At 71.5% G+C, this 115343-nt stretch carries 88 protein-coding genes, 1 pseudogene and 1 riboswitch (2 of these 90 cut by a window edge); of the genes and pseudogenes, 26 read left to right on the forward strand and 63 right to left on the reverse strand.

The window, feature by feature from the left end; translation table 11 throughout:
• Positions 1-507, forward strand: the 3' portion of a protein-coding gene (locus tag ACQPZG_RS08780; protein ID WP_433545273.1) for a DNA/RNA helicase domain-containing protein. It extends 1485 nt beyond the left edge of the window; only the last 507 of its 1992 coding nucleotides appear in the window; its start codon lies beyond the left edge, outside the window; the stop codon is at positions 505-507.
• Positions 508-641: 134 nt separating this feature from the next.
• Positions 642-2549: a DNA/RNA helicase domain-containing protein gene (locus ACQPZG_RS08785; protein WP_433545274.1), complete on the forward strand. Its 1908-nt coding sequence runs from the start codon at positions 642-644 to the stop codon at positions 2547-2549.
• Positions 2550-3304: 755 nt separating this feature from the next.
• Here ACQPZG_RS08785 and ACQPZG_RS08790 read toward each other — a convergent pair.
• Positions 3305-4777 carry a class I SAM-dependent RNA methyltransferase gene (locus tag ACQPZG_RS08790; protein WP_433545275.1) on the reverse strand — a complete coding sequence of 491 codons (1473 nt, stop codon included), beginning with the start codon at positions 4775-4777 and terminating at the stop codon, positions 3305-3307.
• Positions 4778-4956: 179 nt separating this feature from the next.
• On the reverse strand, positions 4957-6999 hold the full coding sequence (locus ACQPZG_RS08795) for an APC family permease (protein WP_433545276.1): 2043 nt from the start codon (positions 6997-6999) through the stop codon (positions 4957-4959).
• 219 nt (positions 7000-7218) lie between these two features.
• Between ACQPZG_RS08795 and ACQPZG_RS08800 the strand changes: the two genes are divergently transcribed.
• Together ACQPZG_RS08800 and ACQPZG_RS08805 are read left to right on the forward strand one after the other, a co-directional pair.
• Positions 7219-7884 (forward strand): potassium channel family protein, encoded by a 666-nt coding sequence (locus ACQPZG_RS08800; RefSeq protein ID WP_185026837.1) that lies wholly within the window; start codon positions 7219-7221, stop codon positions 7882-7884.
• A complete protein-coding gene (locus tag ACQPZG_RS08805; protein WP_185026835.1) occupies positions 7884-8564 on the forward strand; it encodes a potassium channel family protein in 681 nt (226 codons plus the stop codon). Before ACQPZG_RS08800 ends, ACQPZG_RS08805 begins: the two co-directional genes overlap by 1 nt.
• A 143-nt stretch (positions 8565-8707) precedes the next feature.
• On the opposite strand, the gene ACQPZG_RS08810 is transcribed toward ACQPZG_RS08805, so the two are convergent.
• The 8 genes from ACQPZG_RS08810 to ACQPZG_RS08845 form a co-directional block, all read right to left on the reverse strand.
• Positions 8708-9556 carry a DUF3159 domain-containing protein gene (locus ACQPZG_RS08810; protein WP_433545277.1) on the reverse strand — a complete coding sequence of 283 codons (849 nt, stop codon included), beginning with the start codon at positions 9554-9556 and terminating at the stop codon, positions 8708-8710.
• Between the two features lie 3 nt (positions 9557-9559).
• A complete protein-coding gene (locus tag ACQPZG_RS08815; protein WP_433545278.1) occupies positions 9560-9958 on the reverse strand; it encodes an OB-fold nucleic acid binding domain-containing protein in 399 nt (132 codons plus the stop codon).
• A 90-nt stretch (positions 9959-10048) separates the two neighbouring features.
• Entirely contained in the window at positions 10049-10735 is a 687-nt protein-coding gene (locus tag ACQPZG_RS08820; protein ID WP_433545279.1) for a response regulator, read from the reverse strand.
• A gap of 41 nt (positions 10736-10776) precedes the next feature.
• Positions 10777-13329, reverse strand: coding sequence for a DUF4118 domain-containing protein (locus ACQPZG_RS08825; protein WP_433545280.1), 2553 nt, complete (start codon positions 13327-13329; stop codon positions 10777-10779).
• A gap of 642 nt (positions 13330-13971) precedes the next feature.
• Positions 13972-14700 carry an ABC transporter ATP-binding protein gene (locus tag ACQPZG_RS08830; RefSeq protein ID WP_433545281.1) on the reverse strand — a complete coding sequence of 243 codons (729 nt, stop codon included), beginning with the start codon at positions 14698-14700 and terminating at the stop codon, positions 13972-13974.
• 349 nt (positions 14701-15049) lie between these two features.
• Positions 15050-15823 (reverse strand): DUF3710 domain-containing protein, encoded by a 774-nt coding sequence (locus tag ACQPZG_RS08835; protein ID WP_433545282.1) that lies wholly within the window; start codon positions 15821-15823, stop codon positions 15050-15052.
• Between the two features lies 1 nt (position 15824).
• Positions 15825-16391 (reverse strand): dUTP diphosphatase, encoded by a 567-nt coding sequence (dut, locus tag ACQPZG_RS08840; protein ID WP_433545283.1) that lies wholly within the window; start codon positions 16389-16391, stop codon positions 15825-15827.
• Entirely contained in the window at positions 16388-17014 is a 627-nt protein-coding gene (locus ACQPZG_RS08845) for a PaaI family thioesterase (protein WP_433545284.1), read from the reverse strand. The genes dut and ACQPZG_RS08845 overlap by 4 nt, the downstream gene beginning before the upstream one ends.
• 58 nt (positions 17015-17072) lie before the next feature.
• Between ACQPZG_RS08845 and ACQPZG_RS08850 the strand changes: the two genes are divergently transcribed.
• The gene (locus ACQPZG_RS08850; protein ID WP_433545285.1) at positions 17073-17519 is read left to right on the forward strand and encodes a DUF3093 domain-containing protein; all 447 of its coding nucleotides are present in this window, start codon (positions 17073-17075) and stop codon (positions 17517-17519) included.
• A 63-nt stretch (positions 17520-17582) separates the two neighbouring features.
• On the opposite strand, the gene ACQPZG_RS08855 is transcribed toward ACQPZG_RS08850, so the two are convergent.
• The 4 genes from ACQPZG_RS08855 to ACQPZG_RS08870 form a co-directional block, all read right to left on the reverse strand.
• Entirely contained in the window at positions 17583-18539 is a 957-nt protein-coding gene (locus tag ACQPZG_RS08855; protein WP_433545286.1) for a hypothetical protein, read from the reverse strand.
• 13 nt (positions 18540-18552) lie between these two features.
• Positions 18553-18849, reverse strand: a complete 297-nt coding sequence (locus ACQPZG_RS08860; protein ID WP_185026814.1) for a DUF4193 domain-containing protein — start codon at positions 18847-18849, stop codon at positions 18553-18555.
• Positions 18850-19260: 411 nt separating this feature from the next.
• Complete coding sequence (locus ACQPZG_RS08865) at positions 19261-20505, reverse strand: sensor histidine kinase (RefSeq protein ID WP_433545287.1); 1245 nt, start codon at positions 20503-20505, stop codon at positions 19261-19263.
• Between the two features lie 7 nt (positions 20506-20512).
• Complete coding sequence (locus ACQPZG_RS08870; RefSeq protein ID WP_433545288.1) at positions 20513-21166, reverse strand: response regulator transcription factor; 654 nt, start codon at positions 21164-21166, stop codon at positions 20513-20515.
• 339 nt (positions 21167-21505) lie between these two features.
• On the opposite strand from ACQPZG_RS08870, the gene ACQPZG_RS08875 reads away from it, so the two are divergent.
• Entirely contained in the window at positions 21506-21682 is a 177-nt protein-coding gene (locus ACQPZG_RS08875) for a hypothetical protein (protein WP_433545289.1), read from the forward strand.
• 111 nt (positions 21683-21793) lie between these two features.
• Here the strand turns inward: ACQPZG_RS08875 and ACQPZG_RS08880 are convergent, their stop codons facing one another.
• Positions 21794-22609, reverse strand: a complete 816-nt coding sequence (locus tag ACQPZG_RS08880) for an inositol monophosphatase family protein (protein ID WP_433545290.1) — start codon at positions 22607-22609, stop codon at positions 21794-21796.
• 67 nt (positions 22610-22676) lie between these two features.
• A complete protein-coding gene (locus ACQPZG_RS08885; RefSeq protein WP_433545291.1) occupies positions 22677-23837 on the reverse strand; it encodes a ferrochelatase in 1161 nt (386 codons plus the stop codon).
• A gap of 171 nt (positions 23838-24008) precedes the next feature.
• On the opposite strand from ACQPZG_RS08885, the gene ACQPZG_RS08890 reads away from it, so the two are divergent.
• Entirely contained in the window at positions 24009-25256 is a 1248-nt protein-coding gene (locus ACQPZG_RS08890; RefSeq protein ID WP_433545292.1) for an MFS transporter, read from the forward strand.
• Positions 25219-26535: a D-arabinono-1,4-lactone oxidase gene (locus ACQPZG_RS08895; protein ID WP_433545293.1), complete on the forward strand. Its 1317-nt coding sequence runs from the start codon at positions 25219-25221 to the stop codon at positions 26533-26535. Before ACQPZG_RS08890 ends, ACQPZG_RS08895 begins: the two co-directional genes overlap by 38 nt.
• Before the next feature lie 53 nt (positions 26536-26588).
• Here the strand turns inward: ACQPZG_RS08895 and ACQPZG_RS08900 are convergent, their stop codons facing one another.
• On the reverse strand, positions 26589-27512 hold the full coding sequence (locus tag ACQPZG_RS08900) for a hypothetical protein (protein WP_433545294.1): 924 nt from the start codon (positions 27510-27512) through the stop codon (positions 26589-26591).
• 530 nt (positions 27513-28042) lie between these two features.
• On the opposite strand from ACQPZG_RS08900, the gene sepH reads away from it, so the two are divergent.
• The gene (gene sepH, locus ACQPZG_RS08905) at positions 28043-29134 is read left to right on the forward strand and encodes a septation protein SepH (RefSeq protein WP_433545295.1); all 1092 of its coding nucleotides are present in this window, start codon (positions 28043-28045) and stop codon (positions 29132-29134) included.
• Positions 29135-29333: 199 nt separating this feature from the next.
• Here the strand turns inward: sepH and ACQPZG_RS08910 are convergent, their stop codons facing one another.
• Positions 29334-30164, reverse strand: coding sequence for a sulfurtransferase (locus ACQPZG_RS08910; RefSeq protein ID WP_433545296.1), 831 nt, complete (start codon positions 30162-30164; stop codon positions 29334-29336).
• 303 nt (positions 30165-30467) lie between these two features.
• Here ACQPZG_RS08910 and ACQPZG_RS08915 point away from each other — a divergent pair, with 303 nt between their 5' ends.
• Positions 30468-31253: a VOC family protein gene (locus ACQPZG_RS08915; protein ID WP_433545297.1), complete on the forward strand. Its 786-nt coding sequence runs from the start codon at positions 30468-30470 to the stop codon at positions 31251-31253.
• 343 nt (positions 31254-31596) lie between these two features.
• Here ACQPZG_RS08915 and ACQPZG_RS08920 read toward each other — a convergent pair whose 3' ends face one another.
• The 7 genes and pseudogenes from ACQPZG_RS08920 to ACQPZG_RS08950 all read right to left on the reverse strand — a co-directional run bounded on the left by ACQPZG_RS08920 (position 31597) and on the right by ACQPZG_RS08950 (position 36416).
• The gene (locus ACQPZG_RS08920; protein ID WP_433545298.1) at positions 31597-32055 is read right to left on the reverse strand and encodes a hypothetical protein; all 459 of its coding nucleotides are present in this window, start codon (positions 32053-32055) and stop codon (positions 31597-31599) included.
• 121 nt (positions 32056-32176) lie between these two features.
• Positions 32177-32602 (reverse strand): pentapeptide repeat-containing protein, encoded by a 426-nt coding sequence (locus ACQPZG_RS08925; protein ID WP_433549320.1) that lies wholly within the window; start codon positions 32600-32602, stop codon positions 32177-32179.
• A 3-nt stretch (positions 32603-32605) separates the two neighbouring features.
• Positions 32606-32818 (reverse strand): annotated as a pseudogene (locus ACQPZG_RS08930) (pentapeptide repeat-containing protein); the annotation flags it as partial.
• A complete protein-coding gene (locus tag ACQPZG_RS08935) occupies positions 32793-35144 on the reverse strand; it encodes a hypothetical protein (RefSeq protein ID WP_433545299.1) in 2352 nt (783 codons plus the stop codon). The pseudogene ACQPZG_RS08930 and the gene ACQPZG_RS08935, both read right to left, overlap by 26 nt.
• On the reverse strand, positions 35141-35533 hold the full coding sequence (locus ACQPZG_RS08940) for a DUF6507 family protein (RefSeq protein ID WP_433545300.1): 393 nt from the start codon (positions 35531-35533) through the stop codon (positions 35141-35143). Before ACQPZG_RS08940 ends, ACQPZG_RS08935 begins: the two co-directional genes overlap by 4 nt.
• Before the next feature lie 217 nt (positions 35534-35750).
• Positions 35751-36062, reverse strand: coding sequence for a pore-forming ESAT-6 family protein (locus ACQPZG_RS08945; protein ID WP_433545301.1), 312 nt, complete (start codon positions 36060-36062; stop codon positions 35751-35753).
• Positions 36063-36083: 21 nt separating this feature from the next.
• A complete protein-coding gene (locus tag ACQPZG_RS08950) occupies positions 36084-36416 on the reverse strand; it encodes a hypothetical protein (protein WP_433545302.1) in 333 nt (110 codons plus the stop codon).
• A 348-nt stretch (positions 36417-36764) separates the two neighbouring features.
• On the opposite strand from ACQPZG_RS08950, the gene ACQPZG_RS08955 reads away from it, so the two are divergent.
• From ACQPZG_RS08955 to ACQPZG_RS08975, 5 genes are all read left to right on the forward strand, one after another.
• Positions 36765-37022: a hypothetical protein gene (locus tag ACQPZG_RS08955; RefSeq protein WP_433545303.1), complete on the forward strand. Its 258-nt coding sequence runs from the start codon at positions 36765-36767 to the stop codon at positions 37020-37022.
• 11 nt (positions 37023-37033) lie between these two features.
• Positions 37034-38374 carry a type VII secretion integral membrane protein EccD gene (gene eccD / locus ACQPZG_RS08960; RefSeq protein WP_433549321.1) on the forward strand — a complete coding sequence of 447 codons (1341 nt, stop codon included), beginning with the start codon at positions 37034-37036 and terminating at the stop codon, positions 38372-38374.
• 80 nt (positions 38375-38454) lie between these two features.
• Positions 38455-39807, forward strand: a complete 1353-nt coding sequence (locus tag ACQPZG_RS08965; RefSeq protein ID WP_433545304.1) for a MinD/ParA family protein — start codon at positions 38455-38457, stop codon at positions 39805-39807.
• A 117-nt stretch (positions 39808-39924) separates the two neighbouring features.
• On the forward strand, positions 39925-43899 hold the full coding sequence (eccCb, locus tag ACQPZG_RS08970) for a type VII secretion protein EccCb (protein ID WP_433545305.1): 3975 nt from the start codon (positions 39925-39927) through the stop codon (positions 43897-43899).
• Between the two features lie 165 nt (positions 43900-44064).
• Positions 44065-45480 carry a DUF6177 family protein gene (locus tag ACQPZG_RS08975; protein ID WP_433545306.1) on the forward strand — a complete coding sequence of 472 codons (1416 nt, stop codon included), beginning with the start codon at positions 44065-44067 and terminating at the stop codon, positions 45478-45480.
• Positions 45481-45513: 33 nt separating this feature from the next.
• Here ACQPZG_RS08975 and ACQPZG_RS08980 read toward each other — a convergent pair whose 3' ends face one another.
• The 4 genes from ACQPZG_RS08980 to ACQPZG_RS08995 form a co-directional block, all read right to left on the reverse strand.
• Positions 45514-46164: a thymidine kinase gene (locus ACQPZG_RS08980; protein WP_433545307.1), complete on the reverse strand. Its 651-nt coding sequence runs from the start codon at positions 46162-46164 to the stop codon at positions 45514-45516.
• A 42-nt stretch (positions 46165-46206) separates the two neighbouring features.
• On the reverse strand, positions 46207-47397 hold the full coding sequence (locus ACQPZG_RS08985) for an alkaline phosphatase family protein (RefSeq protein ID WP_433545308.1): 1191 nt from the start codon (positions 47395-47397) through the stop codon (positions 46207-46209).
• Positions 47397-47993, reverse strand: a complete 597-nt coding sequence (locus ACQPZG_RS08990) for a DUF5998 family protein (RefSeq protein WP_185026771.1) — start codon at positions 47991-47993, stop codon at positions 47397-47399. The genes ACQPZG_RS08985 and ACQPZG_RS08990 overlap by 1 nt, the downstream gene beginning before the upstream one ends.
• Before the next feature lie 216 nt (positions 47994-48209).
• Complete coding sequence (locus tag ACQPZG_RS08995; protein ID WP_433545309.1) at positions 48210-51248, reverse strand: GNAT family N-acetyltransferase; 3039 nt, start codon at positions 51246-51248, stop codon at positions 48210-48212.
• 213 nt (positions 51249-51461) lie between these two features.
• Here ACQPZG_RS08995 and ACQPZG_RS09000 point away from each other — a divergent pair, with 213 nt between their 5' ends.
• Positions 51462-51743 carry an HPr family phosphocarrier protein gene (locus ACQPZG_RS09000; RefSeq protein WP_189823340.1) on the forward strand — a complete coding sequence of 94 codons (282 nt, stop codon included), beginning with the start codon at positions 51462-51464 and terminating at the stop codon, positions 51741-51743.
• Positions 51744-52011: 268 nt separating this feature from the next.
• On the opposite strand, the gene ACQPZG_RS09005 is transcribed toward ACQPZG_RS09000, so the two are convergent.
• The 3 genes from ACQPZG_RS09005 to ACQPZG_RS09015 form a co-directional block, all read right to left on the reverse strand.
• On the reverse strand, positions 52012-52806 hold the full coding sequence (locus ACQPZG_RS09005; RefSeq protein WP_433545310.1) for a M23 family metallopeptidase: 795 nt from the start codon (positions 52804-52806) through the stop codon (positions 52012-52014).
• 14 nt (positions 52807-52820) lie between these two features.
• Positions 52821-52988: riboswitch (cyclic di-AMP (ydaO/yuaA leader) on the reverse strand.
• Between the two features lie 264 nt (positions 52989-53252).
• The gene (locus ACQPZG_RS09010) at positions 53253-54620 is read right to left on the reverse strand and encodes a M16 family metallopeptidase (protein WP_433549322.1); all 1368 of its coding nucleotides are present in this window, start codon (positions 54618-54620) and stop codon (positions 53253-53255) included.
• 68 nt (positions 54621-54688) lie between these two features.
• A complete protein-coding gene (locus ACQPZG_RS09015) occupies positions 54689-56044 on the reverse strand; it encodes a M16 family metallopeptidase (protein ID WP_433545311.1) in 1356 nt (451 codons plus the stop codon).
• Positions 56045-56327: 283 nt separating this feature from the next.
• Here ACQPZG_RS09015 and ACQPZG_RS09020 point away from each other — a divergent pair, with 283 nt between their 5' ends.
• Entirely contained in the window at positions 56328-58781 is a 2454-nt protein-coding gene (locus ACQPZG_RS09020; RefSeq protein WP_433545312.1) for a DNA gyrase/topoisomerase IV subunit A, read from the forward strand.
• Positions 58782-58797: 16 nt separating this feature from the next.
• On the opposite strand, the gene ACQPZG_RS09025 is transcribed toward ACQPZG_RS09020, so the two are convergent.
• Complete coding sequence (locus ACQPZG_RS09025; protein ID WP_433545313.1) at positions 58798-59913, reverse strand: CobW family GTP-binding protein; 1116 nt, start codon at positions 59911-59913, stop codon at positions 58798-58800.
• A gap of 100 nt (positions 59914-60013) precedes the next feature.
• Here ACQPZG_RS09025 and ACQPZG_RS09030 point away from each other — a divergent pair, with 100 nt between their 5' ends.
• Positions 60014-61711, forward strand: a complete 1698-nt coding sequence (locus ACQPZG_RS09030) for an ATP-binding protein (RefSeq protein ID WP_433549323.1) — start codon at positions 60014-60016, stop codon at positions 61709-61711.
• A 15-nt stretch (positions 61712-61726) separates the two neighbouring features.
• Here the strand turns inward: ACQPZG_RS09030 and ACQPZG_RS09035 are convergent, their stop codons facing one another.
• From ACQPZG_RS09035 to ACQPZG_RS09055, 5 genes are all read right to left on the reverse strand, one after another.
• The gene (locus ACQPZG_RS09035; RefSeq protein WP_433545314.1) at positions 61727-63325 is read right to left on the reverse strand and encodes a solute symporter family protein; all 1599 of its coding nucleotides are present in this window, start codon (positions 63323-63325) and stop codon (positions 61727-61729) included.
• Positions 63322-63819: a DUF485 domain-containing protein gene (locus ACQPZG_RS09040; protein WP_433549324.1), complete on the reverse strand. Its 498-nt coding sequence runs from the start codon at positions 63817-63819 to the stop codon at positions 63322-63324. The genes ACQPZG_RS09035 and ACQPZG_RS09040 overlap by 4 nt, the downstream gene beginning before the upstream one ends.
• 131 nt (positions 63820-63950) lie before the next feature.
• Positions 63951-64772 (reverse strand): response regulator transcription factor, encoded by an 822-nt coding sequence (locus ACQPZG_RS09045; protein ID WP_433545315.1) that lies wholly within the window; start codon positions 64770-64772, stop codon positions 63951-63953.
• Entirely contained in the window at positions 64769-65965 is a 1197-nt protein-coding gene (locus ACQPZG_RS09050) for a sensor histidine kinase (RefSeq protein WP_433545316.1), read from the reverse strand. The genes ACQPZG_RS09045 and ACQPZG_RS09050 overlap by 4 nt, the downstream gene beginning before the upstream one ends.
• A gap of 99 nt (positions 65966-66064) precedes the next feature.
• Positions 66065-68185 (reverse strand): DNA gyrase/topoisomerase IV subunit B, encoded by a 2121-nt coding sequence (locus ACQPZG_RS09055; protein WP_433545317.1) that lies wholly within the window; start codon positions 68183-68185, stop codon positions 66065-66067.
• 452 nt (positions 68186-68637) lie between these two features.
• Between ACQPZG_RS09055 and ACQPZG_RS09060 the strand changes: the two genes are divergently transcribed.
• A complete protein-coding gene (locus tag ACQPZG_RS09060; protein WP_185026750.1) occupies positions 68638-68868 on the forward strand; it encodes a DUF7455 domain-containing protein in 231 nt (76 codons plus the stop codon).
• 370 nt (positions 68869-69238) lie between these two features.
• On the opposite strand, the gene ACQPZG_RS09065 is transcribed toward ACQPZG_RS09060, so the two are convergent.
• The 7 genes from ACQPZG_RS09065 to ACQPZG_RS09095 form a co-directional block, all read right to left on the reverse strand.
• The gene (locus ACQPZG_RS09065; RefSeq protein WP_433545318.1) at positions 69239-70069 is read right to left on the reverse strand and encodes a S1 family serine peptidase; all 831 of its coding nucleotides are present in this window, start codon (positions 70067-70069) and stop codon (positions 69239-69241) included.
• Positions 70070-70221: 152 nt separating this feature from the next.
• On the reverse strand, positions 70222-71775 hold the full coding sequence (locus tag ACQPZG_RS09070; RefSeq protein ID WP_433545319.1) for an RNA polymerase sigma factor: 1554 nt from the start codon (positions 71773-71775) through the stop codon (positions 70222-70224).
• A 342-nt stretch (positions 71776-72117) separates the two neighbouring features.
• On the reverse strand, positions 72118-73005 hold the full coding sequence (locus ACQPZG_RS09075; protein WP_433545320.1) for a FadR/GntR family transcriptional regulator: 888 nt from the start codon (positions 73003-73005) through the stop codon (positions 72118-72120).
• Positions 73006-73165: 160 nt separating this feature from the next.
• A complete protein-coding gene (locus ACQPZG_RS09080) occupies positions 73166-75187 on the reverse strand; it encodes an ATP-binding cassette domain-containing protein (RefSeq protein ID WP_433545321.1) in 2022 nt (673 codons plus the stop codon).
• Between the two features lie 141 nt (positions 75188-75328).
• Positions 75329-76171, reverse strand: coding sequence for an NUDIX hydrolase (locus ACQPZG_RS09085; protein WP_433545322.1), 843 nt, complete (start codon positions 76169-76171; stop codon positions 75329-75331).
• A gap of 133 nt (positions 76172-76304) precedes the next feature.
• Positions 76305-78353, reverse strand: a complete 2049-nt coding sequence (locus tag ACQPZG_RS09090; protein WP_433545323.1) for a glycogen debranching N-terminal domain-containing protein — start codon at positions 78351-78353, stop codon at positions 76305-76307.
• Positions 78354-78718: 365 nt separating this feature from the next.
• Positions 78719-80149 (reverse strand): DUF4192 domain-containing protein, encoded by a 1431-nt coding sequence (locus ACQPZG_RS09095; protein ID WP_433545324.1) that lies wholly within the window; start codon positions 80147-80149, stop codon positions 78719-78721.
• Positions 80150-80260: 111 nt separating this feature from the next.
• Between ACQPZG_RS09095 and ACQPZG_RS09100 the strand changes: the two genes are divergently transcribed.
• Both ACQPZG_RS09100 and ACQPZG_RS09105 read left to right on the forward strand, forming a co-directional pair.
• Positions 80261-82441 (forward strand): RecQ family ATP-dependent DNA helicase, encoded by a 2181-nt coding sequence (locus ACQPZG_RS09100; RefSeq protein WP_433545325.1) that lies wholly within the window; start codon positions 80261-80263, stop codon positions 82439-82441.
• 216 nt (positions 82442-82657) lie between these two features.
• Positions 82658-83287 carry a hypothetical protein gene (locus tag ACQPZG_RS09105; protein ID WP_433545326.1) on the forward strand — a complete coding sequence of 210 codons (630 nt, stop codon included), beginning with the start codon at positions 82658-82660 and terminating at the stop codon, positions 83285-83287.
• Positions 83288-83386: 99 nt separating this feature from the next.
• Here the strand turns inward: ACQPZG_RS09105 and ACQPZG_RS09110 are convergent, their stop codons facing one another.
• The 6 genes from ACQPZG_RS09110 to ACQPZG_RS09135 all read right to left on the reverse strand — a co-directional run bounded on the left by ACQPZG_RS09110 (position 83387) and on the right by ACQPZG_RS09135 (position 90580).
• On the reverse strand, positions 83387-84043 hold the full coding sequence (locus tag ACQPZG_RS09110) for a hypothetical protein (RefSeq protein WP_433545327.1): 657 nt from the start codon (positions 84041-84043) through the stop codon (positions 83387-83389).
• Between the two features lie 125 nt (positions 84044-84168).
• Complete coding sequence (locus ACQPZG_RS09115; protein ID WP_433545328.1) at positions 84169-84879, reverse strand: ribonuclease HII; 711 nt, start codon at positions 84877-84879, stop codon at positions 84169-84171.
• A 226-nt stretch (positions 84880-85105) separates the two neighbouring features.
• A complete protein-coding gene (locus ACQPZG_RS09120) occupies positions 85106-86836 on the reverse strand; it encodes a DUF4153 domain-containing protein (protein WP_433545329.1) in 1731 nt (576 codons plus the stop codon).
• A gap of 493 nt (positions 86837-87329) precedes the next feature.
• Complete coding sequence (locus ACQPZG_RS09125) at positions 87330-88238, reverse strand: ADP-ribosylglycohydrolase family protein (RefSeq protein ID WP_433545330.1); 909 nt, start codon at positions 88236-88238, stop codon at positions 87330-87332.
• Between the two features lie 11 nt (positions 88239-88249).
• Positions 88250-88930: a histidine phosphatase family protein gene (locus ACQPZG_RS09130; RefSeq protein WP_433545331.1), complete on the reverse strand. Its 681-nt coding sequence runs from the start codon at positions 88928-88930 to the stop codon at positions 88250-88252.
• Positions 88931-88963: 33 nt separating this feature from the next.
• The gene (locus tag ACQPZG_RS09135) at positions 88964-90580 is read right to left on the reverse strand and encodes an ABC-F family ATP-binding cassette domain-containing protein (protein WP_433545332.1); all 1617 of its coding nucleotides are present in this window, start codon (positions 90578-90580) and stop codon (positions 88964-88966) included.
• 87 nt (positions 90581-90667) lie between these two features.
• Here ACQPZG_RS09135 and ACQPZG_RS09140 point away from each other — a divergent pair, with 87 nt between their 5' ends.
• Positions 90668-91300, forward strand: a complete 633-nt coding sequence (locus ACQPZG_RS09140) for a TetR/AcrR family transcriptional regulator C-terminal ligand-binding domain-containing protein (protein ID WP_433545333.1) — start codon at positions 90668-90670, stop codon at positions 91298-91300.
• Positions 91301-91318: 18 nt separating this feature from the next.
• Here the strand turns inward: ACQPZG_RS09140 and ACQPZG_RS09145 are convergent, their stop codons facing one another.
• Positions 91319-91924: a YdbC family protein gene (locus tag ACQPZG_RS09145; RefSeq protein WP_433545334.1), complete on the reverse strand. Its 606-nt coding sequence runs from the start codon at positions 91922-91924 to the stop codon at positions 91319-91321.
• Between the two features lie 149 nt (positions 91925-92073).
• Here ACQPZG_RS09145 and ACQPZG_RS09150 point away from each other — a divergent pair, with 149 nt between their 5' ends.
• A complete protein-coding gene (locus ACQPZG_RS09150; protein WP_433549325.1) occupies positions 92074-92637 on the forward strand; it encodes a TerD family protein in 564 nt (187 codons plus the stop codon).
• Positions 92638-92816: 179 nt separating this feature from the next.
• Here ACQPZG_RS09150 and ACQPZG_RS09155 read toward each other — a convergent pair whose 3' ends face one another.
• The gene (locus ACQPZG_RS09155; RefSeq protein WP_433545335.1) at positions 92817-95708 is read right to left on the reverse strand and encodes a vitamin B12-dependent ribonucleotide reductase; all 2892 of its coding nucleotides are present in this window, start codon (positions 95706-95708) and stop codon (positions 92817-92819) included.
• 171 nt (positions 95709-95879) lie between these two features.
• Positions 95880-96392: a transcriptional regulator NrdR gene (nrdR, locus tag ACQPZG_RS09160; protein ID WP_433545336.1), complete on the reverse strand. Its 513-nt coding sequence runs from the start codon at positions 96390-96392 to the stop codon at positions 95880-95882.
• A 576-nt stretch (positions 96393-96968) separates the two neighbouring features.
• On the opposite strand from nrdR, the gene lexA reads away from it, so the two are divergent.
• Entirely contained in the window at positions 96969-97754 is a 786-nt protein-coding gene (gene lexA / locus ACQPZG_RS09165) for a transcriptional repressor LexA (RefSeq protein WP_185026713.1), read from the forward strand.
• Between the two features lie 64 nt (positions 97755-97818).
• Here lexA and ACQPZG_RS09170 read toward each other — a convergent pair whose 3' ends face one another.
• The 5 genes from ACQPZG_RS09170 to ACQPZG_RS09190 all read right to left on the reverse strand — a co-directional run bounded on the left by ACQPZG_RS09170 (position 97819) and on the right by ACQPZG_RS09190 (position 106192).
• Positions 97819-99801 carry an ATP-dependent DNA helicase gene (locus tag ACQPZG_RS09170; protein ID WP_433545337.1) on the reverse strand — a complete coding sequence of 661 codons (1983 nt, stop codon included), beginning with the start codon at positions 99799-99801 and terminating at the stop codon, positions 97819-97821.
• A 38-nt stretch (positions 99802-99839) separates the two neighbouring features.
• Positions 99840-101687 (reverse strand): IucA/IucC family protein, encoded by a 1848-nt coding sequence (locus ACQPZG_RS09175; RefSeq protein WP_433549326.1) that lies wholly within the window; start codon positions 101685-101687, stop codon positions 99840-99842.
• 122 nt (positions 101688-101809) lie between these two features.
• Positions 101810-102625, reverse strand: a complete 816-nt coding sequence (locus ACQPZG_RS09180; protein WP_433545338.1) for a GNAT family N-acetyltransferase — start codon at positions 102623-102625, stop codon at positions 101810-101812.
• 69 nt (positions 102626-102694) lie between these two features.
• The gene (locus tag ACQPZG_RS09185; RefSeq protein ID WP_433545339.1) at positions 102695-104644 is read right to left on the reverse strand and encodes an IucA/IucC family protein; all 1950 of its coding nucleotides are present in this window, start codon (positions 104642-104644) and stop codon (positions 102695-102697) included.
• A 42-nt stretch (positions 104645-104686) separates the two neighbouring features.
• Complete coding sequence (locus ACQPZG_RS09190; RefSeq protein ID WP_433545340.1) at positions 104687-106192, reverse strand: diaminobutyrate--2-oxoglutarate transaminase family protein; 1506 nt, start codon at positions 106190-106192, stop codon at positions 104687-104689.
• 321 nt (positions 106193-106513) lie between these two features.
• Here ACQPZG_RS09190 and ACQPZG_RS09195 point away from each other — a divergent pair, with 321 nt between their 5' ends.
• Complete coding sequence (locus ACQPZG_RS09195) at positions 106514-107737, forward strand: trypsin-like serine peptidase (RefSeq protein ID WP_433545341.1); 1224 nt, start codon at positions 106514-106516, stop codon at positions 107735-107737.
• Between the two features lie 123 nt (positions 107738-107860).
• Positions 107861-109051, forward strand: a complete 1191-nt coding sequence (locus tag ACQPZG_RS09200) for a trypsin-like serine peptidase (protein ID WP_433549327.1) — start codon at positions 107861-107863, stop codon at positions 109049-109051.
• 193 nt (positions 109052-109244) lie between these two features.
• Here the strand turns inward: ACQPZG_RS09200 and hflX are convergent, their stop codons facing one another.
• The 4 genes from hflX to dapF form a co-directional block, all read right to left on the reverse strand.
• Complete coding sequence (gene hflX, locus ACQPZG_RS09205; protein WP_433545342.1) at positions 109245-110723, reverse strand: GTPase HflX; 1479 nt, start codon at positions 110721-110723, stop codon at positions 109245-109247.
• Between the two features lie 246 nt (positions 110724-110969).
• The gene (locus tag ACQPZG_RS09210; protein WP_433545343.1) at positions 110970-112442 is read right to left on the reverse strand and encodes a M1 family metallopeptidase; all 1473 of its coding nucleotides are present in this window, start codon (positions 112440-112442) and stop codon (positions 110970-110972) included.
• Between the two features lie 101 nt (positions 112443-112543).
• Complete coding sequence (locus ACQPZG_RS09215) at positions 112544-114733, reverse strand: RelA/SpoT family protein (protein WP_433545344.1); 2190 nt, start codon at positions 114731-114733, stop codon at positions 112544-112546.
• A gap of 162 nt (positions 114734-114895) precedes the next feature.
• On the reverse strand, positions 114896-115343 hold the 3' end of the coding sequence (dapF, locus tag ACQPZG_RS09220; RefSeq protein ID WP_433545345.1) for a diaminopimelate epimerase. 449 nt of this gene lie beyond the right edge of the window; 448 of the gene's 897 nt are visible here — the last part of the coding sequence; its start codon lies off the right edge, out of view; the stop codon is at positions 114896-114898.

Consider the following 115343-nt stretch of genomic DNA (forward strand, 5'->3'; position numbering starts at 1 on the left):
GGGGCGAGTACCCGGATCGTCGCGGGCTTCTGCTGGCCCTGGAGCAAGCCCGACACCAACGGCGAGCTGATTCCCGACGTCACGCTCGGCGAGTGGCGGAAGCCCTGGAACGTGAAGCCGGGGTTCGCTGTGGAAGGGGCGCCGGACGCCGAATTCTGGGCCACGGACCCCCGCGGATCTCACCAGGTCGGCTGCGTCTACACCTCTCAGACCTTCGAGTTCGACTGGGTGGGCGTCATCCTCGGTCCTGACCTGTTGTGGCGGGAAGGGCAGTTCATCACGGATCGAACGGCGACCTTCGACCCGGAACTGAAACCGAAGAGCATCTCTCAGGTCGACATCGAACGATGCATCCGCAACGCGTACCACGTCCTTCTGACCCGCGGGATCATGGGGGTTGTCGTCCACTCCACGGACGAGGAGACGCGAGACGCGTTGCGTGGGCACCTGATCACATCGGTGCAGCATCCACTGCCCAGCAGCATGCGCAAGATCGTCCAGCACTGACGTCGCGAACCCGGCGGTGAGCCCATGAATCGTTTCGATAGCATTCGATCAATCATTCATGCGGCCCGCCGGGCTTCCGCCGCAGGACATGCCCCCACCCGCACGAGATACTTCGTGCTGCCTGGGGGCATGTCTTGCTGCTTCGTGACTCGGCCACTGCTGTTGCTGCGCGACTTCTCGAAGGGTCATTGCCCCTCCACCTCGTCGAGCAGTTCACTCACGTCCACGGGCATCGCCCCGGCGCCTCGGAGGTGCGCTCCTGGGCGCGCAGTCTTCCCGCCCTTGCCAACGTTCTCCTCGATGCCGGGCTCGGCCAGGTCGAAGTTCTCATCGAATTCGGACTTCCGCTCACCAGCAAGCGTGCGGACGCCGTACTCGCCGGAGTGCATCCGAAGACAGGAGAGCCGTCATACGTCGTTGTCGAGCTCAAACAGTGGAGTGAAGCACACCCCGACGACGACATCGACCCCCTGCTGTGCCGTGTCGACGGGTATCCGCGACCAGTCCTGAACCCCATTGAACAAGTACGCGGCTACTGCGACTACTTGGTCGCCTTCAATGGAGCACTCGCACAGCACCCCGAGCGCATCTACGGTGCTGCGTACCTTCACAACGCGACCGAGTTCGGCGCCTCCGGTCTGGCCGAGGTCCCGCTCGACGAGCGGGGCCGACTTTTCACGGCCGACCGCCGGGGCGAATTCCTTACCTACCTGCAGACGAAGTTGGCGCCCGCCTCGGGAGCGGCGGCGGCCGACGAGTTGCTGGTCGCCAAAGTTGAACCGTCAAAGCAGTTGCTGAGCGTTGCCGCACAAGAGGTGCGCGAACGCGAGCAGTTCGTACTTCTCGACGAACAGCGGATTGCGTATGAGACGGTGCTGAAGGCAGTTACCCGAGCCCGCGCATCGGACCACAAGGAGATCGTCGTCATCACCGGCGGCCCCGGAACCGGCAAGAGCGTCATCGCACTGTCTGTGCTCGGCGAAATGTACCGGCGTGGTGTTCCGGCTTTGCATGCCACCGGTTCGCAGTCGTTCACCAAGACCATGCGCAAGGTAGCGGGCGCGCGCAAACCGGAAGTGCGTGAGCTCTTCAAGTACTTCAACAGCTTCGGGGCCGCCGAACGCAATAGCCTTGATGTTTTGGTGTGCGACGAGGCCCATCGAATCCGGGAAACCTCGGCCAGCCGCTTCACTCCGGCGGCACAACGGACAGGAAAACGGCAGCTCGAGGAACTGATCGACGTCGCGCGCGTACCCGTCTTCCTCCTGGACCAGCATCAGACGGTACGGCCGGGGGAAACAGGCACTGTCGAGGAGATCGAAGCCGCAGCAGCCCAGAAGGATCTTCGCTGCCGTGTAGTGGCGCTGGACAGCCAGTTCCGCTGCGGTGGCAGTGATGCCTACCTGCGGTGGGTGGTCCATCTGCTTGCGCTCGAGAACAACGGTCCGGAACCCTGGGAGCCGGACGGTCGTATGGAACTCGAAGTCGCCGACTCACCCTCCGCGATGGAGGACTTTCTGCGGAAAAAGCAGGAGAAGGGCTACACGGCCAGAATCTCAGCCGGCTTCTGCTGGCCCTGGTCGGACCCCAAACCCGGAGAACCGCTCCCTGCCGATGTGCGAATCGGAGACTGGCTGCGCCCATGGAACGTCAAAGGGGACCGGTCGATCATGGGCGCTCCGCCCTCTGCTCTCTGGGCCACAGATCCAGCTGGTTTTGGTCAGATCGGCTGTGTCTATACGGCACAGGGTTTCGAGTACGACTGGAGTGGGGTGATCATGGGCCCTGATTTGGTCTGGAGAGAGGACGCTTGGGTCACCGACCGCACTGCCTCCAAGGACCCCGCGTTGACGAAGCGGACTGGCAAGATTGTCACTCCGGAGAAGGACATCAGTCGGTTGATCCGCAACACCTACAAGGTCCTGCTGACACGCGGCATGGTCGGAACAGTCATCTACTCAACCGACTCGGAGACCCGCGCCAAACTCCGCTCGCTGCTTCACCCCGAGGTGCGAGCGACCAGTTCCGTTCAGCCGGTCTAACGGTTGGAGTGGAGGAAGTCACGTGGGCAGACGAGGCACTCGAGGCCTCGCAACTGATCGGTCGATGACTTGTGGCGGACCATGGGGATCCCCGCTACCAGCAGCTTGAATGCCAACGAGGGCTGTGAAACGCCAGCACCTTCCGACTGCTAGCACGGATGAGCCGACGTCCGGAAAACCCGTACCCGCAAGCGGTCAGCCTGCGGTGCCTCGACACCAGTTCGCAGACGCCGGAATCGAACTCGGTGTCCAGGACCTCCTCGATGGCTTCCGTGGGAAACTCCAGAAGTAATGACAGCACGGTAACGGGCGGCTCGGGGTCGTTGCCGTGGGCTTTGAGTACCAGCCATACACCATGCTGGCCCACCCGGCCAGGCCTCCCCCTTGGAGCGCACAACTCACGGGCCTGTTGCCGCCCGGTGATCTCAGCCAACACCGATGCCACCGTCCCGCACCACCAAAGCTGCCGTCCTCAGCCGCAACCCCTGCGATCACGCTAGTCACGCTGTGACCGCCCTCCTGATGACCCGTCAACGTATGCGTCGAACGAGCGTCACCATTCGCGACAGAACATCATTTCAGCAAGGCGATATCGCGTGTAACTACCGCACCACCCAGAAGGGCACATTTCGAACTACCACGTCAGACACCCTCTGCCGGCCTTTCAAGGCCCGCAGAGGCGCTCCACGTGACGCACTCCAGGAAAAAGGTCGACCGACCGAGCCGAGAGCTACACATGTCGTAGAAACAGCAGATCAATCGTCCTTCTTCACCGGCTCCAGAATCGCCACGCACTCCACATGGTGCGTCATCGGGAACAAGTCGAACGCCCGCAGCGTCCGCACCCTGTACCCGCCCTCCTTGAAGTACCCCAGGTCCCGCGCCAGCGCCGCCGGGTCGCAGGCCACGTACGCGATCCTCCGCGCTCCCAGCGTCGCCAGGTGCTTGACCGTCTGCTTGCCGGCGCCCGCGCGGGGCGGGTCGAGGACGATCAGGTCGGTTTCGGTGATGCCGGTGCGCGGGAGGACCTGCTCGACCTTGCCCTGTTCGACGCGCACGTGGGGCATGGAGGCCAGGTTGTGGCGGGCGTCCTCGACGGCGCGCTTGCCGGACTCGATGCCGAGGACGGCGCCCTGGTCGCCGACGCGTTCGGCGATCGAGCCCGCGAAGAGGCCGACGCCGCAGTAGAGGTCGAGGGCGGTCTCACCCTTGCGGGGCATGAGGCCCTGCATGACCGCGCGCATCAGGGTGTCGGCGGCCTGCGGGTGGATCTGCCAGAAGCCGCCCATGCCGACGCGGTAGGTGCGGCCGTCGGCGCGCTCGCGGACGAAGGCGCGGCCGTGCACCTTGTGGACGCCGCCGTCCTTCTCGTGGACGCGCAGGACCGAGACGGGCTTGTCGAGTTCGACGAGGGGGAGGCGGCCGCCGGGGGTGGGGGTGAGGACGACCTGGCGGTCGCTGGAGCCGGTGGCGGCGATGGCTTCGACAGAGGCCATCTGCGGCCACTCGCGCTTCTCGATGCCGAGTTCGGAGACTCCGGGGGCGGCGATCATGCAGTGGTCGATGGGCTGGATGTCGTGCGAGCGGTGCTTGCGCAGGCCCGCCCGGCCTTCGGCGTCGACGGCGTACTGAACGCGGGTCCGCCACTGCGGGACCTGACCCGCGGGAAGCTTGTCGCCCTCGGCGGGCATGACCGTACCGTCCCAGCCGGCTTCCTCGGGCGTGAGGCCCGCGAGGCGCAGGAGCTGTTCGGCGACGACCTCGCCCTTGAGGCGGCGCTGGGCGCCGGGCTTGGCGTGCTGCCAGTCGCAGCCGCCGCACTTGCCGGGGCCGGAGAACGGGCAGGGGGCTTCGACGCGGTCCTTGGAGGCTTCCAGGATCGTCACCGCGTCGGCGCGCAGGAAGCGGGCGCCCTCGTCGCCGTCGGTGACACGGGCGACGATCTTCTCGCCGGGGAGGGTGTGCCGTACGAACAGGACCTGGCCCTCGGCGGTACGGGCGATGCAGTGGCCGCCGTGCGCGACGGGACCGACCTCGACCTCGTACTCCGTACCGACGAGGGAGACCTTTTCCTCCTGCCCGACGGGGGAGGTCGTGGGCTCCTGGGCGGCGGACGCGGCCTTCCGCTCGTGGCCGATGGACGCGGCGTCCGGCTCCGTGCCGAGCGGCGCGGCCTGGTGCTCCTGCGGGGCGGCCGCTTCCTTCGATGCCTGGGATTCGGACTGCATGGTGGGGTGGCTCCAGGGGATCAAAGGGAAACGGCCGGACAACAGCCCACCAGTCTACGTGGGTGTCGTCCGGCCGTCCTACCAAGGCAAGCCTGACCAGCCTGGCCAGCCTGGCCGCGACGCGGTCGGCAGGCCCTCACCCGCCGGGCGGGGCGAGCCTCTCCCCGCGGGTGAGCGGATCAGCCCTTCGAGGTCTCCTTGGGACGTCGGTCGACCGGGCCCCGCCGTACCGCCCCCGGGGCGTTCCAGTCGGCGCGCCGCTTGGCCCGCTTCTTGGCCGCTTCGGAGGACTCCAGCTGGTACGGGACGGAGGTCACCATCACGCCCGGGGTGAAGAGGAGGCGGCCCTTGAGGCGCAGGGCGGACTGATTGTGCAGGAGGTGCTCGTACCAGTGGCCGACCACGTACTCGGGGATGTACACGGAGACCACGTCGCGCGGGCTCTCGCGGCGCAGGCCCTTCACGTACTCGACGATGGGGCGGGTGATCTCGCGGTACGGGGAGTCGAGGATCTTGAGCGGGACGTTGATGCCGCGCCGCTCCCACTCGTCGCGCAGCGCCTTCGTCTCGGTCGCGTCGACGCTGATGGAGAGCGCTTCGAGGCGGTCCGAACGCATCAGCTTGGCGTATGCGAGCGCCCGCAGCGTCGGCTTGTGGACCTTGGAGACGAGGACGATGGAGTGCACGCGGGAAGGGCGCAGGCTGTCGTCGGAGGGGCCGTCGGCGGCGGCGATCTCGTCGGCGACCCGGTCGTAGTGCTTGCGGATGGCGGTCATCGTTCCGTAGAAGATCACCATGCCGAGCAGGGCGACCCAGGCTCCGTGGGTGAACTTGGTGGCGAGGACGACGACGAGGACGAGGCCGGTGAAGAAGGCGCCGAAGGCGTTGATCGCGCGCGAGCGGATCATGCGGCGGCGCTTGGCCTGGTCCCTGGTCCTCTTCAGGTGCCGGTTCCAGTGCCGGACCATTCCGGTCTGGCTCAGGGTGAAGGACACGAAGACGCCGACGATGTAGAGCTGGATGAGCTTGGTGGAGTCGGCTCCGTAGACCACGACCAGCAGGACGGCGGCGCCCGCGAGGAGGACGATGCCGTTGGAGAAGGCGAGTCGGTCGCCGCGGGTGTGCAGTTGGCGGGGCAGGTAGCGGTCCTGGGCGAGGATCGAGCCGAGGAGCGGGAAGCCGTTGTACGCCGTGTTGGCGGCCAGGAACAGGACGAGCGCGGTGGCAGCGGCGAGCAGCACGAAGAAGAACGTGCCCTGGCCGAACACCGCGGCGGCGACCTGGGAGATGACCGGGTTCTGGACGTACGAGTCGCCGACCGGCACTCCGTCGCGGACCAGGTCGACGGCCGGCTTCTCGGCCATCTTGACCCCGGACTCCATGGCGAGCGCGATGATGCCGCAGAACATGATCACGGCCAGGGTGCCCATCATGGCCAGCGTCGTGGCGGCGTTCTTCGACTTCGGCTTGCGGAAGGCGGGGACGCCGTTGGAGATCGCCTCGACGCCGGTGAGGGCGGCGCAGCCGGAGGAGAAGGCGCGCAGCAGGAGGAAAACCAGGGCGAAGCCGGCCAGTCCCGGGTGCTCGGGCTTGATCTCCAGCTCGGCGGTGGGCGCGGTCATGTCGTCGCCGGTGAAGGCGCGGTAGGCGCCCCAGGCCAGCATGATGAACACGCCAATGACGAAGACGTACGTGGGGATCGCGAAGAGCTTCCCGGACTCCTTCATCCCGCGCAGGTTGAGCAGCGTCAGCAGGACGATGACGGCGACCGCGCAGAGGACCTTGTGCTCGACGACGAAGGGGACGGCGGAGCCGAGGTTCTCGATGCCCGAGGAGATCGACACGGCGACGGTCAGGACGTAGTCGACCAGCAGGGCGCTGGCGACGGTGAGTCCCGCCTTCGGACCGAGGTTGGTGTTGGCGACCTCGTAGTCGCCGCCGCCGCTGGGGTAGGCGTGGACGTTCTGCCGGTACGAGGCGACGACCGTGAACATCAGGACGACGACGGCCAGTGCGATCCACGGACTGAAGTGGTACGCCGAGACACCCGCGATGGAGAGCACGAGCAGGACTTCTCCGGGCGCGTAGGCGACGGAGGAGAGCGGGTCGGAGGCGAAGACGGGAAGTGCGATGCGCTTGGGGAGGAGCGTTTCTCCCAGCTTGTCGCTGCGCAGGGCCCGCCCGATCAGGATCCGTTTGGGCACGTCGGTCAGTTTGGACACGCAGAGGATCGTAAGCGGTCGAAAGGGCGTGGCTCGTCCACCACCCCCGGCCCGCCGGGAATCCTCGATTCGTCTTTTGCACAACGTTGAAGGTCGCCACCAGGAGTCCCCGCGGGCCACCGCGCGTGTGTAGCTTTGGCGGCGGTCTGCGACTCTAGTGAGTCGGACAAAAAGCACACGAAAACTATTGATGGACTCTTAACGGCCGGAAGGACGGACGTGCACGTCGTCATCATGGGCTGCGGGCGAGTGGGAGCCGCTCTCGCGCAGACTCTGGAACAGCAGGGGCACACGGTCGCCGTGATCGACCAGGACCCCACGGCCTTCCGCCGACTGGGCTCCGGGTTCGGTGGCCGCAGGGTCACCGGTGTCGGATTCGACCAGGACACCCTCCGTGAGGCGGGCATCGAGGACGCGGGCGCGTTCGCCGCCGTCAGCAGCGGCGACAACTCGAACATCATCGCGGCCCGGGTGGCCCGGGAGATGTTCGGGATCGAGCACGTCGCCGCGCGCATCTACGACCCGCGCCGGGCCGAGGTGTACCAGCGACTGGGCATCCCGACGGTCGCCACGGTGCGATGGACCGCCGACCAGATGCTGCGCCGGCTGCTGCCCTCCGGGGCGGAGCCGCTGTGGCGGGACCCGAGCGGGGGTGTGCAGCTCGCCGAGGTGCACATCGCGCCGTCCTGGATCGGGCACAAGATCAGCAAGCTGCAGGAGGAGACGGGCGTGCGTGTCGCGTTTCTCACGCGACTGGGCGAAGCGATCCTGCCGACCTCCCAGACGGTGCTCCAGGAGGGCGACCTGGTGCACGTGATGATGCGTACGGACGAGATCGTGAAGGTCGAGGCGGCCTGTTCGCTGGGCCCCGAGGAAGGTCACTGATGAGGGTCGCGATTGCCGGGGCCGGCGCGGTGGGGCGTTCCATCGCGGGCGAACTCCTGGAGAACGGGCACGAGGTGCTCCTGATCGACAAGGCGCCCACCGCCATCTCGGTGGAGCGGGTGCCGATGGCGGAGTGGCTGCTGGCCGACGCCTGCGAGATCACCTCGCTCGACGAGGCGGCCCTGCAGCGCTGCAACGTCGTCATCGCGGCGACCGGTGACGACAAGGTCAATCTCGTGGTCTCGCTGCTCGCGAAGACCGAGTACGGGGTGCCGAGGGTGGTGGCCCGGGTCAACAACCCGAAGAACGAGTGGCTGTTCAACGAGTCGTGGGGCGTCGACGTCGCCGTGTCCACGCCGCGGCTGATGTCGGCGCTGGTCGAGGAGGCGGTGAGCGTCGGCGATCTCGTCCGGCTGCTGCGCTTCAGCCACGGCGACGCCAACCTGGTCGAGCTGACGCTGCCGCCGGAGTCGGCACTGGCGGGTACGCAGGTCGGGGACGTGGACTGGCCGGTGGACACCTCGCTCGTCACGATCATCCGAGGCTCGCGCGTGCTCACGCCGACGCCCGAGGAGACGCTGGAGCCGGGTGACGAACTCCTGTTCGTGGCCGCTCAGGCCCGCGAGGAACAGCTGGAGGACCTTCTGTCGGTACGCCATGAGGACGTGCCGAAGAGCTGAGTGCGCGCAAAAGGAGGGGCCCCGCACCGTTCGGTGCGGGGCCCCCTCCCGTGTTCTCGTGTCCGACCTGCATGTCAGGACGTACAGGTGCATCCGGTCGTCATGTCAGGACATATATGTCAGGACATGTGCTCGTCGGGCGGCTACGCCTCGTTGCGCTGCGCGCCGGCTGCCGCCTTGCGCTCCTTCTCGGCCTTCTCCTCGGCTTCCATCTCCGCGAACACGTCGATGGGCGCGGGCGCCTTGGCGAGGAAGATCCAGGTCAGCCAGACGGCGAGCAGGAACGGCGGGATCTTGAGTGCGACGACGACCCAGCCGAACTTGGTGGTGTCCGCCCACCAGTACAGCGGGAAGAGGATCGCGCACTTGGTGAGCAGGATCAGGCCCCAGGCGTAGCTGGCCCTGGTGTACGCCTTCTTGCGACCGGGGTTGCGGGTGCGCCAGGAGAGGTTCTCCTTGAAGACCGGGCCGAGCATCAGGCCGATCAGCGGCACCCCGGCAGCCGCGGAGATCAGGTACGCCAGGGAGAGGCCCAGCGTGTAGAGCATGCCGGGCAGCATGAAGTCCTTGGCATTGCCCGTCATCATCGCGAAGACCACACCGAAGGCGACGCCGAAGACCCCGCTGAAGGCGTGCTTCATGGAGTCCTTGCGGACCAGACGGGCCACGACCATCAGGAGCGAGACGCCGAGCGCCGCGATGGCCGACGTGTGCAGGTCCTTGTTGATCGTGAAAACCGTCACGAACAGCAGGCCGGGCAGCACCGTCTCGACCATGCCGCGCACGCCGCCGAACGCCTCGAAGAGCGCGGCCTCGGTGGCCGCCTTCGCGGCGGGGTCCTGGGGGGGCGCGTCCTGCGGGACGACGTAGGGCTGCGGGGAGTCCGGCGCCTCGCGGAGGGCGGACTCGACGGCGGCACCCGGGGCGGCGGCCCGGGGGGAGGCGTCATCGCCTTGGTGGGGGGTCGTGGTCGGCTTGTCGAATGACGTCACCGGCTACTCCTGTCCGAGCGGTCGGAGTTCGTATTTGGGGTTGAAGAGGACCCGGCGGCCGTGGCTCATGGATATCCGGCCGGTGGCTATCAGCTTGCGGCCGGGCTCTATGCCCACGATGGAGCGGCGGCCCAGCCAGACGACGTCCAGCGGTGCCGTTCCGTCGAACAGCTCGGCCTCCAGGGCGGGCACCCCCGCGCGCGGGCGCAGGGTGACCGTGCGCAACGTACCAGTCACCTTGACGATCTGCCGGTCGTCGCAGGCCGAAATGGGGGTGCAGCCGACGGCGTGGGCGTCCTCCTGGAGCTCCGTGCAGTGCAGGTCCTCCTGGGAGGTGGACAGGCGGTCGAGCATCCGGCGGAATCGCCCGGTCGGCTTCTCGGGGCGAGGTACGGCACTCATACCGGAAGCGTACCGGGGAGTGGACCGGCGTGGTCACCCGCCGTAGTGCGGCCCCGTGCGGGAGCGCCGCCCGCGGCCGGCCCCGGGGGCTCACCGCTCGAAGCGGTATCCCATCCCGGGTTCGGTGATGAAGTGCTTCGGGTGGGCCGGGTCGGTCTCCAGCTTGCGGCGGAGCTGGGCCATGTACACGCGCAGGTAGTTGGTCTCCGTGCCGTACGAGGGCCCCCAGACCTCCTGGAGGAGCTGTTTCTGGCTGACGAGCCGGCCGGTATTGCGTACGAGCACCTCCAGGAGGTGCCACTCGGTGGGGGTGAGACGCACGTCGCGGCCGTCCCGGTGCACCTTCTTCGCCGCGAGGTCGACGGTGAAGCCCTCGGTCTCGACGAGGACGTCGCCCTCCTCGGCCGCGCCGACGGGTTCGGTCCTGCGGACGGCGGCCCGCAGCCGGGCGAGGAGTTCGTCCATGCCGAAGGGCTTGGTCACGTAGTCGTCCGCGCCCGCGTCCAGCGCCTCGACCTTCTCGTCCGAGGTGTGCCGGGCGGACAGCACCAGGATCGGCACCCGGGTCCAGCCGCGCAGTCCCCTGATGACGTCGACGCCGTCCATGTCGGGCAGGCCCAGGTCGAGCACCACCACGTCGGGGTGGCGGGCGGCGGCGAGCTGGAGGGCGGAGGCGCCGTCGGCGGCGGCGTCCACCTCGTACTTGCGCGCCTTCAGGTTGATCACGAGGGCGCGCACGATCTGCGGCTCGTCGTCGACCACGAGCACCCGGGTCATGGGGACCTTCCTCACTGCTGTCTGGGCTGTCGTCGGTGGGGTCATGAGAGGGCCTGGGCCGGGAACTCGGGGCGCACGGGTGACTGCCCCGGGGCCATCCTGAGGGTGAGGACCATGGTCATGCCGCCGCCGGGGGTGTCCTCGGCGGCGAGGGTGCCGCCCATGGCTTCGGCGAAGCCTCGGGCGACCGCGAGACCGAGGCCCACTCCGGCGCCGCGCGGGGCGTCCCCGTACCGCTGGAACGGCTCGAAGATGCGTTCCTTGCTGTCGTCGGGGACACCGGGGCCGCGGTCGGCGACCCGTACCTCCACACGGTCGCCGAGCGCGCTCGCGGCGACCGTGACGGGCACGCCGGGCGGGCTGTACTTGACGGCGTTCTCGACGAGGTTGGCGGCGGCGCGCTCCAGCAGGCCGCGATCGACGGCCACCATCGGCAGGGTCTCCGGGATGTCCAGTTCCACGCTGTCGTCCGGCACCCCGACGAGTGCCATCGGGACGACCTCGTCGAGGTCGGTCTCGCGGATCAGCGGGGTGACGGTGCCGGTCTGCAGGCGGGACATGTCCAGGAGGTTGCCCACGAGGTGGGCGAGCCGGTCGGCGCCCTCCTCGATCCCCTGGAGGAGTTCCGCCTCGTCCGACTCCGACCAGGACACGTCGTCGCTCCGCAAGGAGGTGACGGCGGCCTTGATGGAGGCGAGGGGGGTACGCAGGTCGTGGCTGACGGCGGCGAGCAGCGCGGTCCTGATCCGGTTCCCCTCGGCCAGCCGGCGCGCTTCCTCGGCCTGTCCCACGAGGCGCTGCCGGTCGAGCACGACGGCGGCCTGGGCGGCGAAGGCGGCGAGCACCCGGCGGTCCTCGGCGGGCAGCACGCGCCCGGAGAGGGCGAGTGCCATGTGGTCGCCGACGGGCATGTCCACGTCGGCGTCCTCGGGGCGCTCGGCGGGCTTCGGGCCGACACTGCCCGCGCAGGTCCACGGATCGACGCCGCCGGCGCGTTCCAGCAGGGCGACGGACTCCATGGCGAAGGTCTCGCGGACGCGTTCCAGGAGGGCGTCGAGGGTGGTCTCGCCGCGCAGGACGCTGCCCGCCAGGAAGGAGAGGATCTCGGACTCCGCACGCAGCCGGGCGGCCTGTTGGGTGCGGCGGGCGGCGAGGTCGACGACGGACGCGACGGAGACGCCGACCGCGAAGAAGATCGCGATGGCCACGATGTTCTTGGGGTCGTCGACGGTGAGCGTGCGGGTGGGGGGCGTGAAGAAGAAGTTGAGGAGGAGGGAGCCGGAGGCGGCGGCGGCGAGGGCGGGCCACAGACCGCCGAGCAGGGCGGCGGCGACGGTCAGGAACAGGTAGAGCAGGACGTCGTTGGCCAGGCCGGGACCGTGGTGGATGCCCAGCAGCAGCAGCGTCATCAGCGGCGGGCCGACGACGCCGGTCAGCCAGCCCGCCAGAATGCGGGACGCGCCGAGCCGCGCACCCCGGGCGACGGGCAGCCCGCGCCCCTTGGCGACCTCCTCGTGCGTGACGATGTGGACGTCGAGGTCGGTCCCGGAGTCGCGGGCCACGGTCTGGCCGACGCCGGGGCCGAAGACGTACTGCCAGGTCTTGCGGCGGCTGGAGCCGAGCACGATCTGGGTGGCGTTGACGCCGCGCGCGAACTCCAGCAGGGAGCTGGGCACGTCGTCGCCTATGACGTGGTGAAAGGTTCCGCCCAGGTCCTCCACGAGGGTGCGCTGGAGGGCGACCTCCTTGGGGGACACGGACGTGAGGCCGTCGCTGCGGGCGATGTACACGGCAAGGATCTCGCTGCCGGAGCCCTTGGCGGCCATCCTGGAGGCCCGGCGGATGAGCGTGCGGCCCTCGGGTCCGCCGGTGATTCCGACGACGATGCGTTCGCGGGCCTGCCAGGTGGTGCGGATGTCGTGTTCGCCGCGGTACTGCTGGAGGTGCTCGTCGACCCGGTCGGCGACCCACAGGAGGGCCAGTTCGCGCAGGGCGGTGAGGTTGCCGGGGCGGAAGTAGTGCGAGAGGGAGGCGTCGATCCTGTCGGGCTGGTAGATGTTGCCGTGCGCCATGCGACGGCGCAGGGCCTGCGGCGACATGTCGACCAGTTCGAGCTGGTCGGCCCGGCGGACCACCTCGTCGGGGACCGTCTCGCGCTGCCGCACGCCGGTGATGGACTCGACGACGTCGCCCAGCGACTCCAGGTGCTGGATGTTGACCGTGGAGATGACGTCGATCCCGGCCCTGAGCAGCGCTTCGACGTCCTGCCAGCGCTTGGCGTGCCGGGAGCCGGGAACGTTGGTGTGCGGGAGCTCGTCGACGAGGGCGACGGCGGGGTCGCGGGCCAGGACCGCTTCGAGGTCCATCTCCGTGAAGGTGGTGCCCCGGTGGGTGATCTCCTTGCGCGGGACCACTTCGAGGCCGTTCAGCATCACCTCGGTGCGCGGCCGCCCGTGGTGTTCGACGAACGCCACCACGCAGTCGGTGCCGCGCTCCACCCGGCGGTGGGCCTCGGCGAGCATGGCGTACGTCTTGCCGACGCCCGGCGCCGCGCCGAGGTAGATCCGGAGTGTGCCGCGTGTCCCGCGTCCCATGGCCTCATTGTCTTTCGCAGTCGACCCAGGCGGCCTGTGTGCTGGGATCGACCCTACGTCCAGCGAACGGGACGTATCGGACAGGGTGCAGGTCGTGGAAACGCCTTGACGGGATTCTGATGCGCCCGGCACCCGCACCTGCGCGCCGCGCCCTGTCCGACCGCGCCCCGCGCCGCCCCCGTGTCCGTGTCCCGCCCGCCGGTTCGGTGGAACTCTCTGTCGCGAATCCGCCAGGCACCCCGCGCCGCTCCGAGCCCTGTCCGACCGCCCCGCGTCCGCGTCCCGCCCGCGGTCCGGCGGACCTCGCCGTCGCGAATCCGCCAGGCACCCCGCGCCTGCCCGAGCCCTGTCCGACCGCGCCCCGCGCCGCCCCGCGCACAGTCCGACCGCGCCGCCCCGCGTCCCGCACACCGGTCCGGCAGAACTCGCCGTCGCGAATCGGCCAAGCGGCCCGCGCCGCCCCACGCCCAGTCCGACCGCGCCCGCGTCCCGCACACCGGCCAGGCGCCCCGCGCCCGTCCGGAACTCTCCCCGCCACCCTGTCCGACAGCACCCGGCCCGTCAGCACCCGGCCGACCGCGCGCGGCCCGTCGGTGCCCCGGCCCCGACTGCGTCGGCCGGCCGCGTCGGCGGCGGTGGCTGTCAGTCGCTCTCGTGGATGCGGCCGTCGCGAAGCTCGATCACGCGGTCGGCGAGGCCGAGCAGTTGGGCGTCGTGCGTGGCGACCAGGGCCGTCACGCCTTCGCTGCGCACGACGGCGCGGAGCAGTTCCATGACCGCCAGACCCGTCTCCGCGTCGAGCTGTCCGGTCGGCTCGTCGGCGATCAGCAGGGCGGGTCGGTTGGCGAGCGCGCGGGCGATGGCGACGCGCTGCTGCTGACCGCCGGAGAGCTCGCCGGGGCGCTGCGTCGCGTGGTCGGCGAGGCCGACGAGGCCGAGCAGCAGGGCGACGCGCTCCTCCCGCTCCTTGGGGTCGGTCCTGCGCAGCCGCAGCGGCACCCCGACGTTCTCGGCGGCGCTGAGAATCGGTATGAGGCCGAAGGACTGGAAGACGAAACCGATGCGGTCGCGGCGCATCTCCAGCAGGCCGGTCTCCCCGAGGGAGCCCATGTCGGTGCCGTCGACGACGACCCTGCCCTCGTCCGCCTTGTCGAGCCCGCCGACGAGGTTGAGCAGGGAGGTCTTGCCGGAGCCCGACCGTCCCTTGAGCGCGACGAGCTCGCCGCGCGGCACGGTGAAGGAGACGCCGCGCAGCGCGTGCACGGCGGCGGCGCCCGTTCCGAAGGAGCGGTGCAGGTCCTCGACGCGCACCATGGGACTGTCCTGGAGCACCGTGCCGGTGCCGGTGCTGGTCTGCGCGCTCTCGGTCATGTCCCGCTCCCCCGCTCGTAACGCTGTCCGTGCGCCCATTGTTGCCGACGGGTCCGACAACGGTCGTCCGACCGGCGGATTGCCGCCTCCCGGCGGGGTTTCGGCAGGTCGGGCCGGACTCCGGCGTAGCCGCTCCCGGTACTGGGACGCACTGCGCACCCTGCCCGCGGTCCGTCCGCACGCGGGGACGCGCCGCTCCTCGGACAGCACAGGCGGCGATCAACTCCCGATCGCGGCAGGGAAGTCGACGGGTCGTCCCCGGCAGCACGAAGGCCGGTGGCCCGCGCCCCTCGAAAGGGGTGCGGGCCACCGGCCCGACGGCAGGGCCGAAGCCGTGCGCGAGAGGGGGTCAGCGGACCTCGGTGATCTCCGGGCCACGCTGCAACTGCCCCATGCCGCCGGAGAAGCGGGACTCCCCCTGCTCCTCCTGCTGGACTCCCTCGGCGACCATCTGCGCGTCGTCGGGGAGCTTCAGGACGATCGGGTCGCGCGGCGCCATCGGCCCGTCGCCCCGTACGACCACGGTGTCCAGGAAGATCTGCTCCAGCACGCCCGCCGCTTCGGGCTGCACCGCGCCCTGCCCGGAGATCACACCGCGCAGGAACCAGCGGGGACCGTCCACGCCGACGAAGCGCACCAGCTGCACCCCGCTGTTGCCGTCCGGCAGCTGCACCGGGACCTGGGCGCGCAGTTCCCAGCCGAGCGGACCCTCGACCTCGTCGATGACGCCGCCCTGCGAGGTGATGCCGGTGGCGATCTCCTCCCGGACCTCGCCCCAGATGCCTTCCTTCTTCGGTGCCGCGAAGGCCTGGAGCTGGACGGCGCTGTCACGCAGTACGACCGTGGCCGCCACGATCGCGTCGCCCGCGACCTCGACCCGCAGTTCCATGCCGTCGACCCCGGGCACGAAGATGCCGCCCAGGTCGACCCGGCCCTCGCCGGGCTGGGAGACCTCGGAGACGTCCCAGGGGCCGTCGGGGCGAGGGGCGGGCGGCAGGTTCACCCTGCGCACCCGGCCGTCCTCGTCCTCCAGTTCCTCGCCGGCCGAGACCTCGTCGGCGACCTGCTCGGTCACGCCCGCCTCGTCCTCGGCGGATTCGCTCTTCTTGCGACGTCCGAACACGTCACTGTCCTTCCCGGTCGACTACGACCGAAGCGTATGAGTTCCCACCCGTTGCGTCATCCACCGAGCCGCCCACCGGTCCACCGGCAACGGTGACGCCGGCAGCAGGCCCCACCGCGGCATGGCCGCCGGTCGACCCGAAGCCGCCCGCGGCCCGCGCCGAGCCGGGAAGCTCCGCGACCTCGTGGAAGCGCACCTTCTCGACCTGCTGGACGACCAGTTGGGCAATCCGGTCGAAACGCTCGAACCGCACGCTCTCGCGCGGGTCCAGATTGACCACGATCACCTTGATCTCCCCACGGTACCCGGCATCGACCGTCCCGGGGGCATTCACGAGGGCCAGACCGCAGCGTGCGGCGAGCCCCGATCGCGGGTGCACGAAGGCCGCGTACCCGTCGGGCAGCGCGATCGAGACACCCGTCGGCAGGACGGTCCGCTCACCGGGGGCGAGTTCACAGGCCCGGGTGGTGACCAGGTCCGCTCCGGCGTCGCCGGGGTGTCCGTACGAGGGCAGCGGGACGTCGGGGTCGACCCGTCGGATCAGCACATCCACAGGGGCACGGCTCATGGGTTCACCTCGAAGGCGCGGGCGCGCCTGACCTGATCGGGGTCGGCCATGACCGCCTGGATCTCCTCCGGGCGGCCGTTGTCGATGAAGTGGTCGACCTTGACTTCGACGAAGAGGGCGTCCGCGCGGACCGCGACGGGCCCGTCGGGGCCGCCGATCCGTCCGGTCGCCGTGGAGTAGATCTTGCGCCCGTGGACGGCGGTGACCTCGGCGTCGAGGTGCAGCACGGTGCCGACCGGTACGGGCCGCACGAAATCGGTCTCCAGCCGTCCGGTCACCGCGATCACCCGCAGCAGCCACTGCAGGGAGCCAAGCGTCTCGTCCAGCGCCGTGGCCAGGACGCCGCCGTGCGCGAGTCCGGGAGCGCCCTGGTGGGCTGGCTTGACGGTGAACTCGGCCGTGACCCGTACACCGGGCCCCGCGCCGGCCCGCGCCTGGAGGTGCAGCCCGTGCGGCTGCTCCCCGCCGCACCCGAAGCAGTGCTCGTAGTGGGCGCCGAGAAGCTCTCCCGGGGCCGGTGCGTCGGGGTGCCGGACCGGGGCTATGGCCTCGGCCGGGGGCGTCAGGGCCGGCGAGCCGGCCGGGCGTCCGGGAGTGGCCTCCCGGGGGTTGTCAGTACTCACAGGCGCAGACCTTACCCGCGTAGGGAAGCGCGGGCCGCGCCGTGCCAAGCTAAGGGTCATGCAGTCCTACGAAGAACGCCTGACCGCGCCCCGCTCCTGGTGGTTCATCACCGTGCTGGTGGGGGTCTCGTGCGGGCTGATCCTGCTGCCGCTCGGTCCGCTGCCGATGCTGGGCGGGGTGATCGGCGGGATCGTCCTGGCGGGCGTGGTGGTGAGTGCGTACGGTTCGGCGCGGATCCGTGTGGTGGCCGATTCGCTCGTCGCGGGTGACGCCCGCATTCCGCTCTCCGCACTCGGCGAGGCAGAGGTGCTGGACGCCGAGGAGGCCCGCGCCTGGCGCACGCACAAGGCCGACCCGCGCGCCTTCATGCTGCTGCGCGCGTACGTGCCCACCGCACTACGGGTACGGATCACCGACCCGCAGGACCCCACCCCGTACGCCTATCTCTCGACACGGCACCCCCGGGAACTGGCGGACGTCCTGGCGGCAGCGCGCACCCCTTAGCGGGAAGGCGCGCCGGGGCGCCGCTCGACCGGACACGGCCGGCCCGCGGGGGCCCAGGGGCTGCTAGGGGTCCAGTTCCCTGCGGCCCTTCTCCAGCTCCTTGAGTTCCGCTGCGTGGTCCAGCGGCGGCAGCTCCGGCAACGCGTCCCACGGAACCTGTTTCGCGCGCAGGTCCTCGCGGATGTGTTCGGCCATCTTCCTGGTGTCGCGCCGGTTCATCACCGCGCCCACCGCTGCTCCGACCATGAACGGCATCAGGTTCGGCAGGTTGCGCACCATGCGCTTCATGATCTGCTGGCGCAGCTCGCGCTTCATCTGCCCGCCGAGGGCGGCGTTCAGCGTGGTCGGCTTGGTGAGGTCGACGCCGCGTTCCTCGGCCCAGGAGCCCAGGTAGGCGACGGTGCGCTGCTTGAGGTTGCCCGGCGGACGCTGTCCGTAGACCTCGTGCAGCTCCGCGATGAGCTTGAGCTCGATCGCGGCGACGCCGGTGATCTCGGCGGCCAGCTCGGCCGGCATGGCGGGTGGTACGGGCATCATGGCGGCCATTCCGACGCCCGCGCCCACGGTCGAGGTGCCGTTGGCGGCGCCTGCCACGAGCTTGTCGGCGAGCTGCTCTGCGGTCAGTCCGGGGAACTGTTCGCGCAGGGTCGCCAGGTCACGTACCGGAACGCGCGGCGCGTTCTCGATGACCCGGTCGGTGAGGTGGCCGAGCGCCGCTTTCGCGCCCTCGCCACTCCTTCGGACGCCCTGCCTGAGGGCCGCCAGACGCCGGGTCCCGGTCACGGACCCCTTCGTGCCGTCGAGCCGGGCCGCGAGGCCCCGCTCGCCGTCATGTGCGCCGGCGGCGTCACTCAAGTCGCCGTCTTCCCGCCGGGAGACTTCCCCGTGGGAGGACGGCACGAGGGCGGTGGACTCGGCGGACGCCTGCGTGGCGTCCGTCGGGACACTGCCGCCCGGTTGTGCCTCCGACGCCTTCTTGCGCCGGAAAGGCCGCTTCCTGAACGGTGTCGCGCCAGTCACGGCCGACCCCGTCCTAGTCGCAGTCGCGGCAGATCGGCTGACCGTTCTTCTCACGGGCCAGCTGACTGCGGTGGTGGACCAGGAAGCAGCTCATGCAGGTGAACTCGTCGGCCTGACGGGGCAGCACGCGGACGGACAGTTCCTCGTTGGAAAGGTCCGCTCCGGGCAGCTCCAGCCCTTCAGCCTGCTCGAACTCGTCGACGTCGACGGTCGTGTTCGACTTGTCGTTCCGACGCGCCTTGAGTTCTTCGATGCTGTCCTCGTTGAGGTCGTCATCGGTCTTGCGTGGGGTGTCGTAATCCGTGGCCATGTCGCTCTCCCCCTCTGGGTGGTTGCGGTGTCTCAGGCGCAGTAACGCGTGAGAGGCCGGACTTGTGCCCGACCTGAGGCGGAGATTTTGCCTCACATCAAGGTCTGTTACTCAATCGACACCTCAGACGCACTCCGGGGAGTGCTGGTCCGGGATGGCGATCGGGACCGTACACGGTCCGAATGTCGCACTGCCTGAGCGCCACCCCGTGTACTTCCCGTGATCCCACCCCCTGGAAACCCGGACTTTTCCCGGTTTTACGGGGGGTTGATGATCACGGAGAGTAGGTGGCAGGAAAGTGCGACCTGTGATCGATCACACACGGAGCCGCCCGGGTTCCGTCCCGGGGATTCCGCTTAAAGCGAACGCATTGGCGGCTCGGATCTGCTCGATCCGGGCCCCGGCCGCCTGTCACACCGGAAGCGTGACACGCATGACGAGGCCACCGCCCTCGCGAGGCTCCGCGATGATACGGCCTCCGTGGGCCCTCGTGACGCTGCGCGCGATGGACAGCCCCAGGCCGACGCCCTTGTCGCTGCCCGTTCGCTCCGTACGCAGCCGCCGGAACGGCTCGAAGAGGTTGTCGATCTCGTACGCGGGAACCACTGGACCCGTGTTCGACACCACCAGCACCGCTTGCCCGTGCTGGACCTCCGTCGTCACCTCGACCCATCCAGTCTCCGCCACGTTGTAGCGCACCGCGTTCTGAACGAGGTTCAGCGCGATCCGCTCCAGCAGCACGCCGTTGCCCTGGACCACCGCGGGCTTCTGCTCCCCGCGCAGCTCCACCCCCTTGTCCTGAGCCTCGCCGCGGGCCTGGTCGAGGGCGCGGGTGGCGACCTCGGCCATGTCCACCGGCTTGCGCTCGACAATCTGGTTGTCGCTGCGGGCCAGCAGCAACAGTCCTTCCACCAGCTGTTCGCTGCGCTCATTGGTGGCCAGCAGCGTCTTGCCGAGCTGCTGGAGCTCCACCGGCGCGCCGGGATCGGAGAGGTGGACCTCCAACAGGGTCCGGTTGATGGCCAGCGGCGTACGCAGCTCGTGGGAGGCGTTGGCGACGAAGCGCTGCTGGGCGGTGAAGGCGCGCTCCAGCCGGTCCAGCATGTCGTCGAAGGTGTCGGCGAGCTCCTTCAGCTCGTCGTCCGGGCCGTCCATCTCGATCCGCCGGGACAGATCGGTGCCGGCCACCCGCCGGGCGGTCCGGGTGATCTTGCCGAGCGGCGACAGGACGCGGCCCGCCATCGCGTACCCGAAGGCGAAGGCGATGACGCTGAGGCCGACCAGCGCCAGCAGGGACCGGTTGAGCAGGTCGTTGAGGGCGTGCTGGCGCTGCTTGTCGATGCACGCCTGGAGGGCGGCGTTGGCTTCGTCCGCGGACATGCCCGAGTTGAGCGCGGTGCAGGAGTTGTCGGTCAGCTTGACCTTGCTCTCCGGGACCAGCTGGAACGGCACGGCGCTGCCGTCGCGCAGCGCCTGCGCGGCCAGCAGGTAGATGATCGACAGCAGCAGGATGCCCGCGATCAGGAACATGCCGCCGTAGAGCAGCGTGAGCCGTATCCGGATGGTGGAGCGGATCCACGGGAAGGCCTGTTCCGGCTGCCGGGGGTCCCAGGAGGGCTTCGGTGGGGCCGCCGGCGGTGCGGGCGTGGTCTTCACCGGCGCCTCAGATCCGGTAGCCGGAGCCGGGCACCGTGACGATCACCGGAGGCTCGCCCAGCTTGCGGCGCAGGGTCATCACCGTGACCCGCACGACGTTGGTGAAGGGGTCGGTGTTCTCGTCCCACGCCTTCTCCAGGAGCTGCTCGGCGGAGACCACGGCGCCCTCGCTGCGCATCAGCACTTCGAGGACCGCGAACTCCTTGGGGGCCAGCTGGATCTCCCGGTCGTCCCGGAACACCTCGCGCCGGTTGGGGTCGAGCTTGATGCCGGAGCGCTCCAGCACGGGAGGCAGGGCGACCGTCGTACGGCGCCCCAGGGCGCGCACGCGGGCCGTCAGTTCGGTGAAGGCGAAGGGCTTGGGCAGGTAGTCGTCCGCCCCGATCTCCAGGCCCTCCACCCGGTCGCTGACGTCACCGGAGGCGGTGAGCATCAGGACGCGGGTGGGCATGCCGAGCTCGACGATCTTGCGGCAGACGTCGTCGCCGTGCACCAGCGGGAGGTCGCGGTCCAGGACGACCACGTCGTAGTCGTTGACCCCGATCCGTTCGAGAGCGGCGGCGCCGTCGTACACGACGTCGACGGCCATGGCCTCCCGGCGCAGTCCGGTGGCCACCGCATCGGCGAGCAGCTGCTCGTCCTCGACGACGAGTACGCGCACGTCGGTTCCTTCCTGTGGTGCCCGTGGGGGGCGGAGTGTTCGTGGACCTCCATCCTGCCCGTTTCCGCCGTAAACCGGCTGTAAGGCGGCCTGCGAGGGCTCCGGGGACGGTCCTGCGGGCGGGTTGCGGGCGGGCGAATGCCATGATTCCCGGGGAAGTTGAGGTTTCCCCCGGGGACGGTGCGGGGAGGACGACAGAACACCCGCGATCACGCCCTGTAGGGGGCACGCCACCGCCCGCTCTGTCCCCCAGAGGGAGTGCGTGCCCAGAAGACGTGTGCGTGATCGGACCACCCCCGGCACACCCCCGTGCCACCGACCCATGACGAGGGGGCGCACATGGACGCTTTCACCACCAGTCTGCTGAGCCGCATAAAGGACGCCCAGTCGGACCTGACCCGGGCGCGTGAGGCGGGCGACGACTTCCTCGTGGACGTGGAGCAGGAAGAGCTCAACGACCTGCACAGGATCGCCGCCGAGCACGGCGTGCGGATCGACACCGCGGCCGCCGCCTGATCCGGCCGTCACCAGACACGGGAGGGTCCGGTTCCGCACTGCGGAACCGGGCCCTCCGCCGTGCCGCGGCCCCCTCGGGCGTGCCCGGCGTCCTTCGTTCCGCCCGGCGCCTCAGTCGTGCCAGGCGCCCAGCTCGTCCAGGAGCCCCTGGAGCGGCTCGAAGACGCCGGGCGGGGCGGCGACGGTGAGTTCGCCGCAAGCCCGTTGGCCGGGTCGCCCGCCGGTCAGCGCTCCGGCCTCGCGGGCGATCAGCTCCCCGGCCGCGTAGTCCCACGGGTGGAGCCCGCGCTCGTAGTAGCCGTCCAGCCGTCCGGCGGCGACGTCGCACAGGTCGATCGCCGCGGAGCCGCCGCGCCGGATGTCGCGGAAACCGGGGATCAGCCGGGCCGCGATGTCGGCCTGTCGCCGTCGCCGCTCGGTCAGGTAGCCGAAGCCGGTGCCGATGAGGGCCCGCTCCAGTGACGGGGCCGGGCGGACCGCCAGGGGTCGGCCGGCGCCCGAGGGGCCGTCGCAGTACGCCCCGCCGCCCCGCACGGCGCGGTAGGTCTCGCGGCGCATCGGGGCCTCCACCACGCCGACGACGGTCTCCCCCCGGTACTCGGCGGCGATGGAGACGGCCCAGGTGGGCAGGCCGTACAGGTAGTTGACGGTGCCGTCGAGCGGGTCGACGACCCAGCGGACGCCGCTGCTGCCCTCGGTGGACGCGCCCTCCTCGCCGAGCACGCCGTCGTCCGGACGCTCAGCCGCGAGGAAACCGGTGATCAGCTTCTCGGCGGCGAGGTCCATCTCGGTGACGACGTCGACGGAGCTGGACTTGGTGGCGGCCACCGCGAGGTCGTCCGGGCGGCCGTCGCGCAGCAGCTCACCGGCCCGGCGGGCGGCTTCCAGGGCGACGGCGAGGAGTGCGGTCCGGAGGGCGTCGGTCATGGTTCTCCAGGCGTACGGGGTGCGGACGGAGGGGCGTACGGGTGTCGTCCGTACGGGAGGGCCGGGGTCAGGCGTACGGGCTGTCGGCCCCCGCGGCGGCGGGCTTCGGGGCCCGCGCGGGGCAGCAGCCGACCGGGCACAGGTCGTGGCTGGGGCCGAGCGCGCCGAGGGCGCAGGGCCGTACCGTACGGCCGCGCTCGGACGCGGCGCGCTCCACGAGCAGTTCCCGCACGGCGGCGGCGAACCGCGGGTCCGCGCCGACGGTCGCGGACCGGGCGACGGGCAGGCCCAGTTCGGCCGCCTTGGCGGTGGCCTCCGTGTCGAGGTCGTAGAGGACCTCCATGTGGTCGGAGACGAAGCCGATGGGGACCATGACGACAGCGGGAGCGCCCTCGCCGTGCAGGGTCTCCAGGTGGTCGCAGATGTCGGGTTCCAGCCACGGGATGTGCGGGGCGCCCGAGCGCGACTGGTAGACGAGCTGCCAGGGGCGGTCGGCGACGCCCGTCGCCTCCCGCACGGCGTCGGCGATCAGCCGGGCGACGTCCAGGTGCTGGGCGACGTACGCCCCGCCCTCCCCGTGCGCCTCGGCCGGGCCGGAGGTGTCGGCGGCGGCGGTCGGGATGGAGTGCGTGGTGAAGGCGAGGTGGGCGCCCGCACGCACCTCCTCGGGCAGCTCCGCCAGGGACCTCAGGACGCCGTCCACCATGGGGCCGACGAATCCGGGGTGGTTGAAGTAGTGCCGCAGCTTGTCCACGCGCGGCGGGACGAGGCCCTCCTCCTGGAGCAGGGCGATCGACTCGGCGAGGTTCTCGCGGTACTGGCGGCAGCCGGAGTACGAGGCGTAGGCGCTGGTCGCCAGGACGGCGACGCGGCGGTGGCCGTCGCGGGTGATCTCGCGCAGCGTGTCGGTCAGGTACGGGGCCCAGTTGCGGTTGCCCCAGTAGACCGGCAGTCCGTCCAGCCCGTGTGCGGCGAAGTCCTCGCGGAGGGCGTCCAGGAGGTGGCGGTTCTGCTCGTTGATCGGGCTGATGCCGCCGAAGAGGAAGTAGTGCTGCCCCACCTCCTTGAGGCGTTCCTCGGGGATGCCCCGGCCGCGCGTCACGTTCTGGAGGAACGGGACCACGTCGTCGGGGCCCTCCGGCCCGCCGAAGGAGAGCAGCAGCAGGGCGTCGTACGGAGCGGCGTCGTGCGCGGTGGTGTCGGTGACTGCATCGAGCTGATCAGGCATGTACCGATCCTGCCACCCGCCTCCGACAACGCCGCGTCCGGCACGTGCCGCGTCCGCGCGCGCCGTGGATCCTCGTGCCGCTCCACGGCTCCGTTACGTAACCTGTACGGACCATTCACCCGCGGTGTGACGCTCGGTCCCCCGCGCGCGCCCGATCGGCGGAGCACTTCCTTGCCCAGTCCCTACCGCGCCCTCTTCGCCACCCCGGGAACGAAGAGTTTCTCGGCGGCCGGCCTGCTCGGCCGGATGCCCCTGTCCATGATGGGCATCGGCATCGTCACCATGATCTCCCAGCTCACCGGCCGTTACGGGCTCGCGGGGGCGCTCGCGGCGACCCTCGCGATGTCGGCCGCCGTCTTCGGTCCGCAGATCTCCCGGCTGGTCGACCGGCACGGGCAGAGCCGGGTGCTGCGCCCGGCGACGCTGGTGGCCGTCGTCGCGGTCGCCGGACTCCTTATCTGCGCCCAGCAGGGCACGCCCGACTGGACGCTGTTCGTGTGCGCGGCGGGCGCGGGCACGGTGCCCAGCGTCGGGTCGATGGTCCGGGCCCGTTGGGCGGCGCTCCACCGGGGCTCGCCGCGCGAGCTGCACACGGCGTACTCCTGGGAGTCGATCGCCGACGAGATCTGCTTCATCTTCGGGCCCATCGTCTCGATCGGCCTGTCCACCGCCTGGTTCCCGGAGGCGGGCCCCCTGGTCGCGGGCGTCTTCCTGCTGGTCGGCGTCTTCTGGCTGACCGCTCAGCGGGCCACGGAACCCGTTCCGCATCCGCGCGAACCGGGCGGCGGGGGCGGCTCGGCGCTGAAGTCCCGGGGGCTGCAGGTGCTGGTGGCCACGTTCGTCGCCACCGGCGCGGTCTTCGGGTCCGTCGACGTGGTCACCGTGGCGTTCGCGGAGGAGCAGGGCCACAAGGCGATGGCGAGTCTGGTCCTGGCGGCGTACGCGCTCGGATCGTGCCTGGCGGGGGCGGTGTTCGGGCTGCTGCACCTCACGGGCTCGGTCACGAAGCGGTGGCTGCTGGGGGTGTGTGCGATGGCCGTGAGTATGATCCCCCTCCAACTGGCCGGGAACCTGCCGTTCCTGGCCGTGGCGCTCTTTGTCGCGGGCCTGGCCGTCGCACCGACGATGGTGACCACGATGGCCCTCGTCGAACAGCACGTACCCCGCACCAGGCTCACCGAGGGCATGACCTGGACCAGCACCGGTCTCGCCGTCGGTATCTCGATCGGTTCCTCCGCCGCGGGTTGGGCGATCGACGGGATGGGGGCCGACGCGGCGTACGTGGTGCCCGTCGTGTCGGGGGCCGTCGCGGCCGCGACGGCGTTCCTGGGGTACCGCCGGCTGGGCAGGCCGGCACCGACTCGGGGAGGGCACGGCGCCGATGAGCGACACCACGAAGACGAGCAGCGCGTGGCATAACTGGGCGGGCAACGTCACCGCCCGCCCGGCGCGGGCGGTGACCCCCTCGTCCGTCGAGGAACTCGCGGAGACCGTACGCAGGGCCGCGGCCGACGGGCTGAGGGTGAAGCCCGTGGGCACGGGCCACTCCTTCACCGCCGTCGCCGCCACGGACGGCGTGCACGTCCGCCCCGACCTCCTCACCGGTATCCGCCACATCGACCGCGAGGCGGGCACCGTCACCGTGGAGGCGGGCACTCCGCTCAAGCGCCTCAACGTGGCGCTGGCTCGCGAGGGCCTGTCGCTCACCAACATGGGCGACATCATGGAGCAGACCGTCGCGGGCGCCACCAGCACCGGCACCCACGGCACCGGCCGCACCTCGGCCTCACTCGCCGCCCAGATCGTGGCGCTTGAGCTGATCACCGCAGACGGGCGGATCCTGACCTGCTCCGCGAAGGAGAACCCGGAGGTCTTCGCGGCAGCCCGGGTCGGGCTCGGCGCGCTCGGCGTCCTCACCGCGCTCACCTTCGCCGTGGAGCCGGTCTTCTTCCTGACCGCCCGCGAGGAGCCCATGGGCTTCGACCGGGTCACCGGCGAGTTCGACGCGCTCGTGGCCGAGAACGAGCACTTCGAGTTCTACTGGTTCCCGCACACCGGCAACTGCAACACCAAGCGCAACAACCGCAGCCTGGGCCCCGCCGCCCCGCCCGGAAGGGTCGCGGGCTGGATCGAGGACGAGTTCATGTCCAACGGTCTCTTCCAGCTGGTCTGTTCCCTGGGCCGGGCCGTCCCGCGCACCGTCCCCGCGATCGCCAAGGTCTCCAGCCGCGCCCTGTCCGCGCGGACCTACACCGACATCCCGTACAAGGTCTACACGAGCCCGCGCCGGGTGCGCTTCGTGGAGATGGAGTACGCGATCCCGCGCGAGGCCACCGTCGCGGCGCTGCGCGAGGTGCGGGCGATGATCGAGCGGTCGCCGTTGAAGATCAGCTTCCCGGTGGAGGTGCGCACCGCGCCCGCCGACGACATCCCGCTGTCCACCGCGTCCGGCCGGGAGACCTCGTACCTCGCGGTCCACATGTACAAGGGCGCTCCCTACCGCGGTTACTTCGCGGCCGTCGAGCGCATCATGACCGCGCACGGCGGTCGCCCGCACTGGGGCAAGATGCACACCCGCGACGCCGCGTACCTGGCGGCCGCGTACCCCCGCTTCGCGGAGTTCACCGCGGTGCGCGACCGCCTCGACCCGGACCGTCTGTTCGGCAACGACTACCTGCGGCGCGTACTGGGCGACTGAGGCGCACCGCGGGAAGTGCCCGCCGACGGGGCGTCACGGGGTCCTGCGCTCCGTCACGGGGCGCTGGTGGCACCGGGGGCGGGCGGCGCGTCACGGAGCTGTCGGTCGCCGTTCTGGCCGCTCGTGCCGTCCGTGTTCCCGCCGTCCGTGCCGTCGTCGTTGCCGCTGTTGCCGTCCGTGCCCCCGGAGTCCGCGCGGTCGCCGTCGCCCGGCGTCTCCTTGGCGGGCGGTGTGGGCGGCGGCTTCGTCCCGCCGCCGTCCGTGGCGGATCCGTCGCTTCCGCCGGGGTCCGGGGTGGTGGTGGCGCCCGGGTCGGGGGTCTGCCCGCCGGTCGCCGTACCCGGGTCGGGGCTCTGCTCGCCGGCGCCCGGATCCGGGGTTCCCCCGGTGCCGGAGGTCCCGCGGTCGGGGCCCGTGGTGGCGGGGGGCTGCTCGGCGGGCGGGGTCTTCTTCTCGCCGCCGCCCCTGAAGACGCTTTCGATCGCCGGCTTGCTGTTGCCGCTCAGCGGTGAGGCGATCAGCTCGTACGTCGTGATGCCTGCCATGGCCACCGCGAACACCACCGCCGCCGCGAGCACCGATCGTTTCCACCCGCGCTTGCGCGAGCCGTGCACGGTGGCCTCGGTGAACTCCCCGCCCCCGGGCAGCTGGCCCTCCCCCAGTCCTGCCGGGACCTCGACCGTGCGCAGCACGCGCGTGGCGTCGTCGACGTGCGACGGGCGGCCCTTCGGCTTCGCGTGCACCGTGACCTCGCGGAGCTGCTCGCCGGTGCGCCTGAAGACATGCTGGAAAATCGTTCCGCCACTGGTGGCGACCACGCTGACGACACCGGCGCCGATGACCGTTCCGTACACGCCGAGTTGGGACGCCAGCACGGCCGCGACCACGGCGGCCACCGCGCTGCCGGCGACCTGCGCCACGCTCAGGTCAATGCGGCGTTTCGTCGGTTCTGCATCGGTATCCAGCTTCTTGTACATCTCCAGCCTTTGTTTGCATATCCGTTCCGCCTTGCACCAACTAGAGACTTTTGGGCGAAGTGGATAGTTCCACTTCTGATCTTTCTGTGAATCAGGACACGCACCCGCGTCATGACCCCCTCGACAGGGCAGAAGGGGGCTCATGGGGTTCCACCCCGCGGGAGCCGACGACTCCCGTTTCGCGGGGAGAACTTCCAAGGCGCGCCGGTCCACCCATGTGGCCCGAATGGAGTACTGTGGCGAGCCCTGGATCCGGTCTCCCCCATGGGTGTCCGGACCATCGGGAGGGGGCCGAAGGGCACTCGCACCGGCGGCGCCACGGCATCGAACGGGTACCTGCTACACAGGGTGACCACTGGTTACTTTGCGTCGACAACAGGTCACCGTGCCATAACGGCGAACCAGGGCGCAACGCCCGACACGCCGGGCAACACGGCAAGGTAGTGGCAGGCTGCACCCGGGCAGGCCACACTCGACTAGCGGAAGCAGCGACGCACGTGACGTCGGCAGGCACCACCCGGGAGGTCCCCATGCCCGAACTGCGTGTCGTGGCCGTCAGCAACGACGGCACACGGCTGGTTTTGAAGGCTGCGGACAGCACGGAGTACACGCTTCCGATCGACGAGCGACTGCGTGCCGCCGTCCGCAACGACCGCGCCCGTCTCGGCCAGATCGAGATCGAGGTGGAAAGCCACCTCCGTCCTCGGGACATCCAGGCGCGGATACGAGCAGGCGCCTCGGCCGAAGAGGTCGCCCAGATGGCCGGAATCCCGGTCGACCGGGTCCGCCGCTTCGAGGGCCCCGTGCTCGCCGAGCGCGCGTTCATGGCCGAACGCGCCCGGAAGACTCCCGTCCGCCGCCCCGGCGAGAACGCCGGACCCCAGCTCGGCGAGGCCGTGCAGGAACGGCTGCTGCTGCGCGGCGCCGACAAGGAAACCGTCCTGTGGGACTCCTGGCGCCGTGACGACGGCACCTGGGAGGTCCTCCTCGTCTACCGGGTCGCGGGCGAACCGCACTCGGCGAGCTGGACCTACGACCCGCCGCGCCGGCTGGTCGCGGCCGTGGACGACGAGGCGCGCTCGCTGATCGGCGAGAGCGACGACATCCCCGCCGCACCCGAGCCGAGCTTCCCGTTCGTCCCCCGGATCGCACGCCTGCCGCGCGACCGGCCGCTGGACCGCGCCCTCGACCGTTCGCTGGAAAGGCCGCTGGACCGCGCCCTGGACCGGCAGCTGGAGCGTCCCGTGCCGCCGGTCCGGGAGGCGGACGAGGCCGGAAGCGACCGTGACTCGCTGACCAGCCTGCTGGAGGCGGTGCCGAGTTTCCGCGGCGACCTGGTGGTACCGGAGCGTCCCGCTCCGCCCGCGCCTCCGGAGCCGCCGTCCCCGATCGAGCTGGACGAGCCGGAAGCCGTTCCGGAGGAAGCGCCCGCGGCGTCCGCGGGCGCGGGAGCCGCGTACGCGGACGTACTGATGCCGCGCGCGGTCGCCGGCCACCGGGACCGGCTGGTGGGTACCACGGACCGGCAGGCGGAGGCGGACGGGGTCCGTCCGGGCCGACGCGCCGCGGTGCCGAGCTGGGACGAGATCGTCTTCGGCACGCGCCGGAAGAAGCAGGAGTAGACGACCCAGGGGCCGCCGGGCCCCGCTGCCTCCCAAGCGGAAGCAGACCGTTCTACGGCGTGGGGGCGAGTCCCCCGTACCGTCTGCGGCGTGGGGGCGAGTCCCCCGTACCGTCTACGGCGTGGGGGCGAGTCCCCGTACGCACACCCGGGGAGGGCCCGTGCACACACTGTGTACGGGCCCTCCCCGGTGCCGTGGCCTACTGCGGTTCCGGTCCCGTGGCCACCGGGCGCGACGGGTCGGAGGACCACTGGGACCACGATCCCGCGTACAGCGCCGCCGGGATGCCGGCGAGTTCCAGCGCCAGCACCTCGTGAGCGCCCGAGACCCCGGAGCCGCAGTACACGCCGACGGCCTGGGCGTCCGCGGCTCCCAGGGCGGTGAAGCGCTCCGTCAGTTCGACGGCGGGGCGGAAACGGCCGTCGGCCGTGACGTTCCCACTGGTCGGCGCGGAGACCGCGCCCGGGATGTGGCCGCCGACGCGGTCGATGGGTTCGACGTCGCCCCGGTAACGTTCGGCGGCTCGCGCGTCGAGCAGGACGCCCTCGCGGGCGAGTTCGGCGGCGGCGTCCGCGTCCAGCAGGCCCACGCCGCCGGGAGTCGGCCGGAAATCGCCCTCGGCCGGGGTGGGCACGTCCGTGGTCAGCTCCCTGTGCCAGGCCGCCAGCCCGCCGTCGAGGACCCGTACGTCCTGGTGCCCGGTCCAGCGCAGCAGCCACCAGGCGCGCGCCGCGGCCCAGCCGAGCCCCCCGTCGTACACGACGACGGGGCTGTCCCGGGACACTCCGGCCCGGCGCATCACCGCGCCGAATGCCTCCGGGTCGGGCAGCGGGTGCCGGCCGCCGCCCGGGGTGGGCGGTGCGGCCAGCTCGGCGTCGAGGTCGACGAAGACCGCGCCCGGCAGGTGCCCGGCCTCGTACTCGGGTCGCAGATGCGGCCCGCCGAGCTGCCAACGGACGTCCAGGAGGACGGGCGGGCGCGGTCCGGCCGACTCGCTCGCGAGGTCTGCCGCGGAGATGATGGGGTTCATGACTGCCATCCTCGCGCAGCCTCCGCCCGGCCCGTCACGGTGCCGGGCGGTCGTCCGCGCACAGACCAACCACTATTGACCGGAGTTGATCGGACGCGACTGTTTCCCCTCAGAAGCGGACCCTCCCGTACCGCAGGCGGGCCGCCCCGTAACGAGGTCGCAATGGGACGCGCGGCGCGGCCGGGGCGCACCGCGCACCGTACGGTGCAAGCATCTGGACAGGGCACGGATCCGTACCGCACAACGGTGTGCGCGCCCCACGATCCCGCACGGCCACCACGAATGGTCCGAGGAGAAGAGACGATGACCGAGGCTGTCGCTCGGCACACACCCGGCACCCCTTGCTGGGTGAGTCTGATGGTGCATCAGCTACCTGCCACCCAGGAGTTCTACGGGGCCCTGTTCGGCTGGGAGTTCCGACCGGGTCCCGAGCAACTCGGACCGTACGTCCGGGCCCTGCTCGACGGCAAAGACGTGGCCGGCATAGGGCAGTTGCCACCCGGACGGCATCTTCCCACCGCCTGGACCCCCTACCTGGCCACCGAGGACGCGGGGCTGACCGCGCAGCACGTCACCAGCAGCGGCGGCACCGTCGCGGTCGGCCCGCTGCGCGCGGGCGAGGCCGGGCGACTCGTCATCGCAGCCGACCCGTCGGGCGCGGTGTTCGGACTTTGGGAGGCCGCGGCCCACCTGGGGACGACCGTGGTGGGAGTGCCCGGAACGCCCGCCTGGTACGAGCTGGTGACCCGTGAGACGTCCAGCATCGTGAAGTTCTACCAGTCGGTCTTCGGGTACGAGGCGGAGCCGGTGCTCTCCGCGGACTTCGACTTCACCACCCTGCTCATCAGTCGGCGGCCGGTGGCCTCGCTCCACGGGGTGGGCAACGCGCTGCCGCTCGACCGGGGCGCGCACTGGATGACGTACTTCGAGGTCGAGGACACCGACCAGGCGGCCCGCCTGGTCACCGACCTCGGCGGCCACGTCCTCAAACCCCCGCGCGACGGCGTGACCGGACGCCAGGCACTCGTGGCGGACCCGGAGGGCGCGGTGTTCACGATCGTACGGACGACGGGAGCGGCGGGGGCTTGACGTCGAGGGGCCCGGCGGAGGTGTGACGTCACCGCCGGGACCCGGGCTGTCGGGGGTTGGTCGCGCGTCTCGTCGGTCGGCATCACACGCGGTCAGTCGGCGGCTGTCGCGTTCGCTGCCTCACGAACGAATCAACTCCATAGCTTCCGATCACTGTTATCGCCGTCGGAGAACGCCGGCGTGTCCGGGCCGCTTCCGGCTTGTCTGCTGGTCAGCCCGGACCGGGACTACCGCGCACATGCCACGCTTGCGCAACTTGCGTGGGTGGTCGCGGATCTGGCGGGACGAGTAGGCCCAGTGGTCCGAATCCCTGTTCTGGGGCAATACCTGGACCACCCATACGTTAACCGGATTCCTCGACTACAGACGTCAAACGCAAGGTCAGCTCTGCACTCGCCAACATTCGAGTGATTTCAATGGGGAGTTTACCGAATTCCTTCATCACGACATCGGCAGGGTCGACCCGATGGATCTCTCCATCGCACCCATTCGCTTCGACGACGTATCGATATCCTTTAGGCACACCGGTATCGCGAGCTGTGGCCCAACACGCACCGTGCTTGCGAATAAGATAATCGGCCACGTAAGCAATCAAGTCGCTGTGCACTGTAACCCAGTCGGACTCTTTGAAATCACCGAACGGAAGTCGTGATACATAATTCTGCAGGGCAGGGACCAGGGTAGTCGGATCCGCGTTGTAGATGTGCGCAGGAACCCCGATCATATCCGCCAAATCGGCGATGGCCGTACGCCCTTCCTCAGCCCACTGCTCCAGACCGGGTTCAGGGGTGCTCCCTGCCATTATCGAAACCTTCTGGTAAGTCGCCGCTTCGCACCGGCGTAGGTACTCGAAATAGACACTCGACGGGCTACCCGCGGCCCCGAGCCAGGCAGGCAACGCCACCGTCAGGCGGGCACCATGCCTACGGGTTCAGGACTCGGACTTCCGCGCCTCGGGAACGGAGCCAGGCCTCCAGTTCTGCTGCGGTAAGTACACGCAACCCTCCCTCTTCAGCGAGTGAAGCCGGGCCGAACACTGTTCCTGCAAGGCCCCGGACAACTGTCGATTCGTCCAGGACGACCTGGAACGTCGTCTGCTGGACACTTGCACGGGAGAGGTCTGCGCCCCGCAGGTCTACATCGAGCATCCCCGCACCGTCGAACTTGGTTCCTCGGAAGCTTGCGCCGCTAGCGTCAACATCGGACATCTCGGAGCTTCCGAGATCGGCTTCGTCGAAGTTCGCGTCGACAAGAGTGGATTCATCCAGAACGGCCTTCACCAGAATTGCGCCGACCAGCTTCGCCCCACGGAGGTCAGCTCCTTCGAGGTGCGACCTGTAGAGATCCACTCCGGAAAGCTCCACTCGGTGAAGACAAGCCTCCGTGAGCAATCCGTTGGCGAGGTCGGTGCCCGACAGATCTGCACCTCGGAGGTCCAATCCTGCGGCGTCCAGCAGCGAGCTGTCGTGCGCTGCCCATTCGCTAAGAACAGAGGCAGCCTGTGGGTCAGCAGGAAAGGAAGAAACGTGCCGTTCGCGGCTACGGGTACCAGACAATTCGATCACTCCAGCCGTTCTGTTCCGCTATCGCCTTGAGGTCGTCGATCGCCGCCTGATTTGCGTTTCGCGTATCGAGGATCACCACGCGCTTCCTGTTGACGATCTGGTTTCTCAGCTTCTTCACCCACTGCTGATTGTTTCCTGGATCATACGCGCCCTTGAAGGGGAGGGTTTTGTCGCGCGCGTTGTTGAGCGGCGGCCAGTCGGAGTGCACGCCCTTGATGTCGTAAAAGACTCCAGTACTGGGGGAGTAGAGGTCCCCCTGGTTGGCTTCCGGAGGCCGCTGGATGTCGGATGGAACCTTGGCCTGTTCACGAAGGTCCAGGGCCAGGCGGGCTTCGTCCATCTCGGACGGCTTCACCTTCCCCTTATGGTCCGGATCCTGCTTGAGCACGTCGAAGTCGTCCGCGAACTGTTCTTCGATGCTTTGCAGATGCTGGGCATGTGCTGCCTGCTCTTCGGGGGACAGAGCTGGGGAAGGCCCAGTGTGGACAGAATCATTTTCGTGCCTAGAGGTGCTGTCGTCCGCGCGGCCAACAGCATCTGGCTCTCCACCACCAGGGCCCCCGCCCTGCCCGTCGCCCCGCGGCCCACCACCCGGCGCTTCGGGTCCGCCGGGTCCGCCGCGGGACAGCTCATCCGCGCCGTTGCCCGGGAGATCGCGGGCACCGCCCCGGTCTGCGGCGTCGCCAGGATTCGTGGCTCCGGCGCCTCCGGGAGTGGCACCGCCCGAGGTCTCGTTGCCCATACGGGGGGCGTGGTCGGGCGCGTTGTCGCCTGGGCGCGCCATGTCGCCGAGTTGTCCGGTGCTGCCTGGCGTGGCGCGCACCGTGTCCGCACCGACCGAGACGAGGACCCGCTCGGGGGCGGGGGTCTCCGCGCGGGACGGGGTGTCGGGGGCCTCAGCGCGCGTCGCCGGAGTATCGACCACGTCGCCCGGAGCGTCCTCGACGCGGGCAAGGACCTCGCCCTTGCCGTTGATGACGTCGCCCCTGGGGGTCAGATAGGTGCCGGAGCCGTCCGGGTTCTTGAGGGAGCCTGCCGGGACCGCGTCGTCGGTGAGGGTGTAGGTGCCGTTGGGCTGTTCGACGGCCCCCTTGGGGGGTGTGGCGTCGGCGGGGAGCGTTACCGTGCCGTCCGCGTTGCGCAGGGTGCCCTCGGGAAGTTCGATGGTGCCGGGCGGCAGACCGACGTCGACCTGCTTCGAATTCTTCAGGCTCCCGAAGAAGTCGCTGATCTTGATCCCGGTGTAGGCACCGGCCTTGAAAACGTACGTCGTGGGGTCGATGACGCGGCCCGCCTTGCCTGCGACGGAGAGGGCCTTCGCGACCGCGCCCGCCTTGCCGGCGCCGCTGACCCCCGCACCGACACCGCCGGTGAAGACGGTGGTGACGACGTTGAACGTGACCAAGCCCGCAGCACGGCCGGGGTTCGAGCCCCACTGGTCCCAGGCGACCAGAGCCTTTCCGGTCTCCTTCAGGGCGGTCTGCGAGTCCTTCACCCAGCGGCGGGCCTCCTCGCCGCCCTGCAGGGACAACGCCAGAGATGCGCCCGGTACCGCCATCACGGCGACCCCGGTGGCCAGTTTGGCCAGACCGGTCCAGGCTTCACCCGCGGCGTCCCAGCCGTCCACGCCGACCAGGGTGCCCAGACCCGTGACGGTGCCCCAGACGCCGTCGACGACGACGCCCGTGGCGAAGTCGGCGACGTGCTCGTATGCCTGGTACCAGCGGACGGACTCCACGACCGGGTCGCCCCAGGGCAGCCCCTCGGCCCCCTTGAGGTCGTCGGCCCGGTAGCCGTAGAGGTGGTCGCTCTTGGAACCGTCGTTGAGGGAGTAGGTCTTGCCGTTGACCAGCTTGACGATCTTGGAGTGGCACTCGATCTCGGCGGTCCAGAACGCTTCGAGGGTGCGGGAGATCTCGTCGCGCCGCTCGTTGTTCTCCTCGACCTTGTCGCCGTCCTCGCGCCAGGTGTCGTCGGCCGCGGCCGCGTTGGCGAAGGACTGGGCGTCCGCCTTGAGCTCCGCCAGCCGCTTGGCCAGCGGGCGTACCTCGGTGGCGTACGTGTCGAGGGCGTCGGCGATGGTGCCCATGTCGGCGCCGATGTCGTGGGCCGTGGTGGAGACCGGCGTGGTCGTGGCGAACAGCCGGTCCGCTTCAGGGGCCTTGTAGTAGGCGGACAGCCCCTGGAAGGTCGTATGTGTGTTCTTCCCCTGCGTGGCGAGTTTCGTGCCGTCCTTGCGCAGGGCGGTGATGTGCCGTTCCAGGGTGGCGAGATTCCCGGTGAACTGTGGGACGCCTGCCGCGGGGACGGGAGTGGAGTCGCTCACTGGCGGGCCCGCTTCCTGGCCTCTTCCAGAGCGGCTTGTACGTCCGGGTCGTCGAACGCCTTGCCCTGCTCTGTCGCGGCCATCTGCAATTGCCCGTTGTCGTACGCCTCGGTGGCCTGCCGCGCGCCGACGATCGAGGCATGGGAGCGCAGCGCCAGGAAGAAGAAGTCCTTCTGACGTTTCTCCATGTACTCATTGAGGGCCGAAGTGACCAGGCCCTGGGTGTTGTCCCCCGGGACGGCGCCTTCCTTGACGGTGCCGGCGGCCTCGCCGGCCCCTTCGACCGTCTTGCCGAGCGCCGCGCCGGTCGTGCCCATCGACAAGGCGGTCCTACGGGTGTCTTCCAACACCCTCCGTACGTCCGAGGACGTGATGTCCCACGCCGTCATTGCCCCACAACCCCCTGTGGCAGCGGCAATCCGCCGCCGCCCGATCTGCCGATACGTTTCTGCGTGCCCTGGCGCTACGGCTACGTGGTACGACACACCCGGCACAGCGGAGCGCGGCAACCCGAAAGCCCCGGCGCCGAGGAGCCCCGCCACCGTGCAGCCGCAGCTGTCACCGTGGTGAGGGCGAGGTCCACGCCCGTGGCCGCCCCGTCCCTCCTCAGCCGATGTTGTCGACGGCTGCCTTCGCCCTGGACAGGGTCTGCTGCGCGGTGCCGTCGTTCTTCTCCAGCGTCGACTTCAGCAGCCGGATGATGGAGCGGACCTCGTTCGAGGCACGGTTCCAGCGCAGTTCCTTGCCGTGGTACTCGTCCGAGACGCCGTCGGCCTGGAAGTCGGACATCGCCGCCTTCACCTGCCGGTCGCGGTCGCTGATGACCTGTTCGAGGCGGCCGATGACGGCCTGGATGTTGAGCTGCGCGTCCGAGGAGGCGGAGGTGTCGTAGCTGTTGCGGTCGGTGTTGCCGGCCATGTCGAGTTCTCTCCCCGTGGGTCAGCGGCCGCCGAAGCGGGCGGCGTCGAAGTTGGCGGCGGCCATGGTGGAACGCGCGTTGTCCGCGGTCTCGCCCTGTCCCGAGGTGAAGGCGCTGTCCATACCGGACTGGCCGCCCAGGATCGAGGAGAGCGAGCTGTTCAGCGCCACTGTGATCTCGTCCGAGTTGGCCTTGAACCGGTCGAAGGCGACCTTGCCCGCGCCGTTGAAGCGGCCCTCCAGCGGCTCCGCCGCGGCGATCAGCTGCTGGATCAGCGTGCCGAGATCCATGCTCGCTGCCTGCGAGTTCTTCGTCAGCCCCGTGAGGACCGTGGATCCCATGTCGAACTTCATCGGAAAATCTCCCCCGTGCACTCGTCGATCGCGCGGATCACCGCGGGGCCGTGTGCGCCCCCTCACCTGTCACGCATGGCACACACGTCACTCGTGCCACATGGGCGGTGATCACACTCGCATGCCGCCGCCACCCTATGCGATGCCTTGCAGAACGGAAGTCGGTGATGCGCGCCACGCGAGCGTATCCCGCCGGGACGGGCACACGAGCACCCCGGCGGTCCGAAATGTGCAGACCGTGCGGGGTGTTGCCTGATCTCGCCGCCCCCGCGTTGTACGGCGCACTCACAGATGATTTATGTTGCAGAGGCGAAGTGAAAGGATTCTGCAACGGGGCGGGGCGGCTGCATGGCCAGGGATTACGACAGCCAGCTGCTGGAGTCCGTGACGGTACGCCGACGCCGCTTGCGGGACGCCCTGCTCTTCGGTGCGCAACGGGCCCGGCGCAGCGCGGACGAGCGGCTGGGCAAGGTGTTCGCCGGGATCGTCATCGCGGCCGTACTGTGCGCGGGCTGCATCGGCTGGTCCTTCATCCAGCACACCCTCGCCCAGCAGAAGGCCGAGCAGCAGAAGCAACAGCAGCGGCAGGAGCAGCAGTTCAGGTGACGAACACGGCAATGACCTCCCGCGCGCAGCTGAGCCGGGTGACCCTGGTGGGCGAGCGGCGGCGGGCGGACACCGTCCTGCCCTCGGACACCCCGATCGGCCAGTTGCTGCCCGACATCCTCCACCTGCTCGACGACCGGACGGCGTCCCGGCCGATGACCCGGCAACTGGTCACGGCCGACGGCGGCGTGCTGCCGCCGGACAGCACCCTGGCCTCGGCGCGGATCGCGGACGGCGCCGTGCTGCGCCTCGTACGTGCGCATGCCGCACCCCCGGCGCCGATCGTGCACGACGTCACCGACGAGGTCGCCGACGACCTGGATCTGCGGGCCTGGCGCTGGCGGCCCGCGGCACGGCGGTTCACCGCGGGGGTGGCCACGGTCGTCTTCGCGGTGATCGCGGCGCTGCTCGCGAGGGGCGAGTTCGCTCCGGAGCCGGTAGCCGGGGTGCTGGTCGGCGCGTCCGCGCTGTTCGCCGTGGTGGGTGCCGTGGTCGGCAGGACGGGCAAGGGCGGCAAGGGGCTGGTGACGGCGCTGCTCGTCACCTCCGGTGTGCTCGGCGTGCTGGCGGCCTGGACGGCGGCGGACGCGTACGCCTGGGGAGGGACGGCCAGGCTCGCGCTGTCCGCCGTCGCGCTGGTGGTCGCGCTGCTGCTGCTCGGGATGTTCTCCCCGCTGGGGCGGGGCGGTCTCGTCGGGGCCGGGGCGGCCGCGGTGTCGACCGGTCTCTGGCAGGCCGTCGCGGCGGTGCAGGGGGATCCGGCGAGGCTCGGCGCGGTCATGGCCGTGGTGTCCGTGGTGCTGCTCGGGTTGCTGCCGCGGCTGGCGCTGATGGCGTCGGGGCTGACGGCTCTGGACGACCGGCGCTCGGCGGGCAGTTCGGTCAGCCGTCACCAGGTGGCCGGTGCGCTGGCCGCCACCCATCGTGGTCTGGCGCTGGCGACCGTGGTGCTGGCGGGTTCGGCTGCCGGAGCCGGCTGGCTGCTCACGCTGGCCGCGCGGCCCACGTACTGGACGGTGCTCCTCGCGGTGTGCACGGCTCTGGTCCTGCTCTCCAGGGCTCGGGCCTTCCCGCTGGTCGCCGAGGTGGTGGTGCTGTTCGTCGCCGCCGGGGTGCTGGCCGTGCGGCTGGTGATGCTCTGGATGCAGCACACGAACGGGGCCGGGCCGCTGCTGGTCCTGTGCGCGGGTGCGGTGCTGCCGCTGCTCGTGCTGACGGTGCAGCCGCCGGAGCATGTGCGGGTACGGCTGCGCAGGATCGCCGACCTGGTCGAATCGATCGGCGTGGTGGCGCTCTTCCCGTTGGCCGTCGGCGTCTTCGGGATCTACGGGCAACTGCTGGACAGGTTTTGACATCGGCCCCGTCCGGAGCGGGTTCCGGGAGGGGTCACATCGATGGCAGGACACCAGCGGCGGCGGGGAGAAGGACGGACATGCCGAACGGCAACAACTGGCAGGGCGATGTGCTGCGCGACCTGAGAGGCAGCGGTACGGGCGAGACCACCCCGCCCGGCCCGGAACAGGCGTCGCGAGCCGGAGCGGGCTCGACGCACGCGAACACGACCACCACCGGTACGGTCCCCACCGGCACAGCGCCGACGGGCTCCGCCCACCCGGGCACGGCCCCCACGGACGCCGCCCCCACCCACGCGCGCCCCGCCGCCGACGCGCGACCCGCCGTCGACGCGCCGCCGGCCCCGGCGACGTACGCCCGAAGCCCCGCGCGCCAGAAGGGTGCGGCTCCGAGCCCCTCCGCCGGGGCCGTGCCGGACCCCGTGCCCGTGCCCCAGGCCGCCCCCGCCCAGAGCCCCCTGTCGCACGCCCAGAACCAGGCCACCCGTTACGTCCCGCAGCCGCATCCGCCGACCCCCGAGTCCCGGCCCGCCGTGGAGAAGGCGCTGGCCGCAGCCGGGCGCAAGCCACGGCGGGGCGAGCCGTTGCTCGGGCGGGCGCTGCGGGCGGTACGGCGGACCGTGGCGTCCTCGGCGGCGGCCGAGGTGGCGTCGGCCGCGCGAACGGCGCAGGCGTTGCAGCAGCCGGTGACCACCGGTCGGCAGATCGTGGTGACGTCGATCAGGGGCGGCGCGGGCAAGACCACTGTCGCGGCGCTGCTGGGAACGACGTACGCGCACTACCGGCAGGACCCGGTGCTGGTCCTGGAGGCCGATCCGGCGCTCGGCACGCTGCCGTTGCGGCTGGGGGTGGAGTCGCTGCGCTGGACCGCCGGGGACCTGGCGCGGATCGTGCAGCCGCAGATGTCGCTGCTGGACGTGACCGGGTACCTGGTGCAGTTGCCGGACAACGCCTGGCTGCTGCCGGGCAGCCGGGGTCAGGTCGGGGCGATGCTGGACACCCCGACGTACGAGAAGGTCATGGTTTCGCTGCGCCGCTACTTCGGGGTCACCGTGGTGGACTGCGAGACGTTGCCGGCCGAGGTGGCCCGTACCGCACTCTCCGCCGCCCAGGCGCGGGTCGTGGTGGCGCCCGCCACCCTTGAGGGCGTCGCCAGCACCCACTCGGTACTGCGGTGGATGGCGACGTTGCCCCCGCACGTGGTGGCGAACACGGTCGTCGTGCTCACCGAGCCCATGCCGTACGCCGGCGTCGACACCGGCCGGGTCACCGAGGAGCTGGAGCAGCTCGGCGTCCGGGTGCAACACCTGCCCCACGACAGGCACTTGGCGGGCGGCGGGGCCATCCGCACCGAGCTGCTCGCCCGCTCCACCCGCGAGGCCGCCACCCGGATCGCCGCCGACGTCCTCCAGCTCTCCCAGAGCCGGCGCTGACCGGGGCCGACGCAGCACCGGGGCGGGCCCGGGGGCGGCGTCCGCACCGTGCCGAAGGCCGACGCCGAGCCAGGACCGGACCGCCCTCCCGATGACGACGACCAGGACCGGACGACGATGACCACCCGACTGATCCACCGCCCCGCCAGGACCACCCGTCCGCCCGTCGCCACCCCCGCCCGCAGCATCGAGGCGCCGCCCAACCTGCCCGAGGGCAAGATGGGCAACATCGCCACCTCGCTGCTGCCGGTGGCGGGCGTGATGTCCTCCGTGGTGATGATGACGGTGCTGCGCAACAGCCAGTTCGCGGCGATCGGGGCCCTGATCCTGGTGGTGACCGTGATCGGTTCGCTCGCCCTGGTCTTCTCGCAGAAGGGCAAGGCGCAGCGCACCCGGCGCACCCAGCGCGAGGCCTATCTGGAGTACCTGGAGGATCTGCGCGAGGAGTTGGCGGGCGAGGAGCGCGAGCGGCGGGAGCGGGCCCGGGTGCTGAACCCGCCGCCGGACGCCCTCTACGACCTGGTGCGCGATCCTGCCCGGCTGTGGGAGCGGCGCCGTGTGGACAGCGACTTCCTCCAGGTGCGCCTGGGCGCCGGGGAGATGCCGGTGCGGGACCTCGCTCTGGCCGAACAGGGGTCCTCGGTGCTCACCCCGCCCGACCGCTTCATGCTGAACGAGGCCTCGGCGCTGATGGGCCGCTTCTCCTCCGGCAGCGAACTCCCGCTGACCGCCCCGCTCGACCGGGCGGGCGACATCAGCGTGATCGGGCCGCGCGAGGACTGCCTGCGAGTGGTGCGCGCCCTGCTCGTGCAGACCGCCGTCAGTCATGCGCCCGACGACGTGGCACTCGCCCTGTCCTTCCCCCCGGAGCGGGTGTCGGACTGGGAGTGGACCAAGTGGCTGCCGCACGTGCTCGACGCGGACAATTTCGACGGTCCGGTAGCCGCCCGGCGGATCGCGTCCTCCCCGCAGCGGCTGTCCCGCCTGATCGGCCATGCGCTGCGCCGCCGGGCGTCCTACGCCGCCGAGGTGCGTCGCGGTCTCTCCGGCAAGGACGCCCTGGCCATGACCTCGCGGCTGCTGGTGGTGTGCGACGGGTACGGCGCGGACGCGGTGGAACTGCCGCGTCCGGACGAGGCGGTGGGCCTGCGCGAGATGGGGGTGAGCGTGCTGCATCTGCTGGCGGAGCGGGTCCAGGAGCCGGGCCAGGTGTCGGTACGGATCACCGTGGACGGCGACGAGGTGACCATCGAGGACCTGCGCGGGCCCGAACCGGTCCTCGCGCACGGCACGGTCGACGAGGTGAGCCTGCCCGCCGCCGAGGGGCTGGCCCGGATGCTCGCCCCGCTGCGGCTCTCGGCCGAGTCCCTGGCGGACGCCCCGCTGTCGGGGCCGGTGGACTTCGCCGGTCTGCTGGGCGTCGACGACGTGGCCGACCTGGACCTGGACCGGCTGTGGGCACCGCGCGGTGAACGCGCGTTCCTGCGGGTGCCGATCGGTGTCAGCGACTCGCACGAGCCGGTGCTGCTCGACCTGAAGGAGTCCTCCGAACTGGGCATGGGCCCGCACGGTCTGTGCGTCGGCGCCACCGGCTCCGGAAAGTCGGAACTGCTGCGCACCCTGGTGCTGGCCCTGGCCGCCACGCATCCGCCGGAGGACCTGGCGCTGGTCCTGATCGACTACAAGGGCGGTGCCACCTTCGCCCCGTTCGCCGAACTGCCGCACGTGGCCGGGGTGATCACCAACCTGGAGAACCAGGTCGGTCTCGTCGAGCGGGTGCACGCCTCCCTCGCCGGTGAGGTCAAACGCCGTCAGCAGGTCCTCAAGGACGCGGGGCACGTCGCCGACATCGGTGACTACGCGGCGCTGCGCGCGGGCGAACGCCCCGACCTGGAACCGCTGCCGCACCTGTTCGTGGTGATCGACGAGTTCGGTGAACTCCTGACCGCCAAACCGGACTTCATCGACCTCTTCCTCTCCATCGGGCGGATCGGCCGCTCCATCGGCGTCCATCTGCTGCTCTCCAGCCAGCGCATCGAGGGCGGCAAGCTCAAGGGGCTCGACACCTACCTCTCCTACCGGCTCGGGCTGCGTACCTTCTCCGCCGAGGAGTCGCGCACGGTGCTGGACACCACCGACGCCTTCCATCTGCCGCCACTGCCCGGCTTCGGCTACCTCAAGGTCGACACCTCGGCGTACGAACGCTTCAAGGCGGGCTACGTGTCGGGGGCCTACCGGGGTCCGGTGCTGCGGGAGAGCGAGGAGACGGGGCCGCTCGCCCTGGGGTACGAGGCGTTCAACACGCTCGGCGAACCCGACACCGGCTCCGCCGCCCAGGAGCCCGCGATACGCCGCCGGGAGAGCGGGCCCACCGAACTGGGGGTGATGGTCGCCCAGTTGACGGGCGCCGCCGACCCGGTCCGGCGCATCTGGCTGCCCCCGCTGCCCGAGGCGATCACCCTGGACCGGATCGCGGGGCCCCTGGAGGTCGGCGCCCGCGGCACCCAGCTCGCCCGGCGGCGCGGTCCGCTGCGGGTGCCGATGGGCCTGCTCGACGACCCGGCCAAGCAGTGGCAGGGCCCGTGGTACGTGGACCTCACCGTCGCGGGCGGGCATGCCGCGCTCATCGGCGGCCCCCAGTCCGGCAAGACGACCTGGCTGCGCACCCTCGCCCTGTCCCTGGCGCTGACCCACACCCCGCAGGAGGTCGGCATCTACGGCCTGGACCTGGTCGGCGGCGGGCTGACCGCGCTGAGCGGGCTGCCGCACGTCGGCGGCATCGCGGGCCGCGCCGACCGCGAGCGGGCCGCCCGTACGGTCGAAGAGGTCCGCACCATGCTCGCCGAGCGCGAGGATCTCTTCCGGGAGCACGGCATCGACTCCGTGGAGCAACTGCGCGACCTGCGCGCGGCCGGCCGCCACCCGGAGCTGCCCTGCACCGACGTGGTGCTGCTCATCGACGGCTTCGGCGCACTGCGCGACGACTTCGAGGCACTCGACGACGCGGTCACCGACCTCCTCAAGCGGGGCAGCGGTTACGGCATCCACGTGGTGGCCGGGATGCTCCGCTGGAACGACGTGCGGATCGCCACCCAGTCCGCCTTCGGCACGCGCGTGGAACTCCGGCTCAACGACCCGTCCGAGTCCAGCATCGACCGCAAGCTCGCCGAGACCCTCTCCCCCGACGAGCCGGGGCGCATCCTCACCGACACCAAGCTCTTCGCCCAGACGGCTCTGCCCCGCGCGGACGCCACCCCCGACACCGCGGGTCTGGGCGGCGTACTGGAGCGCGCCACCCATTCCCTGCGGGCCACCTGGGCGGGAGAAGTCGCCCGTCCGGTACGGGTGTTGCCGCATCTGCTGGAAGCACACCTGCTGCCGGGGCCGGTCGCGGAGCCGAAGCGGGTGCCGTTCGCCCTGGACCAGGGCGCCCTCTCCCCCGTGCACCTCGACCTGTTCGGCCGGGACCAGCACCTGCTGATCATGGGGGACAGCGAGTGCGGCAAGACCAATCTGCTGCGCGTCGTCGCCGAGGGACTGATCGAGCGGTACGGCGAGGACGATCTGGTGTTCGCCGTGATGGACCCGCGGCGCTCGCTGCGCGGGGCGATCCCCGAGGAGTACCGGGGCGGCTACGCGTACCACACCAAGCTCTGCTCCGCCCTGTCCAGCGGCATCGCCACCGAACTCGCCAAGCGGATGCCCGACGAGGCCTCCGACAGCGAGGAGACGGAGCCGGGCAACTGGGGTTCGGGGCCGCGCATCGTCGTCCTCGTCGACGACTACGACATCCTGACCACGGCCGGCCAGCAGCCGCTCGCCGCCTTCCTGCCCTACCTCCCCTCCGCGGCCGACATCGGCCTGCACTTCGTCCTCAGCCGCCGGGTCGCGGGTGCCTCCCGGGGCCTGTACGAGCCGGTGGTGCAGACCCTGCGCGAGAGCGGCGCCGCCGCCCTGGTGATGTCCGGGGACCGCAGCGAGGGGCAGTTGTTCTCCGGCGTCTACGCGTCCCCGCAGCCAGCGGGGCGCGGGGTGCTGGTGCGGCGCGGGGAGCCGGCGCGGCTGATCCAGACGGTGCGGGCGGGTGGCTGAGCTGTCGTACGGGACGCCGGGACGCGTCCGGCCGTGCACACCACGGAGCACCGGGCCGGGTACGGGCCCGGCCGCATCCCGAAGGACTGTGCCCCGTCCGGGCCGCCGGAAAGCCCCGGCGCCGAATCCCGCACCCACACCCGCACGAGAAGGACTTCCTCGCACATGACCACGGACGTCGTCGCCCTCACTCCGAAGATGCCCGACCCCTGGAGCGTGCTCGCCGGACTGCTCTCCGGCGGCCCGGACCGGCACGTGCGGCCCGCCGGGGACGGCGCGGTCATCCAGCTCTGCGACGCGCAGGGCCGGCCCCTGATCGCCGTCGAGGCATCCCTGCTCATCCAGGTCGAGGGCGAGGCCGAACGTCTGCTGGGCGCCGCGGCGCCCCCCGTGCCGTTCTGGTGGACGGAAGCGCGCGCCACGACCGGTGTCGCGGAGGCGGAGGACCTCGCCGGTACCTTCGCCTCCCGCATCGCCGCCTTCAACGGCGGCAGCGTCTGGCCTCCGGGGGCCGCCCGCTCCCTCGACGTGGTCGCTCCCGCCGCGGCCGGGACCGCAGGCCCCGCGCTGGCTCCGGCCGACGCCCAGCCCGCCGTCGACGTACTGACCGATCAGGTGGCCGTCGTCATCCAGGACCGTCCGGTCATCGCCATGACCGCCTGGCTCTCCGGGGCCCTGACCGCCACCGCCGCCGGGGACCTCGGGCTCCAGGTCGTCACCCCGCCGGGCACCACCCTCTCCCCCGCGGTCCGGCCCTCCCTGAGCCGTGCGCCGTCGCGCTGGGTGGTCCAGGACGACGAGTGCGGGTACTACGACGGCCTGACCGGCGCGGTGCTGCACTGGCACCAGGGCATGTTCCGGCCGGTACCCGGCGAGGACGGACACGCGACGCCGGTGGCGGACGCCTTCCGGCGGGTCACCGAAACCGCCGAACGCCGGCTCACCCTGTCCTTCCGGACGGTCCACCCCGCCGACGACCGCCTCGTCCTGGGCGGCCCCCTGGAAGCGGTCTTCCGCGAACTCACCGGCCGGGCCCCGGCGGGCTGGGGCACCGCCGAGCCCGCCAACACCCCTTGGTCGGTGCGGCAGTTGACGGACCTCGCACGCGAGCGGGCACCCGAGCCGACCTGGTTCGTGGTGACCGGCGTCCCGGACCGGCCCGCCCTGGCCACCCTGCGCGTCCACCGCACCACCGCGGGCGTCGAACAGGACGTGACCGTCACCTTCGGCTACGGCGCCGGAGAAGACCCTCCGCTGGACGCCCTGCCCGCCGCCGCCGAGGCCCTGGCCACCCGCCACCACCTGGTCTCGATGCTGGCCCAGCTCGGCAAGGCCTCCCGCGACCTGGCCGTGCGCCCCCGCTTCGAACCGCCGGGCGTCCCGGTCGGTTTCGCGCTGGGCGCCGACGAGGTCCGCGCGATGCCCGGCGACCGGGCCCGACGTACTCCCCTGGGCGCCGCCCCCGTTTCGCTGGGACCGGCGACCCGGCACGGCCTGTACTACCCCTTCCGGGGCGACCCCGGCGACCTGTCCGGCTGGCAGGACTTCGCCCGGCTGAGCGAACACCTCAAGGGCGAGTGACACCCGGAACGCGGCGCCTGCCCGGGGCGCGGCTCAGTGGGCGCTGACCGGCAGCACGTCCGGCGACAGCACGCCGGTCTGCGCCGACGCGCTCGTCATCCGCCTGCGGTGGTGACGTCGGCACAGCACCTCGTAACCGACCTCCACCGCGGGCCGGGCGACGTCCCCGACCACGACCTGCTCGCCCTCGACGACCATCTCGCCGCCGACCGTACGGGCGTTGTGCGTGGCCCGCGCCCCGCACCAGCACATCGCCTCGACCTGGAGGGTCTCCAGCCGGTCGGCGAGTTCGATCAGCCGCTGCGAGCCGGGGAACAGCCGGGTGCGGAAATCGGTGGTGATACCGAAGGCGAAGACGTCCAGGTCGAGGTCGTCCACAACCCGGGCGAGCTGGTCGATCTGCTCCGGGGCCAGGAACTGGGCCTCGTCCACGATCACGTAGTCGACCCGGCTGCCGCGCGACAGCTGGTCGACGACGTACCCGTACAGCTCCATGCCGGGCGCCGCCTCGACCGCTTCCGTCACCAGGCCCAGCCGCGAGGAGAGCTTGCCCTGCCCCGCCCGGTCGTCCCGGGTGAAGATCAGCCCCTGGAGCCCGCGCGCGGAACGGTTGTGGACGATCTGGAGTGCCAGGGTCGACTTCCCGCAGTCCATCGTTCCGGAGAAGAAGACCAGCTCGGACATGAGGAGTTGAGCCTTTCGGGCAGGGAAGGACGGGAGGGGGTGTTACGAGCGTACTTCGAGGAGCGGAACATGCTGCTCGACCGGCGTCATCGAGCCGTGCATGCCGACCATCGAGGACTCGCCGGGCTCGTTGCGGGAGGCGGTGATCACCACGTCCGCGTGGGCGGCCGCGACGACGTCGCCGATCCGGCCGTGCACGCGCTCGTCGAGGTGCGGGCCGAACCAGCCGAGTGCGACCGCCTCGTCGCGGCTCGCCACCCAGAACTGTTCGCCGAGCACCTCGCGCCAGACCGCCAGGACGTCCGAGGAGGCTCCCGGGACCGCGTACACGTGACGTGCGCGGCCCTCGCCGCCGAGCAGGGCGACGCCCGCGCTCAGTTCCCAGTCCTCGTCGAAGTCGATGCGCGACTCCTCACCGAAGGGGATGTCGATCATGCCGTGGTCGGCGGTGATGTACAGCGCGCTGCGCGGCGGGAGCTGTTCCGCGAGGCGCTGGGCAAGGCGGTCGACGTACATCAGCTGACCGCGCCAGGCGTCGGAGTCGACGCCGAAGCCGTGTCCCTTGCCGTCGACCTCGCTGTAGTACGTGTAGACGAGCGAGCGGTCGCCCGCCGCGAGGTGCTGGGCGGCGAGGTCCATCCGGTCCTCGCCGGTGAGGCGGCCCTGGAAGGTGCCGCCGCTCAGCGCGATCTTGGTGAGCGGGGTGTGCTGGAAGTCGGGGGACGACACCTGCGCGGTGTGCACTCCGGCCGCGTCCGCGAGCTGGAACACCGTGGGGTACGGCTGCCACACGTGCGGGTCGGCCCAGGGGCGCCAGCGCAGCTGGTTCATCAGGGCGTCGGTGTCGGGGTTGCGGACGGTGTACCCGGTGAGGCCGTGCACGCCGGGGGTCAGGCCGGTGCCGACGGAGGCGAGCGAGGTCGCGGTGGTGGACGGGAAACCCGCGGTGAGCGGGCGACCGGTGCCGCCGCGGGAGGTGCCGAGGAGCGAGTGCAGGTACGGGGCCTCGTCCGGGTGCGCCTTGATCTGCTCCCAGCCGAGACCGTCGATCAGGAACACGCAGTTCCGGTCGGCGGGCGTCAACTCGCCCAGTGAGGACGGCATGCCGGGCACTTCCATGCCCGCCGCCAGGGTGGGCAGCAGGTCCGCGAGGGAACCGGAGCCGTACTCCGGGACCGGTGCCGTGTCGAGTGCGAGGGGGACGGGGTCCTGCCAGGCGGCGGGCAGCGCCATCAGCGGGCGGAGGAGCCGGTGGCGGCGGTCGCCTCGGACAGCGCCTGCGCGAACACCAGGGTCTGCTTGACCGTGTCCGGGCCGTCCCCGGCCTCGCTCACGCGGAGGCTGAGGTCGTCTGCCGTCGAGTTGCCGGTGTAGCCGTGGTCGGCGTCGCAGTTCGGGTCGCCACAGGCGGCGGGCTCCAGGTCGAGCCGGGCGACGGCGCCCCAGCCGATGGTGAGGACGACCTCGCGGGGCAGCGTGCCGGGAACGTACTTCTCCGGGTTGGCGACGACGCGGCTGACCACGACGGAGGAGATGCGGCCGATCTTCACCGACTCGGTGGAGGTGGTGGCGTACGGCGTCGGGGAGCTGGTGTCGGCGTTCTGCTCGTCGGTGTGGCTGACGATGAAACGGGTGCCGGTCAGGACCAGGACGGTGACGTGACGGCGGACCTCGTTCGAGTCGAAAGTCGTCTCCTGGTGCACGAGGTACGAGGAGACGGGCTCCGCGCCGACAGCGGCCTCCACCGCTTCGGCCACAAGAGCCGGGTAGTAGCCGCTGCGCTCGATCGCTGCGCGCAGCCCCTGGGTCGTCGTACCGGTCTTCGCCATGCGTTCTATCCTACGGGGCCCTGAGGGGCGGATGACCCTGGAGCTACGGGGTGAGAGCGCGGAGCGCGCCCGCCGGGGAGGCGCTTCGGCCGGGAACGGCCCCCTGTACCGGCGGGTCCGCGGGGCACGGACGCCGCCCGACCGCTCGTCGGCCCGCGGGAGCGTCCCCTGAGCCGGTGCACGGCGGGCCGTGCCGGGGGCGGTGCTCCGCGGGGCTCAGTAGCTCGGGAGGCGGCGCGGGCCGAGGTCCTCCCGTGCGACCGGGGGCGCCAGCCGGACCGTGGCGCCCAGCACGGACAGTCCCTCCGGGGCCACGACAACGGGTTCCAGGGCGACTCCGACCACTTCGGGGTGGTCGTCGACCAGCCGCGACACCCGCAGCAGCAGTTCCTCCAGGGCGGCGGTGTCCACGGGCGCGCTTCCCCGCCAGCCGAACAGGAGCGGGGCGGTCCTGATCGACCGGATCAGCTCGGCCGCGTCCCTGTCGGTGGCGGGCACGAGGCGGTGCGCGACGTCCCCCAGCAGTTCGGAGGCGGCCCCCGCCAGCCCGAACGACAGGACGGGGCCGGCCGCCGGGTCCATGCTCGCCCGTACGACGGTGTCGACACCGCGCGGAGCCATGGCCTGCACGACGAGGGACAGCTCCTCGGGCCTGCCGAGCGCCTCGGTCAGTTCGCCGTACGCACGCCGCAGGTCTTCCTCGTCGGCGAGGTCGAGGCGTACGGCGCCGAGGTCGGGGCGGTGGCGGAGGTGCGGGGCGGTGGTCTTGAGGGCGACGGGGTAGCCGAGGCGGGCGGCGGCGGCCACCGCCGCGTCCGGGCCGGGGGCGGGCAGCGCGTCCCGCACGACGATTGCGTACCGTCCGAGCAGCTCACGTGTGGCGTCCGCCCGCAGGGGCAGACCCCGCGGATCGGAGTCCGCGGCCAGCAGGGCCTCGATCTGCGCGGCGGCTCCGCTCTCGTCGATGTCCTCGTACTCGGGCACCCTGCCGGGCTCGGCGGCCTCCCGCCGCCACCGCGCGTACCGGACCGCCTCGGCGAGCGCCCGGACGGCGCGCTCGGCGGCGGGGTAGGCGGGGATGCGGCGGCGTGGGGGCGTCTCGGGGGCGGGGGCGGTTCCCGGGCCGGTTTCCGGGGCGGTTTCCATGGCGGGAGGGGGCGTCGGGGCAGAAGGGGGCGTCGTCGAAGTGGGTGCGGCCCCGGAGGCGGGCGGGGTCTCCGGCCCCGGCCCCCGCTCAGGCCCCGGCCCCGTTTCCGGCTCCACTTCTGGCTCCGGCTCCGGGGAAGCAGGGGACACGGCGGTCGGCGGGCTCTCCGGCGTGGGGGTGGGGAACGGCGCGGCGACCTGGTTCCTGCCCGGCCCGGTGCTCGTCGCGGCGGCCAGGGCCTGCGCCAGCTCGCCCATCTCCACGTGGACCACCGCCACCGGCTTCGCCGGGGACGTGGCGGCGGCTTCGCGCAGGGCCGCCGCCAGCACCTCGCCGTCGCCGGACTCCGGCGCTCCGCCCTCGCCCACCCACGGGATCGCCGTGACGACGACCGCGTCGCACCCCGGGTCCGCCAGCGCGGCGGCCAGAGCCTCCTGGAAGTCGGACGGACTCGCGCCCGTCGTCAGGTCGAGGGGCGGCAGCGGACGGAGCCCTTCCGCCAGGCAGGCGTCATACGTGAGCAGGCCCAGGGACTCGGAGTTGCCGAGGATGGCGGTGCGCGGGCCGCGCGGCAGGGGCTGACCCGTCAGCATGAGCCCGGCGTCGACGAGTTCGGTGACGGTGTCGACGCGTACGACGCCGGCCTGACGGAACAGCGCGGAGACCGTCGCATCAGGGATGCGCGCCACCGGTACGGCGTGCCCCGGCGGTGTGCTCCCGCTGTGGCGTGCCCCCTTGACCACCACGACCGGCTTCACGGCGGCCGTGCGCCGGGCGAGGCGGGTGAACTTGCGCGGGTTGCCGATGGATTCGAGATAGAGCAGCACCGCGTCGGTTTCGGGGTCCTCGTAGCAGTACTGGAGGAAGTCGTTTCCGGAGACGTCGGCGCGGTTCCCGGCGGAGATGAAGGACGAGACGCCCGCGCCGCGCCGGTGCAGCCCGGCAAGGAGGGCGATGCCGATCGCGCCCGACTGGGCGAAGAGGCCGATCCGGCCGCGTTCTGGGGAGTGCGGAGCGAGGGACGCGTTGAGACGCACGAGGTCGGAGGTGTTGATGATGCCGAAGGCGTTGGGTCCGATGATCCGCATGCCGTACGAGCGGGCGTGGCGCACCAGTTCCCGCTGCCGTTCCCGGCCCCTGGCCCCGCTCTCGGCGTACCCGGCGGCCAGTACGACCATCCCCTGTACGCCGCTCTCGCCGCAGTCCGTGACCACCTCCGGAACGCTCTCCGCCGGTACGACGACGAGCGCGAGGTCGACGCTCTCGCCGATCTCCGCGACGGAGCGGTGCGCGGGGACGCCGTCGAGTTCGGTGACGTCCGGGGGGAGGGCCGCGTTCACGGCGTACGCGCGGCCGGTGAACCCGCCGGCGAGGAGGTTGCGCAGGACGGTCCGGCCCACGGAGTTCGGGCTGCGTCCCGCGCCGACGACGGCCACGGAGCGGGGAGTGAGCAGCCGTTGCACGGAGCGCGCCTCGGCGCGGTGCTCGCGGGCGCGCTGCACGGCGAGCGAGCGGTCGGTGGGCTCCAGGTCGAATTCGAGGCGGACGACCCCGTCTTCGAAGGAGCGTTTCTGCTGATACCCGGCGTCCGTGAAGACTTTGATCATCTTGGAGTTGGCGGGCAGCACCTCGGCGACGAAGCGGCGGATGCCGCGTTCGCGGGCGACCGCGCCGATGTGTTCGAGGAGCGCGGAGGCCACGCCGCGCCCCTGGTGGGCGTCCTGGACGAGGAAGGCGACCTCGGCCTGGTCCGCCTCGGGGCCGGAGGCGGGCATTCCGTCGGCGTTGATGCGGTCGTAGCGGACCGTCGCGATGAACTCCCCGCCGACGGTGACCGCGAGGCCGACCCGGTCGACGTAGTCGTGGTGGGTGAAGCGGCGGACGTCCTTGGCGGAGAGGCGGGGGTAGGGCGCGAAGAAGCGGTAGTACTTCGACTCGTCGGAGACCTGCTCGTAGAAGCTGACGAGCCGCTCGGCGTCCTCGGTGGTGATGGGCCGGATGCGCGCGGTACCACCGTCGCGCAGCACGACATCGGCCTCCCAGTGGTCCGGGTACGCGTGCTCGGGGTCCCGCTTCACCTGATCCGCATCGTCCGCAGCCATGGCCATGGGGAGCAGCCTACGACTCGCGGGCCTCCGGGGGGCGGGGCAGTCTGGTCCTGGTCCTGGTGCCACGGCATCCGGAACGGGAACTTCCGGCGGGGGCTTCCGGCGAGAACTTCCGACGCAGACTCCCGCCGGGGGCCTCCGCCGGGCAGAGCAGCCCGCACCCCGTGAGAGACTGGTCTAGACAACCAAAGCATGAACACGAAGGGCTACACCATGGTTGAGCGCCGCGTCACCGTCGGTTGGGCCGAGGGCCTGCACGCCCGCCCCGCCTCCATCTTCGTCCGCGCCGTCACGGCCACCGGCGTCCCCGTCACCATCGCCAAGGCGGGCGGCAACCCGGTCAACGCCGCGTCGATGCTGGCGCTGCTGGGCCTGGGCGCGCAGGGCGGCGAGGAGATCGTGCTCGCGTCCGAGGCCGAGGGTGCGGACGCCGCGCTGGACCGTCTCGCGAAGCTGGTCGCCGAGGGCCTGGACGAGCTCCCCGAGACCGTCTGACCCGTACGGGCGAAGTCCCGTGCGGAAAGTCGCGGCCCCCGAATGCGGGGGCCGCGACTTTCCGCGTTCTTCAGGCATTCCCGCGACCCCCGCGCTGCCCCGGCCCACCCGCGGCTTCCGCGTCCCTCCGGCATTCCCGCGGCTTCCGCGTTGCCCCGGCCTTCCGCAGCTCCGCACGGCGGCGCTTGCCGGACCGGGGAGGAAAGCGGGATGCCCCGGCTCGTACGAGCCGGGGCATCCCGGTGAAGCGGTGGAGCTGCGGGCGCGGTCAGACGCTGACCCCGTGGCTGCGCAGGTACGCGACCGGGTCGATGTCCGAGCCGTACTCGGCGGAGGTCCGGGCCTCGAAGTGCAGGTGCGGGCCGGAGGAGTTGCCGGTGGAGCCGGAGAGGCCTATCTGCTGGCCGGGGGTGACGGACTGGCCGACGGAGACGCCGATCGAGGCGAGGTGGCCGTACTGGGTGTACGAGCCGTCGTTCATCTTGATCACGACGTTGTTGCCGTACGCGCCGCCCCAGCCCGCCTCGACGACCGTGCCCGAGCCGACGGCCACGACGGAGCTGCCGGAGGAGGCGTGGAAGTCGACGCCGGAGTGGCTGCCGGAGGACCACATGGCGCCACCGGCCTTGTAGCCGGTGGAGACGTACGAGCCGGCGACCGGCAGGCGGTAGGCGTTGAGGCGCTTGCGCTCGGCCTCGCGGGCGGCACGCGCGCGCTCCTCGCGCTCCTGACGGATCTTGGCCTCCGCCTTGCGCTTGATCTCCGCCTTGCGCGCCTCTTCGGCCTTCCGCTGGGCCTCGGCCTTCTCGTAGGCCTCGCGCTGGGCGGTGGCCTGGGCCTCGACGCGCTCGGCGAGGGTCTCCGTCACGGAGTCCTCCATGACGACGGCGCGGATGCTGCCGGTCTCCTCGGCGGCCAGGTCCTGGTCGGCGGCGAAGGCCTGCGGGGCCAGCGTTCCGATGACGCCGGTCGTGGTGAGGGCAGCGACTCCGGCGATGTTCGCGCTGCGACGCGACAGGGCGGAGGGACGCCGGTGCTTCCCGGCGGCACGGGTGAACGCCATGAAGTGGCTGTTTCCTTTCCTTCCTTCTCGCCTACCGGGTTAGCTGACGGGTTCGGAGCAGGAAGGTCTCCTACGGGCCCCACCGGCCCGCGAAGGGCGATGGCGTCCGATTCACCCCAGGGACTGAATGGGTCCCCGGCTCCCCAGGCTCGCGCCTGACGGGGACTCGGCGATGACTGCCCGGTGCCGCGGTTGCGGCGCAAGCTGACGGACAGCCGGACCGACGCTAAGCGGCACTTCTTTCAATCTCCAAACACAGGGCCGTTTTTGTAACGGAGCCCACACGCCAGACAGGCAACCTCTCCAATAAAACGGACATAAGGGAGGACCCCGGCGACTTGCTCGACGCCGGGGCCCTGCTTGTCATACTTTGCGCTGATTCTGCATCTGACCTTTGATCGGTCAGCCGGTGTTGTACAGAAGGTCGACCCGTGCCGTACGGAAGGTCAGCCGGTGACGACCGTGACCTCGCCGATGTTCAGCGCGCGCACGGGCTCGGCGATCTGCGAGGCGTCGCCGACCAGGACCGTGACCAGCTTGTCCACCGGGAAGGCGTTCACCACGGCGGCGGTCGCCTCCACGGTGCCGGTCTGCGCGAGCTTCGCGTAGAGCTGGGCCTGGAAGTCGTCGGGCAACTGCTGCTCGACCTGATCGGCCAGGGTGCCCGCGACGGCGGAGGCCGTCTCGTACTTGAGCGGGGCGACGCCCACCAGGTTCTGCACCGCCACGTCCCGCTCCGCGTCGGTCAGGCCCTCGGCGGCGAGCGTCCTGAGGACCTTCCAGAGGTCGTCCAGGGCGGGCCCGGTCGACTCGGTGTCCACCGAGCCGCTGATGGCCAGCATGGCCGCGCCCGTGCCGTCCGCCGCGGAACGGAGCACCTGGCCGAAGGCGCGCACCCCGTAGGTGTAACCCTTCTCCTCGCGCAGGACGCGGTCCAGCCGGGAGGTGAGAGTGCCGCCCAGGCAGTACGTGCCGAGCACCTGGGCGGGCCAGAGCCGGTCGTGCCGGTCGGCGCCGACGCGGCCGATGAGCAGCTGCGTCTGTACGGCTCCGGGACGGTCGACGATGACCACGCGGCCGGTGTCGTCGGCCGTGATCGGCGTCATCGGGCGCGGCTCGGCCGTGTTGCCGGTCCACTGCCCCAGGGTGTCGGCCAGGACGGCGTCCAGGTCGGTGCCGTCCAGGTCGCCGACGACGACCGCGGTGGCGGTGGCCGGGCGGACGTGCGCCTCGTAGAAGACGCGCACGGCGGCGGAGTCGATGTTCTTCACCGTCTCCTCGGTGCCCTGGCGCGGGCGCGACATCCGCAGGGTCGCCGGGAACAGTTCCTTGGAGAGCTGCTTGGCGGCCCGCCGGGACGGGTTCGCGGCCTCGTGCGGGATCTCGTCGAGCCGGTTGCGCACGAGGCGCTCGATCTCGCCGTCCGCGAAGGCCGGGGCGCGCAGGGCGTCGGCCAGCAGGCCCAGGGCCTTGGGCAGCCGGGAGACCGGGACTTCCAGGGAGACCCGTACGCCGGGGTGGTCGGCGAACGCGTCGAGGGTGGCGCCGCAGCGCTCCAGCTCGGCGGCGAACTCCTCGGCGGAGTGCTTGTCGGTGCCCTCGGTGAAGGCCCGCGACATGATGGTGGCGACGCCGTCGAGGTTCTTCGGCTCGGCCTCCAGGGGAGCGGCGAGGAAGATCTCGACGGCCACCAGCTGCTGGCCGGGGCGGTGGCAGCGCAGCACGGTCAGCCCGTTGGGCAGGGCGCCGCGCTCGGGGGCCGGGAAGGCCCACGGGGTGGCGGGGCCCGCCTGCGGCTGCGGGTGGAACTGCATTGCGCTGGTCACGGCGGCGGCCTTGCCGGTCGCGTCCGCGTTCTGGCCGGTCGTGGCTGCGGTGTCCGTCACTGGTCCGCCCCTTCCTGCTGGTCTTCCTGCACGTCGGCGTCTGCGGCGGCTGCGAGCGGTTCGTACACCAGGACCGCCCGGTTGTCGGGGCGCAGGCGCGCCTTGGCGACGGCCTGGACCTCCGCGGCGGTGATCTCCAGTACGCGGCCGACGGCGGTCAGCGCGAGCTGCGGGTCGCCGAACAGGACGGCGTAACGGCACAGTTCGTCGGCGCGGCCGGCGACGGTGCCCAGCCGGTCCAGCCACTCGCGCTCCAACTGGGCCTGGGCGCGTTCCATCTCCTCGTCCGTCGGGCCCTCGGCGGCGAACCGCGCGAGCTCCTCGTCGACGGCCGCCTCGATCTGCGGGACCTCGACGCCGCCGGACGTCTTGACGTCCAGCCAGCCGAGCGAGGGCGCGCCGGCCAGGCGCAGCAGCCCGAAGCCGGCCGCCACGGCGGTCTGGTCGCGTCGTACGAGCCGGTTGTGCAGCCGGGAGGACTCGCCGCCGCCGAGGACGGTGAGCGCCAGGTCCGCGGCGTCCGCCTCGCGGGTGCCGTCGCTGGGGAGCCGGTAGGCGGCCATCAGCGCGCGTGCCGGGACCTCCTCCTCGACGACCTCGCGCAGTTCCCCGCCGATGACGTCGGGCAGCGAGCCGTCGCGCGGCGGCTGCTTGCCGTCGTGGCCGGGGATGGAACCGAAGTACTTCTCCACCCAGGCCAGCGTCTGCTCGGGGTCGATGTCGCCGACCACGGAGAGCACCGCGTTGTTGGGCGCGTAGTACGTACGGAAGAAGGCGCGGGCGTCTTCCAGCGTCGCGGCGTCCAGGTCGGCCATGGAGCCGATCGGGGTGTGGTGGTAGGGGTGGCCCTCGGGGTACATGAGGGCGGTGAGCTTCTCGAACGCGGTGCCGTAGGGCACGTTGTCGTACCGCTGGCGGCGCTCGTTCTTGACGACGTCGCGCTGGTTCTCCATGGACTCGTCGTCGAGCGCGGTGAGCAGCGAGCCCATCCGGTCGGCTTCCAGCCACAGCGCCAGCTCCAGCTGGTGCGCGGGCATCGTCTCGAAGTAGTTGGTGCGCTCGAAGCTGGTGGTGCCGTTGAGCGAACCGCCGGCCCCCTGCACCAGCTCGAAGTGCCCGTTGCCGTGCACCTGGGCGGAGCCCTGGAACATCAGGTGCTCGAAGAGGTGGGCCAGGCCCGTACGGCCCTTGACCTCGTGGCGCGAGCCGACGTCGTACCAGAGGCAGACCGCGGCGACCGGGGTCAGGTGGTCCTCGGAGAGGATCACCCTCAGACCGTTCGCAAGCCGGTGCTCGGTCGCTGTCAGGCCGCCGGAGCCGGCCTGCGCTGTGGCCGTGTGACCCATGGGCATGTACGTCCCTTCGATCGCGTATTGGACAAGTCCTGCGGTTGAGTCCTGCCACTGTATGCAAGCGCACCGACGGTCCGCGAAGTTCCCGTTCCGTGCACTCTTCTTGGGGACGTGCCGCGGGAGGGCCGCCCAGGACGCCCCGCGACCCGCTACGGGCGGGCCGAGGTCGGCGTTGTCAGTGGGGCGGTCCACAATGGTCCGCATCAGTGCCTGACCTCCAGTGCCGGTCAGCGAACGATTGCCCGAGCACGATTCCAGAGAACGAGAAGGAGCCGCAGCCGCGATGGCCCGCCGCAGCACGAAGACCCCGCCGCCGGACGAGACGTTCGAGGAGAAGATCCTCGACGTCGACGTCGTCGACGAGATGCAGGGCTCCTTCCTCGAGTACGCGTACTCGGTGATCTACTCGCGCGCTCTCCCGGACGCCCGGGACGGCCTCAAGCCGGTGCACCGCCGCATCGTCTACCAGATGAACGAGATGGGCCTGCGCCCCGACCGCGGGTACGTCAAGTGCGCCCGTGTCGTCGGCGAGGTGATGGGAAAGCTGCATCCGCACGGAGACGCGTCGATCTACGACGCGCTGGTGCGCATGGCGCAGCCGTTCTCCATGCGTCTGCCGCTGGTCGACGGGCACGGCAACTTCGGTTCGCTGGGCAACGACGACCCGCCCGCCGCGATGCGTTACACCGAGTGCCGGATGGCCGACGCGACGTCGCTGATGACGGAGTCGATCGACGAGAACACGGTCGACTTCAACCCGAACTACGACGGCAAGGAGCGCGAGCCCGTCGCCCTCCCGGCCGCCTACCCGAACCTGCTGGTCAACGGCGCCACCGGCATCGCCGTCGGCATGGCGACCAACATGCCGCCGCACAACCTGGGCGAGGTCGTCGCCGCGGCCCGCCACCTGATCAAGCACCCGGGCGCCGACCTGGAGACGCTGATGCGTTTCGTGCCCGGCCCCGACCTGCCGACCGGCGGCCGGATCGTCGGCCTGGGCGGCATCAAGGACGCGTACGAGAGGGGCCGCGGCACCTTCAAGATCCGCGCCACCGCCTCCGTGGAGAACGTGACGGCGCGCCGCAAGGGCCTGGTCGTCACCGAACTCCCCTTCACCGTGGGCCCGGAGAAGGTGATCGCCAAGATCAAGGACCTGGTCTCGGCGAAGAAGATCCAGGGCATCGCGGACGTCAAGGACCTCACGGACCGCTCGCACGGCCTGCGCCTGGTCATCGAGATCAAGAACGGTTTCGTGCCGGAAGCGGTCCTCGAACAGCTCTACAAGCTGACGCCGATGGAGGAGTCCTTCGGCATCAACAACGTGGCCCTGGTGGACGGCCAGCCCCTCACCCTGGGCCTCAAGGAACTCCTGGAGGTCTACCTCGACCACCGCTTCGAGGTCGTGCGCCGACGCAGCGAGTTCCGGCGCACCAAGCGCCGGGACCGGCTGCACCTGGTCGAGGGCCTGCTCGTCGCCCTCATCGACATCGACGAGGTCATCCGGCTCATCCGTTCCAGCGAGAACTCGGCGCAGGCCAAGGAGCGGCTGATCGAGCGCTTCGGGCTGAGCGAGATCCAGACGCAGTACATCCTGGACACGCCGCTGCGCCGGCTGACCAAGTTCGACCGCATCGAGCTGGAGTCGGAGCGCGACCGGCTCAACGGCGAGATCGACGAGCTGACCGGGATCCTGGACTCGGACGCCGAGCTGCGCAAGCTGGTCTCCTCCGAACTGGCCGCCGTGGCGAAGAAGTTCGGCACCGAGCGGCGCACGGTGCTGCTGGAGTCCGGAGCCTCCGCGGTCGCCGCCGTCCCCCTGGAAGTGCCCGACGACCCGTGCCGCGTCCTGCTCTCCTCCACGGGCCTGCTCGCCCGTACGCCCAACGGGGAGCCCCTCGCCCTGGACGACGCGCGCCGCACCAAGCACGACGTGATCGTCTCGGCCGTCCCCGCGACGGCCCGCGGGCAGATCGGCGCCGTCACCTCGTCCGGACGTCTGCTCCGCGTCGCCGTCATCGACCTGCCCCAGCTTCCCGGCACGGCCTCCGCGCCCAACCTGTCCGGCGGGGCCCCGGTCGCGGAGTTCCTCACGCTCGAAGCGGACGAGACCCTCGTCTGCCTCACCACACTCGACGAGTCCTCCCCCGGCCTCGCGATCGGCACCGAGCAGGGTGTGGTGAAGCGGGTCGTTCCCGACTACCCGTCCCACAAGGAGGAACTGGAGGTCATCTCCCTCAAGGACGGTGACCGGATCGTCGGCGCGGCCGAACTGCGCACCGGTGAGGAGGACCTCGTCTTCATCACCGACGACGCCCAGCTGCTGCGCTACCAGGCCGCGCAGGTACGTCCGCAGGGCCGCCCGGCCGGTGGCATGGCCGGCATCAAGCTGGCCGCCGGCGCCAAGGTGATCTCCTTCAGCGCGGTGGATCCGGCGACGGACGCCGTGGTCTTCACCGTCGCCGGTTCGAAGGGCACCCTGGTGGGCGACGCGGAGTCGTCCGCGAAGCTCACCCCGTTCGACCAGTACCCGCGCAAGGGCCGGGCGACCGGCGGTGTCCGCTGCCAGCGTTTCCTGCGCGGCGAGGACGCCCTGATGCTGGCGTGGGCGGGCTCCGCTCCGGCGCGGGCCGCCCAGAAGAACGGCACCCCGGCCGACCTCCCGGAGCCCGACCCGCGCCGCGACGGCTCCGGCGTTCCGCTGAAGAAGCCGGTGGCGGCGCTGGCCGGGTCGGTCTGACCCGGCTCGGCCCGGCTCAGCCCTCGCCGGGTCGAGCCGGGCCTTCCGCCTCCGGATCCTCCGCGTCCGGCTGCTGCACGTAGCGCAGGACACCCCACATGGCCCGCTCGCCCGGGGTGTCCTGCTCGGCGTCCACCTCCCCGACGCATTCCGCCAGTCCGGTGCGGAGTGCCGCCCCGTCGATGCCCGCCCCGATGAGCACGAGCTGCGTGAGCCGTTCCCCGCCGCTCCCCCACGGCTCGGGGTAGAACCGCAGGAACCTGCCCACCGCGTGCACCCCGTACCGGTTCCGCGCGTCGGCCGCACCGAAGTCCACGTATCCCTTGATCCGGTAGAGCCCTTCGGGCCGCTCGTCGAGGAAGGTCATCAGCCGTCCCGGGTCCATCGGTTCGCCGGAGACGAAGTCCACGCTCTCGTACGCCGCGTGCAGGTGCGTGGCGTGGTCCTCGTCCCGGCCCTCGACCTTCTCGCCCTCGATCTCCGCGCGCAGGTCCTCGAAGCTCAACTGCCAGCCGTCCGACCGGTGTGCGGCGTCGGTGCGATGCTCGAAAAGCACCTCCGGGTCGATCCGCCCGTATTGCACCGGCAGCACGGCACCGCACCCCAGCACGCCCAGCTCCGCCCGGAGAGAGGCAAGCTCCCGCTCCCCCACCCGGTCCGCCTTGTTGAGCACCACCAGGTCCGCCACGGCCAGGTGGCGCACGATCTCCGGATGCCGCTCCCGGGTCGCCGCGAACTCGGCGGCGTCCACGACCTCGACCATCCCTCCGTACACCACCCGGGGGTTCTCGCTGGCGAGCAGCATCTTCACCAACTCCTGCGGCTCCGCCAGCCCGCTCGCCTCGATGACGATCACATCCATTCCGGCACCGGGCTCGGCCAGCTTGTCCAGGTAGAGGTCCAGCTCGCTCGCGTCCACCGCGCAGCACAGGCAACCGTTGCCCAGGGACACCGTCGAGTCCCCGAGCTGCCCGGCCACTGCCATGGCGTCGATCTCGATGGACCCGAAGTCATTGACGACGGCCCCGATACGGGTGCCCCTGCTGTGCCGCAGGAGGTGGTTGAGCAGGGTCGTCTTGCCCGCCCCCAGGAACCCCGCGAGGACGACGACCGGAATCTGTTGCCTGGACATGGCTCCGATCGTAGAGCCGCGGCGTCAGAACTGGCTGCGCCGCCTCCGGCTGCACCCAGGGGTCACCCACGGCAAGGTGCTGCTCCTACTCTTCATGCGCATGGGCACAGGAACACGGGCCGGAGCAACCAGAGGCCGCACGAACAGATCCCGCAGGGCCGGATTCCGCGTCACCTGGCCCCAGCGTGTCGTCTCCCGGTTCCTGCTGCTGCAACTGGCGATCGCGACCGGCGTCACCGTTCTCGCCACCGGTCTCTTCCTCGCGCCGCTCGGGGCACAGCTCGACGATCAGGCGATGCGGCGGGCGTTGGCCATCGCCCAGACCACCGCGTCGGCCGAGGTCGCGGAAACCCTCCTCGGTTCCCCCGCCGCGCCGAACGGCCCCGTGCAGGCCGAGGCCGAACGGATCCGGCGGTCGACCGGGGCCGAGTACGTCGTGATCATGGACCGGCGCGGGGTCAGGTGGTCGCACCCCTCGACCGGGCAGATCGGACGGATCGTGTCGACCGATCCGAGCACGGCTCTCGCCGGCCGTGAGGTGATGGAGATCGACAGCGGCACCCTCGGCCGGTCCGCCCGCGGCAAGGTTCCGCTGCGGGACTCTCATGGACGGATCGTGGGCGCGGTGTCGGTCGGGATCGAGTACGAGACGGTGCGCGGACGGCTGCTCGCGGCGATACCCGGGCTGCTCGCGTACGCCGGCGGGGCACTGGCCATGGGGGCGCTCGCCGCGTATCTGATCTCCCGCAGGCTGCAACGTCAGGTCCACGACCTGGCGTTCTCCGACATCGCGGCGCTGCTCGCGGAACGCGAGGCCATGCTGCACGGCATCCGGGAGGGCGTGGTGGCGCTGGACGCCGAGGGCCGGGTGCGGCTGATCAACGACGAGGCGCAGCGGCTGCTCGGCGTCGGGAACGAGGCCGCGGGACGCCCGCTGGACGAGGTGCTGGGTGAGGGGCGTACGGCCGACGTGCTGGCGGGCCGGGTGTCGGGGGACGACCTGCTGACCGTACGGGGGCCCCGGGTGCTGGTCGCCAACCGGATGCCGACCGACGACGGCGGGGCCGTGGCCACCCTGCGCGACCGCACCGAGCTGGAGCAGTTGGGGCGGGAACTCGACTCGACGCGCGGGCTGATCGACGCCCTGAGGGCCCAGGACCACGAGCACGCGAACCGGATGCACACCCTCCTCGGGCTGATCGAGCTGGAGATGTACGAGGAGGCGGCGGAGTTCGTGACCGAGGTCGCAGGGGCCCACCGGGCCACGGCCGAGGAGATCACGCAGCGGATCCACGACCCGCTGCTGGCCGCGCTCCTGGTCGGGAAGGCGACCGTCGCCGCCGAACGCGCGGTGTCACTGCGGCTCGCGGACGGGACGCTGCTGCCCGACCGGCTGGTGGATCCGCGCGGGCTGGTCACCGCGGTCGGCAACCTGGTGGACAACGCGCTGGACGCGGCGGCCGGCTCACCCGACGCGTGCGTCGAGGTGGCGCTGTCCGCGCGGGGGCGCGAGGTCGTCCTGCGGGTGACGGACAGCGGGCCGGGGGTGCCCCTCGCACAGCGGGAATCGGTCTTCACGGAGGGCTGGTCGACCAAGGAGCTGCCCACGCACGGGAAGCGCGGGCTCGGACTCGCGCTGGTGCGGCGGCTCGCCGAACGGCAGGGTGGGACGGCGCGGATCGGCGACGGCGCCTCGGGGGGAGCCGAGTTCACCGTCGTACTGCCGGAGGCGCTGACCCCCGAGCCGGGGCAGGACCCGGAGCAGGAGGGGCGTGACGTTTCGGCGGTACGACGGTGAGGACGCCGGAGTGGGTCAGGCCGCACCGGCTCCGGTGAGCGAACGGACCTCGGTCTCCGCGTGCTTGGCCTCGTCCGGCGGTTCGGAGGAGGTGACGGTGCCCAGCCAGCCCGCGAGGAAGCCCAGCGGGATGGAGACGAGGCCCGGGTTCTGGAGCGGGAAGTACTGGAAGTCAGCGGCGGGGAAGAGGGATTCGGGGCTGCCCGAGACGACCGGGGAGAACAGGACGAGCAGTACGGCCGGGAGCAGACCGCCGTACACCGACCAGACCGCGCCCCGGGTCGTGAAGCTGCGCCAGAAGAGCGAGTAGAGCAGGACGGGCAGGTTGGCGGAGGCGGCCACGGCGAAGGCGAGGCCGACGAGGAACGCCACGTTCAGGTCGCGGGCGAGGAGGCCGAGCGCGATGGCGACCACGCCGATTCCGCCGGCGGCGACCCGTGCGACGGCGACCTCGCTGTACGGCTTGGCACGCTTGCTCCGGCTGCGCAGGGACGCGTACAGGTCGTGGGCGACGGAGGCCGAGGAGGCGAGGGTGATCCCCGCGACGACGGCGAGGATGGTGGCGAAGGCGATGGCCGCGACGACCGCGAAGAGAACCGTTCCTCCTGTGGAACCGTTGCCTCCGCCGAGATCCTGTGCCAGCAGCGGGACCGCGGTGTTCCCGGCGGCGTTGGAGGCACGCACCCGGTCGGAGCCGAGGAGGGCTGCCGCGCCGAAGCCCAGCACGATCGTCATCAGGTAGAAGCTGCCGATGAGCCCGATCGCCCAGATCACGGAGCGGCGGGCGGCGCGGGCTGTGGGCACGGTGTAGAAGCGCGACAGGATGTGCGGCAGGCCGGCCGTGCCGAGGACGAGGGCCAGTCCGAGGCTGATGAAGTCGAGGCGCGCCACCCAGCCGCCGCCGTACTTGAGGCCGGGGGCGAGGAAGTCCTTGCCGTGACCGCTGCGCTGCGCGGCGGTGGTCAGCAGTTGGTTGAAGTCGCCGTGGAAGCGCAGCAGGACGAGCACGGTGAGGGCGAGCGCACCGGCCATCAGCAGCACGGCCTTCACGATCTGGATCCAGGTGGTGGCCCGCATTCCGCCCATCGTCACGTAGATGACCATGAGTGCGCCGACGCCGATGACCGTCCAGGTCTGGGCGGCCCCGCTGCTGCCGCCGAGCAGCAGCCCGACGAGCGAGCCCGCGCCGACCATCTGGGCCACCAGGTAGAGCACGGACACCGTGACCGAGGAGGTGCCCGAGGCGATCCGCACCGGGCGTTCCCTCATCCGGGAGGCGATGACGTCGGCGAGGGTGAACCGTCCGCAGTTGCGGACGAGTTCGGCCACCAGGAACAGCACGACGAGCCAGGCGACCAGGAAGCCGACGGAGTAGAGCATCCCGTCGTAGCCGAAGAGGGCGATGAGGCCGGAGATGCCGAGGAAGGAGGCGGCGGACATGTAGTCGCCCGCGATGGCGAAACCGTTCTCCATGGGGGAGAACAGGCGACCGCCGACATAGAACTCCTCCGCCGAGCCGCGCCTGTTGCGGCTCACCCAGGTGGTGATCGCGAGCGTGGTCGCGACGAACGCGCTGAACAGGAGCAGGGCGAGAGTCTGCTGGCCGTGGTTCACCGGTGCGCCTCCCCGGAACCCGTGACGAGCCCGGCCGCCGCCGACCCGGGTGCAGGACCGCTGAGTCGGGTCAACTCCTGCGTGTCCCAGCGCAGTTCCAGTGCGGCCCGGTCCCGGCGCAGCCGTGCGTGCCGCGCGTACGCCCAGGTCAACAGGAACGTGGAGAGAAACTGGCCCAGTCCCGCGACCATCGCGACGTTGACGGCTCCGGCCACCGGGCGGGACATCAGGCCGGGCGCGGCCGTGGCCGCGACGACGTACGCGACGTACCAGGTGAGGAAGCCGAGGGTGGCGGGGACGACGAACCGCCGGTAGCGGCTGCGCACCTCCTGGAAGGCGGGGCTGCGCTGCACCTCCAGGTAGATGTCGGCCGTGCTGATCTCGCGGTCCGCGGTGTCGCGCGCGGGCGGCACCAGGTGCGCCGGGGCGCCCGTGCCGTCCAGTTCGCCCCACCCGGAGGCGAGCGCGTCATACCACGGGTCGTCGAACCGCATCGCTGCGGCCTCACGCCCTTCGTGCTTGTCCACCGAACGACTCTCCTTGTCCGCAGCCTGATCGGACCGCGCGCCCAAGGATGGACAGACCGGAAAGATCCCCGGCTCGGCAATGCCCTCTCTTCACCCCATCAGGTGACGTCTGCGCCGGGCCCGCCCGTGCGGGGCGGCTGTGCGAGGCCCTGCCGGTAGGCATAACGGACGGCTTGCGCGCGGTCGCGCACGCCGGTCTTCGCGAAGAGGTTGTTGATGTGCGTCTTCACCGTGGCGGGCCCGATCCGGAGGGTCTGCGAGATCTCGGCGTTGGGCATCCCCTCCGCGATGAGGACCAGCACCTCGGCCTCCCTCGGTGTCAGCCCGTCGGGCAGTTCGCCGGACGCCGGAATCTCGGGTGCGGGCGCGGTGACCTGTTCCAGGAGCCTCCGCTGCACCGCCGGTGAGAGCCCGGCCTGGCCCGACACGACGTCCCGCACGGCACGCAGGATCTGGGTGCCGTCCGCGTCCTTGGTGAGGTAGCCGCGGGCGCCCGCCCGCAGGGCCCGGAACAGCCAGTCGTCATCGGCGTACGTCGTGAGCACCACCACGTGCGTCGCCGGGTGGCCGGTACGGATCCTGCGCGTCGCCTCCACTCCGTCGCAGCGGGGCATCCGCAGATCCATCAGCACCACGTCCGGGGCGTGCGCGGCGACCAGCGCGACGGCCTCCTCGCCGTCCCCCGCCGAGCCGACCACCTCGATACCGGGCAGCAGACCCAGCAGCAGCACGATCCCCTCACGCACCATTGCCTGGTCGTCGACGACCAGTACGCGGAGGGCGGTCACCTCCTCGGGCACACCGCCCTGTCCCGCGGCGGGCACACCGTCCCGTCCCGCGGCGGACCGGCGGAGCTCGCCGCCGTCCATCCGGGCCTCCCCCGCACCGTTGCCGTTCGCCGCCTCGCTCACGTCCCTCACACCGGCATCCGCAGTCTCACCACGAACCCCTCCCCCTCCGGCCCCGCGGAGAGCGAACCCCCGAGCAGTTCCGCGCGTTCCCGCATGCCCAGCAGACCGTACCCGGCGCCGACCGCGGCCGGTTCTTCCCGCGCGTCCGGCGCGACCGCCTCCGGTCGGCCCAAGTCCCGTATCTCCAGGGCCACTCCGTCCCGGTCGTACGCGAGCGCGATCCGGACCGCGGCCCCCGGCGCGTGCTTGCGTACGTTGGTCAGCGCCTCCTGGGCCACTCGGCGCACGGCTTGCGAGGCGTCGGCCGACAGGCTCCTGGGCTCCCCCGTCACCCGTACCTCCGCCCCGTCCATGGCCGCGAGCTCCCGCAGGTAGTCCTCGACCGGCGCCATGTCCCCACGCAGCGCGGAGAGAGCCTGACGCGTCTCGGCGAGTCCTTCCCTGGCCATGCCGCGTGCGGTGACGACTCGCTCCAGTACCCCGTCGCGGAACGGACCGGGTGGTTCCCGCTCGATCAGCAGCCGCGCCGCCTCCAGGTGCACCATCTGCGCGGACAGGCTGTGCGCCAGGACGTCATGTATCTCTCTGGCGATGCGGGTCCGCTCCGCCAGGGCGGCCGACTCGGCTTCGGCCAGCCGGGCGGCCCGCTCCTGCGCGAGGAGGCGGAAACCCGAACCGCGCGCCTGTGCGTCCAGTCGCAGCATGTACCCGATGGCGATGACGCCGCAGCCCACTACGGCCATCTCCCGCAGGCTCACCTCGCTGACCAGTGCGTGCACACCCATGATCGCCACGCTCGTCGGCAGGCCGACCGCGAGCGGCAGTCGCTGCACCGCCTGCACGCAGCAGACGATCAGCAGGATGGCCCCCGGCGTGTTCGCCCCCACCGCGTAGGACCCCGCGGCCAGCAGCGCCACCGCGCCGAGCACCCCGAGCGCGGGTCCCAGGCGGTGCCGTGCGGTCTGCCGGTCGTACAACTCGGCGGCACCCACGACGGCCGCGATCGCGAGCGGAGGCACCACCACGGCCGCTCCGCCGAAGACCTGCGAGTCGTATGCCTCCCAGATGAGCCAGAATCCCAGTCCGAGCCACATGACGAAGTCGATCGCCATGCGCACCCGGGGCACCCCGAGCCGCGACAGCTCCTCCACGGAGGGCCAGGCGGTGAATGCGCCGCGCGACTGCTTCGTCTGCGATCCCATGCCGTCGACACTACGGACCGGCGGGTTGTCCCGGATCGGAGCGTGGGTGGAGCCTTTCGCTCCACCCACGGGTTGAGAAGGCCGTGCGCGCGCCGCTGGTCAGGCGTCGATGCGGGAGCGGTCCAGCGTGGCCGCCGCGCTGGTGATGAACTCCTTGCGGGGGGCGACCTCGTTGCCCATCAGGAGGTCGAAGACCTGCTCCGCGGAGTCCAGGTCCCCGATGTTGATCCGGCGCAGAGTGCGGAAGCGCGGGTCGAGCGTGGTCTCCGCCAGCTGGTCGGCATCCATCTCGCCGAGACCCTTGTAGCGCTGGATGTCGTCCTTGAACCGGATGTTCTTGCGCTGGAACTCCAGGAGCGTCTGCCGCAGTTCGTTGTCCGAGTACGTGTAGACGTACTTGTCCTGGCCCTTCTTGGGCTGGACAAGTTCGATCCGGTGCAGGGGCGGAACCGCGGCGAACACGCGCCCCGCTTCCACCATCGGTCGCATGTACCGCTGGAAAAGCGTGAGCAGCAGGATGCGGATGTGGGCGCCGTCGACGTCAGCGTCGACGAGGAGCACGATCTTGCCGTAGCGCGCCGCGTCGATGTCGAAGGTCCGCCCGGACCCTGCTCCTATGACCTGGATGATGGCGCCGCACTCGGCGTTCTTGAGCATGTCCGAGACGGACGCCTTCTGCACGTTGAGGATCTTGCCCCGGATCGGCAGCAGCGCCTGGAACTCCGAGTTCCGGGCGAGCTTGGCCGTACCCAGCGCCGAGTCCCCCTCGACGATGAAGAGCTCGCTGCGTTCCACGTCGTCACTGCGGCAGTCGGCCAGCTTGGCGGGCAGTGAGGACGACTCCAGCGCGGTCTTGCGGCGCTGGGCGTCCTTGTGCTGACGGGCCGCGATACGGGTCCGCGAGGCGGCGACGATCTTCTCCATCACCGACCGCGCCTGGGCCTTGCCGTCGCGCTTGGTGGAGGTCAGGAATGCCTTGAGTTCCTTGGCGACCACGTTGGCGACGATCCGGTTGGCGGCCGAGGTGCCGAGCACCTCCTTGGTCTGTCCCTCGAACTGCGGCTCGGCGAGCCGCACGGTGACCACCGCCGTGAGGCCCTCCATGGCGTCGTCCTTGACGACGTCGTCCTCGGCGACCCGCAGCAGCTTGGCGGAGCGGAGCGACTCGTTCACCGTCTTGGTGAGGGAGCGTTCGAAACCGGAGACGTGGGTGCCGCCCTTGGGGGTGGCGATGATGTTGACGAAGGACTTGACCGTGCTGTCGTAGCCGGTGCCCCAGCGCAGGGCGATGTCGACGGCCAGTTCGCGGGTGACCTCGGTGGGCGTCATGTGGCCGAGATCGTCGAGGACCGGGACGGTCTCCTTGAAGGTGCCCGTGCCGGTGAGCCTCATGACGTCGCAGATCGCCTTGTCCTGCGCGAGGTACTCGCAGAACTCGCTGATGCCGCCGTCGAAGCGGAACGTCTCTTCGCTTTTTCCGACGCCCTGCAGGTCCCGCTCGTCGCGGACGACGATGGTGAGGCCGGGGACCAGGAAGGCGGTCTGGCGGGCGCGCTGGTACAGCGTGTCCAGGGAGAGCTTGGCGTCCTTGAGGAAGATCTGCCGGTCCGCCCAGTAACGGGTCCGGGTGCCGGTGCGGGTCTTGGGCACCCGCTTGGCCTTGCGCAGGCCGTTGCCCGGGTCGAAGGCGGAGTCCGGGCCCGATTCGGTGAAGGTGCCGGGAACGCCGCGTCGGAAGCTGATCGCGTGCGTGGCGCTGTTGCGGTCGACCTCGACGTCCAGGCGGGCGGAGAGCGCGTTCACCACGGAGGCGCCCACGCCGTGCAGGCCGCCGGAGGCCGCGTACGAGCCGCCGCCGAACTTTCCTCCGGCGTGCAGCTTGGTCATGACCAGCTCGACGCCGGACAGCCCGGTCTTGGGCTCGACGTCGACGGGGATGCCGCGGCCGTTGTCCTGGACCTCGACCGAGCCGTCCTCGTGGAGGATCACCTCGATGCGGTCGCAGTAGCCGCCGAGGGCCTCGTCGACGCTGTTGTCGATGATCTCCCAGAGGCAGTGCATGAGGCCTCGGCTGTCCGTGGACCCGATGTACATGCCGGGACGCTTGCGGACCGCCTCAAGGCCTTCGAGGACGAGCAGGTGCCGCGCGGTGTAATTGGAACCGTCACGGTCCGCACCGCTCAGCAGTGCGGTGGACGGGACGGTCGTATCGGCGGTCACGCGGTTCGCTCCTCGCTGAATTTCAAATGGGCCCCGAGTGGGTACGGGGTCGGCGTCGGTCGCCGCTCAGAGGGTAACGGGGCCTGGTAGAGCGGTTGTCACGCCACCCTCGGGAAAACTCATGCTAGTCCAGAGGCGCACAGGTGTTCGATCCCTCGTTGGAGTGAAGCACATGTCACGTTCCTTTCCGGGCATGAACCATTTAGGCTCCGGGCACGTCCTCTTGAACAACCCGGCAATCCAGCCGGGTGGACGTGTCCCCCGAAGACAAGCCAGCAACGCGAAACCGTAAAGCGACGCAATACGGCTCATTCGCCGCCAACCGGCAACAGACAACCACTCCGGACGACCTTCGGAAGAAGTTTCAAGAAAAAGCCACGAGCGGGAACGTTTTCGGCCTGGTTGGATGTTGACCCTGGTACGACAGCTCGTCGAGCTAGAGAAGAGGCGACGTGACTACTGTTCTGACCCCCGCGAGCCCCCTGACGGCCGCTGACCGATGCGACCGCTGCGGCGCCCAGGCATACCTGCGCGTTCTCCTGGCCAGCGGCGGCGAACTGCTCTTCTGCGCCCACCACGGTCGCAAGTTCGAGCCCGAGCTCAAGAAGATCGCCGCGGAAATACAGGACGAGACGGACCGGCTGACGGTCACGCCTGCGTCGTCAGAGGACGACGACCGCTGACGCCCTGAGAGCGTCCACGACGAGCCAAGGACCGGTCCTGACCGGTCGACGGGCGGCTGCCCCCGGGTGTGCGGGGGAAGCCGCCCGTTCTCATGTGCCAGAGCCGCCATTCACCGGCCGCACGAGTACCTGGGCGCGGATCCGTGACCCCGTCGCGGCAGGGCCGACGGCGTCTCCCGCCTCCGGCATAGGCACCCCTCAGCTGCCCTCCGGCCGCACAGCGCCAGGGGAAGGGTGCGGCACCGGCCTCAGGAGCGCTACAGCGCCCCTGAGGGTTCCCTGACGCCTCCAGGGCACCGGCCCTTCCTGCGGCTCTTCCCTGCCAAGGGCAAGAACCCGGCGAGGGCGACTCTGCATGGCTCCGACCCGCTCAGCTCCTCCGCAGGGAGACGTCGGACAGTGCCGAGATCCGGGTGTACACGCCGGGGCTGCTCGCCTGCCCGCAGCCGCTTCCCCAGGACACCAGGCCGATCAGCAGCCCCCTGGCCACCAAGGGGCCCCCGCTGTCCCCCTGGCACGCGTCACGGCCTCCCTCGGGATCCCCCGCACAGAGCATCGTGGCCGGGAGATACGCCGCGCCGGTGGTGTTCGGGTAGGCCCTCGCGCACGCCTCGTCGGGCAGTACCCGCACCCGGGCGGACCGCAGGGAGCCCGCGTAGGCCCCGTCCCCGATCGTGTCGCCCCATCCGTACACCCTGGCCTCCGTACCCGGCTCGGCCGCCCGGCTGTCCGCGGCCGCCATCTTGATCACGGAGTCCGCCGGCACGGCCGAGGCGAGGGTCAGCACAGCCAGGTCGCCCGAGTTCGAGCGCTCGTCGTACGAGGGATTGACCCAGGCCCTGCGGACGGCGATCTCCCGTCCGCCCTCGCCCCGGAGCTCGGCGCGGCCGGTGATGACCTTGAGGTCCCGTACCTCGCGCAGCGGTGCACCGAGCACCTCCCGGCCCAGGCAGTGCGCCGCCGTCACCACCTTGGTGCGGCCCACCAGGACTCCGCCGCAGAACTGTCCCGCCCGCGTACCGCCGAACCGGTCACGGCTGGACAACGCCACCACCCACGGGCCGTCCTCCGCCCGGGTCGGCTGCCCCCCTATGATCACGCCGTCAGCGGCGGCGGGGCCGGCCGCGGCCACCGGCAGTGCGACCGCTGCCACGGTGAGGGCGAGGGTTCCCGCCAGCGACCGGATGGTAGGTCGACGCATACGTCCTCCTGACTCAGGGTGGAACTTCGCACACCCAGAGTCAGCGATGCTCCCGCGCCCCGCACCCGCGCGGACCGCTGCCCCGGTCGCTGCGTGCACGTGGCGCACCGGCGACGTACGGCGGCATCGGGTCCGGTGGTGCGGGAAGCGCCTCAGTCCAGGTAGTCGCGCAGGACCTGCGAGCGCGACGGGTGGCGCAGCTTGGACATCGTCTTGGACTCGATCTGGCGGATGCGCTCACGCGTCACCCCGTAGACCTTGCCGATCTCGTCGAGGGTCTTGGGCTGGCCGTCGGTGAGGCCGAAGCGCATGGAGACCACGCCCGCCTCGCGCTCGGAGAGGGTGTCCAGCACCGAGTGCAACTGCTCCTGAAGCAGGGTGAAGCTGACCGCGTCGGCCGGAACGACCGCTTCCGAGTCCTCGATGAGGTCGCCGAACTCGCTGTCGCCGTCCTCGCCCAGCGGGGTGTGCAGGGAGATCGGCTCGCGGCCGTACTTCTGGACCTCGACGACCTTCTCGGGGGTCATGTCGAGTTCCTTGGCCAGCTCCTCCGGGGTGGGCTCGCGGCCCAGGTCCTGGAGCATCTGCCGCTGGACGCGCGCCAGCTTGTTGATGACCTCGACCATGTGCACCGGGATGCGGATGGTGCGGGCCTGGTCGGCCATCGCGCGGGTGATCGCCTGCCGGATCCACCAGGTCGCGTACGTGGAGAACTTGTAACCCTTGGTGTAGTCGAACTTCTCGACCGCACGGATCAGCCCGAGGTTCCCCTCCTGGATCAGGTCCAGGAAGAGCATGCCGCGGCCGGTGTATCGCTTGGCGAGGGAGACGACGAGGCGGAGGTTGGCCTCCAGCAGGTGGTTCTTGGCGCGCCCTCCGTCCTGGGCGATGATCTCCAGTTCGCGCTTGAGCTTGGGCGCGAGCTTGTCCGAGTTCGCGAGCTTGTCCTCGGCGAACAGGCCGGCCTCGATGCGCTTGGCGAGTTCCACCTCCTGCTCGGCGTTGAGGAGGGGGACCTTGCCGATCTGCTTGAGGTAGTCCTTGACCGGGTCGGCGGTGGCGCCGGCGACCGCGACCTGCTGGGCAGGTGCGTCGTCCTCGTCGTCGTCGGAGAGCACGAAGCCCTTGGCCTCGCCGCCTTCGCCGCCCTCCTCGTCCGCGCCCGCCTTGGCCGGGGCCTCTTCGGCCGTGGCGTCGTCGGGCCCGTCGTCGCTCTTCGCGGCGGTCTTCTTGGCCGTCGCCCTCTTCGCGGTCGTCTTCTTCGCGGCGGTCTTCCGGGGCGTCGTCTTCTTGGCGGCGGCCTTCTTGACGGGCACTGCGCCGTGCTCGTCCACGACGGCGTCCCCGGCCTCGGTCTCCGGTGCCATGGCGGCGGCCGCCGCGACCGTCCTGGGGGCGGCGGCGCTCGCCGCGACGGTCCGCGGGGCGGCAGGCTTGGCCGGGCTCTTCACCGGCACGCCCTTGCGGGCGCGCTTCGGTGACTCCGCGGCAGTGACCATCAGCGTCACACCCTCTTCCTCAAGGATCTGATTGAGGCTGCGCAGGACGTTCTTCCACTGGGTCGGCGGGATCCGGTCGGCCTCGAAAGCCCGACGCACGTCGTCGCCGGCGATCTGCCCCTCAGTCTTTCCCCGCTCGATGAGCGCCAACACAGACTCGGACTCGGCGATCTCCGGCGGGAGCGTACGGGATGTGCTGGCCGACACGAACAACCTCTCGGAACGATGGAAATGGCGCCCGACCCCGCCCGTGAGGGCCTGAGCCGACGACCACCGGCTGGGGGTGCACCGGCGGACCGGGCGAACGACCGCAGACGGGCCGCGGTGCCGCGAGCGGCACCTGCTTCCCTCCTCGACTGTCACCTCTTAGGTCATCGCGGGATCTCCCGGAGCGTTACGCCCCGACTTCGTGGGCCGAGTCACAACCGGCTCGCGGCGGATCCCCGGGGACATGTCGAGTGCCCACAATCGTGTCGCCGAACCCGAAGGTCCGGCGACAGGAGGGACAACCACACGCGTTCGACGGCGCGTTGAAGAGGTGACTGGCAGTCAGTGCTCGCGCGGGGCGGGTACGACGCGTTCCACTTCCGGGTGCACGGTGAGCAGTTGTCGCATCGCCGACTCCGCCCCCGACCCGTCGCCCGCCGCGAGGGCGTCGGCGATCCGCGCGTGGTGGGAAAGGGAGACGTCGGTGGGTCGGTCGCAACCGAAGATCGGCCCGCCGGACACCTGAAGGGCCGCCGAGACGATGCCCGAAAGGTGCTCCAGCATCCGGTTGTCGGCGAGCTGGATGAGGAGGGAGTGGAACTCGGCGTCGGCCCGGGAGAAGGTGAGGGAGTCTCCCTGGGCGAGCGCGTGCCCCATGATCTCCACCATGTCTCCGAGGCGCTGCTGCACGTCGTCCCGGCCGTGTCCGGCGGCGAGCCTGGCCGCGAGCGGCTCGATCGTCCAGCGCAGTTCGGCGAGTTCGCGCCGCTGGTCGTCGCGCTGGGGGCCGAAGGCACGCCATTCGATGATGTCGGGGTCGAGCAGGTTCCAGTCGCTGACCGGGCGGACGCGCGTACCCACGTTGGGACGGGCGCTGACCAGGCCCTTGGCCTCCAGGACGCGCAGCGACTCCCGGACGACCGTGCGGGAGACCTCGAACCGCTGGCCGATCTCCTCGGGAACGAGCGGACGGTCCGCCCCGAGGTCACCGGAAACGATCATCTGGCCGAGCTGCTGGACGAGTTGACCGTGCAACCCGCGTCCGCGGTTTCCGGCGGATCGGCGGCCGACCCGGCCCAGGTCCGATTCCGGACTGTCCCAGCCGATGGGGCCGACGCGGTCGGCGCCGGGGGTCTCCGCGAAGGGGTAGCGGTCGAGTTCGCCAGGTCCGGCGATGCCTGAATCGACGGAGCGGGCGGCGGTCATCATGGTGTGCGCAAGGGTACTCACGGATCAGTTGTCGGCGCGACTTCCCCGCCCCTTGAGGTCTTTGGTGAAAAGCACACGAAAGGGTGATCACCGCTCTCTCCCCAATTGACGCCTTATCGGAAAGAAACGTGCTTTCCCTGGGAAGTTGTGGGCGAGCGGACGGCTCCGCGGAAACCTTCGGTCACCAACGGGCCTTGCGGCGAAGGCCGGTGAGCAGATATGCGCACAGGAGCACAGGGACCGACAACGCCAGCGCCACACCCATCGGTTGGGCGATGAGCCGCAGCGCAGCGAGCAGCCACTGATCCGCGCCGCCGGGGAGCCGCAGCAGCATCAGCTCCCGCAACCTGTCCGGGAGTCCGACCATCGAACGTGTGGCCGGGCCGGCGAGGAGGTGCTGAACGGCCGGCACCACGACGACGGGCACGGCCAGTACGGCGGCCAGGCCGGCGGCCGTGACCCGGAAGACGCCGGCGCCGAGCAGCCCGGCCCAGGCACAGCCCACACAGAGAGCGGCCCAGTTCGCTCCCATGGCGGTCGGTCCGGCGGGCACGGCCACCAGCTCGCCCCCGTACAGCACGCGCAGGAGAACGAAGTCGACCACCACCGCCCCTGCGGCGAGGACCAGGGCGAGGCCTGCGGACACCGTGAGCTTGGCCACGAGGAGGCCGAAACGGCGGGGCGACGTGCCTCGGGAGGTGGTCAGTGCCGGGTAGCGGAACTCGTCGCCGAAGGCCAGCGCACCGAGCAGGCCCGCACCGAGTGCGGCCGGAGGAAGCGGCAACAGACTGGGCCAACCGGCCAGCGCGGCCGGAAGGGGCGCCGCACCGGTGTGCGTGAGGAAGACGGCCAGTACTGCGGACACGCACAGGGCGGTCGCGATGGCGAGGAGGGTGCGACGAGTGCCGAACGTGCGGACGAGTTCGTACCGGAGGGGGCGCAGTGGGCTGCGGAGGGGGCGCGGAGGAGCGGTGCGGGAGGAGGCCGCGGCGGGCGGAGCACACGAGGGGGCGGAGCTCGACGCCTGCGGGGAGCTGGGAGCCGGGGTGGGTGTGCGCGGGGAGCCGGAAGCCATGGCCAGGGGGACGGAAGCCGAGGCGGGAGCCGGTGCGGAGGCGCGAGCCGGTGCGGAGCCGGAAGCCGGAGCAGAGCCGGGAGCCGATGCGGAGCCGGAAGCCGGTGCGGAGCCGGAAGCCGGTGCGTGTGGGGCGGCGGACACGGAGGCGTACGTCTGGGTGCTGACGTCCAGGTCGGGGGCCGACGCCGACGGGGCTGGAGCCGAGGAACGTGGGGCGGCGGCCGAAGGGTGCGGAACCAGGACCGGACGGTCGCCCGTGTCCCCGGTCTCGTCGGCGAGTTGGTGGAGGAGCACCCCGTGGCGGAAGGCCGTGTCCCCGATCTCCGCACAGGTGCTTCCGTAGACGAGGAGCCGGTTGCCGCCCTCGGGCACGACCTCGACGGAGCGCCGGGCGATCCGGGCCTCCTGGCCGATCAGAGCACCCAGGCGGGCGGCCTGCGGGGTACGGACGGCGACGCGGGGGCGCAGCCGGGTACGGGCAAAATCCGCCGCCGTCTGGTCGGCTACGAGCCGGCCCTCCTTGAGGGTGACGACGCGGTCGGCGCCCTGGGCGGCCTCCTTGGCGTCGGCGGTGGTGCACAGCACGGTGCCGCCGTGGGCCGCGTGGGCACGCAGAAGCCCGTACAGCCAGGCGGTGTCGCGAGGAGAGAGGCCGGCGGCGGGCTCGTCGAGGAGGAGGGTGTGCGGATCGGCGAGGAGGGCGGAGGCGATGCCGAGCCTGCGGTCCATGCCGAGCGAGAGCGAGCCGAGCCGGTGGTGGCCGAGTTCGCTCAGGCCGACGACGTCGAGCAGTTCGTCGGCGCGGGAGGCGGGGACGCCTGCCGCGGCGCACAGCATGCGGAGTTGTCCTCGGGCGGTACGGGAGGGATGGCCGGGCACGTCGCCCAGAAGGGCCCCCACTTCGCGGGCGGGGTGGGCGATTTGGTGCAGGAGCCGGCCCCTGAAGTAGGTGACACCGCGGCCCTGTTCGAGCGAGAGCATCAGGCGCAGGGCGGTCGTCTTGCCGGAACCGGCGTCGCCGAGGAGCGCGGTGACGTGGCCGGGCCGCGCCGCGAAGGTCAGGTCGTTCACGGCCGGCGGTCGTGCCCGGCGGGGCGTGCTGGTGAGTCCGACGGCCTGGAGCATCGTTTTCCTCGCGTCTCTTCCCTCGCATCCGACCGAGACGGGTACCGCAGCACGATAACGCGACATTTCGGACTTTTGGCGCAGGCGGAGAACGTGCGGGTGTCAGAGCGGAATTCCGGCCGGAGGCGCCGGTCGCAGCGGTCAGACCTCGGGACGCAGCATCGGCGGATTGAGAAGGGTGGCCCCGCCCGCCCGGAACAGTTGTGCGGGCCTGCCGCCCTGACGGGTCGTCGTGCCGCCGGACGGCACCAGGAAGCCCGGCGTTCCCGTCACCTTGCGGTGGAAATTGCGGGGATCGAGGGCGACGCCCCAGACCGCCTCGTAGACCCGGCGCAGTTCTCCGACCGTGAACTCGGGCGGGCAGAACGCCGTGGCGAGTGAGGAGTACTCGATTTTGCTGCGGGCACGCTCGACGCCGTCGGCGAGGATGCGCGCGTGATCGAAGGCGAGCGGTGCGGCCTTCTCGCCCTCCGCGTCGAAGTCGCCCTCGTCGCCGAAACCCCGGGTGCGGTCGAGAAGTGCCTCCACCGGGGCCCAGCGGGCGCTGTTGGCGTCGCCGCCCGCGCGCGGCGCGGGGAGGTCGGGGGCGAGGGCCAGGTGGGCCACGCTCACCACTCGCATCCGGGGGTCGCGGTCCGGGTCGCCGTAGGTGGCGAGCTGTTCCAGATGGGCGCCGTTGGCCGGAACGGCGGTGGTGGACTCGCGCGCGGCCGACGCGGGTACGTCCGGTGCGCCCACCGCCGCCGGAACCGCCGCCGCGGGCCACACGCACAGCCCGGTCTCCTCGGACAGTTCCCTGGCCGCGGCCTCCGCGAGATTCTCGTCCGCACGCACGAATCCGCCCGGCAGGGCCCACCGCCCCTGGAACGGCTGCTCCCCGCGTCGCACGACCAGGGCGCAGAGCGCGTGACGGCGAACGGTGAGCACGGCCAGATCCACGGTGACGGCGAAGGGAGGAAAGGCCGACGGATCATAGGGCGACATGCCGCGATCATAGTCGTCTTCCTGACGATAAACAGTCCCTTCGGGTAGCTCCGGGCCGTTCCCGCCGTCCGCCGCCGCGGCCTCCGCCGCGTCTTTCTCCCGCGTCGCTTCCCCGCTGCTCCCCGCCATGTCGTCACACCCCCAGCTGGAGGCCGGGTGCGGCCTCCTCGACCATGGCGAGCCCGAGTCGGCTGACCCGTACCGCGAACGGTTCCGCAGCGACCCGCAGCCCGGAGAGCCGCAGTGCTCCGAGCGGTGCGCTGGCGAGCGGGACCAGGCGGACGGTGCCCGCAGGGGCGTCGGGACGGATCCCGACGAGGGCGGCGAGCAGATGGATCCCGGCAGCGGCCGACACCGCTGCCGGACGGCACGCGGCCGGGTGGGGCAGCGGGGAGCCGCCGGCCGTGCGCTGCTCCCCCGCGTACATCTCAGGCAGCCTGTGACCGAAGGCCGCTGCCGCGTCCAGCAGGCCGCGCAGGAGGGAGCCGGCCTCCTTCTCGAAACCGGCGGCGGCGAGGCCCGAGACCGCGAGGGCGGTCTCGTGCACCCGCACGGCGCCGCTGCGGTGACCGAACGGGTTGTACGCGGCCTCCTTCACGCCGAGCCCGCGCAGCCCCCACCCCGAGTCCATGGCGGGACTCCCGAAGAGCCGTGCCAGCTGTTCCGTCTGCACCTTGTCGAGCAGTCCGGGCGCGAGCCGCCCGGCGCCCAGCAGGCCGGTGTCCAGGAGGTGCACCGCCCAGGAGCCGAGGTGGGGCACCTGTCGCCCGTCGGCCGTCGTGGCCGCTGCCGGGCGGCCGCCCGCCCGGTCCTCGATCCAGAACTCCCGACGGAAGGCGCTGCGCAGAGCCCCGGCCCATTCACGCCAGCCGTCGGCTCCCCGGCGACCGCACGCCTCCAGCAGCTCCGCACCGAGCAGGGCCGCGCGGTGGGCGTGTGCCTGCGTCTCGGCCCGGCGGAGTCCGCCGGGCCCCGGATCGCGCAGGTAGACGTCGTCGCCGACCGTGGTGCGCAGCCAGTTCAGACAGCGCTCGGCGGCGGGCAGCAACTCCTCGAAGTCCTCCTCGGGCAGTCCCCAGCGGCGGGCCTCGGCGAGCACCACGGGGAACGCCAGGGTCGCCTCCACTCCGGTGCAGCCTGGGGGAAGGTACGGTCCCGCGTCCCGGAAAGGGCCGGGGACGAGGCCGTTGCCCTCCGCCTGGGAGCGTGCGAGCGTGCGGAGCGCGGCCGCGGCGGGCCGGGTGCCGAGCGGGAACGCCATCCTGGCCGCCCAGAGCGCCTCGGCGGGTGCCAGCCCGCAGCGCCAGGGAATTCCCGCCGCCAGGTACACGTCCGAGGGGTGGGCGGGATCGCGCATCATCAGGGACCGCAGGTCGTCGACGCTGGTACGCAGCAGGTCCCCCACCCGGGGGTCGTCGCCCTCCGCGCTCGTCTCGGGCAGCGGGCAGCCTCCGGTCCTGCCCGCGGAGCGCACCGCTCTCTCGGTCCTGACCCGAAGCTCGATGGTGCGCGAACCACCGGGCGGCAGCTCCATCTCCCAGCGCAGCAGGCCGGCCGAGGCGAGGGCATCGCCGGGCGGGGGGTCCGCCGTCACCACGGAGTTCGCGCCGCCCGTGGTCCAGCGCATGCCGGAGCCGTGGACGCTGGCGGGGAGTTCGGGGCCGGAACGGCCGGCGGCGATGGAACCGAGGTCCGCGAGGTCGGTGCCCAGGGTGATCTCCACCGGAAACCGGAGCGGGTGCGGCGCCGAGCTGCGCAGGGTGATCCGTTCGCCGCCGTCGGCGGTCCTGATTCGTTCCACCGCGATCCCGGGGTCCGGGCCGCCGTCGCCCTGCGTGCGGACGACCGCCATGAACCTGGCCCGGCCCGCGCCCGCCGACCTGCCCTGCACGGCGGTCGGTTCACGACCCGCCACCCGTAGCTCGCAGCGCGCGAGCAGTCTGCGGCCCGCCTGGTAGAAGCCCTCCAGCCCGCGCCCGGTGAGCTGCCCGTGCTCGGCGGAGAGCGCCAGACTGGGCAGGTCGGCGCAGATGATCATCGCGTGCACGGGCGGCAGCTCGGTGGGCTGGCCGACTCCTGGCGCCGGACCCCGGGCAGAGCCGGGGCCGGTGTGCTGCGCGGGGCGGCGATGCCCCGGAGGCGTGCCGCGGGCGTCGGAGGACGGCGGGACGGTGAGGGCCATGTGGTGCCTTCTCTGCGCTCCGGAAGATGGCGACGGGTGTGGCGGCGCAGTGCGTGCACGGACGCCACTCAGGTGAACGGCGGCACACGCGGCCGGGTCACGGCCGGAGGGCGTGGGGAAAAGCGACGCGCGGGGCGCTGTACGTCTCCTCGGCGGTCGAGCCGTCGTCCGGAACGATGGAGGGGGCGCGGGACTGAACGGGATGCGGGACGCCGTGCGGGACGCCTCGGGCCGGGGCACAGTGCGGGAGGACGCCGACCGCGGCGGGGCAGTGCGGGACGGCACCGGCCGCGGCACGGTGCTGTACGAGGTCGACCGGGGCGCAGGCGGGGGCGACGCCGGTCGCGGAGTCGGCCGACGGCCCGTCATCGCCCGCTCCTCGTGCCGCGCCGCGCCCGGTGCGGCGTCTCCCGGGGCCGCACTCCTTCGCGCCCCGACGTGAGGCCGGGTTCGGCACCTTCCGTACGGTCCGTCGGCCGGACCCGGGGGCGTACGCCGGGACGTGCCGCCCGAGGGCCTGCCGCCTGCACCCGGGACTCGCCCAACCTGCCCGCTTTGCCCCGGGCCGCCCGTCGCGCCCTCGCCGTCGCCTGCCGTCGGCGTGCCCCGCGCCCGCCTGGTCCCGGGCGGGCCCTGCCCGTGCGGGCGGAACGTTCCCCGCGCAGGCAGACCCGCAGCTTCTCCGGGTCGAGTCCCTCGTTGCATGCCTGGTGCAGCAGTTGCGCGAAGGTGTACTCCGCGTCCGCCCGCAACGCCAGGCCCAACGCCACCCGCGCCTCCGCTTCGTCACCGGTGGACCAGGCGACCCAGCCCGCGAGAGTTCGCGGCGGAGCTGCGTAGGTGTCGTAGGGGCCGACGCACCGCCGGGCGAGGAGGCGCCACAGTCTCAGCGCGCAGGCGGCCTCCGGGCCTTCCATCCATTCCGCCGCACGGTCCCTGGTGTCCCGGTCCTGGAGGCCGACGACGACCGTGGCGGCCTCCTCGTCACTGACCAGCTCGTCGTCGGCGCGGTCCGCCGCCACCCAGGACCCCCGCGGCAGGGGGGACCTCCCCAGCCGCCTGATGAGGACCCGGGCCAGGTCGAGCGTCTCCTCGCAGACCTGTGCGCGGCCGGTGTCGCTGAGGATCCTGGGGACGACCGTGCTGCCCGCCTCGTCGAGCGCCCGTACCCGGGCGCGCAGCACGGCAGGCTGTTGTGGGCGGGGGGTGAGCCGGGCCTCCATCTCCCGCAGGCTGCCCCGCACCTGAATGCCGGCGTACGCGGCGGCCGCCGCCATCACGGACGTACCCGGCAGGGCCAGCGCGGTTCCCTCCGGCGGACAGCAGCGCCCGTCGGGACAGCAGTAGGACCAGAAGCGGCCGTCCGAGAGGCAGAGCGCTTCGAGCACGGGGACGTCGAGCGTCCCGCAGGCGGTGCGCAGCCGCTGGGCGAACGCCCGCAAGCGCTCCATCACCTCCCTGCCGGTCGCGCCGTCCGTGGGGTCCTGGCACAGGAAGACGAGGATGCCGTCCGGGCGGCTGCCGCTGCGCTCGCTGTTGGCCACCAGGGATTCGGCGAGGTGGGAGGCGACCGGCGCCCATTCCTGCGGGGACTTCGGAATGCCGAGCCTGAGCCGCCCCCCGAACCTCCCCCTACGCCCGTGCAACGCCACCATGACCACGGAGTCGTTCGGGTAATACCCCATCAAATAGGGAAGTGCGTCGGCGAGTTGGGCAGGTCCCCGGAGGGTGATCTGTTGCTCTGCGGTCGCTTCGGAGGCGTCGCGGTGATCGCGCTTCTCACTGTTCGTGTTCATGGGGCGACTTTCCGCTACTTCCCACCAGCCCCGCCACCCCTGTGAATAAAGTTGTCCACAGGGCCGGACGCCCGTTCGCGCGATGTCGGTGCCATCGGGTTGCATGGGGGCATGACCCGAACAGACGCCTCAGACACCGCGGACCTCCGCGCCGCCGCCGATTCCGTGCTCGCCCGCCTCGTCGGCGATGCCGGTGGCACCGCCCGGCTGCGCGAGGATCAGTGGCGGGCCATCGAGGCGCTCGTCGCGGACAAGCGCCGGGCTCTGGTGGTGCAGCGGACCGGCTGGGGAAAGTCGGCCGTGTACTTCGTGGCGACCTCGCTGCTGCGCGCGCAGGGCAGCGGACCCACCGTGATCGTCTCGCCCCTGCTCGCCCTCATGCGCAATCAGGTGGAGGCCGCCGCGCGTGCGGGCATCCGCGCACGCACCATCAACTCCTCCAATCACGAGGACTGGGACGCCGTCCAGGCCGAGGTGGCCGCGGGCGAGGTGGACGTCCTCCTCGTCTCGCCCGAGCGCCTCAACAACCCGGACTTCCGTGACAACGTGCTGCCCGCGCTGTCCGCCGCCACCGGCCTGCTCGTGGTGGACGAGGCGCACTGCATCTCCGACTGGGGCCACGACTTCCGCCCCGACTACCGGAGGCTGCGTACCATGCTGGCCGAGCTGCCGGTCGGCGTGCCGGTCCTGGCTACCACCGCCACCGCCAACTCCCGGGTCACCGCCGACGTGGCGGAGCAGCTCGGCACGGGCGCGGGGACGGACGCGCTGGTGCTGCGCGGACCGCTGGACCGGGAGAGCCTCAGCCTGAGCGTGCTGCAACTCCCCGACGCGGCGACCCGGTTGGGCTGGCTCGCCGACCACCTCCATGAGCTGCCGGGTTCCGGCATCATCTACACGCTGACCGTGGCCGCCGCCGAGGAGGTCACCGCGTACCTGCGGCAGTGCGGGCACACCGTCGCCTCGTACACCGGACGCACCGAGAACGCCGACCGTGTCCAGGCGGAGGAGGACCTGCTCGCCAACCGGGTCAAGGCGCTGGTGGCGACCTCCGCGCTGGGCATGGGCTTCGACAAGCCCGACCTCGGGTTCGTGGTGCACCTGGGTTCCCCTTCGTCGCCGATCGCCTACTACCAGCAGGTGGGCCGTGCGGGGCGCGGGGTGGAGCACGCGGAGGTCCTGCTGCTGCCCGGCAAGGAGGACGAGGCGATCTGGAAGTACTTCGCGTCGGTGTCCTTCCCGCCGGAGGACCTCGTACGGCGCACCCTCGACACGCTTGCCGGTTCGCCGAAGCCGCTCTCGCTGCCCGCCCTGGAGCCGATGGTGGACCTGCGGCGCACCCGCCTCGAAGCCATGCTCAAGGTTCTCGACGTGGACGGCGCGGTGCATCGCACGAAGGGCGGCTGGGTCTCCACCGGGCAGCCCTGGGTGTACGACGCCGAGCGGTACGCCTGGGTGGCCGGGCAGCGTGCCGCCGAGCAGCAGGCGATGCGGGAGTACGGGGCCACCACGGGCTGCCGCATGGAGTTCCTGCGCCGCCAGCTGGACGACGAACAGGCCGCGCCCTGCGGTCGTTGCGACAACTGCGCCGGGAGCCGGTTCGACGGCAAGGTGTCGGACGCCGCCCTGGACGCGGCGCGCGGGGAGCTGGGACGCCCGGGGGTCGAGGTGGAGCCCCGCAAGATGTGGCCCACCGGCCTCCCGGCGGTCGGAGTCGACCTGAAGGGCCGCATCCCGGAAGGTGAGGTCGCCCTCCGGGGAAGGGGCTTGGGGCGGCTGTCGGACATCGGCTGGGGCAACCGGCTGCGTCCCATGCTCGCCGCGCAGGCCCCGGACGGGCCGGTGCCGGACGACGTGTTCCAGGCGGTCGTGACCGTATTGACCGACTGGGCGAAGGGGCCGGGGGGCTGGGCCGGCGGCGACCGGAACGCTCCGCCGCGCCCGGTGGGGGTGGTCGTGCTCCCCTCGCACCGCAGGCCGCAGCTCGTGAGGTCGCTGGGGACGCGGGTCGCGGAGGTGGGCCGGATGCCGTTCCTGGGTTCACTGGAGTACACGGCCGAGGCCGGCGGGGCACCGCTGCCGCAGGCCAACAGCGCCCAGCGGGTCCGCTCGCTGCACCGGGCACTGACCGTGCCGCCGGAACTCGCCGAGGCGCTCGCCACGGCAAGCGGTCCTGTGCTGCTGGTGGACGACTCGTCGGACACCGGATGGACACTCGCGGTGGCTGCCCGGCTGCTGCGCAGGGCCGGAGCGGAGGGGGTGTTTCCCCTGGTCCTCGCCGTTCAGGGGTGACGAGAGGCATTGGGAGCGGTCCGCCTGGGCAGGGATATGAGTGTCATATCAACAGAATCCGGCCGACCGCCCCAATTGCTCGTTGCCGCATTCCCCGGCGCCAGGAAGAATTGGAAGCGCTCCCGCACGGCTTTCCTGTGGTCCGCAGGGCCGTGCCGCGGCGCGCCCCCACCCGACCTTGCCCGCAGTTGTGGGCGCGTATGCGAAGGGAGGACCGTGACCTTCGGATTCGCTCCGTCCATGAGCTCGCCCGGCTCGTCGTCCGCCGATGCCGCCAGCCGCCTGGGCCGGACGCTGGAACCGGCCGAGTGGGCCTCGGCCGGAATTCCCCTGCTGCGCAACCCCCGTGAGGTCGTCAGCGGGCTGCACGCCCGCCACCGGCCCGAGCCCGCCACCGCGATCGTCGCCGTGCTGGACACCGAGGAACGGCTCACCGCCAGCGCCTCTTTCGTCCGCAGGCCGCTCCCGCCGGACGGCTGGGAGCTGCGCAACGCGCTGCTGGCACACCTGCGCCGCGTCGTTCCGCACGACCTGCGCCGACGCACGCCGGTACGCACCGCCGTACTGCTCTACTGCCGGGAGGGGGACGAGCGCTGGACGGAGGAGGACGGCGCGTGGATGTGGGGGCTGCGGGACGCGTGCACGCTGCACGGCCTGCGCTGCGGTGCGTACATCACGCTGACCCGCGGCGGTTGGCAGGTCCTCGGCGAGGGCCGCGGCGGCCGTCGGCCCGCCGCCGGGTCCCCGCCCGCGGATCTCGCGGAGTCCCTGGCGGAACCCGACCCGCCCCTGCAGCGCACGGGCGGCGGGGCCGCGGATGCGCTGCGGCGGGCGGCGGCCCGCTGAGGCGGGCCGCACTGCGGACAGGTCCGACAACGCGGTGCGGCCCCGAGGTCTGTTCGTGCCTCGGGGCCGCACCGCATCACCTGCGTCGGACGATCGCGCTCAGACTCCGGCGCCCAGCCCGGCGTTGATGCGCTGCGGGTCACCGCAGACGATCAGCAGGGCACCGGCCCGCGCACGCGCCGCCGGCAGGGTGCGGGCCAGGTTCCCCGCGGTCTCGTCGTTGACCGCGACGATGACCACCGGACGGGCGGCGGCCCGCTCCGCGACGTTGACGTCCGCGTAGAAAACGTCGTCACGCGCGTCGTGCTGCGCCCAGTAGGACGCCTCTCCGAACGACAACTCGTGCGCCGCCCAGGGGTGTTGCTCGCCGGTGGTGAACACCAGGACGTCACCCGGCGCACGGCCGGAGTCGAGCAGCAGGTCCACCGCTTCACCCGCGGCGTCGAGCGCGCCGTTCGCGGAAGCGGGGACCAACTGGATCTGGGGCCCGTCCGGGGTCGGTGCGGAGGGTGCCGGAGCCGCAGCGGCCTGCGGCGCGGGACGGTTTACCGCAGGGTGGGCGGGTGCGGCCTGCGGCGCGTGCGTCCGCTGGACCGGAGGGCCGGGGCGGGCGGAACGGGCGGGACCGGGGCGCGGCGCCGCAGGGCGCGGGCCGGGTACGGGGCGAGGGGTCGGCGCGGTGCGGCCGGCAGCCGGGGTGGCGCGGGGACCCTGGGCGCTCTCGTAAATCTGGGGCTCCTGTGGGATGAGAGGCATGACTGGAACATCTATCAAACGCCGGTGCGAGGGACATCGGCGGGTGGTGCGAGTGGTGAGGGCGGGGCATGTGAGTGGTGCTGCCGGGCGGCACGGCCGGCGATGCGGCATCCAGCCGTGAACAGTCAGAAGTCGAAGCCGAGTTGGCCCCCGCTTTCCAGTGCTGCCGCCGTTGCCGGGATCCGGTGTTTCTTGAGGTGCCGCCACTGCGGGAGCCCGTCGAGATAGGACCAGGAGAGGCGATGGTGCGGGGTCGGCCCGAGTTCCGCGAGCGCCGCCTGGTGCACGGGGGACGGATAGCCGGCGTTGGACGCGAAACCGTAGGGCGCGCAGCCCCCGGTCTCCGATTCCAGCTCCGCCATCATCGCGTCCCTGCGCACCTTGGCGATCACCGAGGCGGCCGCGACCGCGATGCAGGACTGGTCGCCCTTGATCACCGTACGGACCTTCCAGGGTGCCCCGAGGTAGTCGTGCTTCCCGTCGAGGATGACGGCATCGGGCCGTACCGGCAAGGCATTTAGCGCACGTTCGGCAGCGAGTCGCAGCGCGGCCGTCATGCCGAGGGCGTCGATCTCCTCGGGCGTGGAGTGGCCGAGTGCGTACGAAGTGACCCACTCCTCCAGGAGCAGCACGATGTCACCGCGGCGTTTGGGGGTGAGGAGCTTGGAGTCGGTGAGTCCGGCGGGCGGGCGGCGCAGTCCGGTGACGGCGGCGCACACGGTGACGGGTCCGGCCCACGCTCCGCGCCCGACCTCGTCGACGCCGGCGACGGTCTTGGCTCCGGTGGTGGCGCGCAGTGAGCGCTCGACGGTGTGTGTGGGTGGTTCGTACGGCATGGCGCCAGTCAGGGTACGCCGCCGCTACCCGGGTGCGACACCCCGGTCCCGGTCAAGGCGCCGGGGCCGCGGAACGCGAGGGGTCACTTCGCTCGCGCACCGGGCCTGGACGAAGACTCCTGACCGTCGGTGGCCCGGTATCGCACGGTGCGTACGGGCCCGCCCCGTCCGAGGTCGCACGCGCCAACCGTCGGACGAGGCACAGCCCGCTCACGCCCGCGCTCCGCTACCGGCCGTACTCCCCGCTGTCGCCCGAGTCCAGGCCGCGGCAGTCCGTCACGGCGGGGTCGAGCGGGCGGGCTTCCACGGCCTCGCGGGCGCGTCGTTCGCCGAGGCTGACGGCGTACCAGGGGCTGTCGATGTCCCGTCCGTCCATGATCCCGCGGAGCGCGCAGGTCCGCTGCGGCTCGGGGAGGGTGTCCAGGGCGGGCACGGCGTCGGCGGACAGGCCGCGGAAGTAGTCCACGTCGATCTCCTTCGTCTGCTTGAAGCGCGCGACGTTGCGCTCGGCGACCAGTGCGTCGGGCGAGGCGAGACCGAAGGCGAGAACGGCTGCCGCGGCACTGCCGACGACGGCCCGGGGCAGCCAGCGGGAGCCGAACACGCCGGCGGCCATGATCAGTACGAGCACCACGCCGAGCCAGATCTCCATCGCGGTCACCGAGACGCGCAGCCGGGTGAGGCCGTACGACCCGACGTACATGTTCATCCGGTACAGCGCGGAGACGACCACGACCAGCGTGAGCAGGCACAGCACGCCGAGCACGGAACGCACCAGCGTCGCGTCACGGGCGTCCGCGCGCGGCGCCCAGCGGCTGGCGAGGGCGATGACGGCAAGGGTCAGCAGGGTGGCCCAGAGCAACTGCCAGAAACCCTGCCGGGCGTAGTCGGAGTGGTTCAGTCCGGTCGCGTCGAGCGCTGCCTCGTACTCGCCGAACAGAACGGTGAGCTGCACCGCGATGAACGCCGCGAAGAGCAGGTTCAGGACTATCAGCGGAAGCGCCCATTCCATGCGGCCGCGGGCACGCGCCGGGGCGATCTCGGCCTTGTCCCACTGATGGGGGGCGGCGGCGGTACGGGCGGCCGCCAGCGCCCCGATCAGTCCCAGCGCGCAGAGCAGTATCCGCCACGGGCCGTCGAGGAGGGAGACGTCCGGCACGAGCTTGCCGAGGAGTTTCGCGAAAGCGGCGTCCGCGCTCACGAACAGCGTCCCGAACACCACCAGCAGGACGGCCGCGATCAGGACGGTACGGACCACCGGCCCCCACCGGTCCCGTGAGCCGTCGGCACGTTCGCGCAGCCCCCGCCAGCCCCACCGGATGCCCGGGACCACCGAGCCGATGAGGCCGAGCGAGCCGATCAGGACGCCGGGCCAGGTCCGGCCACCGTGCAGTGCGAGCGAGCCGAGCACGAGCGCGGAGAGCACCGCGAGGAACGTGGGCCAGCCCGCGTCCCGCAGCACCGGCACCGCGAGCAGCGCGAGTCCGCCGAGCCCCCACACCAACGACCACGGCCGTATCCGGCGGCCGGCTGCCTGGGCGGCGAAGAACGCGGCGAGAGCGGCGGGCACGGCGACGATCAGCAGGTTCAGGCCGAGTCCGTCCCCGAGGAAGAGACCGCTGAGCAGGGCGGTGGCCAGCACGCACCAGAGCGAGGCCGCCCGTATTCGGGCGGGCGGGGCGGGGCGGACGCGGGCGCGCCAGGCGGGCGGTTCGGCGGCCTTCAGCCGTCGCTGCTGTTGCCAGTACTGGTGGGCCTGCCACTGCTGCCACTGCTGCTGCCGCACCTGGTCCGGGGTCAGCGGCTGCGGATACGGATGCGCGTGTTCGGGCGAGACGGGCGGCCCCGCGGCTGCGTCCTGCGGCCCGTCCGCGGGCCGTGTCCCCGGGGGCGGGACGGCGGCGGGCAATGGCCGCGGTGGCGGTGCGCTTCTGGTCGGCTCTGTTTCGTCAGGCACGGGACCCCCTCCCGACCAGGCACGTCGCGCCTCGCGCGGTACGTGGCGGATCGGAGCCCGGTAGCTCGTTCGGCACACGCCCGTGGAGACCGGCGTGGCGGCATGGCCGTCAGACTAGCCCCGGACGGGCGGGCGACCGCCTTCGGCCCCGACATGAGGACAGAACCGCGACAGCGGGCGACGGAATCGGAATCCGACCTGCCGCCCGGGGCTCACCGCGCGCTCCCCGGCATCCACTCCCTTGGCGCACGAGTCTCACCCCGACGCTGCCGCACGGGCGTCACCGGACACCACTGCACGGAACGCGCCGCCCCCTTCCGCACGGACATCCGCGCCCCCGCTGGCCAGTGGGCCCCGCCGACCGGCTGCCGGCCGCACCCCGACGCCCGTTGTCACACCGAGCGCGTGCTGCCCGCCGTCGTGCAGGCACGAAAACGCTGAGTGGCGTCGCTCGGCCGCGCATCCCGTCTGGCCGTCGCGCGAGCGAGGCAGCTCACGCCTCCCCGGTGGGCGTCCACCGCGGCAGCGCCTCGGTCCGCTCCTGCCACTCCTTCGGCGGGCTTCCCGCCCCGGCGCCCGCCAGCACTCCTCCGACGATGGCGCAAGTCGTGTCGACGTCGCCGCCGACCTGCGCGGTCGTCCAGAAGGCCCGCTCGAAGTCACCGAGAGCGCGAGCCGCCGACCAGAGCGCGAACGGCACGGTGTCGTGGGCGCTCGTGCGCCGCCCGCAGCCCAGCACGGCGGCGACCGTGGCGGGATCGTCGTAGTCGAGCATGCCCCGTGCCCGGCGCAGCCCGGCGGCGACAGCGCTGCGCGGGACCAGCGCGATGACGCCGTCGAGCAATCCCTCGGGGGTCGGCGGGCCCGCCGGGTCGGCGGCCAGGGCGGCGGCGGCCGCCACGGCCATCGCGCCCATCACGGCTTCGCGGTGCTGGTGGGTGACGTACGCGGAGATCTCGGCCTGGTGGGTGGCCTGTTCCGGGTCGTCCGCGTACCAGGCGCCGAGCGGTGCGATCCGCATGGCGGCGCCGTTGCCCCAGGAGCCGCGGCCGTCGAACAGGGCTGCGGCCAGTTCTCGCCAGTCGCCGCCCTCCCTGATCAGCCGGAGCATGCGGTTCACGGCAGGGCCGTAACCGCGGTCGAAGTCGTGGTGGTCGGCGAAGGAGCGCGCGAGCGCGTCCTGGTCGATCCGGTGGTGCGCGGCGAGGACGGCCAGTACGGAGGCGGCCATTTCGGTGTCGTCGGTCCACTGCCAGTCGCCGGGCGGCAGTGCGCGCTCCTTGAGGAGCGGGTAGTGGGCGGGGACGAAGAACTGGGAGCCCAGGGCGTCTCCCACGGACAGCCCTCGGAGGCTGTCGAGAGCGCGCGCGAGGCGCGGGTCGGAAGCGGAGTCAGCGGTCATCGCTGTGCACTCTAACCGGTGCCCGCGGGGCTCTCCCCGGTCATTCCGTAGGGTTCGGGGGCGCGCCAGCGCTCGAAGGGCCGGTCGAGCGCGTACCGCCCGTCCTCGCCGAGTTCCAGCACGCGCGTCTCGGCGTTGCCCGGGTTGGACAGCGCCTCGAACTCGGCGACCGACCAGTGGAACCAGCGCATGCAGAACAGCCGCATCGTCAGTCCGTGCGTGATGATCAGAACGTTCTCGGGGTGGTCGTCGGCCTCGAAGCTCCGGTAGAGGCTCTCCAGGAAGGCCCCGACCCGGTCGTAGACGTCTGCCCCGGACTCGCCCTGTGCGAACCGGTAGAAGAAGTGCCCGTAGGCGTCCCGGTACGCCTTCTGGAGTCGTACGTCGTCGCGGTCCTGCCAGTTCCCCCAGTCCTGCTCGCGCAGTCTCGGTTCCTCCCTGACCCGTACGCGCGCGGGGTCGAGGTCGAAGGCGCGGAAGGTCTCGTGGGTGCGCCGGTACGGAGAGACGTACGCGCTGATCCTCTCGTCGCCGAACAGTTCCCTCAGCCGCTTTCCCGCCTGCCGGGCCTGCCGCCAGCCGGCGTCGGTGAGTCTCAGCGCGTGGTCGGGCTCGCGCTCGTAGACGGTGTCGTCTGCGTTGCCCTCCGATTCGCCGTGCCGGACGAGGACGATGCGTCGCGGTCGTGCCATGCCGAAACCCTAGTTCGAACGGGGAGCGGGGGCTCAACCGGCCAGCCGTCCCGCCTCCATCCGGCGGATGTCGCCGGTGAAGCGGCGGCGCAGCAGCCGGTCGTGGGAGACCACCACCAGTGCTCCGGTCCACGCGGCGAGTGCCTGCTCCAGTTCCTCCACGAGGGCGAGCGCCAGGTGGTTGGCGGGCTCGTCCAGGAGGAGCAGGTCGGCGGGCCTGGCCAGCAGCCTGGCCAGCGCGAGCCGGCGCCGCTGTCCCGCCGAGAGGGAGCCGACGGACACGTGGAGATCGCGGGGGCGGAAGAGGCCGTACGACAGCAGGAGTTCTGCCTGCTCGTCCTCGGTGAGTCCCAGTCCCCGTCCGAAGGTGGTCAGGACGCCCTCGGCGGGGCGGTGCACGGGGATCTCCTGGGCCAGGTAGCCGATGCGTCCCCGCCGCGTCACCGTCCCTTTGTCCGGCTCCGTGACGCCGGCCATGACCCGCAGCAGCGTGGTCTTGCCCGCGCCGTTTCCGCCGTGGACGAGCAGTTTCTGCCCCGCGGCGACCGTGAGGCCGTCGACCGCGAGCCGGCCCGCGACCCGTACCCCGGCGAGCTCCACCAGGGCTCCCGCGGCCGCCCCGGCCACCGGCCGGGCGTGAAAGCGCATTGGCTCCGGGGGCTTGGGAACGGGCTCCTCCTCCAGTCGCCGCAGCCTTTCCTGTGCGTTGCGCACCCGGGAGGAGACGGAGGCCTGCACCCGGTTGCCGGCCCTGCCGTACGCCATTTTGTTGCGGTCCTTCATGGCGTGCCCCTGGCCGACGGCGTGCGCGGTGGTGCCGGCGAACGCCTCCAGTTGTGCACGCTCCTCGCACCATCGCGTGTACGCCTGTTCCCAGCGGACCCGGGCGGCCGCCTGCTCCGCGCGGAATCCGGCGTACCCGCCGCCGTAGCGCACGACCGTGCGCCGGTCGGCGTCGACTTCGAGCACCGAGGTGGCGATCCGTTCCAGGAACAGCCGGTCGTGGGAAACTGCGACGACCGTCCCACGGTGGGCGAGCAGGGCGTCCTCCAGCCAGTCGAGCGCGGATGCGTCGAGGTGGTTGGTGGGCTCGTCCAGCAGCATCACCTCGGGGGCCGCCGCGACGAGGCAGGCGAGACCGAGCCTGGCCTGCTCACCGCCGGACAGGCTGCCCAGCAACCGTTCCCGGCCGATGCGGGCCAGCCCGAGTCCGTGCAGGGCCTTGTCGACCCGGGCGTCCGCCTCGTACCCACCGCGCAGTTCGAAGGTGGTGAGCAGGTCACCGTACTCGGCGAGCGTCACCTCGTCGGCGGAGCCGAGTTCCGCTTCAAGTGTGCGCAACCGGGCTTCCACGGTCCGAAGTTCGGCGAGGGCGGCGTCCACCGCGTCGCCGACCGTGCGGTGGGGGGGAAGTTGCGGAGTCTGGGCGAGCAGCCCGGCTCCCCGAGCCGCGGCCGTCACCACCTCGCCCTCGTCGGGGACTTGAAGGCCGGCGAGGAGTCCGAGCAGGGTGGACTTTCCCGCGCCGTTCTCCCCGACGATGCCCAGCCTCTCCCCAGGACGGACGGTCAGCGTGACGTCGTCGAGCAGGAGCCGGTCACCGCGGGAGAGGGTCACTCCGCGCAGCGAGATCTGGGACTGAGCAGACAAGGGCACCTCCAAGCAGTTAAACGCAACTTGAGTCGCGTTATGATGAGCATGGCACACGGAACACCCTTAATGCAACAGGAGTAGCAATTGACTGACAGTGGCGTTCCAGAAGCAGCACCGGCCGGCACCCGCCGTCCCGGCGGCCGCACCGCCCGCACCCGCGCCGCCGTCCGCGACGCCGTCCTCACCGGACTCACGGAGCACGGCTACCCGGGCCTCACCGTCGAGTACGTGGCCGAGCACTCCGGGGTGCACAAAACGACCCTCTACCGCCGTTGGGGCGGCCTCGAAGGCATGGTCGCCGACGCCCTCGACATGGCCGGCGAGGACGACTGGACCCCGCCCGACACCGGCAGCCTGGAGGGCGACCTGCGCGCCCTGGCCCGGCAGGTCGTCGACTCCTTCGCCGACCCCGCCCGGGCCGCGGCTCCCACCGCGTTCGTCGCCGCCGCGTTCCAGTCGCCACAGGCGGCCACGGCCCTGCGCGACTTCTACACCGTGCGGTTCACCCGCTGCGAGGCCGTCCTCGCGCGCGCCGTCGCCCGCGGCGAGGCCGCCCCGGACGTCGACGCGGGGGCGGTGGTCAGGGCGGTGTCCGCCCCGCTGTTCCTCCGCCTCTTCGTCACGCGTGAGCCGGTCGACAAGACGACGGCGGACCAGAGTGCCGCAGCCGTTCTGGCCGCCGTCAGGGCCGGGGCGTACACCCTCGGTACCGACTGACCTGCGTACAGGCGGGGTTCACACCGTCCAGGACGGTTGCAGTTCCACGACGTCTCCCGCCAGCGCCGCCACGTCCGCCTCGGTCTGTGCCCGCAGCGCCAGCCGTTCGACCCGCTCCGCCCGGTACTTGCCGTGCTCGGCGGCCGACTGCCACATGGACAGGACGAGGAACTCGTTGCCGGGAGCCTCGCCGAACAGCCCCCGCAGCATCCCCGGCGAGCCCGCCATCGCCGGGTTCCACACCTTCTCCTGCATGAGCGCGAAGTGTTCGACGCGGTCCGCACGCACCTTGCAGTGCGCGACGCGCACCACGTCGGCGTCCGTGAAGCGCGGCTCGAAGCCCGTCTTGATGTCGAAGCGGTAGTCGAACAGCTTCACCTGGACGTTCCTGAACGTGCCCACCTGGGATGCCGCGAGCCGGTCGTGCGAGCGCGCCATGAAGGAGTCGTAGAAGGCGCGGCTCTCCCAGAAGGCGAAGACGTGGGCGACCCCGTCCCGCCGCCTGCTCCAGCCGCCGCTCTGGCCCCGGAATCCGGGTTCGCCGAGCTGCCCCGCCCACTTCCGCTGCCCCCGCTCGAAACCTCGGCGGTCCACGACGGTGCAACGAATCCACTTGACCAGCACCGCGCCATCGTACGGCCAGACGGGTGGCCCCGGTCACCCCGCGAGAGGAGGCACGGGCTTTCCCGCCGAGCCGCCCGGCGGCCCCCAACGGCCTTCGGCCGCGCGGGAATCCGTGAACCGCTTGTCCCGTCCTGTGATCCCCTGTGAGGATCAACGCACAAAGGAAGCGGAGGAAAACCAAGTTGAGCAGCTTCAACAAGGGGATCGCCAAGGTCGTGGTCACCCTGAAGTGGGACCCGAGCCCGTTCGGCACGGCCGCCAGCGACCTCGACATCGTCGCCGCGACCTACCGTGCGGACGACCCGTACGGCAGCCCGGCGTACCTGGTGCACTTCGGCAGCCGCTCCCCGGACGGCACGATCACCCTCAACCGGGACAGCCAGACCGGCCAGGGCTTCGGCACCGACGAGCAGATGACGCTGGAACTCGACCGGCTGGCAGACCGGTACGGGCGCGTCGTGCTCGGCGTGGCAATCCAACAGCGGGACGGCAGAAAGGAATTCGGCGACATACAGAGCGCTGACCTGCGGATCCTCGAAGGCTATACCGAGCTCGCGCGCCACGACTTCACCCCGGTGTCCCACGCGACGGCCGCGACGGTCGCCGAGTTCGTCCGCGACGCCGCCGGCAGCTGGGGCCTGCGCGAACTGGTGCGCGGATTCGACGCCGACCCGGCGGAGTTCGCGCGGCTGATGGGCGGACAATACTCCTGACGCACAGCAGCGCTGCCGCACACGGGACCCGCCCCACGGCACGGCCCCGACGCACGGCACAGGCCTGATACGCGGCACAGTCCTGACGTACAGCACCGTCCTGACGCACGGCGAAGGGCGGCGATCCCTTCCGGGTTCGCCGCCCTTCGTGTCACGCCCTCACCGGGGCGTCAGCCGTCTCAGCTGCAACCGCTGGTCGAGCCGCAGCCCTCGCAGATGTAGCAGCTGCCCGCGCGCTGCATCTTGGTGCCGCAGGAGAAGCAGAGCGGGGCGTCGGCGTTGATGCCCAGCTGCATCTCGACCAGCTCGGCCGAGGTGTGCGGTGCCTGCTTCGGGGCCGGAACGGCGGTCTCCGTCCTCGGCTCGGCGACCGCCTGCGCGGTCTCCGTGCGCGGCGCGGACTGGGACAGGCCCTCCACGTCCAGTTCGTCCTCCTCCAGCGACGGCTCGTACGAACCGGTGTCGAGGTGGCGCTGACGCTCCTCGGCGGAGTGGATGCCGAGCGCGGAACGCGTCTCGAAGGGCAGGAAGTCCAGCGCCAGGCGGCGGAAGATGTAGTCGACGATCGACTGCGCCATCCGCACGTCCGGGTCGTCCGTCATGCCGGCCGGCTCGAAGCGCATGTTGACGAACTTCGAGACGTAGGTCTCCAGCGGCACGCCGTACTGGAGGCCCACGGAGACCGCGATGGAGAAGGCGTCCATCATGCCCGCGAGGGTCGACCCCTGCTTGGACATCTTGAGGAAGACCTCGCCGAGACCGTCGTCCGGGTAGGAGTTGGCGGTCATGTAGCCCTCGGCGCCACCCACCGTGAAGGAGGTGGTGATCCCCGGCCGGCCCTTCGGCAGGCGCTTGCGGACCGGGCGGTACTCGATGACCTTCTCGACGGCGCTGCGGATGGTGTCCTCGGCCTTGGCCGCGACGGCCTCCTTCTCCTTCTTCTTGGCGGAGAGGGGCTGGCCGACCTTGCAGTTGTCGCGGTAGATCGCGAGCGCCTTGACGCCCAGCTTCCATGCCTCGAAGTAGACCTCCTCGACGTCCTCGACGGTCGCCGTCTCCGGCAGGTTGACCGTCTTGGACAGGGCGCCGGAGATCCAGGGCTGGATGGCCGCCATCATGCGGACGTGGCCCATCGCGGAGATGGAACGCTCGCCCATCGCGCAGTCGAAGACCTCGTAGTGCTCGGGCTTCAGGCCCGGCGCGTCGATCACGTTGCCGTTCTCGGCGATGTGGGCGACGATCGCCTCGATCTGCTCCTCCAGGTAGCCCATGCGGCGCAGGGCCTGCGGGACGGTGCCGTTGACGATCTGCATCGAGCCGCCGCCGACGAGCTTCTTGAACTTGACCAGCGCGAGGTCGGGCTCCAGGCCGGTGGTGTCGCAGGACATCGCGAGACCGATGGTGCCGGTGGGCGCGATGACCGAGGCCTGCGCGTTGCGGAAGCCGTTCTTCGCGCCGAGGCGCAGGACGTCCTGCCAGGCCTCCGTCGCAGCGGCCCAGATCGGGTTGTCCAGGTCGTCGACGTGGATCGCCGCGGCGTTGGCGTCGGCGTGCTGCTTCATGACGCGCTGGTGCGGTTCGGCGTTGCGGGCGTAGCCGTCGTACGGGCCGACGACCGAGGCGAGCTCGGCGCTGCGCTTGTACGAGGTGCCCGTCATCAGCGAGGTGATCGCGCCGGCGAGGGCGCGGCCGCCGTCGGAGTCGTACGCGTGGCCGGTCGCCATGAGGAGCGCGCCCAGGTTGGCGTAGCCGATGCCCAGCTGGCGGAAGGCACGGGTGTTCTCACCGATCTTCTCGGTGGGGAAGTCCGCGAAGCAGATGGAGATGTCCATCGCGGTAATGACCAGCTCGACGACCTTGGCGAAGCGCTCGGACTCGAAGGACTGGTTGCCCAGGCCGTCGTCCTTGAGGAACTTCATGAGGTTGAGCGAGGCGAGGTTGCACGAGGTGTTGTCCAGGTGCATGTACTCGCTGCACGGGTTCGAGCCGTTGATCCGGCCGGACTCCGGGCAGGTGTGCCACTTGTTGATGGTGTCGTCGTACTGGATGCCCGGGTCGGCGCAGGCCCAGGCCGCCTCGGCCATCTTGCGGAAGAGGGACTTCGCCTCGACCTCTTCGATGACGTCGCCGGTCATGCGGGCGCGCAGGCCGAACTTGCCGCCGGCCTCGACGGCCTTCATGAACTCGTCGTTGACGCGGACGGAGTTGTTGGCGTTCTGGTACTGGACGGACGTGATGTCGTCGCCGCCCAGGTCCATGTCGAAGCCCGCGTCGCGCAGGGCGCGGATCTTCTCCTCCTCCTTCACCTTGGTCTCGATGAAGTTCTCGATGTCGGGGTGGTCGACGTCGAGGATGACCATCTTGGCCGCGCGGCGGGTGGCGCCGCCGGACTTGATGGTTCCGGCGGAGGCGTCGGCGCCGCGCATGAAGGAGACCGGGCCGGAGGCGTTGCCGCCGGAGGACAGCAGTTCCTTGGAGGAGCGGATGCGGGAGAGGTTCAGGCCGGCTCCGGAGCCGCCCTTGAAGATCATTCCCTCTTCCTTGTACCAGTCGAGGATCGACTCCATGGAGTCGTCGACGGCCAGAATGAAGCAGGCGGAGACCTGCTGCGGCTGCGGGGTGCCCACGTTGAACCAGACGGGGCTGTTGAAGCTGAAGATCTGGTGCAGGAGGGCGTACGCCAGCTCGTGCTCGAAGATCTCGGCGTCCGCCGGGGAGGCGAAGTAGCCGTAGTCCTCGCCGGCCTTGCGGTAGGTCTTCACGATCCGGTCGATGAGCTGCTTGAGACCGGTCTCGCGCTGCGGGGTGCCCACCGCGCCGCGGAAGTACTTGCTGGTGACGATGTTGACCGCGTTCACCGACCAGAAGTCGGGGAACTCGACGCCACGCTGCTCGAAGTTGATCGAGCCGTCGCGCCAGTTGGTCATGACGACGTCACGATGCTCCCAGACCACCTCGTCGTACGGGTGCACGCCAGGAGTGGTGTGGATGCGCTCGATACGCAGACCCTTGCTGCCCTTGGCTCCCTTGCTGCGGGAACCTCGTGCCGGGCCGCTCGTCGTCTCGGTCATGCCGCCTCCCATATCGGGCTAAAACGCCCAGAAGTGCCCAGTTCTTCCCAGGGCACGTTGTGTGTCTGATGTCCCGGCAGTCGCGCACAGCGCGTCATCCGTGACAGGTCTTGGTGTGCCGCCGGTCGTCGTACCCGGCAGCCGATCGGCAGGAGGGCCGATCCGGCCGTGCTACTCGGTGGCCGCGGCGGGCACGGGCACCCCGGGGGGTGCGCCGGGCCCGCGTTCCTGGGCATGCGGCCGCTCGTCACGGAGTTCCGTGATGGCGGCCTCGAAGTCCTCCAGCGAGTCGAACGCCCGGTAGACGGACGCGAAGCGCAGGTACGCCACGAGGTCCAGCTCCTGGAGCGGTCCGAGGATGGCCAGACCCACGTCGTGGGTGGTCAGCTCGGCGCTGCCGGTGGCGCGCACCGCCTCCTCGACCCGCTGGCCGAGCTTGGCGAGGGCGTCCTCGGTGACCGGGCGACCCTGGCACGCCTTGCGGACGCCGGAGATCACCTTCGTACGACTGAAGGGCTCGGTGACCCCGCTGCGCTTGACCACCATCAGCGAGGCCGTCTCCACCGTCGTGAAGCGACGGGAACAGTCGGGGCACTGACGGCGCCTGCGGATCGACGTCCCGTCGTCCGTGGTGCGGCTGTCGACCACTCGACTGTCGGGGTGCCTGCAGAAGGGGCAGTGCATGGTTCCAAGGCCTCCTTCGCGACACGACTGAAGAGCTCCGGCGGGCCGCGGAACGGGCCTTCGAAGCGGTACCCAGCATAAACGATGTCCGGGCTCCGCCCGACCGCGAACCACAACTTGTGGGTAGCTGCGGAGATTCAACCACTAGATCTGGTGTTTCACCGGACTTCCAACCCTACGCGCGTGTCGCGGCGAACCAGGGCGCGGGGCGCGACCGGGAGGGTCTGCGGCGGTCGCCCACGAGGGTACGGGACGCGGCGGGCGGTACGGACTTCCGGTGCCCCGGACGGCCCAGCGGAAACCGCGGCGGAGGGTGCGGCGCGAGCGCGCCGAGAGCGCTCGCACGGCCACCGGGCCCTTCGAGCGGCTTTCGACCCGACGAAGGAGGTTACCGTAATGAACCGAATTGCCGTTCGGGGGTACTGCGGGAAAACACCACCGACGCCGCGCCTATACACCCATCCGTACGAATAGTGCAGGCATTCCACAGTTTTTCACTCGAACGTGTGTTTGGCGCAACCTTTCGAAAGCTACTACCGTTGTCCGGTCAGGGAGACCATTCGAGAGGGGCCGACCATGACGACCACCGCAGACAGTGCCACGATCGCCGCCCAGGACCGCTCCCAGGGCCGACTTGAGCCGGTGCATGCCATGAACGACGCAGCCACGAACCCCGACGGCGGCAAGCCCACACGCTCGCTGCCCGGCCGACCTCCCGGGATCAGGGCGGACAGCTCCGGTCTCACGGACCGGCAGCGGCGGGTCATCGAGGTCATCAGGGACTCCGTGCAGCGGCGGGGATATCCGCCGTCCATGCGCGAGATCGGTCAGGCGGTGGGCCTGTCGAGCACCTCCTCCGTGGCCCATCAGCTGATGGCGCTCGAACGCAAGGGCTTCCTGCGCCGGGACCCGCACCGCCCCCGGGCGTACGAGGTGCGCGGCTCCGACCAGCCGAGCACCCAGACCACCGACACCACCGGCAAGCCCGCCGCCTCGTACGTTCCCCTGGTCGGCCGGATCGCGGCCGGCGGGCCGATCCTCGCCGAGGAGTCCGTCGAGGACGTCTTCCCGCTCCCCCGGCAGCTGGTGGGCGACGGCGAGCTGTTCGTCCTCAAGGTGGTCGGCGACTCGATGGTGGAGGCCGCGATCTGCGACGGCGACTGGGTGACGGTACGCCGCCAGCCGGTCGCGGAGAACGGCGACATCGTGGCCGCGATGCTGGACGGCGAGGCCACGGTCAAGCGGTTCAAGCGCGAGGACAACCACATCTGGCTGCTGCCGCACAATGCCGCCTACCAGCCGATCCCCGGCGACGAAGCGACCATCCTCGGCAAGGTCGTCGCGGTACTGCGACGGGTCTGACGCCTCGGGCGACCGTACGGGTGGGGCCCCGGAACCGCGAAGGTTCCGGGGCCCCACCCGTACGTCACTTCTCTCCGGCCCTGGCCGCGGCGTCGATCGCGGCGAGCGAGCGGCGCACCTGGTTGCGGTCGACGGTGTACCAGAAATCGGGCATGGAAGCCTTCAGGTAGCTCCCGTAGCGCGCGGTGGCCAGGCGCTGGTCCAGCACCGCGACCACTCCCTTGTCGCCGGTGGCACGGACGAGACGGCCCGCGCCCTGGGCCATCAGCAGGGCCGCGTGCGTCGCGGCGACCGCCATGAAGCCGTTGCCGCCGTTCTCCTCGACCGCCTTCTGCCGGGCGCTCATCAACGGGTCGTCGGGGCGGGGGAACGGGATCTTGTCCATGACGACGAGCTGACAGCTCGCTCCCGGTACGTCGACGCCCTGCCACAGCGAGAGCGTGCCGAAGAGGCAGGTCTGCGGGTCCGCGGCGAAGTTCTTGATCAGCTCGCCGAGGGTGTCCTCGCCCTGGAGCAGGATCGGCATGTCGAGCCGGCCACGCAGGGCTTCCGCCGCGGTCTGGGCGGCCTTCATCGAGGAGAAGAGGCCGAGGGTGCGCCCGCCCGCGGCCTCGATCAGCTCGGTCAGTTCGTCGAGCATGTCCTCGCGCCCGGCGTCGCGGGTGGGGCGTGCCAGGTGCTTGGCGACGTACAGGATGCCCTGCTTGGGATAGTCGAAGGGCGAGCCGACGTCCAGGCCCTTCCACACCGGCAGGTCCTCGCCCTGCTGCCCCTCGGGGGCCAGGCCCAGCGAGGCGGCGACGCCGTTGAAGTCCCCGCCCAGTTTGAGGGTGGCCGAGGTCAGGACGACGGAGCGCTCGGTGAAGAGCTTCTCGCGCAGCAAACCGGACACGGAGAGCGGGGCGACGCGCAGGGACGCCGTTCCGTAGCGTTCGTTGCGTTCGAACCAGACGACGTCCCATTCGGAGCCGTTGGCGATGCGCTCGGCGACGCCGTGGATGTTCTCGATCATGGCGAGGGCCTGCTTGCGGACGGCGTCCTCGTCGGTGACGGACTTGTCCCGGGTCGAGCCGAGGGCGGACACGACGGTGCGGGAGGCGTCGCGGAGCGCCATCAGCGCGTACCCGAGGTCCTCCGGAATTTCCTCCAGGCGGCCGGGCAGGGAGAGCTCCATCACCCGCTCGAAACTGTCCGAGGCGGTCTGCAGCGCGTCCGCGGCCTTCTCGTTGACGATCTTCGCGGCGCGGCGGACCGCCCGGTTGACCTGGCTCGGAGTGAGCTCGCCGGTGGCGACCCCGGTGACCCTGGAGACCAGCTCGTGCGCCTCGTCGACGATCAGCACGTCGTGCGAGGGGAGCACCGGGGCGCCCTCGATGGCGTCGATGGCGAGCAGCGCGTGGTTGGTGACGACCACGTCGGCCAGCTTCGCCCTCTCGCGCGCCGCCTCCGCGAAGCACTCCGCGCCATAAGCGCACTTGCTGGCGCCCAGGCACTCGCGCGAGGACACGGAGACCTGCGCCCATGCCTTGTCGGAGACGCCGGGGGTGAGGTCGTCCCGGTCGCCCGTCTCGGTCTCGTCGGCCCAGTCGCGCATCCGCAGCAGGTCCTTGCCGAGCTTGCTGCTGGGCGCGTTGGCATCGAACTGCTCCATGGGGTTGAAGAGACCGTCCTCCTCGTCCTGCGGGGCGCCCTCGTGGAGTCGGTGCAGGCACAGGTAGTTGGAGCGTCCCTTGAGCATGGCGAACTGCGGTGTGCGGCGCAGCAGCGGCTTCAGCGCCTCGACCGTGCGCGGCAGGTCGCGCTCCACGAGCTGGCGCTGGAGGGCCAGGGTCGCGGTGGCGACCACGACGCGCTCGCCGTGGGCGAGGGCCGGCACCAGGTAGCCCAGGGACTTTCCGGTGCCGGTGCCCGCCTGGACGAGCAGGTGGGAGTTGTCGTCGACCGCTTCGGCGACGGCCTCGGCCATGGTGACCTGGCCTGGCCGTTCCACGCCGCCGACTGCGGCGACGGCGGCGTGGAGGAGCTCGGGGAGTGAGGGCTTCGTCATAGCCCGACCACCCTACGGTGCGCCACTGACAACGGCCGTCACGGCCGGTGCAGCGGGTTGGGGACAGTGCCGTGCACGGCGGCGTGCGGCCGGTCGGGACGGTCGCGGTACCCGTCGGCGTGCAGCCGGTTGCGGTTGAGGCAGAGCCGCTCCAGCCGGGGGGCCAGCAGGTCGAACATCTCGAAGCGGTCCCTCAGTTCCGGGAAGCGCGCCTGGTACCGCAGGATCTCCGCGCGTACGAGCGACCAGAACGTGTCTTCGGGTACGCCCAGTTGGGACTCGCAGAGCGGAGCGAGGTAGCGGAACACGCCGATGAAGAGCCCGGACTGGATGAACTGGGGGAGGAAGGAGGCGGGCTCCGTGAGCAGGACGCGGCGCACGTCCTCGGGCATGGCCGCGCGTTCCGGCAGGGGTTCGGCGCTGACGTTGACATCGTCGACGAAGTCCTTGATCGCGAGCCGGACCGGTACGTCGTGCGCGTCGTAGACGACGATGGCGTTCTCGCCGTGCGGGGAGAACACGGTGCCGTAGCGGTAGAGGAAGTGCAGCAGGGGCGGCAGCAGCGCTTCGAAGAGGCGGCGCAGCCAGGCGGCCGGGTCCAGGCCGGAGCGGGCGACCAGTTCGGCGGTGAGGGCCCTGCCGCACGGGTCGGTGTGCAGCAGGGCGGCCAGGGTGCGGGCGCGCTCGCCGGGGTCCAGGCGGCGGTCCAGCGGCTCGCGCCAGATCGCGCCGAGGAGTTCCCGGTACTGGTAGGGGACTTCGGGGAGGTGGTCGTAGACGGGGTGTTCGACCGCCACGGAGGCGACCTCGCCGAGCAGGACGACGCGGCACTCCTCCTTGAGGTACGCGTCGGCCTCGTACAGCCCCTGCACCCACGCGGTGACGGCGGGCGCGGCGACGGTGCGCTCGGTGGGCAGGCCGCGCCAGACGAGGGTGTTCAGGACGGACAGCGGCAGCTTGACCGTGTGCCGGTCGGGCCGGCTGACGTTGAGGAAGGTGCGGATGGACTGCTGGGGCAGCCGCAGGTCGCCGTCGGCGGGCAGCGGGACGATCTCACCGCGTGCGACGGCGGGTGCGAAGAGCGGCAGGACCACCTCGTCCCACTGCCAGGGGTGCACGGGCAGGTAGAGGTACGAGGCCGGGTCCAGCCCCCGGTCGCGGAGTGCGGAGTCGAAGCACGCGCGCGTGGCGGCGTCGAGTTCTCCGGCGTACAGCTGCTCGGGGTCGGCGAGGGAGGGGACGCCACGGTAGCGGGCGAGCGCGGTGCTGACGGCGATCCACGGCAGGCGCCCGGGGGCGCGCGCTTCGGGGGCCCACGCGGTGGCGTCCCGGGCGGAGAAGCCGACGCGGCCCTTGTTGAGGACGAGCCAGGGGTGACCCGTCTGATGGCCTTCGAGTTCGGCGTAGCCGAGGTCGGCGAGGCGGGCCGCGGGGAGTGCGGTGTGGTCGAGTCGCGCGTCGGCGGCGAGGGTCGCGGTGAGTTCGCGGACGAGGTGACCGAGGGTGGCGCCGTCGAGGGCGAGGAGTCGCCGGGCCAGGACCAGGAACCGCACGGGGTCGTGGAAGGGACGGCGACCGCCAGCCTCGTCGCGGACCTCGACGGTGTCCGCGGCGACCTGCCAGCTGCCGTAGGAACCGCGGCGGGCGCGGAAGGACAGTATCTCGCCGTTGTCGAGGCCGACCGTGTGGAGGTGTCCCTCCGGGGTGGCCGGGTCGGCCGTGCGAGTCGGCTCGATGATCTCCTCGTACGCGAACTCGCCGAGGGTCTTGGCGAGCAGCCGTCGGCTCGCGCGGTCCCAGGTCGCGGCGGTGAGTTCCGGCGGAACGGCCGCGGCCGGCGCGGAGCCGGGCCGGTCCGGTGCGGGGGTCGCGGCCTGGGCGGGCACGGGCGCGGAGGTGGGGCCGGCGGTGGTGGCGGGGGCAGGGACCGGCTTCGACACGGTGACTCCTCGGGGCGGGACCGATGCGGAACGAGCGGTGTTCTTGGAGCAGCAGGTCGTACGGGGGGTCAGGCGGCGCGGGGGCGGTGCAGGCGGTCGCGCATCAGGAGTGCGGCGCGCTTGTCGGGGAGGTCGACCTCGGCGCAGAGGCGGAACCCGGCCTTGAGGAAGGCGGACACGGACGCGGTGTTGCGCAGGTCCGGCTCGGCGACGACGCGCGCGCAGGACGGCCGGTGGTCGAGGACGAGGTCGCCGACGGCGCGCAGGAGCAGGGTGCCCAGGCCGCGCCCCCGGTCGGCGGCGCTGCCGATCAGGAGGTGGATGCCGGTGTCGTGCGGGCGGGCCGGGTAGTGGCGGGCCAGCGGGTCGAGGTCGGCGCGGTAGATCTCCCAGTAGCTCATGGGGACGCCGTCGAGGAGACCGAGGCAGGGGACGCTGCGCCCGTCGCCGTCGAGTTGGCCGCGCAGGTGGGCGGCGGTGACCTCCTCGGGGCCCGCGAGTTCCCAGAAGGCGGCGACTGCCGGATCGTTCATCCATCCGCTGACGAGGGACAGGTCGTGCTCGGGGCGCACGGGGACGAGCCGGAAGGTGCCGACCGGGGTCGGGGCGGGCCGCCAGTGGGCGACGAAGTCGAGGAGGTCCGCTCCGGCCGGGGTGTTCTCCCTCGCCGGGCGGGACCGGTCTCCCTCGGGAGTCCCGGTTCTGGTTCCCGTTTCGTCCGGGGCTCCGGTTTCGGGTCCGGCCGCGCTGCCGCCTCCGAAGAGGGCGACGAACTCGTCGGGCAGCCGCAGTTCGAGGGTTTCCTCGTTGTCGGAGTTCGCGCAGGGGGCCGCAGCGACCCCCGTGTCGGATCCTGGGGCGGTGTGCGCATCGGTGGGAGGCACGGCGGGCGCTCTCCTCTCAGCAGGGACGGAAAGGGCGACGGGGACGCGAGGGCGGGGTCGGGGACGGGGTCAGCGGGGGCGGAGGGGGTTGGCGATGGTGACGTAGACGGACTGGGTGTCGACCGGGCCGACCAGCTCGTCCAGACCGTGCAGCCGGGTCAGCAGATTGGCCTTGCAGCGCAGCGTCGGCGCTTCCAGGAGCTGGGCGGGCAGGGCCGATCCGAGGCCGGTGGCCTTGCCGAGGAACTGGCGCAGTGCCGCGAGCAGTACGCGTTCGTCGGCGAGGCGCTGTGCGCCGAACGCCCCGATCAGGCCGAGGACGTTGTTGATGCCGAGGTAGTAGGCGAAGCGTTCGTCGGTGACGTCGTCGGCGACGAAGGTGTCGCTGTGGGCGCCGATGCCCGCCAGACGCGCTTCGAGGGCTTCGCGGCGGGACTCGCGGAAGTAGTAGCCCTGGTTGTCTCGGTAGCGGCCGCCGACGGGCCAGCCGTCGCCGTCGAGCAGCACCAGGGTGTTCTGCTGGTGCGCCTCCAGGGCGACGCCGGCCTGCCCGTCGAGCCAGAGCACCGGTCGTACGACCTGGTCGAGGTAGCGCAGGAACCACTCGGCGGACACGGCTCCGGCGGGCCTTCCGGTACGGGCGGCGAGGCGCCCCACCAGGTCGGCGAGCCGGGAGTGCATGCCGTCGCGGCCCGGCCAGGGGCGGGGCGCGGTGAGCCCGGCGACGCAGACGGCGTCGTCGTCGGGGCCGAAGGGGTTGTGCCGCAGCACGACGTCCAGGCCGGGCACGGGAGCGCCCTCGGTGTCGTCGACGGCGAGCCAGGCCGGGTCGCGGACGATGTCGAACCCGGGGTGGGCGGCGTGCCATTCCTCGGCGAGTCCGCCGCGCAGCAGGCGTTGCACCTCGACGCCCCGGTGGAGTTCCTTGCGGAGGTTCTCGCGGCGGGAGTTGGTGATGCGTACGCCCAGTGAGAGCTTGAGCATCGCCGCGGCGCCCGGTCGGTGCACGGTGCGCACCGAAGAGGTGGGGAACCAGCGGTCGCCGTACGGGCCGAGGTCGTGCAGCAGTCCCTCGTCGAGGAGCGCGGCCACGGTCGGCCGCAGGGCCAGCTCGCGCGCCTGCCAGGGGTGGAGGGGCAGCGGCGCCGTGCCCTCGGGAAACCGGAGGCCCGCGGCCATACGGGAGACGAGCACGTCGGCCGCGACGGTGCGGCCTCGCTCGGTCCAGGCGGACTCCTGGGCGAGCACGGACCGGTCGACGGCCATCCAGTGCAGCGGGAAGGATCCCCGCAGCTCCGGTGAGTAGCGGCGTGCTTCCGCTTCCGAAAGGCCCTCACGGCTCTTCGCGGTGGGGTGGGTGGGGTGACCGAGCAGCAGGGACTGCTCGGCGGTGAGGAAGAGGTCGGCGCCGTCGGCGGGCCCGGGGTCGCGGCGGCGTGCGGCGATGAACCCGGCGGTGCGGCGCACCGAGTCGGCGACCCGGCCGACCAGGTCGGCGCCTTCGCCACGGACGGCTCCGCCGCCGTCCGCCTCCCTGCCCAGAAGGGCCGCCAGGGTGACCGCATCGACCGGCGGGGCGTCCCGGGGCCCGCTCTCCAGAACGGTCGGGCCGAAGCGGTGCCAGCCACAGGGTGACCAGTACCGGACGGGTACGAGCAGGGCGGTGCCGCTGTTGCCGAGCGGAAGGCGCAGGGTGTGCCCGGCCGGGCGCGGCAGGTCGTTCTCCCGCACCCAGCAGCGCAGGAGGTTCTCGACGGTGGCGGAGTCCGCCGCACTCTGCGGGTCGGGGTCGTCGAGGGGGTCCGGCCCGGAGCGGTCCCGGCCGGCTTCCGGGGCGTGGTGTTCCCCGCGTGCCGGGGACTTCTGCCGGGGGACGGTCACCGGCTCCGCGTCGACCGCGGGGTCGGTCCTTTCCGCGCTCGTCCCGGCGGGCGCCCCGGCCCGGGGGCCGACGGACTGGACGGCGGGGTCGTCCGGGGGGCTGTCCTCAAAGGTGTCGGGTGCGGGTGTGGGGTTCACGGGGGCTTCCTTGTGAGGTTGTCGTTCCGGTGCCGACCGGCTTCAGCACGTCGTCCCGGTCGGTTCCCGGGTGTACGTGTCCCGGGGGTTCGTTCCCTGGCTGTGCCGGCCCGCGCGGTGGGGGGCGCGCTCGGCGGCCGCCAGTGCGTCGGCGAGCCGGTCCAGGACGGCCTCCGCCTGTTCGTCGGTGAGGGTGAGCGGGGGCAGCAGCCGTACGACGGCGGAGTGCCGTCCGCCGACCTCGACGATCAGGCCGCGGCGCAGGCATTCCTGCTGCACGGCGGCCGCGAGTGCGGGGGAGGCGGGCGCGGGGGCGGGGATGAGGGGCCCGGTGGTGGCGGGCGACGGCGCGGGCACGCGTCCCGGACCGCCCTCCGGGTCGACCAGTTCGACGCCCAGCATGAGGCCCCTCCCCCGTACGTCGCCGATGACCGGATGCGCGGCGGCCAGTTGTCGCAACCGGCCGAGCATGCGTGCCCCGAGCACGCGGGCCCGGTCTGCCAGCGCGTTCTCCCGTACGAACGCGAGGGTGGCCGCACCGGCGGCCATGGCGAGCTGGTTGCCCCGGAAGGTCCCCGCGTGCGCGCCGGGCCGCCAGGCGTCCAGTTCACCGCGGTAGACGATCACGGCCAGCGGAAGGCTGCCGCCGATGGCCTTGGACATGACCATGACGTCGGGCACGATCCCGCTGTGCTCGACCGCCCAGAACGTGCCCGTGCGGCCGACGCCCGTCTGCACCTCGTCGGCGATCAGCGGAATCGACCGGTCGGCGGTGATCTGCCGCATCCGCCGCAGCCAGTCGTCGGGGGCGGGGATCACCCCGCCCTCCCCCTGCACGGGTTCGAGGATCATCCCGGCGGGCTGCGGCACTCCCCCCTTGGGGTCGTCCAGCAGGTTCTCCGTCCACCGGGCGGACAGCTCCGCACCGTGTCCGCCGCCGGTCCCGAAGGGGCAGCGGTAGTCGTAGGGGTAGGGCAGCCGCGTCACCCGTACGTCCGGGGCGCCGCCCGAGGCGTCCATCGCTCCGGCGGTCATCCCGTGGTACGCCCCGGTGAAGGCGAGCAGGCCGCTGCGCCCGGTGGCCGTGCGCACCAGCTTCAACGCGGCCTCGACGGCGTCCGTCCCGGCCGGTCCGCAGAACTGCACCCGCGCGTCGTCGGCGAGGCCGCGCGGGAGCGTCGCGAAGAGCTCCGTGGTGAAGGCGTCCTTCACCGGCGTCGCCAGGTCCAGGACGTGCAGGGGCGCGCCGGAGTCGATGACCTTCTTGATCGCTTCGAGGACCACCGGGTGGTTGTGCCCGAGCGCGAGCGTCCCGGCGCCCGACAGGCAGTCGAGATAGCGCCGCCCGTCCGCTCCCTCGATCGTCAGACCGCGGGCCCGCACGGGGACGACGGGCAACGACCGTGCGTAGGTCCTGGCGGCGGACTCGCGCAGCGACTGCCGTCGCAGGATGCCCTCGTGGGCGACGGTGGGCCGGTCGGCGGCCGGTCCGTCGGCAGGCGGCCGGTCGGCGGGTTCCGCCGACCGGGCAGGTTCGGTCACGGCCACGACTGCTGGTCCTCCCCCTGGTGCATGTGCGTACGGAGGCGTACGGCCCCGCGGGGCCGTACGCCGTCCCGGTGTTCCTCGTACGTACCAACGACAGTGCCCCCGAAGGATCACGGGCAAATCGGAAGATCCTTCCGCCTTCGGAACCGTGGCCCTGCCGTTGGCCGTCCCCCAGGGCACCGGCATAGTGGGGGCCGCACATCCGCCGTACGGTCCCGCACCGCACCGGCCGCACGCGCACCATCGTTCCGCCCGCCCCACCTGTTTCCGTCGCCGCAACTGCCTGACCCGTCACGCTCGAAGTCCCAGGGGGATCAAGACATGCGACCCATACGCCCGAGCCGCCCCGCGCCACGTGGGAGGAGCGCCCGTCGGAGAAGCGCACCCCTGCTGTCCGCCGTCGGCCTCGTCGCTGCGCTCGCCCTGACCGCGACCGCCTGCGGCCCCAGCGAGGACGATGCCGCCGGTACGCCGACGAACGCGGCCACGGATCCCTCGGGCGCGACGGGCGGTTCCGCCGACGGCAAGATCACGATCCCGGACGATCTGAAGGACCGGCTCAAGGAGCACGGGATCGACCTGGACAAGTGGAAGGGCGGCGAGTGGAAGAACTGGAACAAGGACGACTGGCTGCGCGAGGCCGAGGACTTCGTCAATCCGATCATCGCGGGCCTGTGGGACCCGGACCGCATGAAGGAGGCGGAGAAGCCGCCCAAGCAGCCGGTCGCCAATGACATCTCGGGCGACGCCGGTGTCACCGACCCGGTGCCCGCCCGTCTCCCCGCGCGGGCGGCGAAGGCCCCGTACCACTCCACCGCTCCGGAGGCCGGACGGCTCCTGTTCGACTCCCCCGAGGGCTCGATGGCCTGTTCCGCCACGGTCGTCAAGGATCCGCAGCGTCCGGGCAGGTCCAACCTGGTGTGGACGGCCGGCCACTGTGTGCACGCGGGTGCCAAGGGCGGCTGGTTCCGCAACATCGCCTTCGTCCCGTCGTACAACGACCAGGCGAAGCCGGTCTCCAAGACGACCGCGCGCGAGCAGGTCGCCCCGTACGGGGTGTGGTGGGCCAAGGCGGCGCTCACGTCCGACCAGTGGATCGCCCAGGGCGGGCCGACCGGCGGGGCGGGGGCTCCGTACGACTTCGCGGTGCTGAGCGTCACGCCGGAGGGCGCCGGCGGCAAGTCCCTGGAGGAGACGGTCGGATCGGCCCTTGCGGTGGAGTTCAACGCGCCGGCCGTGTCGCAGATCGCCCAGGTGCAGGCCACCGGCTACCCGGCGGCTCCGCCCTTCGACGGCGAGCGCATGTTCCAGTGCGCGGACACGCCGGGACGGCTCGCCATCAAACCCGCGCAGCCGACCATGTACCGGATCGGCTGCACCATGACCGCCGGTTCGTCCGGCGGCGGCTGGGTGGCTCAGGGCGCGGACGGCAAGCCCGCGCTCGTCTCCAACACCTCGATCGGTCCGGTCTCGGCCGGCTGGCTGGCCGGCCCGCGGCTCGGCGCCGAGGCGAAGGCCATCTACGACAGGGCCGGCAAGAAGTAGCGGCAGCGCGCAGGGCCTCCGGAGCACGCGTTCGGAGGCCCTGCCGCGTTCCGCACCCGACCTTGCATCTGACACGCTCATGACACATTCGAAGCACCCGGGGGGAAATCTTCCATGCGCTCCATACGTACGCCACGACCGCTGCCTGCCGTCGTGGGCCTCGCCACGGCCCTCGCGCTCACCGTCACCGCCTGCGGCCCCGCCGAGGACAAGGCCGCCGGCACGCCGTCCGCGCCCGTGCCCGCCACGCCGACGCCCGCCACGGACAAGAGCGGCGCAGACCTCGCGCTTCCCCAGGACCTCGCCGACAAGCTGAAGAAGCACGGCGTCGACCCCGAGGAGTGGCGGAACGGCGCGTGGAAGAACTGGGACCGGGACACCTGGCTGCGGGAGGCCCAGGACTTCGTCAACCCGGTCATCGAGGGCCTGTGGAACCCGGAGCGGATGCGGTCCGCCCAGGACCCCGCGCGGACGATGGCGGCCGGCGACCTGTCCGCCGGCCAGAGCGTCTCCGACCCGGTGCCGCGCCCGGTGCAGGCCGTGCGCGAGAAGACTCCGTACACCAGGCACGGCGCCCCGGTCGGGAAGCTCTTCTTCGACTCCCCCAAGGGCCCCATGGTCTGTTCCGGGACCGTCATCAAGGACGTCAACAACCCGGGGCGGTCCAACCTGGTGTGGACCGCCGGCCACTGCGTGCACGCCGGGGGCGCGGGCGGCTGGTTCCGCAACCTGGTCTTCGCCCCCGCGTACAACAACAACGGCAGGTCCCCGGCCGCGCTGCGCAACGCCCCGGCCCGGGAGCACTACCCGTACGGCGTGTACTGGGCCGACTGGGCGGCGACCTCCGGCGAGTGGATCCGCGGCGGCGGGCCGACCGGCGGCACCGGCGCGGCGCACGACTACGCGGTGCTGCACGTGAAGCCCGAGCGCGGCGGCAAGTCCCTGGAGGAGACGGTCGGCACCGCGATATCGGTGAACTTCGGCGCCCCCGACACCCGCCGGATCGGCGCGATGGGCGCCTGGGGGTACCCGGCGGCTCCCCCGTACGACGGCGTGATCATGCACAAGTGCGTCGACCGGCCTGGCCGCTTCTCGGTCGGCCCGAACACGCCCCCCATGCACCGCATCGGCTGCTCCATGACCGGTGGCTCCTCGGGCGGCGGCTGGTTCGCCAAGAGGCCCGGCGGCGATCTCGCACTGGTGTCCAACACCTCCATCGGCCCCGTCACGCACGGCTGGCTGGCCGGACCGCGGCTGGGCGCGGGCGCACAGCAGCTCTACACGGCGACGAGCAAGAAGTTCAGCCGCCGCTGACGCACCCTGGCGCGCGCCTCCGCGCCTCCGCACGACCGCTCGCCCGCATGACCGCTCACCCGCACGGCCACCGGTCCGCCGCGGCCGCCGGTCCGCCGCGGCAAAGCCGAAGGCCCGCACCTCCGCCGTGGAGATACGGGCCTTCGGCCGTGTCAGGCCGTGGGCGGCACCGACGCGGTCACACGCGTGCGCCTCAGTGCGCGACCGGGGCGAACGTCTCGAACTCCGCGGCCAGTTCCGCGTGCACCCGCGCCTTGAGCAGGGTGCCCTCCTCGGTGTGCTCCTCGGAGATCACCTCGCCCTCGGCGTGCGCCCGCGAGACCAGCGCGCCCTGGATGTACGGCACGAGCGCCTCGATCTCGACCGAGGGGCGCGGCAGTTCGCGGTCGATGAGCTCCAGGAGTTCATCGATGCCCTGACCGGAGCGGGCCGAGACCGCGATGGCGTGCTTCTCGATGCGCAGCAGCCGCTGGAGGACGACCGGGTCGGCCGCGTCCGCCTTGTTGATCACGACGATCTCCGGCACGTCAAGGGCCCCGACGTCCCGGATCACCTCGCGCACGGCGGCCAGCTGCTCCTCCGGCGCCGGGTGCGAGCCGTCCACCACGTGCAGGATGAGGTCGGAGTCGCCGACCTCCTCCATGGTGGAGCGGAACGCCTCGACGATGTGGTGCGGCAGGTGCCGGACGAATCCGACGGTGTCCGCCAGCGTGTAGAGCCGCCCGCTGGGCGTCTCGGCACGGCGCACGGTCGGGTCGAGGGTGGCGAACAGTGCGTTCTCCACCAGCACGCCCGCGCCCGTCAGACGGTTGAGCAGCGAGGACTTGCCGGCGTTGGTGTACCCGGCGATGGCGACCGAGGGCACCTTGTTGCGGCGGCGTTCCTGGCGCTTGAGGTCGCGGCCGGTCTTCATCTCCGCGATCTCCCGGCGCATCTTCGCCATCTTCTCGCGGATCCGCCGCCGGTCGGTCTCGATCTTGGTCTCACCGGGACCACGGGTGGCCATGCCGCCACCGCCGCCGCCACCCATCTGACGGGAGAGCGACTGACCCCAGCCGCGCAGTCGCGGCAGCATGTACTGCATCTGCGCGAGAGCGACCTGCGCCTTGCCCTCCCGGGACTTGGCGTGCTGGGCGAAGATGTCGAGGATCAGCGCGGTCCGGTCGACCACCTTGACCTTGACGACGTCTTCGAGGTGGATGAGCTGGCCGGGGCTGAGTTCACCGTCACAGACCACGGTGTCGGCGCCGGTCTCCAGGACGATGTCCCGCAGTTCCATGGCCTTGCCGGAGCCGATGTACGTCGCGGGGTCCGGCTTGTCCCGCCTCTGTACGACGCCGTCGAGCACCAGGGCTCCGGCCGTCTCCGCGAGCGCGGCGAGTTCCGCGAGCGAGTTGTCCGCGTCCTGGGCGGTCCCCGAGGTCCACACACCGACCAGCACGACGCGCTCCAGGCGCAGCTGCCGGTACTCGACTTCGGTGACGTCCTCAAGTTCGGTGGAGAGGCCCGCGACGCGTCGCAGCGCGGCCCGCTCGGAACGGTCGAACTGCTCGCCGTCCCGCTCTCCGTCGATCTCGTGGCTCCAGGCGACGTCCTCTTCCATCAGGGCATCGGCCCGCAGGCTGTCTGTGATGTTGTCGTTCGTGGAAGGGGAAGAAGTGGAGGGAGTCATTGGATCCTTACGTCGTGGTGAGGTGGAGGTCGGGAAGCCCGGCTCCCCGTGCCCGTACGGGAGGGATCCGAAAACTTCCGTCGACAGTCACAACGCGTGACGGTTGCGGATGATTCCCGAAGGAACTCGAAAACTTTTCCGCCCGGCCGTGCCGTCGACCCGATGATGGTCGCACGGCACGGCCCGGTCGTCACACGGGTTTACCGGCTCCCGCACCGCTTCCGCGACGGTCGCACACCGCGGGTCTCAGCCCTTCCCGGCGCTTGCGACCGCCGCGCTCCGCCAGTCCGGGTGGCCGGGCATCGGCGGCGTCCTCTTCGCGTACAGCCACTGCCGGAAGAAGCCGGACAGGTCGCGTCCCGACACGTCGGAGGCCAACTGCACGAAGTCCTCCGTGGCGGCCACCGAGTCGCGGTGCTCGCTCACCCAGCGCCGCTCGACCTTCTCGAAGGCCGTCGCACCGATCTCCTGGCGCAGGGCGTACAGCACCAGGGCGCTGCCGTCGTACACCACCGGCCGGAAGATGCTGATCTTGTGGCCGGGCTCGGCCTGCCGGGGGGCGGCCGGGGGCCCGCCCGTGCTGCGCCACGCGTCGGACCGGGTGTACGCGTCCTTCATGCGCTGCTCAAGGGGGCGGTGCGCGTCCGCGTACAGCGCCTCGTACCAGGTCGCGTGACCCTCGTTGAGCCACAGATCGGACCAGGAGCGGGGCGAGACGCTGTTGCCGAACCAGTGGTGTGCCAGCTCGTGCACCATGATCGAGTCGACGTACCAGCGCGGGTAGCCGGTGCGGGTGAACAGGGAGCGCTCGAAGAGCGAGAGCGTCTGCGTCTCCAGCGCGAAGCCGGTGCTGGCGTCCGCGACGAGCACTCCGTACGTCTCGAAGGGGTAGCGCCCGATGCGCTCCTCCATCCACCTGAGGTGCTCGGGAGTCTTCTTCAGCCACGGCTCCAGCACCTTGACGTCGGCCGCCGGGACCACGTCCCGCACCGGCAGTCCGTGCGGGCCGGTGCGGCGCAGCACGGCGGACCTCCCGATCGACACCTGGGCGAGTTCGGTGGCCATGGGGTGGCGGGTGCGGTAGGTCCAGGTGGTGGTGTCCGCCGCGTCGCTGCGCCCGTTCGCCCGTCGGGGCGCGGCGGGCAGTCCGTTGGCGACGACCGTGCGGTCCTTGGGCGCGGTCACCCGGAAGGTGAAGTACGCCTTGTCCGACGGGTGGTCGTTGCAGGGGAAGACTCGGTGCGCGGCGTCGGCCTGGTTGGCCATGGCCAGTCCGTCGCCGGTACGCACCCAGCCGCCGTCGGCGGTGTTGCCGACGGGGTTGCTGGTGTGTCTGACGGTGAGGTGCGCGCGCCTGCCCTCCCGCACCTTCTGCGCGGGGGTCACGACCAGGTCCTCGCCGACGGTGGTGAACGTCGCCCGTGCGCCGTTCACCTCGACCGACCGGACGGTGCCGTGCGCGAAGTCGAGGTTGAGGCGCTCCAGGTCGTCCGTGGCGCGCGCCTCGATCTTCGTCACGGCGTCCAGCGGCTTGCTGTTGTCCCCGCTGTAGGTGAGGGCGATGTCGTACGAGAGGACGTCGTAGCCGGGGTTGCCGAGGTACGGGAAGAGCGGGTCGCCGATGCCGAGGGGGGCGGGCGGCGGCAGGACGGCTCCGACGAGGGAGAGGGAGGCGGCGGCCAGCAGGGCGGCCCGCAGGCGCCGGGAGGTGAGCAGCATGGACCACCGCTATCAGCGCGGGCACCCGGCGGTGGGGACGGCGCGCACCGGGCCACCCGAACGAGGGGCGCGCGGACCCGCGCGCCGTGCTCGTGGGCGGCTCAGGCGGTCGCGGGGTGCTGGGCGCGGCTGACGTCGTAGACCCCGGCGACCTCGCGCATGGCGCGCATGAGCGCGGGGAGCCCGGTGGCGTCCGGGAGCTGCAGCGTGTACGTGTGCCGCACCCGCTGTTCCGTGGGCGGCTCGACGGTGGCGGAGACGACTTCGGCGCCGGCCGTGGCGATGGCCTCGGTGAGGTCGGCGAGCAGGTGGGGCCGGCCGAAGGACTCGGCGATCAGCGTGACCCGGCAGTCCGCGGTGTCCTGCCAGTGCACCGCGACCGGTGCGCGCCCCAGGGCCCGCATGCGGGCCACGGCGGCGCAGCCCTCGCGGTGGACGGTGACGACGCCGCCGCGGACGGCGAAGCCGAGTACCCGGTCGGGGGGTACGGGCGTACAGCATCCAGCCATCCGCACGCTCGTGTCCGGCAGGTCGGTGACCGCGTTCTCCGGTGCGGCCCGCAGGGCGCTGTCGCCGCCCGTCGGCGCGCCCGGCGACGTCGGGGCGTCCGGCGGGGTCCCGGGGCTCTGCGCGTCCGCTCCTGCGGCCTTCGGCGGCCCCGCGTCGTGCGCGGTCGAGGGGTCGGCGAGCCAGCTCGCGATGGCGATGCGCGCGGCCGGGGTGCGGGCGTGGTCGAGCCAGTCGGGCGAGGGCCCGGAGGTCGCGTCGTGGGCCAGCAGCAGCTGCACGCTGTCGCCGTCGCGCAGGACGGTGCTGAGGGTGGCCAGGCGGCCGTTGACGCGGGCCCCGATGCAGGCGTGTGCCTCTTCGCCGTGCTGGGCGTACGCGGCGTCCACGCAGCTCGCTCCTGCGGGCAGCCCGAGGGTGCCTCCGTCGGAGCGGAAGACGGTGATCTCGCGGTCCTGGGCGAGGTCGGCGCGCAGCGACGTCCAGAAGGCGTCGGGGTCGGGGGTGGCCTCCTGCCATTCGAGGAGCCGGGAGAGCCAGCCGGGCCGGGTGGGGTCGATCCGCTCGCCGTCCGACGCGGTTTCGGCGGGGTCCGGCTGTGCGTAGGGGTTGCCGAGCGCGACGACGCCCGCTTCCGCCACCTTGTGCATCTGGTGCGTGCGGATGAGCACCTCGGCGACCGCTCCGCCGCCGCTCGCGACGGCGGTGTGCAGCGACTGGTACAGGTTGAACTTGGGCGAGGCGATGAAGTCCTTGAACTCGGAGATCACCGGGGTGAAACAGGTGTGCAGCTCGCCGAGGACGGCATAGCAGTCGGCGTCCTCCGCCACCAGCACGAGCAGCCGGCCGAAGTCCGTGCCGCGCAGTGCGCCCCGCTTGACGGAGACGCGGTGCACGGAGACGGAGTGCCGCGGCCGGACGGCGACCTCGGCGGTGATGCCCGCCTCCTTGAGGACGCCGCGGACGTTCTCCGCGATCGGGGCGAGCGGGTCGCCGTGCGCGGCGTTGTCGTCGATCAGGGTGCGGGTGCGGGCGTACTCCTCGGGCTGGAGGATCGCGAAGACGAGGTCCTCCAGCTCGGTCTTGAGCGACTGCACGCCGAGGCGTTCGGCGAGCGGGATGAGGACGTCGTGGGTGACTTTGGCGATGCGGGCCTGTTTCTCGGGGCGCATCACGCCGAGGGTGCGCATGTTGTGCAGCCGGTCGGCCAGCTTGATGGACATCACGCGTACGTCGTTGCCGGTGGCGACCAGCATCTTGCGGAAGGTCTCGGGCTCGGCGGCGGCTCCGTAGTCGACCTTCTCCAGCTTGGTGACGCCGTCGACCAGGAAACACACCTCGTCGCCGAACTGCTCGCGCACCTGATCGAGGGTCACGTCGGTGTCCTCGACCGTGTCGTGCAGGAGGGACGCGGTCAGGGTGGTGGTCTCGGCGCCCAGCTCGGCCAGGATCAGGGTGACGGCGAGCGGGTGCGTGATGTACGGCTCGCCGCTCTTGCGCATCTGTCCGCGGTGGGACGACTCGGCGAGGACGTAGGCCCGGCTGAGGAGAGAGAGGTCCGCGTCCGGATGGTGGGCGCGGTGGGCCTCGGCCACATGGGCGATCGCGTCGGGGGTGCGGCCGCGGGCGGCGTGACCGAGCAGGGCGGCCCTGCCGAGCCGGCGCAGGTCGATCCTGTGTCGGCCGCGCCTGCGGCTCTGTGCGGCCCGCTGGAGCGCCGCCGGCTGGGCCGGCGGACGGATCTCCGGGGACACACTGTTGGGATTGGTGGCCTCTGCACTCATGGGCACCTCCGGCAGCCTCGACCGGCGGTGGGCGGGTGGTGACTCCCCCTGCCTTCGTCGGGAGTGTCCCGTCCGGGCCGGTGCTTGATGCTACCGAGCCCACCACGCGGTGCTGACCGGGTCCCGCCCGGAGTGAAGCGGATCACCCGTTCGAGCGAAGAACTACGCGCCACGGAATTCGATCGGTCCCAGCCACGAGGGGTCGATGTGCCCCTCGGCGACGATCACCGCCGGGCCGCTCATCCCGATCGCGCCGTCCGGCGTTTCGGTGATCACCAGACGCCCGCCGAGGACGTCGACGGTGTACGTGACGGGGCTCCCCGTGACGGCCGGGTCGTGGCCGTCCCGGCGGGCGGCGGCCACGGCGACGGCGCACGCGCCGGTTCCGCAGGACCGGGTCTCGGCCGCGCCGCGCTCGTGCACGCGCATCGCGACGTGCTGCGGGCCGCGGTCGACGACGAACTCGACGTTCACGCCCTGGGGGTAGGCGGCGGCCGGGCTGAACGCCGGCGGGTCGTACAGGGAGCCGGCGTGCGCCAGGTCCTCGACGAAGGCCACCGCGTGCGGGTTGCCCATGTTGACGTTGCGGGCGGGCCAGGTGCGGTCGCCG

This window comes from Streptomyces sp. CA-294286, from assembly GCF_050947155.1.
In the GTDB taxonomy this organism is placed as follows: Bacteria; Actinomycetota; Actinomycetes; order Streptomycetales; family Streptomycetaceae; genus Streptomyces.

Coding starts and splice junctions, on each gene's coding strand:
- ACQPZG_RS08880 (WP_433545290.1), bottom strand. CDS start 22,609: ATGACCGACGCCCTCCGGACCGCACTCCTCGCCGTCGCCCTGGAAGCC.
- ACQPZG_RS08885 (WP_433545291.1), bottom strand. CDS start 23,837: ATGCCTGATCAGCTCGATGCAGTCACCGACACCACCGCGCACGACGCC.
- ACQPZG_RS08830 (WP_433545281.1), bottom strand. CDS start 14,700: ATGACCGAGAGCGCGCAGACCAGCACCGGCACCGGCACGGTGCTCCAG.
- ACQPZG_RS08900 (WP_433545294.1), bottom strand. CDS start 27,512: ATGTACAAGAAGCTGGATACCGATGCAGAACCGACGAAACGCCGCATT.
- ACQPZG_RS08945 (WP_433545301.1), bottom strand. CDS start 36,062: ATGGCCGGCAACACCGACCGCAACAGCTACGACACCTCCGCCTCCTCG.
- ACQPZG_RS08915 (WP_433545297.1), top strand. CDS start 30,468: ATGACCGAGGCTGTCGCTCGGCACACACCCGGCACCCCTTGCTGGGTG.
- nrdR (WP_433545336.1), bottom strand. CDS start 96,392: ATGCACTGCCCCTTCTGCAGGCACCCCGACAGTCGAGTGGTCGACAGC.
- lexA (WP_185026713.1), top strand. CDS start 96,969: ATGACGACCACCGCAGACAGTGCCACGATCGCCGCCCAGGACCGCTCC.
- ACQPZG_RS08950 (WP_433545302.1), bottom strand. CDS start 36,416: ATGAAGTTCGACATGGGATCCACGGTCCTCACGGGGCTGACGAAGAAC.
- sepH (WP_433545295.1), top strand. CDS start 28,043: ATGCCCGAACTGCGTGTCGTGGCCGTCAGCAACGACGGCACACGGCTG.
- ACQPZG_RS09095 (WP_433545324.1), bottom strand. CDS start 80,149: ATGAACACGAACAGTGAGAAGCGCGATCACCGCGACGCCTCCGAAGCG.
- ACQPZG_RS09210 (WP_433545343.1), bottom strand. CDS start 112,442: ATGCTGCTCACCTCCCGGCGCCTGCGGGCCGCCCTGCTGGCCGCCGCC.
- ACQPZG_RS08875 (WP_433545289.1), top strand. CDS start 21,506: ATGGACGCTTTCACCACCAGTCTGCTGAGCCGCATAAAGGACGCCCAG.
- ACQPZG_RS08995 (WP_433545309.1), bottom strand. CDS start 51,248: ATGGCCATGGCTGCGGACGATGCGGATCAGGTGAAGCGGGACCCCGAG.
- ACQPZG_RS08980 (WP_433545307.1), bottom strand. CDS start 46,164: ATGTCCGAGCTGGTCTTCTTCTCCGGAACGATGGACTGCGGGAAGTCG.
- ACQPZG_RS09025 (WP_433545313.1), bottom strand. CDS start 59,913: ATGTCCAGGCAACAGATTCCGGTCGTCGTCCTCGCGGGGTTCCTGGGG.
- ACQPZG_RS08940 (WP_433545300.1), bottom strand. CDS start 35,533: ATGACGGCGTGGGACATCACGTCCTCGGACGTACGGAGGGTGTTGGAA.
- ACQPZG_RS08910 (WP_433545296.1), bottom strand. CDS start 30,164: ATGAACCCCATCATCTCCGCGGCAGACCTCGCGAGCGAGTCGGCCGGA.
- ACQPZG_RS09010 (WP_433549322.1), bottom strand. CDS start 54,620: ATGCAGTTCCACCCGCAGCCGCAGGCGGGCCCCGCCACCCCGTGGGCC.
- ACQPZG_RS09015 (WP_433545311.1), bottom strand. CDS start 56,044: ATGCCCATGGGTCACACGGCCACAGCGCAGGCCGGCTCCGGCGGCCTG.
- ACQPZG_RS09155 (WP_433545335.1), bottom strand. CDS start 95,708: ATGACCGAGACGACGAGCGGCCCGGCACGAGGTTCCCGCAGCAAGGGA.
- ACQPZG_RS09215 (WP_433545344.1), bottom strand. CDS start 114,733: ATGAGTGCAGAGGCCACCAATCCCAACAGTGTGTCCCCGGAGATCCGT.
- ACQPZG_RS09040 (WP_433549324.1), bottom strand. CDS start 63,819: ATGCGGTTCGACGACCCGTGGTATGACGCGCTCGCCTCCGGGTGGGGC.
- ACQPZG_RS09000 (WP_189823340.1), top strand. CDS start 51,462: ATGGTTGAGCGCCGCGTCACCGTCGGTTGGGCCGAGGGCCTGCACGCC.
- ACQPZG_RS08805 (WP_185026835.1), top strand. CDS start 7,884: ATGAGGGTCGCGATTGCCGGGGCCGGCGCGGTGGGGCGTTCCATCGCG.
- ACQPZG_RS09080 (WP_433545321.1), bottom strand. CDS start 75,187: ATGCTCCAGGCCGTCGGACTCACCAGCACGCCCCGCCGGGCACGACCG.
- ACQPZG_RS08955 (WP_433545303.1), top strand. CDS start 36,765: ATGGCCAGGGATTACGACAGCCAGCTGCTGGAGTCCGTGACGGTACGC.
- ACQPZG_RS08985 (WP_433545308.1), bottom strand. CDS start 47,397: ATGGCGCTGCCCGCCGCCTGGCAGGACCCCGTCCCCCTCGCACTCGAC.
- ACQPZG_RS09115 (WP_433545328.1), bottom strand. CDS start 84,879: ATGCCGTACGAACCACCCACACACACCGTCGAGCGCTCACTGCGCGCC.
- dut (WP_433545283.1), bottom strand. CDS start 16,391: ATGAGCCGTGCCCCTGTGGATGTGCTGATCCGACGGGTCGACCCCGAC.
- ACQPZG_RS08815 (WP_433545278.1), bottom strand. CDS start 9,958: ATGAGTGCCGTACCTCGCCCCGAGAAGCCGACCGGGCGATTCCGCCGG.
- ACQPZG_RS08965 (WP_433545304.1), top strand. CDS start 38,455: ATGCCGAACGGCAACAACTGGCAGGGCGATGTGCTGCGCGACCTGAGA.
- ACQPZG_RS08790 (WP_433545275.1), bottom strand. CDS start 4,777: ATGCAGTCCGAATCCCAGGCATCGAAGGAAGCGGCCGCCCCGCAGGAG.
- ACQPZG_RS08860 (WP_185026814.1), bottom strand. CDS start 18,849: ATGGCCACGGATTACGACACCCCACGCAAGACCGATGACGACCTCAAC.
- ACQPZG_RS08825 (WP_433545280.1), bottom strand. CDS start 13,329: ATGGGACGCGGGACACGCGGCACACTCCGGATCTACCTCGGCGCGGCG.
- ACQPZG_RS09020 (WP_433545312.1), top strand. CDS start 56,328: ATGGCCCGCCGCAGCACGAAGACCCCGCCGCCGGACGAGACGTTCGAG.
- ACQPZG_RS08920 (WP_433545298.1), bottom strand. CDS start 32,055: ATGGCAGGGAGCACCCCTGAACCCGGTCTGGAGCAGTGGGCTGAGGAA.
- ACQPZG_RS09170 (WP_433545337.1), bottom strand. CDS start 99,801: ATGACGAAGCCCTCACTCCCCGAGCTCCTCCACGCCGCCGTCGCCGCA.
- ACQPZG_RS09030 (WP_433549323.1), top strand. CDS start 60,014: ATGGGCACAGGAACACGGGCCGGAGCAACCAGAGGCCGCACGAACAGA.
- ACQPZG_RS08990 (WP_185026771.1), bottom strand. CDS start 47,993: ATGGCGAAGACCGGTACGACGACCCAGGGGCTGCGCGCAGCGATCGAG.
- ACQPZG_RS09065 (WP_433545318.1), bottom strand. CDS start 70,069: ATGCGTCGACCTACCATCCGGTCGCTGGCGGGAACCCTCGCCCTCACC.
- eccCb (WP_433545305.1), top strand. CDS start 39,925: ATGACCACCCGACTGATCCACCGCCCCGCCAGGACCACCCGTCCGCCC.
- ACQPZG_RS09090 (WP_433545323.1), bottom strand. CDS start 78,353: ATGGCCCTCACCGTCCCGCCGTCCTCCGACGCCCGCGGCACGCCTCCG.
- ACQPZG_RS08820 (WP_433545279.1), bottom strand. CDS start 10,735: ATGACCCGGGTGCTCGTGGTCGACGACGAGCCGCAGATCGTGCGCGCC.
- ACQPZG_RS08895 (WP_433545293.1), top strand. CDS start 25,219: ATGAGCGACACCACGAAGACGAGCAGCGCGTGGCATAACTGGGCGGGC.
- ACQPZG_RS09195 (WP_433545341.1), top strand. CDS start 106,514: ATGCGACCCATACGCCCGAGCCGCCCCGCGCCACGTGGGAGGAGCGCC.
- eccD (WP_433549321.1), top strand. CDS start 37,034: ATGACCTCCCGCGCGCAGCTGAGCCGGGTGACCCTGGTGGGCGAGCGG.
- ACQPZG_RS09100 (WP_433545325.1), top strand. CDS start 80,261: ATGACCCGAACAGACGCCTCAGACACCGCGGACCTCCGCGCCGCCGCC.
- hflX (WP_433545342.1), bottom strand. CDS start 110,723: ATGACTCCCTCCACTTCTTCCCCTTCCACGAACGACAACATCACAGAC.
- ACQPZG_RS09085 (WP_433545322.1), bottom strand. CDS start 76,171: ATGTCGCCCTATGATCCGTCGGCCTTTCCTCCCTTCGCCGTCACCGTG.
- ACQPZG_RS09005 (WP_433545310.1), bottom strand. CDS start 52,806: ATGGCGTTCACCCGTGCCGCCGGGAAGCACCGGCGTCCCTCCGCCCTG.
- ACQPZG_RS09110 (WP_433545327.1), bottom strand. CDS start 84,043: ATGCCTCTCATCCCACAGGAGCCCCAGATTTACGAGAGCGCCCAGGGT.
- ACQPZG_RS08975 (WP_433545306.1), top strand. CDS start 44,065: ATGACCACGGACGTCGTCGCCCTCACTCCGAAGATGCCCGACCCCTGG.
- ACQPZG_RS09130 (WP_433545331.1), bottom strand. CDS start 88,930: ATGGCACGACCGCGACGCATCGTCCTCGTCCGGCACGGCGAATCGGAG.
- ACQPZG_RS09125 (WP_433545330.1), bottom strand. CDS start 88,238: ATGACCGCTGACTCCGCTTCCGACCCGCGCCTCGCGCGCGCTCTCGAC.
- ACQPZG_RS08850 (WP_433545285.1), top strand. CDS start 17,073: ATGCAGTCCTACGAAGAACGCCTGACCGCGCCCCGCTCCTGGTGGTTC.
- ACQPZG_RS09050 (WP_433545316.1), bottom strand. CDS start 65,965: ATGGGATCGCAGACGAAGCAGTCGCGCGGCGCATTCACCGCCTGGCCC.